Below are 113,787 nucleotides of genomic sequence, written 5' to 3'. Positions count from 1 at the left end.
GGAGAAGCCATGGTAGTTTCGTATCTCGGACGCAGTCGTTGTATGCTGCTCCGGTTGCCCGATGAGAGTCGGGCCATTCCCCCGGCAAAGCCACCAATCAGATCACTGATCCGGCGCGCCGGAATTCACTGTAAGTGCATCTGAAGTCTTTGGAGTGACCCGTGGCTGCCAACTGCGACGTCTGCGGCAAGGGGCCGGGCTTCGGCAACAACATTTCGCACTCGCACCGCCGTACGTCCCGTCGCTGGAACCCGAACATCCAGCGTGTGCGTGCCGTGGTCGGTCGGACGCCGAAGCGGCTCAACGTCTGCACCTCGTGCATCAAGGCCGGCAAGGTCTCGCGCTAACCGCGACGTTTCGTCGTAGCGCAGCCCCTCCGGTTGCCTTGAAAGCCGGTCCACCTCGGTGGACCGGCTTTTTGCCGTGCCCGGACGGCAGTCGCCGGGACAACCCGGCGATCAGCGCAGGCGCCAGCCGTGATCAACCGGGCCGATCCCGCCCCCCAGCGCGAACCCCGCGGCGATCGCCCCCGTGACGTACTCCTTCGCGGCCCGTACGGCCCCCGGAACATCCATCCCCTTCGCCAGCCCCGAGGCCACCGCGGACGCCAGCGTGCAGCCCGTCCCGTGCGTGTGCCGGTTGTCGTGCCGGGGCGCGCGCAGCCAGTGCTCCTGCGCGCCGTCCGTCAGCAGGTCCACCGCGTCGCCCGCGAGATGCCCGCCCTTGATCAGCGCCCACCGCGGCCCGAAGCCCAGCACCGCGTCCGCCGCCCGGCGCAGATCCGCCTCGGCCTCCACCCGTACGCCCGTGAGCTGCTCGACCTCGTCCAGATTCGGCGTTGCCACGGTCGCGAGGGGCAGCAGCTTGGTGCGTACGGAGTCGAGCGCGGAGGCGGCCAGCAGCGGATCCCCGTGCTTGGAGACGCCCACCGGGTCGACGACGACCGGCGCGTCCGTTCCGGCCAGCAGCTCGGCGACGGTCTCGACGAGGGGCGCGGACGCCAGCATGCCCGTCTTCACGGCCTGTACGCCGATGTCGTCGACGACGCTGCGGTACTGGGCCCGTACCGCGTCGACGGGCAGTTCCCACGCGCCCTGCACACCCAGCGAGTTCTGCGCGGTGACCGCGGTGAGCACGCTCATGCCGTGCACACCGAGCGCCAGCATCGTCTTCAGGTCGGCCTGAATGCCCGCACCGCCGCCGGAGTCGGACCCGGCGACGGTGAGCACACGAGGAGGCAGGGCGGGTATGTCCATGCCCCCGAATCTACTTGCCGTCCTCGATGTCCCCGAAGTGGTCCCAGCCGCTCTTCTTGGTCCACGGCGCACCGTCGACCGTCACCTGCGGCAGCGCCGACGGGTTGAGCACCTCGCCGATCACCTTCCAGCGGGCCGGAAGCTTCGCGTCCGGCGGGAAGGTCGCGACGATCGCGTGGTCCTCTCCCCCGGTCAGCACCCACTGCAGCGGGTCGACGCCGACGGCCTGGCCGATGTCGTTCATCTGCGAGGGGATGTCGATGGAGCCCGAGCGCAGATCGATACGGACCTTGCTGGCCTCCGCGATGTGCCCGAGGTCGGCGACGAGTCCGTCGCTGACGTCGGTCATGGCGGTGGCGCCGAGTCCGGCCGCCGCGGGGCCCGCGTGGTAGGGCGGCTCGGGCCGCCGGTGTGCCTCGACGAAGGCGCGCGGCGAGCGGAAGCCGCGCGAGAGCACCGCGTGCCCGGCGGCCGACCAGCCCAACCAGCCCGTGTACGCGACGACATCGCCGGGCTGGGCGCCGGCCCGGGTGACCGGTTCGTGGTTGCGCAGATCGCCGAGCGCGGTGATCGCGAGCGTGATGAGGTCGCCGCGTACGACATCGCCGCCGACCACCGCCGCCCCGGCCACCTGGCACTCGTCGCGGATGCCGTCCATCAGCTCGGTGGCCCAGGTGACGGGGAGTTCGGCCGGGACGACCAGGCCGAGCAGCAGCGCGGTCGGGACCGCACCCATGGCCGCGATGTCGGCCAGATTCTGTGCGGCGGCCTTGCGCCCCACGTCGTACGCCGTCGACCAGTCACGGCGGAAGTGCCGCCCCTCCAGCAGTACGTCCGTGCTCGCCACGACCCTGCGGTCGGGTGCGGCCACGACCGCCGCGTCGTCACCGGGTCCGAGCCGGACCGCGGGGGTGGAGGTGAGCCGTGAGGTGAGCTCCCTGATGAGCCCGAACTCCCCCAACTCGCCCACAGTGCCCTTCACCGAGTCTCACCTCTCCGTCGTCCTGCCGGGACCTCCGGCAGTGCTGCTCGCTTGCGGTCGCGAGCCGTACGCGCCCTGGGTACCGTCAAGAGATACGTCAACTTCTGCCTTCCGTACGCCACGCTGCGGGCGTCACCCGGCGCGCGGGTCTCCCCGCGGCCCGCGGCGACGCGATACCGTGGCGTCCCTTCCCCCCACATGATCCTCGTGGCCGCCCTGGAGGTTCCGTGGTACAGGCGTACATCCTCATCCAGACCGAGGTGGGCAAGGCGTCGACCGTCGCCGAGACCATCGGCAAGATTCCGGGAGTGATTCAGGCCGAGGACGTAACCGGTCCCTATGACGTGATTGTGCGCGCCCAGGCCGAGACGGTAGACGATCTCGGTCGCATGGTGGTCGCCAAGGTCCAGCAAGTGGACGGCATCACCCGCACCCTGACCTGCCCGGTCGTGCACCTGTAGCCCCCGTCTACGCTTGGCCGGTGACGTCTTCCCGCCGCCGGCCCTTCTTTCTGTCCGCTGCCGCCCTGGTGCTGCTGGCCGCCGCGGGCTGCTCCTCCACGGACGCAGCGTCGTCGGTCACGGTTCCCAGCCCGCCGTCGAACGAGGCCGCCCTGTGCGGTGCACTGGACAAGGAGCTCCCGAAGTCCGTGGCCGGTGAGGACCGCAGCGACCCTGAGCCGGCTTCCGATCTGACCGCCGGCTGGGGCGATGCGGCGATCGTACTGCGCTGTGGTGTCCCGCGGCCCGCGAAGATGAGCGACGCACAGTCGAAGGCCGTGGAGGCGGACGGAGTCAACTGGCTGCTGGAGGAGAAGTCCGACGGCCCCCGGCTGACCACCACGTACCGCAAGACCTATGTCGAGGTCACGATGGACAAGCGGTACGCCCACGACGTCACGCCGCTCGCCGAACTGGCCGACGCCGTCAAGAAGACGGTGCCGGCCAGACTCGACGTCCCGTAGGGGCCTAGCGCAATCCGGTCGAGCGGCGCAGCGCCGCCTGGATCAGCCGGTCGACGAGCTCGGAGTAGCCGACGCCGCTCTCCTGCCACATCCGCGGGTACATCGAGATCGGCGTGAAGCCGGGCATCGTGTTGATCTCGTTGATGACGAACTCGCCGTCCTCGGTGAGGAAGAAGTCCGCGCGCACCAGGCCCTCGCAGGACGCGGCGTCGAAGGCCTCGACCGCGAGCCGGCGTACCTCGGCGGTCTGCTCCTCGGTCAGCGGCGCCGGCACCAGACCGGCTGCCGAGTCGATGTACTTGGCCTCGAAGTCGTAGAACTCGTGGGCCGTGACGGGCGGGATCTCGGCCGGGACGCTGGCACGCGGGCCGTCCTCGAACTCCAGCACCCCGCACTCGATCTCGCGGCCGCGCAGCAGCGACTCCACCAGGATCTTGGGGTCGTGGCGCTGCGCCTCCATGATCGCCTCGTCCAGGCCGGAGATGTGGTCGACCTTGGTGATGCCGATGGAGGATCCGGCACGCGCGGGCTTGATGAAGAGCGGCCAGCCGTGCTCGCCCGCGAAGTCGATGATCTTCTTGCGGGCGGCGGACGGGTCGAGTTCCCACTCGCGGGGGCGGATGACCGTGTACGGGCCGACGGGCAGGCCGAAGGAGATGAAGACGCGCTTCATGTACTCCTTGTCCTGGCCGACTGCCGAGGCGAGGACGCCCGAGCCGACGTACGGGACGCCGGAGAGCTCCAGGAGGCCCTGGAGGGTGCCGTCCTCGCCGTACGGGCCGTGCAGCATGGGGAAGACGACGTCGACCTCGCCGAGCGCCTTGGGGACGGCGCCGGGCTCGCTGTAGACGACCTCGCGGTTGGCGGGGTCCACGGAGAGCACCACGCCGCCCTCGGTGGAGTCCGCGAGCTGCTCGACGCTCGGCGTACGGCGGTCGGTGATGGCCATCCGCTCCGGCTCGTCGGCGGTCAGCGCCCACCGGCCGTCCGTCGTGATGCCGATCGGCAGCACGTCGTACTTCGTACGGTCGATGGCGCGCAGTACGGCACCGGCGGTGACCACGGAGATCCCGTGTTCGGAGCTGCGACCGCCGAAGACGACGGCTACGCGCGGCTTGCGCGGCTGCTGCTCAGGGCTCTGGGGGAGGTTCTCGCTGCTCATATCGCGATGAGACTACCCGCTGGCTTGAATCACGTCAGTGCCGCTCCGCCTTGGCGCTGCGTGACATCAGTTCCTTCAGCGCGACGACCGGCGGCTTGCCCTCGTGGACGATGCCGACGACCGTCTCGGTGATCGGCATGTCGACGCCGTGCCTGCGGGCCAGATCCAGTACCGATTCACAGGACTTGACGCCCTCCGCGGTCTGCTTCGTGGCCGCGATGGTCTCCTCGAGCGTCATCCCGCGGCCGAGGTTGGTGCCGAAGGTGTGGTTGCGGGAGAGCGGCGAGGAGCAGGTCGCGACCAGATCGCCCAGTCCGGCGAGACCGGAGAAGGTCATCGGGTCGGCGCCCATCGCCAGGCCGAGCCGGGTGGTCTCGGCGAGGCCGCGGGTGATCAGCGAGCCCTTGGCGTTGTCGCCGAGGCCCATGCCGTCCGCGATGCCGACGGCGAGGCCGATGACGTTCTTGACGGCGCCGCCCAGTTCGCAGCCGACCACGTCGGTGTTGGTGTACGGGCGGAAGTACGGGGTGTGGCAGGCGGACTGGAGCCGCCGGGCGACGCTTTCGTCGCGGCTGGCGACCACCGCGGCGGCGGGCCGGCGCTGGGCGATCTCCTTGGCGAGGTTGGGGCCCGTGACGACGGCGACGCGTTCGGCGGAGACCTTGGCGACCTCTTCGATGACCTCGCTCATGCGCTTGGCGGTGCCGAGTTCGATGCCCTTCATCAGGGAGACGAGCACGGTGTCCGGCGCGAGGAGCGGTGCCCATGCGGCGAGGTTGGCGCGCAGGGTCTGGGAGGGGATGGCCAGAACGGTGAACTCGGCACCGGCCGCGGCCTCGGCGGGGTCGCTGGTCGCCCGTACCGCCTCGGGCAGCTCAATTCCCGGCAGATACTCGGGATTGGTCCGGGTGGCGTTGACCGATGCGGCGAGTTCGGCGCGGCGGGCCCACAGGGTCACCTCGCAGCCGGCGTCGGCGAGAATCATGGCGAAAGCCGTGCCCCAGGAGCCGGTTCCGAATACTGCTGCCTTGGTGGCGGCGCGCGTCACTTGGTGCCCTCCTCGGCGGCCTTGCGGCGCTGGTGCGCGAGGACTTCGCGCAGATCGTACGGCTTGTCGGGGGCCTTCTCGCCGCGGATCTCCTCCAGCAGCACGGTGATCGCGGCCATGATGTCCTCGGTCGCCGCCTTCAGCACCTCGGGGGTCGGCTCCTGGCCGTAGAAGCGGTCGAGGTCGACCGGCGGGCCCGCCTTCACCTGAAGCGTCTTGCGCGGGAAGAAACTGACCTTGTTCTCCTTGGCGTACGGCGGCATCGCCAAGTTGGCGCCCCACTGGGCGACCGGAATGACCGGCGCCTTGGTCAGCAGCGCCGCACGCGCGACTCCGGTCTTCGCGGTCATCGGCCACATACCGGGATCGCGGGTGAGCGTGCTCTCCGGGTAGAAGGCGACGCATTCACCGCGCTCGATGGCCTCGACGGCCGCCCGGAAGGCGCCGAAGGCGTTGGAGGACTCGCGGTAGACGGGAATCTGACCGGTGCCCCGCAGGAGTGTGCCGACAACCGGCGCCTTGAAGAGCGCGGCCTTGGCCAGGAATCGGGGCACACGTCCGCTGTTGTACTGGAAGTGCCCGTAGGAGAACATGTCGAGGTACGAGTTGTGATTGATAGCGGTGATGAATCCGCCGTCCGCCGGAATGTGTTCCATTCCCTGCCAGTCCCGCTTGAACAGAACCAACAGCGGCGGTTTAGCGATGACCGCCGCCAGGCGGTACCAGAAGCCGATTCTACGGCGGGACACTCGGACACCTTCCTCTATTGCCGGGCTCCCGCCCGGCTGCTGGGGGTCAAGTGTCGCCCCAGGCCCCTGGTCTGTCGAGAACACCGTACGCCTCGGCTCCGGGCCCGGGCCTCCGGCTCATCAAGGGCTCGCGCCACAATGGGGCCCGATGCGCATGGACGGAGAGCTCGCCACGAACACCGACTCGACGGACGGCTGGTCCCTGGTGGTCCCGCTGAAGCCCCTCGTTCTGGCCAAGAGCAGGCTCGCGGGGGCCGCGGACGGCATTCTGCGGCCGCATCTCGCGCTCGCCTTTGCCCAGGACACGGTGGCCGCGGCGCTGGCGTGCGGCGTGGTACGGGATGTGGCGGTCGTCACGGACGATCCGGCGGCGGGCGGCGAGCTGGCCGCGCTGGGCGCGCGGATCGTGCCGGACAGCCCGGGCGCCGGCCTCAACGCGGCGCTCGCGCACGGGGCGGAGGTGGTGCGGGCGCTGCGTCCGGCCGCGGCCGTCGCGGCACTCAACGCCGATCTGCCCGCATTGCGCCCCGAGGAATTGACCCGGGTACTGGTTCGCGCTTCGGTATTTCCCCGGGCATTTCTGGCGGATGCGGCGGGAATCGGCACGACTTTCCTCTCCGCGGCACCGGGCACGGAATTGCGTCCCGCTTTCGGCGGCCGATCGCGCCGCCGGCATTTGGCGTCGGGGGCCGCGGAAATCCTGCTCGACGGCGTGGATTCGGTACGGCAGGACGTGGACACGGGGGACGATCTGGCGGCCGCGCTGGCCCTGGGAGTGGGCCCGCGGACCGCTGAGCGCTGGGCGGCGGGGGCCCGCACCCTCTAGTCCGTGTCTGACAAATCTCGCCTGGTGCGCGACGCCCGGCACGCCCACTCGTTGCGTTGTCGGAGTCATCCAAGTACGTCCAGTACGAGGATGATCTCCCCCAGACTTCGTCCGGGGGTGCCCCCACCGCCTTGCGATTGCACGCACCGGACGCCGCGCACCCCGCCCTGCGGGCGGACGGCGCTATTTGTCAGACACGGCCTAGCGCCCACACCCTCCGGACCCCGAGGACACCCCCTAAGCTGCCGGTATGCAGGCGACCTCGTACACCTACGACTCCGAAACCCGCAGCGGGAGTGTGCTGCTCGACGACGGCACCCCGGTGGAGTTCGACGCCGCGGCCTTCGACGCGGGCGGTCTGCGGCTGCTGCGGCCGGGCCAGCGGGTCCGTATCGAGACCGAGGGCCAGGGTGGGGCCCTGCGCATCACGCTGGTGACACTGGCAACCCTCTGAAACGCCGCGGGCCGGGCTCCCCGAGGGGAGCCCGGCCCGGCGCGTGAGTGGCCCTGTGACCTTGTGCCGCTTACTACCTGGCGGCGCTCTTCTTGGCGGCGGTCTTGCGCGCCGTCGCCTTCTTGGCGGGCGCCTTCTTCGCCGTCGCCTTCTTGGCCGGCGCGGTCTTCTTGGCGGCAGCCTTCTTCGCCGTCGCCTTCTTCGCGGTCGCCTTCTTCGCCGGAGTCGCCTTCTTGGCGGCGGCCTTCTTCGCGGTCGCCTTCTTGGCGACCGTCTTCTTCGCCGCGGTCTTCTTCACTGCCGCCGCCTTCTTGGCGACCGTCTTCTTCGCGGCGGCCGCCTTCTTGGCGACGGTCTTCTTGGCGGCCGCCTTCTTGACGGTCGTACGGGCTGCGGCGACGCCACCCGTGAGGCTGCCCTTGGGAGCCTTCTTGACGGCGACTTCGCCGCCCCTGGGGAGCTTCTTCGAGCCGCTCACCAGGTCCTTGAAGCCCTGCCCCGCACGGAAGCGCGGAACCGAGGTCTTCTTGACCCGCACGCGCTCACCCGTCTGCGGGTTGCGGGCGTAACGGGCGGGACGGTCGACCTTCTCGAACGAGCCGAAGCCGGTGACCGAAACCCGGTCTCCGCCGACAACTGCGCGGACGATCGCGTCAAGTACCGCGTCGACAGCGTCTGCGGCCTGCTGGCGGCCGCCGACCTTGTCGGCAATCGCTTCTACGAGCTGCGCCTTGTTCACGTCTTCCCCTTCGGAGACATTGGCCGGAACGAATGCGTCCAGGCTTTTTCGCACGTTAGGCAGATATATACCGCAAATCAAACACGAAACGGGCTAATCACCCTAGTGCCGCAACGAAGTCGACCTTCGCGGAACTTCGGGTGTCAGTCGCCTTCAGGGAATCGGCCCTCGTCGAGGTCCTTCATCAAGCGGTCCAGACGCCTAGCCGCATCCGGGAGATCGTGCTTCGCCGCTGCCGTGACGACCAGCAGCTTCCGGGACAGCGCCATCCTTACGCCCTCCGGGACTTGCAGTGCGCGCACTCTTGTGTGCGCTTCCTTCAGTCGGGCGGCGACTGCCTCGTAGAGCTCGAGTTGGCTGTCGCGTTCCATGCACCGATTGTGCCATCTGGGGCGAGTTGTCGCCCGGCAGGGTCTCAACAAGCGACTGCGCCCCCCACCGGACGGTGGGGGGCGCAGTACGGTAAAAGCGCTGCTCAGGCCTGAATTGTGCGGGGTTTGAAGGCCGGTCGGGAGGCCTCGTAAGCCGTGATGTCGGCTTCGTTCTGAAGGGTGAGGCTGATGTCGTCCAGCCCGTTCAGCAACCTCCACCGGGCGTTCTCGTCAAGGTCGAAGTCGGCCGTGATTCCTTCGGCCAGAACCTGTCGCTTCTCCAAGTCCACGGTGACGTCGGCCGTCGGGTCGGCTTCGGTCAGCTCCCAGAGCGCGTCCACGACCTTCTGGTCCAGAACCACGGTCAGCAGACCGTTCTTGAGCGAGTTGCCGCGGAAGATATCGGCGAACCGGGAGGAGATGACGGCCTTGAAGCCGTAGTTCTGCAGGGCCCACACGGCGTGCTCGCGGGAGGAGCCGGTGCCGAAGTCGGGGCCCGCCACCAGAACCGTGGCGCCCTGCCGCTCGGGCTGGTTGAGGACGAAGGAGGAGTCCTTGCGCCAGGCCTCGAAGAGCCCGTCCTCGAAGCCGTCGCGGGTGACCTTCTTCAGCCAGTGGGCCGGGATGATCTGGTCGGTGTCGACGTTGCTGCGGCGCAGCGGGACGGCCCGGCCGGTGTGTGCGGTGAAAGCTTCCATGGTGCTCAGACTCCGACGGTCGCGGGGGCTTCGGACAGGTCGGCGGGCGAGGCCAGATGGCCCAGTACCGCGGTGGCGGCGGCGACCTGCGGCGAGACCAGATGGGTGCGTCCGCCCTTGCCCTGCCTGCCCTCGAAGTTGCGGTTGGAGGTGGACGCGGAGCGCTCGCCGGGGGCCAGTTGGTCGGGGTTCATGCCCAGACACATCGAGCAGCCCGCGTGCCGCCATTCGGCGCCCGCCTCGGTGAAGACCTTGTTCAGGCCCTCCTCGACGGCCTGCAGCGCGACCCGTACGGAGCCGGGGACCACCAGCATCCGTACGCCGTCGGCGACTTTGCGGCCGTCCAGAATGGCGGCGGCCGAGCGCAGGTCTTCGATCCGGCCGTTGGTGCAGGAGCCTACGAAGACGGTGTCGACCTTGATGTCGCGCAGCGGCTGTCCGGCGCTCAACCCCATGTATTCCAGGGCCTTTTCGGCGGCGTGGCGCTCCGAAGCGTCCTCGTACGAAGCCGGGTCGGGGACGCTGGACGACAGGGGCGCGCCCTGGCCGGGGTTGGTGCCCCAGGTGACGAACGGCGCCAGTTCGGTGGCGTCGATGAACACCTCGGCGTCGAAGACGGCGTCGTCGTCGGTGCGCAGCGTCTTCCAGTACGCGACGGCGGCGTCCCAGTCCTCGCCCTCGGGGGCGTGGTCACGGCCCCGCAGATAGTCGAAGGTGGTCTGGTCCGGGGCGATCATTCCGGCCCGGGCGCCCGCCTCGATCGACATGTTGCAGATGGTCATCCGCGCCTCCATCGAGAGCTTCTCGATGGCGGAGCCGCGGTACTCCAGGATGTATCCCTGGCCGCCGCCGGTGCCGATCCGGGCGATGATGGCCAGGATCAGGTCCTTGGCGGTGACGCTGTCGGGCAGTTCGCCCTCGACCGTGATGGCCATGGTCTTGGGGCGGGCCAGCGGCAGCGTCTGGGTGGCCAGGACATGCTCCACCTGGGAGGTGCCGATGCCGAACGCCAGCGCGCCGAACGCGCCGTGGGTGGAGGTGTGCGAGTCGCCGCAGACCACGGTGGTGCCGGGCTGGGTCAGACCCAGCTGGGGGCCCACGACGTGGACGACACCCTGCTCGACGTCACCCAGCGGGTGCAGCCGTACACCGAAATCCGCGCAGTTCTTGCGCAGCGTCTCCAACTGGGCGCGGGAGACCGGGTCCGCGATGGGCTTGTCGATGTCGATCGTCGGGGTGTTGTGGTCCTCGGTCGCGATGGTGAGGTCGAGACGCCGCACCTGCCGGGCATTCTGGCGCAGCCCGTCGAAAGCCTGGGGGCTGGTGACCTCGTGCAGCAGATGCAGGTCGATGTAGAGGAGGTCGGGCTCGCCCTCGGCGCGCCGGACGACATGGTCGTCCCAGACCTTCTCCGCGAGTGTCCTACCCATCGCTTTCCCTCCGGCCGGCCTGTTCGCCGACGCAACTAGAGATCTTGTGCAGAGCCCGTTGGTCCGCGGGCCGCCACTACAGAGTCGCAAGTTCCCGGGAAATTTGAACTTGCGTTTCACAGTGTGAGACGTGAATATCGTTGCATGGACAACTCTAGCGGCGTCGGCGTTCTCGACAAGGCAGCTCTGGTACTGAGCGCTCTGGAGTCCGGTCCGGCCACCCTCGCCGGGCTGGTCGCGGCGACAGGGCTTGCACGACCCACGGCACATCGCCTTGCCGTGGCACTGGAACACCACCGGATGGTGGCGAGGGACATGCAGGGCCGGTTCATCCTGGGCCCGCGGCTGGCCGAGCTCGCCGCGGCGGCGGGCGAGGACCGGCTGCTCGCCACGGCGGGACCGGTTCTCACGCATCTGCGCGATGTGACGGGCGAGAGCGCGCAGCTCTACCGCCGGCAGGGAGACATGCGTATCTGCGTGGCAGCGGCGGAACGGCTGTCCGGTCTGCGGGACACCGTGCCGGTCGGCTCCACGCTCACCATGAAGGCCGGGTCGTCGGCCCAGATCCTGATGGCCTGGGAGGAGCCGGAGCGCCTGCACCGGGGCCTGCAGGGCGCCCGTTTCACGGCCACGGCCCTGTCCGGCGTACGGCGCCGGGGCTGGGCCCAGTCGATCGGCGAACGCGAGCCGGGCGTGGCATCGGTCTCGGCGCCGGTGCGGGGGCCGTCGAACCGGGTCGTGGCCGCGGTGTCGGTCTCGGGCCCGATCGAGCGGCTGACCCGGCACCCGGGCCGGATGCACGCTCAGGCGGTCATCGACGCGGCGGGCCGCCTGAGCGAGGCGCTGCGGCGCTCGGGCTGACCCCGCCGTCCTCGCCCGCGGCGGGGGGTCGGCCTGATGTTCAGGCCGGCCCCGGCGGGAAATTCAAGGCCAGTGCAAGGCGCGCGCGCCGGCGCAGCGGAGCCGCAGTCGCAGACCGCCGTCGGTCACCGCACGGATCTCCACCGCCTCGCACAGGCTCCGCACCAGCCACAGCGCGTCGTCCGCCGACGGCCGCGGTCCCGGCGGGACGAAACCAGCGAAGCGCCCCGGCACGGTCGCCTGCCGCCCCAGGCCCAGCAGGTCCCAGACCACCGCGCCCGGCTCCTCCCAGACCCGCAGCTCCGCATCGGACGCCCCGCGCGCGAGCAGCCAGGTCAGTGCCTCGTTCACCAGGGTCTCGGCCTGCGCCACGCGCTCCTCGTTCAGGCCCGCCGTCTCGGCCCGCAGCCGCGCGAAGCGCCGTACCGCGTCCAGCGAGGCCGGCGGCTCCAGGAGCGCGGCGTGCGGGGGCGGCGGCGGGAGCGGGCTGTCCCGGGCCGCGGCGTAGGTCTCCGGTTCGGTGTAGGTGCCACAGGGCAGCACCAGGTCCCCCACCACATGGCGGGGATGGGTCGCCCAGGCCGCCTCCACGACGTGGTCCGGCACGCTGCGGGTGTCGTACGGGCAGATCAGCCGCGCGTTGGTGTGGGCGAGCAGGACATTGAGCCCGGACTCCAGCCGCTTCCAGTCGTTGATCTCCCGGGTGCACTGCCCCGTCCACACCGGTTCGGCGATCATCCGCACCGGGCGGCCCCGCGCCCGGAAGCTGTCCGTGTACCGCAGCAACGCGCCGACCCGGTCCACCGGCCGGCGGCCGAAGCAGGCGATCTCGGCGGTGTCGAGGGCGTGCGCCCGCTCCCCCAGCGCGTCCCGCAGAAGCGCGATGTTCGCGGGGGTCGTGGCGGCGAGCACCGGCTGCCCCGCGGCCAGCCCTTCGTCGGCGAAGGGCACGGCCATCGCCAGGAACTCTTCCTCGTCGCCGTACAGACAGGCCTGGTGCTCAAAGCGGCCCGGGACCCGGTCAGTTGACACGGCGGTCTCCCAGCCGCAGACCGGGTGTGTCGTCCCAGCCCACGAGCGCGATCACATTCCGCAGATGCGGGGCGAGTCCCGCCAACTCCACATGGTCGCCCGGCTTTCGGGTCCGGGCCAGGCCGATCAGCAGGCGCAGTCCGCCGAGGTCGAGGAACTCCAGCCCCGAGAGGTCGAGTTGGAGATCCCCTTCGACCGAGGCGATCACGTCGAGAGCGCCGCTCAGGTGTCGGTGGGCATGGACGTCGACGATGCCCTCGATCCTCAGCCCCGGGGGCTGTTGGATGCGGGAGATGCGTAACTCCGCGGTACGTACGAGGGGTTCCGCGCCGACAGCATCCATGGGCGGAGTATCCGCCAGGGGCTGCCGCCGCAGGAAGGTCCGTACGCGAAGAACGCGAAGAGGCCCTCCGCGATGCGCGAAGGGCCTCTTCGATGCGTACCCCCGACCGGATTCGAACCGGCGCTACCGCCTTGAGAGGGCGGCGTGCTAGGCCGCTACACAACGGGGGCTTTGCGGATGAGCTCCGCGAGCTGGCCTACCAGGACTCGAACCTAGAATGACGGTACCAGAAACCGTAGTGTTGCCAATTACACCATAGGCCATGGTGGTTTAGACCAGTACCCCCGACCGGATTCGAACCGGCGCTACCGCCTTGAGAGGGCGGCGTGCTAGGCCGCTACACAACGGGGGCCCTAGCGATCCCACCCGGCAGAGCCGGGTGATGTCACTGCGCGGTCATCGGGTGCGACCCTGATGATCAGCAGGATGGATCTGTACCCCCGACCGGATTCGAACCGGCGCTACTGCCTTGAGAGGGCAGCGTGCTAGGCCGCTACACAACGGGGGCTTTGCAGAAGAACTCTGCGAGCTGGGCTACCAGGACTCGAACCTAGAATGACGGTACCAGAAACCGTAGTGTTGCCAATTACACCATAGCCCACCAAAACTCAACCCCTTGAGGGGGTTTGTTTGGTTTGCGCTCCCCGGCCGGACCTCTCGGCCCACTCGGGCGGCGCAGGAAGAACATTACCTGAAGGTGTCCGGCGCTCCAAAACGAGTATCGGGCCGCAGCAGGCCGGGGAGCTGGGCGAGACCGGTGATACGGGTGAGCTCAGGACGCCCTCCGCGGCCGGTGCGGTCCAGCCAGATACCGGTGAGACCCGCGGCCGCGGCGCCCTGTGCGTCGATGTCCGGCTGGTCCCCCACGTACGCGACCTCTTCGGGCGGCAGCGCGAGAGCCTCGCAAGCCGCGTGGAACGCCTCGGGTGCGGGCTTGGACACACCCAGCTCGGCCGCGCACACGACCGCCTCGAACCGGTCGCGTACGCCAAGGACGCGCAGCTTGCGGTCCTGGTTGTGGAGCGAGGAGTTGGACAGGACGGCATGGCGGTAGCCGTCGGCGAGCAGGTCGAGTACGGGGACGGCGTCCGGGAAGAGCGACCAGGCGGCCTCGAAGTGCACGATGTAGCGCTGGAACCAGGCGTCTGCCTCGGCATCGCCGAGTGGCCGGCCGGTGAAGGACCGCACGCGGTCGCGGCGCTGGCCCTGCCAGTCGGTCTCACCGGCGGAGAAGCGCGCCCAGTGCTGGTCGGTGATCTCGCGCCAACGGCCGAGGGCCTGGTCGACGGAGTCGTATCCGTCCACCAGGCCCTCGGCTTCGAGGTGCCGCTGCATTCCGGCGCGGTCGGCGCGGGCGTAGTCGAAGATCGTGTCATCGATGTCCCACAGGACCGCGCGGATCGGCATGAGCCGAGCTTAGAACGCAGGCTTCGGCGGCGCCTCGGAGTCAGGACGCGAGCTTCTCCAGCGCCGCGTCGATCCGCGCCAGCGTCTTGTCCTTGCCCAGGATCTCCAGCGACTCGAACAGGGGCAGGCCAACCGTGCGACCCGTGACCGCGACGCGGACCGGGGCCTGGGCCTTGCCGAGCTTCAGGCCGTGCTCCTCGCCCGCCGCCAGGACCGCGTTCTTCAGGGACTCGGGGCTGGACCAGTCCGCGTCGGCCAGCTTCTCGCGGGCCGTGCGCAGCAGCGCGTCGGAGCCCTCCTTCATCGCCTTCGTCCAGGACGCCTCGTCCTCGACCGGCGCGTCCAGGAAGAGGAAGTCGACATTGGCCGTGATGTCCGAGAGGACGGTCACCCGGGTCTGGGCGTGCGGGGCGATCGCCTCCCAGGCCGCCTGGTCGAACTGCTCCGGGGCCCAGTTGGCGTGCGGGGCCCGCAGCCAGGGGCCGCACGCCTCGGTGAAGGCCTTTACGTCGAGGAGGCGGATGTGGTCGGCGTTGATCGCCTCGGCCTTCTTCAGGTCGAAGCGGGCCGGGTTCGCGTTGACGTCCACCACGTCGAACTTCGCCACCATCTCCTCGATCGAGAAGACGTCCTGGTCGGCAGAGAAGGACCAGCCGAGGAGGGAGAGGTAGTTGAGCAGGCCCTCCGGGAGGAAGCCGCGTTCCCGGTAGATGTTCAGGGACGCCTGGGGGTCGCGCTTGGAGAGCTTCTTGTTGCCCTCGCCCATGACGTACGGGAGGTGACCGAACGCGGGGATCTCCTTGGCGATGCCCAGCTCGATCAGCGCCTTGTAGAGCGCGATCTGGCGCGGGGTCGAGGAGAGCAGGTCCTCGCCGCGCAGTACGTGCGTGATCTCCATCAGCGCGTCGTCGACCGGGTTGACCAGCGTGTACAGCGGGGCGCCGTTGGCGCGGACGATGCCGTAGTCCGGCACGTTGTCCGGGGTGAAGGTCAGCTCGCCGCGGACCAGGTCGGTGAAGGTGATCGGCGCGTCGGGCATCTTGAAGCGGACGATGGCCGGGCGGCCCTCGTCCTTGTACCGCGCGATCCGCTCGGCCGAGAGGTTGCGGCAGGTGCCGTCGTAACCGGACGGCTTGCCGGCCAGACGGGCGGCGTCGCGGCGGGCCTCCAGCTCGACGGCGGTGCAGAAGCACTCGTACGCGTAGCCGCCGGCCATCAGCTTCTCGGCGACGTCCCGGTAGATGTCCATCCGCTGCGACTGGCGGTAGGGAGCGTGCGGGCCGCCCGCCTCGGGGCCCTCGTCCCAGTCCAGGCCCAGCCAGCGCATCGAGTCGAGCAGCTGGTTGTACGACTCCTCGGAGTCGCGAGCCGCGTCGGTGTCCTCGATACGGAAGACCATGGTGCCGCCGGTGTGCCGGGCGTAGGCCCAGTTGAACAGGGCGGTGCGGACCAGGCCCACGTGGGGGTTGCCGGTCGGGGACGGACAGAAACGTACGCGGACGTTCGCGTTAGCCACGCTTGATCACCTTGTTGGTGAGAGTGCCGATGCCTTGAATGGTGACGGCGACCTCGTCGCCGACGTTGAGCGGGCCGACCCCGGCCGGTGTGCCGGTGAGGACGACGTCGCCGGGGAGCAGTGTCATCGCCTCGGAGGCATTGACGATCAGGTCCTCGATGGAGTGGATCATCTGGCTCGTACGGCCGAGCTGGCGCTGTTCGCCGTTGACCGTGCACTGGATGGCGAGGTCGCTCGGGTCGAGGTCGGTCTCCACCCAGGGGCCGAGCGGGCAGGAGCTGTCGAAGCCCTTCGCCCGGGCCCATTGCTTCTCGCGCCTCTGGACGTCACGGGCGGTGACGTCATTGGCGCAGGTGTAGCCGAGGATGACGTCCTTGACCCGCTCGCGCGGGACCTCGCGGCACATCCGGCCGATGACCACGGCCAGTTCGGCCTCGTGGTGCAGTTCCTGCGAGAAGGAGGGGTACGCGATGGGGTCGCCGGGGCCGATCACCGAGGTGGAGGGCTTGAAGAAGGCGAACGGCGCGTCGGGGACCTCGTTGCCGAGCTCTGCGGCGTGCTCCGCGTAGTTGCGGCCGAAGGCCACGACCTTGCTGGGAAGCACGGGCGGCAGCAGCCGGACCCTGTCCTTGGAGCCGGGAGCCAGCGGGACCTTGGTGCCGGAGAGCTCGAAGTCCGCGAACGGGATGCCCTTGATGATGTCGAGGACGAGGCCGTCGGGGCCTTCGCCCTCGACCGCGCCGAAGGCCACATTGCCGTCGATGGAGAACCTGGCGATGCGCACGGGATGCGGGTGCCCCTCTTTTGATGACGCTGGCTGGAGTCTGACGCTCCAGGCTAACGCGGGTGCGCGGGCCGCCTCGCGTATTGGGCGGGCCGCTTCGCGCATTGGTGGGGGCACCGCCCCGCGTACTACTGGGCGGGGGCGTCCATCAGGACCGTGCGGCGGGGGTTGGCCGTCTGCATGGGAAGATCGATCGCGTGCTCCGGCTGTTCCGGCATCTGCAGTTCGTCCGCGTCCGAGAGGTGCGCGAGCGTGGTGCGCCGGGGGTTGGCTATGTTGCGGAACATCATCGTCGTCTTCATCGGTTGTTCAGACCTTGTCGGTGTGCGGGCGCTGCGGTTAACGCCGGGTTGACGGATTTCCCATCCCTGTAAAGCGTCAGGCTAAACATCCAATTCCCCGGGAAAGCCCGGAAGACTCAGCGATCTACGTGTGAGTTTCCTCACGAGTTGACGGTCAATTCGGACATTCCGGATGACGGGTCAATTGAGGGAAACGGACATTGCGCCACTGAAGCGACCATTCCGCTCCTGATCATCGCTACTGGGACACCCCCCACCCCTAAGCGACTCGTACGGAAAGGTCCGTTTCATCCGTGAACCGTTTCTACGTCTTGTGACGCGACGCTCACACCGTGTCATCCAGGTCACAGGCCGGTACACGGCTCTTGTTGGAGATCCTGCACTGTGCTGGAATTCCACGCACCGCCGCGGTTTCAGGCCGGCGCGCATGGGGCGCAACGCAGCGCCGAGTGGCGGCGGGAAGGGGGGAGCAGCGCCGGTCACTCAACGACCACCATGGGGCACCATATTTTCGCCCCGAGACGCCGACACCGTCCCGCCGTGAGAGCGGAGGGACGCCTGGTCCAGAGGTTGCGACGCTAGTGCAGGGACGTTTCAAGAGGGATGGCAGCGCTGCGGCGGAACAGGAGCCGCGCGGCGGGACCGACCGCGGCTCCTCGCCCCAGCACACCCAAAACCAGGGACCGGCAGCGCCCGGCGACAGCGGCGAACGTGCCGCGCGCCCCGGCACTGCGGCACCCGGCGGCGAGAGGCCCACGGCCCCGCTGAAGCCGAAGGGACCGACGGACACCGGGCCGCGAATAGCCCTGCGCAACTGGCGCATCAGCACGCGCCTTGTCTCCCTGCTGACCCTGCCGGTCGTCGCAGCGACCACGCTGGGCGGACTCCGTATCAACGAGTCCATGGAAGACATGAAGCAGCTGGATCACATGCAGCTGCTCACCAAGATGACCAAGCAGGCGACCGAACTGGCGACGCAGCTCCAGACGGAGCGCGACCTGTCGGCGGGCCCGATTCGCAACGACCCTGCCGCCGTCAGCGACTTCAAGGTCACGGGTCCCCGTACCGCGACCGACCGGGCCAGGAAGGCCTTCCTCGAGGCCACCCGCGACATCCCCAACACGGATGAGGACCAGGCCCTGGAGAGCATCCGGGCCAACGCGAACCAGATCGCCGTCCAGGTCAACGAGCTCAACGGCATCCGGGCCAACGCGTACAAGCCGAACCAGCCGACCTCCCTCACCATCGACAAGTACAGCCGGCTGATCGACGCCCTGCTGAGCCTGTCCCAGGACATGGCGCAGGCGACGAACAACCCGGAGATGATCAAGCGGACCCGCGCTCTGGCGGCCTTCTCGTCCGCCAAGGAGTACGCCTCCATCCAGCGCGCGGTCATCGCCGCAGCGCTCCCGGTCGGTGACAACAGCAAGATCCCCGGTCTGACCGAGTCCGACCGGCAGTACGGCCAGGCCGCCCGCGAGAGCGGCGACACCCAGCTCCAGGCCTTCAAGTCGGTCTACGAGTCCTCCGGCGGCAACGCCGACGAGCTGACCGAACCGATGGAGGACGGCAACCCGACCATCCAGGCGTCCGTGCTCTACGCCAAGCGCGTGCTGGACACCAAGAACGGTCTGGCGTCGCAGCCCATCCGTTCGCACCTGGACTGGACCGACGACTACACGGTCCGCATCAGCGCCATGAAGACCATCGAGGCCACGCTGCTCGGCCAGATGGAGAGCAAGGCCCGTGAGCTGCGCGAGGCCTCGCAGCGCGACGCGATCATCAACGGTGCGCTGATCCTCATCGTCCTCGGTGTCTCCCTCGTGGGCGCCTTCGTCGTGGCCCGCTCCATGATCCGCTCGCTGCGCCGGCTGCAGGACACCGCGACCAGGGTCGCCCAGGACCGTCTGCCCGAGCTGGTCAAGCAGCTGTCGGAGTCGGACCCGCAGGACGTCGACACCTCCGTCGAGTCCGTCGGTGTGCACTCCCGGGACGAGATCGGCCAGGTGGCCGCGGCCTTCGACGACGTGCACCGCGAGGCCGTCCGACTCGCCGCCGAGCAGGCCCTTCTGCGGGGCAACGTCAACGCGATGTTCACCAACCTCTCGCGCCGCAGCCAGGGACTTATCCAGCGTCAGCTCTCGCTCATCTCCGAGCTGGAGTCCCGCGAGGCCGACCCGGACCAGCTGTCCTCCCTCTTCAAGCTGGACCACCTCGCGACCCGTATGCGCCGGAACGGCGAAAACCTCCTCGTCCTCGCGGGCGAGGAGCCGGGCCGCCGGTGGACCCGGCCGGTCCCGCTGGTCGACGTGCTCCGTGCCGCCGCCTCCGAGGTGGAGCAGTACGAGCGCATCGAACTGGCCTCGGTCCCCGGGACCGAGGTCGCCGGACGCGTCGTCAACGACCTCGTGCACCTCCTCGCCGAGCTGCTCGAGAACGCGACCTCCTTCTCCTCGCCGCAGACCAAGGTCCGCGTCACCGGTCACGCGCTGCCCGACGGCCGTGTGCTGGTCGAGATCCACGACACCGGCATCGGCCTCTCCCCCGAGGACCTCGCCGCGATCAACGAGCGGCTGGCGTCGCCGCCCACCGTGGACGTCTCGGTCTCGCGCCGCATGGGTCTGTTCGTGGTCGGCCGGCTGTCCCTGCGACACGGCATCCGCATCCAGCTGCGCCCCTCCGACTCCGGTGGTACGACCGCGCTGGTCATGCTCCCCGTCGATGTCGCCAACGGCGGCAAGAAGCCTCCGACGGGCATGCCCGGTGCGGGCGGCCAGGGCGCCGTTCCCCCGGCGCCGGGTGGTATCGGCGGCCGTCCCGGCGGTACGGGCGGCGGCCGTCCCGGTCTCGGCGGCGGCCCCGGCGCGGGTCCCACGGGGGCTCCCGCGGGCGGTCGGCTCGGTACCGGTGCGCCGCGCGGCCAGGTCAGTTCGGGCTCGGGTGCGCGTGCCGCGCTGCCGGCCCGTGACGGTGGTCCGGGTCAGGGCCAGCAGGCCTCCCAGGGTCAGGGCCGCGGTCTCGCCGGGGCCTTCGGCTCCGGTGCGGGGCGTGGCGCGCAGAACGCCCCGGCCCGCAACGAGCGGCAGAACGGCTTCCCGCAGAGTGCGCCGGGCGCGGGCGACCGCGGCCGGCAGCTGCCGGCGTCCGGCGGTCCGCGCGCCGAACTGCCCGGCAGCCCCCGCCGCGAGGAGCCGCAGCGCCCCCAGCGCCCGCAGGCCGCGAGCTGGGGCAACGAGCAGCAGGGCGCCACGCCGCGCCACGCCGCGGACTCTCCGCGCGGGCACGAGGACAGCGACTCCGGGCGCGGTGCGGGCTCGACGTCGGAGTTCGCGCGGCCCGACTACAACGCGGGCCCGCCGCGCGGTGGTGCCGGTGCCACCGGGCAGTTCGTACGGCCCGACGTGTTCGGCGCCCCGGACTCCTCGTCCACGGGTCAGTACGCCCGCCCGGACGTGAACGGCTCGGGCGCAGGTTCGCAGGACCCGGCGTCCACCGCGCAGTTCGCGCGTCCGGACTTCAACGCCCCGCCCGCTCCCGCCCAGGCTCCGCGTCCGCGCGGTGGCCAGGACGGCTTCCGGGCCCCGCGCCCCGCGAATGCGCTGCCTCCGCAGCCGCAGCCCGAGGCGCTGCCGCCGGCCGGTCCCGGCGACGGCCGTACTCCGCTGTACGACACGCTGGAGACGAACTGGTTCCACGGTCCGCAGAGCGGTCAGTCCGCGCAGCAGCAGCCGCAGGGGCCGTCGGCAGCTGTCCCGCAGCAGCCGGCGGAGCGTCCCGTTCCGCCGATGCCGCAGCGCGCCCCCGCGCAGAGCCCGGCGACCCCGGGCAACGCGCCCAACGCGAGTGGTGCCGCATGGCGCTCCTCGCCCAATGACGAGTTGGTACGCCAGGCCGAGCGGGTCAGGAAGCCCGCGGCGGGCGGCGTCACCACCTCTGGTCTGCCCCGTCGGGTCCCGCGCGCCAACCTTGTGCCGGGAACCGCCCAGGAGCAGAACCACCAGTCCGGACCGCAGGTTTCGCGTGCACCTGATGATGTACGCGGCCGGCTGACCAATCTCCGTCGTGGCATTCAGCAGGGCCGTCAGCAGAATTCGACGACCGGCAGCTTCAACCTCGGCCCCACTCACCAGCAGGAGCACTAGTTGAGCCCGATGAGCCAGGCGGCGCAGAATCTGAACTGGTTGATCACCAATTTCGTGGACAACACCCCTGGGGTGTCCCACACAGTGGTGGTCTCCGCCGACGGTCTTCTGCTGGCAATGTCAGAAGGTTTCCCGCGCGACCGCGCCGATCAGCTGGCGGCCGTGGCCTCCGGGCTGACCTCGCTGACCGCGGGCGCCTCCCGGATCTTCGAAGGCGGCCCGGTCAGCCAGACCGTGGTCGAGATGGAGCGCGGTTTCCTGTTCCTCATGTCCGTCTCCGACGGTTCCTCGCTGGCCGTGCTCGCACACCCCGAGTGCGACATCGGCCTCGTGGGCTACGAGATGGCCCTCCTGGTCGACCGGGCGGGCAGCGTCCTCACTCCGGACCTGCGCGCCGAGCTCCAGGGGAGCCTGCTGCACTGATATGCGCCTCCCCCACGAGGTGTTTCAGATAGACGCCACCGCACAGTTACCGTCAGGCCGCCCACAGGCCCCCCACCGGCTCCACTCAGACGGCACGCAGACCACTTGCTGTCACGCCCGGAGGATTCATGACCCCGCCACCCGCCTCTCACGATCCGTACGGCGCCTCAGTCGACGCGTCGTACGGAGAAGGCGATCAGCCGCTGGTCCGTCCGTACGCCATGACCGGCGGCCGGACCCGGCCGCGCTACCAGCTCGCGATAGAGGCACTGGTCAGCACCACGGCCGACCCGGCGCACCTGGCCGGGCTGCTGCCGGAGCACCAGCGGATCTGCCACCTGTGCCGTGAGGTCAAGTCGGTGGCCGAGGTCTCGGCGCTGCTGTCGATGCCGCTGGGGGTTGCCCGTATCCTCGTCGCCGACCTGGCGGAGGCGGGCATGGTGGCCATCCATCAGCCGGGCAACGGAGAGGCCGGCGGCACGCCGGATGTGACACTGCTCGAAAGGGTGCTCAGTGGACTTCGCAAGCTCTAGCGGCGGCGCTGCCCGATCGACAACCAGCGCGAAGATCGTGGTGGCGGGCGGCTTCGGCGTGGGCAAGACCACGTTCGTCGGCGCCGTCTCGGAGATCAACCCGCTGCGTACCGAAGCCGTGATGACGTCTGCGTCCGCGGGCATCGACGACCTCACACACACCGGGGACAAGACCACCACGACGGTGGCCATGGACTTCGGCCGTATCACCCTGGACCAGGACCTGATCCTTTACCTGTTCGGCACGCCCGGACAGGACCGCTTCTGGTTCATGTGGGACGACCTGGTCCGCGGCGCCATCGGCGCCGTCGTCCTCGTCGACACGCGCCGCCTCGCGGACTGCTTCCCGGCGGTCGACTACTTCGAGAACAGCGGCCTGCCCTTCGTCGTCGCCCTCAACGGCTTCGAGGGACATCAGCCGTACAATCCGGAGGAAGTGCGGGAGGCGCTGCAGATCGGCCCGGACACCCCGATCATCACGACGGACGCCCGTCATCGTGCCGATGCCAAGTCCGCGCTGATCACGCTGGTGGAGCACGCCCTGATGGCCCGCCTCAAGTAGACACCGACATACGGCAGTTGTCGTAGTTGTGCGTGGGCGGACTGTGTCCTTTGACACGGTCCGCCCTCGTGTTCATAACGTTTCGACAGAGAATTAAGATGGCTCGGCCACCCGGTGCATCCAGCCGGTGTCCCTGCGCTCACTTTTCACCCGCAATTTGACGCTACTTGCTCTATATGCCCGAATTATCTCGGGTCTGCACACACGGAATGGCCAATTCCAACTGTTTGGAACGGAGCCCCTCCGCGTGCTGGAATCGAACTCCCGAGTAGTAGAGCTCTGAACGAAACACGGCACAGCGTAGGTGCCGACGCCGAGAGGTTGTTGGTCGAGTGAGGCGAAGCATGACGAGCTCCGCAGAGCAGCAGGCGCGGGGCAACTTCACCCCGCCGCCGCGCACAGCGGCGTCGCCTGCGGATGCGCCCGGTCCGTCCCCGGCCACCGGAAGCTCCAGCCGGCTGTCCCCGCGCAACTGGCGGGTGCCCACCCGTCTGAACGCGATCCTGCTCATACCCGTGCTCGTCGGGCTGGTGATGGGCGGCTTCCAGGTCAAGTCGTCCATCGACACCTGGCAGGAGGCACAGGACGCCGAGAAGACGGCGCTCATCGTGCGCGCCGCCTCGGAGTACGGCCAGGCGCTGCTCAACGAGCGTGACCGCACGGCGCCCAAGCTGCTCGCCAATGCCCGCCAGGATCCGGAAGTCACCAAGGCGTACGCGGACACGGACAACGCGAAGAGGAAGTTCGACGAGGTCGTCAAGGTCCTGCCCGAGAAGCAGGGCCTGGAGCGCCGTCTGAGCCTCTTCCGGGCCGTGGAGCCCGAGCTCGCCGACATCCGCAAGTTCGCGTACACCGAGGCCGTCGAGAAGAAGTCCGCGGTCGGCACCGAAGAGAGCTACGTCAAGGTCCAGCACTCGCTGATGGAGTTCTCCAACGAGCTCGGTCTGGGCACCGGCAACATCACCAGCTACGGCCGTACGGTCTACGCGGTCCAGCTGGCCAAGGCCGCCGCGTCGCTCCAGCGCTCCATCGGTCTGCACCTGCTGATCCGGCCGAGCCAGGACGACACGATCCGCGCGAAGCAGACCATCGCGTTCAACTCGTACAACTACCTCGAGCAGATCGCGCTCGCCGAGTACGTCTCCGGCGGTACGCAGGACGACGCCGACAAGCTCGAGCAGATCATGACGGCCAAGGCCGTCGAGGGCGGCAAGCAGCTCAAGGCCGCCGGCCTCAAACCGCCGACGGACGACAAGGGGTCGGTCCTGGCGGGCATGTCCGCCAAGATCGGCCAGGGTCTCAGCCCCAAGGAGCTCAAGCAGCTCGACATCACGCCCCTGGTGTGGATGGGAGCGGCCACCGCCAAGTTCGACGGCTACACCGAGATCGAGAACGACCTCGTCACCAAGTCCGTGACCGAGGCCGCCGAGATCTCCGACGACGCCAAGCGCGACGCCATCACCAACGGCGCCATCGTCGTGATCGCCCTGCTCACCGCCTTCATCCTGGCCGGTCTCATGGCCCGCCAGATGAGCCGCTCGATGCGCCAGCTGCGCACCGCCGCCTTCGGCATCGCCGAGCAGCGCCTGCCGATGCTGGTCGACCAGCTCTCGCGTACGGAGCCGGGCCGCGTCGACACCCGGGTGCAGCCGATCCCGATCGACACCCAGGACGAGATCGGCGAAGTCGCCCGCGCCTTCGACCAGGTCCACCGCGAGGCCGTGCGGCTCGCCGCCGAGCAGGCCATGCTCCGTGGCAACGTCAACGCGATCTTCACCAACCTCTCGCGCCGCAACCAGTCGCTGATCGAGGGCCAGCTGACCCTGATCACCGACCTGGAGAACAACGAGGCCGACCCGGACCAGCTGGAGAACCTCTTCCGGCTGGACCACCTGGCGACCCGTATGCGCCGCAACGGCGAGAACCTCCTCGTCCTCGCGGGCGAGGAGCCGGGCCGCCGCTGGAACCAGCCGGTGCCGCTCGTCGACGTGCTGCGTGCCGCCTCCTCCGAGGTGGAGTCGTACGAGCGCATCGAGCTCACCGGTGTCCCGGAGACGGACATCCACGGCCAGGCCGTGACCGACCTCGTGCACCTGCTGGCCGAGCTTCTGGAGAACGCCACGACGTTCTCCTCGCCGCAGACCAAGGTTCGGGTGACGGCAACCCGTCTCCCCGACGGTCGAGTCATGATCGAGATCCACGACAAGGGCATCGGCCTGACTGCCGAGGACTTTGCCGACATCAACCACAAGCTGGCCAACCCGCCGACGGTGGACGCCGCCGTCTCGCAGCGCATGGGCCTGTTCGTGGTCGGCCGCCTCGCCGACCGGCACGGCGTCCGCGTCCAGCTGCGCCCCTCCGGCGAGCAGGCGGGCACCACCTCGCTGGTCATGCTCCCCGACGCCATCACCCACGGTGGCGGTGGCGAGGCGCTCCCCGAGGACGACTTCACGGTCTCCCAGATCATTCCGGAGCAGCAGTCCTACGAGCACCCGCCGCTGCCGAGTGCGCCGATGCGCACGGCGGCGGAGCTCGGCTTCGACGACTCGCGCTACGAGGAGCAGTCCGACGGCTCTCCGCAGCTCGACCCGGTGGGCCGCTCGCTGATGCGCGAGGAGCGCCGTGCGGCGCTGGAGGCGCAGGCTCAGGGCGGTGACCGCCCCCTCTTCCGTGACGAGGCGGACTACCCGCAGGAGCAGCAGTACGGCTCCGAGTACGGCCAGGAGTTCCAGGAGCAGGGTTACGCCCAGGACCAGCAGGCGTACGACGGCTACCAGACGCCCGGTGGCTACCCCGAGCACCAGGAGTACCAGGAGCAGCAGGACCAGCCCGCGGGCACATATGCGGAAGGCAATTACCAGGCTTCCCAGGGGTCCGACGCTCAGTACGACGGTCAGTACGACACCCCGTCCCACCAGGCGGAGTGGCAGGATCAGGGTCCGTACCAGGGTGCGTACGAACCGGAGTACCGGGCGGAAGCGGAATCTTCCCCCGGCGCTCCCGCGAACGCCCCCGACCGCGTAGGCTTCGACCGACCCGGGCCCGCTCCGAGCAGCAGCCACGCGATGACCAACGCCGGTCTCCCGCGGCGCGGCAGCACCCAGCAGCCGCAGTCCGAGCAGCAGTGGCAGCAGCCCGCCGAGCAGGACCGACAGGCTCCGCAGAGCGATCAGACCGAGGCGCCGGGCAACAGCATCAGCGCCACCGGCTCCGAGGACTGGCGCTCGACCAACGACGAGCGCTGGCAGCGGGCGGAGAAGCTCCGCGATCCGAAGGCGGGCGGGGTCACCTCCTCCGGTCTTCCGCGGCGGGTGCCCAAGGCCAATCTCATCGAGGGCACCGCGGAGCAGACGCCCCAGGGCGGCCCCCAGGTCTCCCGCGCCCCGGACGCCGTGCGCGGCAGGTTGAGCAACCTGCGGCGCGGTGTCCAGCAGGGACGCAGCGCGGGAACGGACACGAACGGACTGGGCTTCGGCCCGGGCAGTACCTACAACCAGGAGCGTTAGTGTGAGCCCGATGAGCCAGGCGGCGCAGAATCTGAACTGGTTGATCACCAACTTCGTGGACAACACCCCTGGGGTGTCCCACACCGTGGTGGTCTCCGCCGACGGACTCCTGCTGGCGATGTCCGAGGGTTTCCCGCGGGACCGAGCCGATCAGCTGGCGGCAGTCGCCTCCGGTCTGACCTCGCTCACCGCGGGGGCGTCCAGGATCTTCGAAGGCGGTGCGGTCAACCAGACGGTGGTGGAGATGGAACGAGGCTTCCTCTTCATCATGTCCGTCTCCGACGGTTCCTCGCTGGCCGTACTCGCACACCCGGAGGCCGACATCGGTCTGGTGGGTTACGAGATGGCTCTGCTGGTGGACCGTGCGGGCAGCGTGCTGACGCCGGACCTCCGTGCGGAGCTCCAGGGAAGTCTTCTCAACTAACAGACAGACAGTGCGTTTCACGCCACCGCACCATAGGGTGCGGTGGCGCGGGCTCCACAGGGACATGGAACCGGCGAGCGGCAGTCGGAGGAGGAAACGTGGCAACACCCCCGGGCGGACGCCCCTATGACGGTGCTCACCAAACGCCTGGTGATCACTCTCAGAACCGTTTCAACTTTCCTTCCACGCCGAGCAGACAGGGCGCCCAGCAGCCCTACCAGCAGCCGCAGTCGCCGTACGACCCGTCGTACAACCAGCCGCAGCAGCCGCGTATTCAGCCGGTGCAGCCCCGGCGGGCGCCGGAGGCCGCACCCGCGGCGCACAACCCGCTGGTGCGTCCCTACGCCATGACCGGCGGCCGTACGCGGCCGCGCTACCAGCTCGCCATCGAGGCACTGGTCAGCACCACGGCCGATCCCTCCCGGCTGCAAGGGCAGTTGCCCGAGCACCAGCGGATCTGCCGGCTGTGCATCGAGATCAAGTCGGTCGCGGAGATCTCGGCGCTTCTCACCATTCCCCTCGGCGTTGCCCGGATCCTCGTCGCCGACCTGGCGGAGGCCGGACTTGTCGCCATTCACCAGCCCGGCGGCGACGAGTCCGCCGGCGGCCAGCCAGCCGTGACACTGCTCGAAAGGGTGCTCAGTGGACTTCGCAAGCTCTAGCGGCGGTGCAGCCCGCTCAACCACCAGCGCGAAGATCGTGGTGGCGGGCGGCTTCGGCGTGGGCAAGACCACGTTCGTCGGCGCCGTCTCGGAGATCAACCCGCTGCGTACCGAAGCCGTGATGACGTCTGCGTCCGCGGGCATCGACGACCTCACGCACACCGGAGACAAGACGACGACCACCGTCGCCATGGACTTCGGCCGTATCACCCTGGACCAGGACCTGATCCTTTACCTGTTCGGCACGCCCGGACAGGACCGCTTCTGGTTCATGTGGGACGACCTGGTCCGCGGCGCCATCGGCGCCGTCGTCCTCGTCGACACGCGCCGCCTCGCGGACTGCTTCCCGGCGGTCGACTACTTCGAGAACAGCGGCCTGCCCTTCGTCATCGCCCTCAACGGCTTCGACGGACACCAGCCGTACAACCCGGAAGAGGTGCGGGAGGCGCTGCAGATCGGCCCCGACACCCCGATCATCACGACGGACGCCCGTCATCGTGCCGATGCCAAGTCCGCGCTCATCACCCTGGTTGAGCACGCGCTGATGGCGCGCCTGCGGTAAGCCGCTTGCCGCGGTCGCCTGTCTGTCTCTGTGGGGAAGCCCCCGCGCTCCTTCGGGAGGGCGGGGGTTCTCTGCTGTGCGGGGGGCGCCTGCGGCGGGCTTGTTCCCCACCCCGCCCTTTCCCGTAACCGGGGCGCTGCCCCCGGACCCCCGACGGGGCTTCGCCCCGGACCCCGTATGCGACCTTCGGCCGCATGTCCTCAAACGCCGGACGGGCTGAATGTGCGGCAGGGCCGCACAATCCAGCCCCGCCGGCGATTGAGGCGTGGTCCCGGACGCGAAATTCAGCCCCGCCGGCGATTGAGGCGCGGGGGTCCGGGGGCGGAGCCCCCGGGAACGGACAACGGCCCCGCACACCAACACCGGTGCGCGGGGCCGCAGAAGGCCGCAGGAGGGCCGGGCGTCAGCCCTGCCAGCTGTGGGAGGGCTGGAAGCCCCGCTGGCGCTCCAGGCGGCGCCAGCCGGCCGTGGAGCGGCCACGGTGCGCAGCCGGAGCCTCAGGCTGCGCGGCCGCACGCGCGAGCAGCACCGCGGTGATCGCGGCCAGCTCCTCGGGGTCGGCGTGACCCTTCTCGACGCGCAGCAGAGAGGAGGACAACGGGCTTTCGGCGGAAGTACTCATGGGCGATCAGGCTCCAGTCTTCGCAGGATCACTGCGGGGGGTTGCCGTGTTTGCGGGAGGGCAGGTCGGCGTGCTTGGTGCGGAGCATGGCCAGGGATGCGATCAGCACCCCGCGGGTCTCGGCCGGGTCGATCACGTCGTCGACCAGACCGCGCTCGGCGGCGTAGTACGGGTGCATCAGCTCGGCCTTGTACTCCTTGACCATGCGCACCCGCATCGCCTCGGGGTCCTCGGCATCGGCGATCTGCCGGCGGAAGATGACATTGGCGGCACCCTCGGCGCCCATCACCGCGATCTCGTTGGTCGGCCACGCGTAGGTCAGGTCCGCCCCGATGGACTGGCTGTCCATCACGATGTACGCCCCGCCGTACGCCTTGCGCAGGATCAGCGAAATACGGGGCACGGTGGCGTTGCAGTACGCGTACAGCAGCTTCGCGCCGTGCCGGATGATCCCGCCGTGCTCCTGGTCCACCCCGGGCAGGAACCCCGGCACGTCCAGCAGCGTCACGATCGGGATGTTGAACGCGTCGCACATCTGCACAAACCGGGCCGCCTTCTCGGAGGCCTCGATGTCCAGCACCCCGGCCAGCGACTGCGGCTGGTTGGCCACAATGCCCACCACCTGCCCGTCCAGACGGGCCAGCGCGCAGATGATGTTGCGGGCCCAGCGCTCGTGGATCTCCAGGTAGTCGCCGTCGTCGACGAGCTCCTCGATCACCTTGTGCATGTCGTAGGGCCGGTTGCCGTCCGCCGGGACCAGGTCCAGCAGCGCATCGCCGCGCCGGTCGGCCGGATCGTCCGAGGCCACCACCGGCGGGTTCTCCCGGTTGTTCGACGGCAGCATCGCCAGCAGGTAGCGCACCTCGGCGATGCAGGTCTCCTCGTCGTCGTAGGCGAAGTGCGCCACCCCCGACGTTTCGGCGTGCACATCCGCACCGCCCAGCCCGTTCTGCGAGATCTCCTCACCCGTCACCGCCTTGACCACATCCGGCCCGGTGATGAACATCTGCGAGGTCTCCCGCACCATGAACACGAAATCCGTCAGCGCCGGACTGTAGGCAGCCCCGCCCGCGCACGGGCCCAGCATCACCGAAATCTGCGGAATCACCCCCGACGCACGCGTGTTGCGCTGAAAGATCCCGCCATAGCCGGCCAGCGCCGAAACACCCTCCTGGATACGGGCGCCCGCACCGTCGTTCAGCGACACCAGCGGCGCACCCGCCGAAATCGCCATGTCCATAATCTTGTGGATCTTCGTGGCATGCGCCTCACCCAGCGCCCCGCCGAAGATCCGGAAATCATGCGCGTACACGAACACCGTGCGGCCCTCGACCGTGCCCCACCCGGTGATCACACCATCCGTGTACGGCTTCTTCGCCTCCAGACCGAACCCCGTCGCCCGGTGCCGGCGCAACTGCTCGACCTCACGGAACGACCCCTCGTCCAGCAACAGCCCGATCCGCTCCCGCGCCGTCAGCTTGCCCTTCGCATGCTGCGCCTCGGTCGCCCTCTCACTCGGCCCACGACGGGCCTCCTCACGAAGGGCATGCAGTTCGGCCACACGTCCGCGCGCGTCACTCGGCTCGCTGGTGGTCTCGTCCAAAACGGTCATGCATCGACCCTACGGATCCGACCAAGAAAACAGTCCCGTCGACTCCACACAGTCTCCGGAGCGTTCTCCTGTCACCACCGGACAGAACGCTTGCCCACTGCAGCCCTAGTACCAGCTGAGTGCCACCAAGCTTTGTGGAGGTTCAACAAGGCGTTCACCTGAGAGCCACTTCACAGTGTTGGGTGGCTCCGGCGGTGCCGCCGGTGATCCGCAGCCGTAGCGAGTCTCCCGTGGAGAGGACTTCGATCGACGCGTCCTTGCTGGTCACCTTACGCACCGGGTGGTGCCAGGTGATCTCCAGCGGCGCTCCCGTGCGCGGCGGCTCGCTGAAATGAAGGCTCGCAGTGTGCCGATTACTCCGAACGAGGGCACTCGCCGGTGCCGTCACGGTGAGGGGGCCCACCGTACCGGGCTGCCAGAAGTTCGCCGCGGTCAGTCCCAGGGAGCGGACTGCGACGGCCTGGCAGGCCTCGCTGTTGGCGATGATCCGCAGCCATCGCTCGTCCCCGGCGCGGGCGGCGAGCGCGCGGCGTCCCGCCCCGGGCATCAGCAGATACGCGTACGAGGCGTCCACCGGGTCGGTCCCGTGGTCGAGCCAGAGGGTCTGGTAGCGGCGGGTGACGCGCTCGGTCGAGCTGGTGGTGTTGATGTCGCTCCAGGCTCCGGTGCGCTCCTCGCGCAGGGTGCGCAGTCGCCGCGTACCGCACGGGAAGACCCAGCCGCCGTGGCCTTCGAGGTGGGCCCAGCCAGGGCCGAGGGTGAGTTCGTTCGTGCCGTCGGCGCCGAGGTTGCGGTTGTCGACGATCGTCTCGACGGGTAACCCGTCGGTGCTGGTGATGCCCGCGCCCAGGCAGATGACGGCGTCCGCGGCGCAGAACCACGACTTGCGGGCCTGGAGGGTGGAGCCGAGGCCGAGCAGATGCTGGCCGACGGCCGCGAACTCGCCGTCGCTCGCCCCGCCGACCCACGTCGCGGCGGGCTTGGGTTCGCCCCATTCACCGCCCGCCCGGTCGGCAAGTCGCTTGGTCGACACGGTCGTTCCGGGCAGCCGGTAGAAGTCGACGGTGGGCCAGAACCAGTCGGTGTACTGGCCGCCGTTGCCGGGGGTCCACCAGTAGGTCATCCCGGCTCCGGTGTGCCAGCCGCGAGGGTTCTCGCCGTTGCCGCACTCGTAGTACGCGATCCGCTCCGAGGCCATGGCGATGTTCGCGGCCCAGCCGGGCCGGCGGTGCACGGCCCGGTCCATGGAGGCGAAGAGCTGATGGCCGACCGGCTCGGGCGCCGCGGCCACGGGCGCGGCGGCGACCGCGTGCAGCCGGGAGAGGTCGGCGACGCCGAACTGCCCGGCGGTGAGGATCGGGGTGACGGTGTCCCGCTCGATCCAGCCCTTGATCCGGGCGTGCCACCTGTCCCGCTCGGCGGCCGATGCCCCGCCCGCGAGCAGCGCGATCGCGGCGATGAGCGCCTGCCCGTGGAAATGGTCGCTGCGCATGATCCTGCGGTCGTCGCTCTTGAGGTAACCCCGGCTGATGGCACGGCCGTTGACGCTGTCCATCATCAGCCCGTCGTGGATCAGCGGCGCGTACGCGTGCTCGACGCTGTCCAGGATGATCTGCCGATTGGGGTCGGTGACGGCCCAGGCCGAGCCCGCGAGCAGGGCGAAGAGGCGGCCGAGACCGTCGAGCATGACCTGTCCGTACGTGCCGGAGTAGGCGACCCAGGTGTGCTGGACGAACGAGCCGTCTGCGTAGAGGCCGTCGCCCTTGGTGACGTAGGGGAAGACGGGCGAGAGGGCGTCCCGGGCGAGGGCGATCCTGCCCGGGTTCCGTCCGAGGACGCCGCGCAGCACGACGGAGCGGCACAGGTCGACGCGGTTGGCGCCGGTGGAGGTGCCGCTGTAGTCGCCGAGTACGGCGTCGGGGATGAAGTGGTCGACGGCGGCGAAGGCGGCCTCGCGCTGTGCGGCGGTGAGCCGGTCGTGCAGGACGGCGACGGTGTCCATGAGGAGGCGGGGGCTGCCTATCTGCCAGTCCCACCAGTTGCCGTAGCGGGTGGTGGAGGGGTTGTAGATCTTCGCCGCGAGATGGTCGAGGCCGCGGACGATGTCGGCGAGGAGCCCGGCGTCACCGGTGAGGCCGGTGCCCGGCTGTGCGTACGCCTGGGTCATGGTCCACAGGCGGCTGTAGCTCTGGGTGATCCCGGCGGACGGGTTGAACGGGTGGCCGGGCCACAGGGAGGTGTCGGTGGGGGCCATGGAGGTACGGAATCCGGCGGCGAGCCGCCCGGTCTCGGCGAGGCGGGACGCGTAGGGCTCGGCTGTCGGGTCGTAGCCGGTGCCGAGGCTGATCTCCAGCCAGCGCTGCCGCAGGGTCTCGTACTCGTCACCGGCCATGGCGGGTCCAGGGGAGGCGAGGACGAAAGCGCTCGCTGCCATCATCCCGAGAACGGTTCGGCGTGACCACATGGCAGCCTCCTGGAAGGGGTGGGAAGCGCTTGCCCCTCGGTTTCCGCATTCCACACAAGGGGCAAGCGCGGCTCAGTTACCCCGGGGCTCCGCATTTGAACCGCGCACTGCCCCAGTCGGCGTGGTCATTGCCGTTCCCGTCGCCGCTGTCGCCCACGACCAGATCGGCATACGAGGCGCCGGTGACGTCCGCGGTCAGCTGCCAGGCGGCGTCCGCGGCCTTCAGGACCGGCGACTTCACCTTCTCTGCGCCGTCCGCCAGCACGCTGAACTGGACGCTCCCGCGCGAGGTCTGGACGTCGTCCACCCCCACCTCGGCGGTGAAGGACGTGCACTGCCCGCCCAGGTAGTAGCGGACCTTCGCCGGAGCGTGCGTGCCGAGCCCCTTGGCGTACACCACTCCCCCGATCGTCAGCGGGCTGCCGTCGCCCGTCCCCGTCTCGCCGTTGGAGACATCGCGCTCGACCGGCCCCCAGCCGTTCTCCGCGGACGTCCAGTCGATGTCACTGGCCCAGGCGTCGGCGGCGGGCGGTGGCGGAAGGGTGCGTACGGAGGTCGAGGCGGCGAGCTTCCGCGCGGAGGCGCCCACGGTGTACGTGACCTGTGAACCGAGCGTGTACGTCTGGTACTTCGCGTCCGCGGGCGGTGTGACCTGCCAGCTCCCGGTGACCTTCGCACCCGGCGCGACCGCGTCGAAGGACACCGGCCCGGCGGGCTCAGCCGTCCACCCCTCGGGCAGTGCGAGAGCGATCGAGACACCGGCCGCGGGCTGCGCCTCGTAGCTGGTGAACACCGCCTTGACCTCGTTCTTCCGGCCGGGTTCCAGGGTCTCGGCGGCCGGTTCGACGCTCAGCGTCCCGCAGGCCGCCTGCCCGTCCGCCGGACCCAGGTCGGTGACGGTGAAGCCGTCGAGGACGAAGTCGGCACCGTCCGGGGCGTCGTCCCGCTTGCGCAGTCCGGTCCAGGTGTCGCCGCAGCCCGCCGTGACGGTCTCGGTGAAGTGCCCGGTAGTCCGCTGCTGTCCAATCGGGGTACGCCGGGTCTCGACGGAGGCGGGGGTCCCGTCCGCGCCGATCCGGTCGTATCCGGTGACCCACTCGTACGCGCCCGCATTGCTCGACTGGTAGTCGTACTCGACCCGGTAGCTGTGCCCGTTGCTCATCGGCACGGTCCAGGGTGCCGTGCGGTAGACCAGACCGGCGTTCTCCTCGTGGGACTTCAGGGACTCGGCCCCGCCCAGCACGTCGTCGATCAGCTTCCCGTTCCAGCCCGTCTGGGTGTACGGGGCGTGCTTCTGCGCGATGTGGGTGCGCGGGTCGGTGACGCCGCCCGCGTCGCCCTTGAGGAAGGGGCCCCAGCCCTGGTCGACGGCCTCGAAGCCCTCGTACGCCACCGTGCCCGGCCTGGTCGCGGGTGCGTTCTTGACGACGCGCATGTCGTCGATCCGCACCCGCGCCGAACTGCCGCTCGCCGCCTCGGCCTTGAGGGTGGCCGTGCCGTCCCCGGGCGCGGTGAAGTTCACCTTGGCCCGCTGGAAGTAGGTGTCGTGCCGGTCGGACGCGGCGACCTGGTCCTTCGCGGTCGAGCGCTCGACGGTGACGGACGCGCCGCCGGCGGACAGGGTCGTACGGCGCTCCTTCCCCGGCTGGACCTCGATCCAGGCGGACGCGGTGTAGCGGGCCCCGGGGGTGAGCCCGGTCAGCCGCTGGGAGAGCGAGGCGGCGGACGTCCCGCTGAGCGCGGCACTGTTGCGGCCGTGGTCGTCGGTGTCCCGGGCGACCGTGCCGCGCGTGGACCAGTCGTCCAGGCCCGCGTCGTTGAAGCCGGGGTCGGCGACCGGCCCGCCCTCGCCCCACCTCGGGTCCGCGGGGGCGGGCGCGCGGTCCGGGTAGAGGACGTACGGCTGCCCGGCGGCCGCGGTGAGGCTGATCCTGCCGCCGACCGGTCGCACGGTGCCGGTCTTGACGCGTCCGTTGTCGGTGAGCTTGTAGACGGTGTACGAGGCCGCGCCGCCGACGGCCCAACTACTGCTGCCACCGGCCTTGTTGTAGTGGTAGAGCTTCTTGCCGCCGCCCCACGGCAGCAGATAGGCGTCGCCGTCCAGGACCTTGCGGCCGTGGTCGTAGAAGGTGCGGCGGCCGTCCTCGACCGTGCCCCGGACACCGCCGGTGAAGGTCAGATCGTTGCCCTTCCAGCGGGTGATCTTCTCCTGCTGGAGGTATTTGGCGGGCAGGTCGCGCTGCCAGACATTGGAGTAGAAGGCGTTCCAGTCGTTCTCGCCCGTCCAGCCCTCGAAGTCCTCCAGGGCGCTCTGGCCGAGGACCGGGTGGTTGTTCCAGACGTCCTTCTCACCGTTGCGGATGAAGCGGATGATCCGGGAGTTGAGGCCCTTGTTGGTGGCCCCGCCGTAGTCGAGGTCATTGGCCCAGTGCGACCAGAGCGAGGCCCGTTCGAACTTGTCGGCCCATTCGGTGGCGACGTTCCAGCCCTGTGCCTGCACGGCCCGCACGGTCTTGTCGGCGATCCAGCCGTGCGTGTAGTACACGTCGATGTAGAGGAGGGAGAGATTGCGGTCGGTCTCGTCCCTCAACTGCTGGAATCTGCGCGCCAGATCACCGCTGTTGATGTCCCGGCGCTGGTCGATGTAGTAGCTCTGGTTCAGCCAGTTCCAGCCGGGCTTGGTCTTGTCGACGAGGCTCTCGCTGAAGTGCTGCGCCTCCGGGTACGACTCGGTGGCGTTCACATGCACGCCGAAGGCCGCGCCCCACTTCTTGCCGTCCTTGAGCAGCGTATTGAGGTCGGTGAGTCCGCCGGCCCGCTTGTTGTAGTTGCCGCCGTAGTCGGGATGCGCGGAGTCGTGGCCCTCGGAGCCGTATCCCTTGAGCAGCGCCAGCTGGCCGAGCCCGTCGGTGGCGAGCGAGATCCGCTTGACGTCGTCCAGGGTGCGCAGGAAGGGGTGGGTGGCCTGGCTGGCGAAGTTGAAGGGGATATGGGTGATCACCCGGTCCGGCGTCTGCTCGCTGCCCGGGGCCCTGATCCCGATGGAGCGGAAGGCGACGGCTCCGTCCTGCCAGTCGACCTTCTTGTCGCCGTTGGCGTCGGGGGTGACGACGACCTTCGCCCAGGGCAGGTCCCTGCCGCTCTCGGGCTTCGGGGCGCCGCTCCCCCGGTAGGTCCACTGCCCCGACCAGACGCCGACGCGCGTGCTGCCGTCCGCGGCCTTGCGGGCCTGGTGCCAGAAGCGGGCGTCGTCGCCGCCGGTGGCGCCGCTGGGCTTGTCATGGCTGGAGTTGGACTCGACGGCGGCGGCGAGGGAGCCGGTGTTGACGAGGGCGTACGAGGCGCCGACCGGTGCCGCGTCCGGCGCCGTCTGGTCCGTGACCCTGCCGAAGACGTCGGCGGTCCTCGTCGAGTCGGGGTCCAGGCGCGTGAAGGCGGTCTCGGCGCCGGAATCCGTACTGCCGACCGAGACGAGGTCGTGCCCGGGGATGTCGATCGTGCCCACGCGGAAGGCCTCGGTGTCGCGGACCGCGGTGACCTTGAAGGTCAGGGCCCGCCCGGCGACGGTCAGCGTCGCGTCGATCTCGACCCCGGCCAGCGCGGCGAAGGCCAGTGTGTACGCGGCACTCGACGCCGTGAGGGTGGGCGTGCCCTTCAACTGCACCGCGTACGCCGTGCCGTTGAGGGTGACCTCGGTGACCGCTCTCGTACTCCCGAGGAGCGTGGCCCCACCGGTCCGGTCGGTGTACGTCAGGACCCGCGGGAAGTCCTTGGCCACGGCGACCGAGAGCTGCGGCGAGCCGATGACGGCGGGCACGTCGTCCTCTCCCGCGGTGGCCGGGAGCGCGGGTCCGGCGAGGGCGAACACGGCGGATGAGACGGCGGTGAGGGCGCACGCCGCACGGAGTCTTCGTGGCATGGGGACTGAGTAGCCCTCCGTTCTCGCCATCGTCAACGAAGTCGTGCGCTGCGGCGAGCGGTAGTCCAACAACCGCCGCGCGTTAGTCCAAGTCGCCGCACGGAACGTCAGGTTGTGAAGCCCGAAAGAATCTGAGAGCGCTCTCAGTCACAACTCTTGACGGCTGCTCCACGCGTCGCAAGAGTGGGCCTCCCCCCACAACTCCAGGAGTACATCCGTGATATCCCGACGTATGTTCCTGACAGGAACAGCCGCTGCAGCGACCGCACTCACGTATCCCGCCTGGGGAAGCGCTCTCAGCCCCCGAGCCAAGGCCGCGCCCCCCACCTGCGAACTGGCCCTGGAGAACAAGTCGCTGCCCGGCACGGTCCACGCCTATGTCACCGGCCACGCGCAGGACACCAACCAGTGGGTGCTGCTGCGCGCGGACGGAAGCGTCTACCGGCCCGACTCCCCCTCCGCGCCGGGGACCCCGCTCCCCGTCGACTGTGCGATCCCGCTGAAGGGGGCGGGCGCGGGCCCGGTCGTGCTGACGCTTCCCCAGATGTACGGCGCGCGCGTCTACTTCGTACGCGACGACAAGCTCGACTTCTTCCTCAACCCCGGGCCCTCCCTCGTCGAACCCGCCTTCGCGACGGAGGCCGACCCCAACTACCGGCGCACCTGGTCGTTCTGCGAGTTCACCTTCAACCCGCAGCAGCTGTTCGCCAACATCAGCTACGTCGACCTGGTGACCGCGCTCCCCATCGGCCTCACGCTCGAAGGCGACGAGACCCACACCGTCGCGCCGCTCCCCGACGGCGCGCTGAAGAAGATCGCCGACGACCTCACCGCGCAGGCCGCACGCGACGGGCAGCCCTGGGACAAGCTGATCATCCGCGGGTCGGACGGCGAGGTACTGCGGGTCATCTCACCGCAGACCGTGATGGCGCCCTACTTCGACCGGCCGGCCGAGATGCCCTTCCGGGACGTCTTCGACGACTACATCGACAAGGTCTGGGAGAAATACCGCTCCACAGACCTCAAGGTCGACCTCCAGGGCGGGCGCGGCGTGCTCACCGGCCGCGTGAACGGCGACGTCCTCAGCTTCACCGGCGGGCACAGCTTCGCCAGGCCCGCCTCGAAGGACATCTTCACCTGCAACCACGGGCCCTTCGCCAACAACCCCGGCGACCCCGACGATAAGAAGGCCCTGCTGGCCAGGATCGCGGCCGCCTTCAACCGGACGACACTGCTGACGCATCCCGACCAGCCGAACGGTGCGACCACGGCGGACTACTACCTGGACCCGGCCACCAACCACTGGTCGCGCGTGGTCCACGCGAACACCCCGATCGGCTATGCCTTCCCGTACGACGATGTCCGGCCGGACGGGCAGCCGGACGTGTCGGGGGCGGCGTTCGACGGGAACCCGAGGCGGTTCACGGTGACGGTGGGCGCCTGACGGCAGGTCGGCGGGGGCGGGGGCGGGGGGCGCCTGTTCCCCACCCCGCCCTCCCCCTACGGCCTGGCGGCCGTGGGAGGTACCCCCATCCCGAACTGGGGGCAAGCCCCCAGACCCCCCGACGGGGCTTCGCCCCGGACCCCGTATGCGACCTCCGGCCGCATGTCCTCAAACGCCGGCGGGGCTGAATAGTTCAGCCCCGCCGGCGATTGAGGCGCGGGGTCCGGGGCGGAGCCCCCGCAAGGGGTCCGGGGCGGAGCCCCGGTTAAGGGAACGGGCGGGGTGGGGAACAGCGCCGCAGGCCCCCGTCAGCAGCCGCCGCAGTTGTAGTACAGGACATCCCAGTGGCTGCCCTCGTCCGCGTAGATGTTCCCCGACCCCGACCTCCACTGCGGAGCCCCGTCACCGGGCCGCGCCCCGATGTACGTGAAGGTGTTCCTGATGTAGTTCCCGACGCACGTGTACTTGCTGTAGTCCAGCTTGTAGCCGTTCCAGTGCGAGTACGTCCCGCCCGCGTGCCCGGCCTCCGTACCCCCGGTGATGTTGAGCGCGCACCCGCTCGCGCTCCTGAGCGTCTGCGCCCCCTTCGCGGTCGCGAGGTTCAGCTGCTCGAAGGACGTACACGTCGGGTTGTTGCGGTCGGAACAGCCGCCGGACGAGGACCACGTGATCCCGGACGAGCGGAACATCGATGTCGCCGTGGCATGGCTGATCTTGGTGACCGCGTGAGCATCGGTCGCGCCGGTGATGACGCCGAAGCCGGGCGCGAAGAGCGCGCCGGTGAGGAGCGCGAGGGCGGTTGTTACGGAGCGGATTTTCATGGGGTTCCCTCCTGCTGATGACCCTTGAGGACCGTGGATTCCTGGGGGACGGCCGTGCAGGTGGAGCGCCGTGCAGGTGGAGCAGAGCGATGGTCCCGACTTCTACGCGCGTCCGCCAGAGCGCTGCCGCGACCTCCGGGTGAACCTCTCGCGAAGATGTTGAACTTTGAAGGGAATGCATCTACAGTCGATGTCGTTGAAGCTTAAACAACACGCAACCACGTCCCCCAAGGAGTGCGTCATGGGTCTCTTCAACCGCAAGGCCGACACCGCTGTAGCCACCGCCACCACCACCCGCGAGGTGGACCCGGCGCTGATCGCCCTCACCGGCGACTACAGCATCGACCCGGCCCACAGCAGCATCGGCTTCACCGTCCGCCACGCCATGGTCACCAACGTCCGCGGCTCGTTCGGCGACTTCTCCGGCAGCCTGCACCTGAACGGCGCCGACCCCCACCACTCGACCGCCGAGATCGACGTCAAGATCGCCAGCATCGACACCGGGATCGCCGACCGCGACGGCCACCTGCGCAGCGGCGACTTCTTCGAGGCCGAGCAGTACCCGCTGATGACCTTCCGCTCCACGCAGGCCGAACAGCTGGGCGGCGACACTTACCGCATCACCGGCGACCTGACGATCAAGGACGTCACGCGCCCGCTCGCCATCGACCTGGAGTTCAACGGCTCGGCCACCGACCCCTACGGCAACGAGCGCGTCGGCTTCGAGGGCAAGGCCGAGATCCTGCGCTCCGACTGGGGCCTGACCTGGAACGCGGCGCTCGAGACCGGCGGCGTCATGGTCAGCGACAAGGTCAAGCTGACCTTCGACATCTCCGCCATCAAGGCAGCCGCCTGATCCTCGGTGCCCCACCCCCTGAGCGCGCCCGCCCTGCCGTCCCCCGCGGCCGGGGCGGGCGCTCGGTCGTGCGGCCGCCTGATACCGCGGCTCAGAGGCCGCCGGTGTAGAGGAGCTTGTTGGGCGACCCGGGGCTGACACTGGTCAGGACGTTCCTGGTGGACCAGATGTCCAGCCAGGTCGCGACCTGGTCCGGCGCCGCGGTCGGGTTGATCGCCTTGTAGAGCGCGGCAGCCCCCGCGACATGCGGAGAAGCCATGGACGTGCCGCTCAGGGCGACACTGCCGCCGCCGAGCTTCGCGGAGACGATGGCGGCGCCGGGAGCGTAGAGCGAGACGCATTCGCCGTAGTTCGAGAAGTCGGTCTCCTCGTCGCGGCGGCCGGACGCGGCGACCGTGACCACGCCGTCCGCGGACGCCGGCGAAACATCGCAGGCGTCCGTCGCTTCGTTGCCCGCCGCGACGACCGGCAGGACTCCGCTGTCCGCGAGCGCGGTCGCCGCCTCGTTCACCGTGACGGACTTGTCGCCGCCGAGGGAGGCGTTGAGCACGGCGGGCTGCACGGCGTGCTCGGCCACCCAGTCGAACCCGGCGAGGACTCCCGACCAGGTGCCCGTGCCCTCACAGTCGAGTACGCGGACACTCACGAGCGACGCACCGCGCGCGACACCGTAGGTCGCGCCGCCGACCGTGCCCGCGACATGCGTTCCGTGCCCCTGGCAGTCCCGGCCGCGCAGGCCGTCCCCGACGACGTCATAGCCGTATGTGGCGCGCCCGCCGAACTCGCTGTGGCCGAAGTCGATTCCGGTGTCCAGGATGTACGCGGTGACACCAGTGCCGGTGCCCTTCACGCTGTACCCGGTGCTGAGCGGCAGACGGCGCTGATCGATCCGGTCGAGACCCCAGGACGCGGACGATACGCGCGGCGCACGGACCTCCTCCGTGGGCAGCGCGGTGACCTCGGCGTCCTGCTCGACGGCAGACACACCGGGCGTCGTACGCACCGTCTTCAGCTGAAGCGCGGTGAGCGTGGTGGCGAAGCCGCGCAGTGCGGACTTGTAGGAGTACTGCGACGTCAGACCGAGCTTGCGCACCAGCTCGTCCGGGTCGGCGCTCGCACTGAGCGTCACGATGTAGCGGCCCTTCAGGGCCTTCGCGGAGAGATACAGCGGGGCCGGGCTGGGCGCCGACGGCTCGGCGGACGCGGAGAGCGGTCCGGCGGACATCAGGATGGCGGCAAGGGCCGCGGCGGCAAAGGCTTTGAGCCTCGTTCGGTTTGGCATGCGCACGAGTCAAGCGCGCAAAAATGATCACGGTCAATCACGTACGGTCGCTGTTCGAGCACTTTCAGTAGTGGTTCGATTTACGCCCCCCATGTGGACCGGTGCGCTGAGCCGTACGGCCAGTTCGTACGGCCCGTGACGGGTCAAGCGCACCCCGTGATGGGAAAGGGGCGACCATGCACTCGGCTAAACGGCCCAAGCGGGTCACTTCATGGCACGTCATCGGCGCACAGCTCGCCGTCTTCCGGAACGCGGCACGTTTGACCCAGGCGGAGCTCGCGCGGCAGCTGGGCGCGGGGGAGGAAACGATCGCGTCCATCGAGCAGGGCCGCAGGCCGCTGAAGCTGGACCTGGCGGAGATCCTCGACGAGCTGCTCGAAACGAAGATGGCGCTGCAGACGGCGGTACGGAAGGTGCCGGAGCGGGAGCGGTTCCCGGCGTTCGCGCAGGATTACGTCGGCCACGAGCAGGATGCCCTGACCCTGCTGTCGTACCAGGACCACGTCGTGCCGGGGTTGCTCCAGACCGAGGAGTACGCCCGCGCCGTCTTCTCCTGCCTGTATCCACCCCTGGACGAGGACGAGGTGGAGGAGTGGGTTTCGGCTCGACTTGCGCGGCAGAAGGTCTTCCAGCGCAAGCCCCGAGTAATGGCGAACTTCCTGCTGGAGGAGGTCATGCTGCACCGCCCCATCGGAGGCCGCTCTGTGCTGCGCGAGCAGATCCGGCATCTCCGGCGCTGCGCCGAACTCCCTTTCCTGGGGCTGCAAATCATGCCCACCGACAGGGAGGTCCACGCGGGACTGGCTGGCCCCGTGGTGCTGCTGGAGACGCCCGACCACGACCACCTGGCGTATGTCGAGGGGCAGTTGGTCAGCTTCCTGCATGATGATCCAGACAAGGTCAGTGTCCTTCAGCAGAAATATGGGATGCTGCGTTCGCAGGCCCTCTCCCCCGCGGAGAGCATGGGCATGCTGGACGAACTGCTAGGAGAGTCATGAACTGGTTCAAGTCCAGTTACAGCAGCGACCAAGGTGGAGACTGCGTCGAAGTCGCGTACGACTGGCGGAAGTCCAGCTACAGCGGCAGCCAGGGCGGAGACTGCGTAGAGGTCTCCACCCACCCCCTCGCCGTACACATCCGTGACTCCAAGAACCCCAGCGGGCCCGTCCTCACCGTCGCTCCGGACGCCTGGGCCGCCTTCGTAGCCGAGCGCTGAGTCACGCGCGGAGGTGATCCACCCGCTGGCCGGTGTGGGTCTCGATCTCCGCTGCCGCTTCGTGCAGCAGCCGATGAGTCACCTCGCTGAGGGCACGGGCCACGGCCAGTTCGTCTCCGATGTGCGGGACGTTCTGGTCCGCACGATTACGGTGCGCCGTGCCTTCTCCGAGGATCAGTTCCGAGTTCTGACCACGCAGCCTGGCCTCGGCCTTGGTCAGGTGGTCGTTCTCCGTGATGACGATCTCGACATTCCACTTCTTGGTCTGCATCAGAAGCCACCTCCTCCGTCGAATCCGCCCCCGCCTCCGAAGTCTCCGCCGCCGCCCCAGTCGCCTCCGCCGAAGTCGGAGGAGCTGAAGTCGGCCCCGGAGTAGTCACCGCCGCTGTAGTCGCCGCCGCCGTACTCCGCCGCGTACGCCGGGGTGGAGAGCGCGCTGCCCAGCAGCGTGCCGACGAGCAGGCCGGGCAGGAGGCCGCCGCCGAAGTAGCCGCCCGCCCACGGGCCGTAGGCGGGGCCCGCCTCCCAGTACGGGCGGCGGCCGGACGCCGTGTCGACCGTGCGGGCCATCGGGTCCTCGCCGTCCTCCAGACGGGCCGCGTCGGCGGCGCAGACCGGGACCTCGCGGGGCATGCCGCCACCCGGGACCTCGCGGGGCGTGCCGCCACCCGAGGGAATCCACATCACGTCCGTCGTCGAGGGGCCGTGGCGCGGGTCGAAGAAGCAGGGGGCCCGGCGCTCCGGAATGGCCTCGCCCGTACGGCGGGCGTCCAGGACCGCGAGTGAGAACCGGCCGTCTTCGAGGGCTTGCGTGACGGGGCGTACGTCACTGGGGTGTTCGGCCCCGCCCATCAGGGATTTCGCCCTGTCGTACGAGTCGAGTGCGCGCTCGTAGTCGGCGCGCATGGCATCGTCCGCGCCCTTCTCCGAAGGGTGGAAGTCGAGCCGGTCGAGCTCCTCGCCGAAGGCGGTGATGTCCTCGTCGACGACCACGCGCAGCTTGTCGAGCGCGGCACGCTCCTCGGCGGCCTTCTTCTGGCGCTTGCGGCGGACGATCGTGTACGCGCCCGCGCCGCCGGCGGCCACGACCGCGCCGAGCACGATCAGGGTTCCGTGGTCCGAGCTGTCGTCGGGGCCGGTGCCCCAGGAGGACGGGGCGTTGCCGCGCAGCTGGGGCAGTGCCTGGTCGACGAAGTTGTTCAGCTGGGTCGCGGCGTCGGCGCCGGGGGGCGTCTTGACCGCGGTGACGAGGTTCTGCACGGCCTGGTTGGACATGACGCTGCGGTCCGCGCCCGCGTTGAAGCCGTTGCCGAGGCGGACGGCGTACAGGCCGGTGATGCCGGTCTCGGTGCGGAGGTTGCGCAGGACCGAGTCCGGGGGGAACTCGGCGGCGTTGGGAAGGACGGCCACGAAGAGGGGCTTGTCGGCGTCCTTGATCTTCTGGGTCAGGGCGTCGGCGTCGGCCTTCGACAGCTGGCCGGAGGCGCGGGGATCGACGTAGACCGGGCTCTTCTTCAGCGCTTCGGCCACGGTCTCGGGGCCGGTGGCGGCTTGCGCTTCCGGCGCCGCGAGGAGGGCGGTGGCGGAGAAGGCGAGCAGCAGACCGGACAGTGCGGTGAGCAGCCGGGTCTTCATACTTCGACGCTACCCGAATCAGGGCGAATCCGGACAAGCGCGGGGCTTACGGTCCGGGGACGCGGTGCGCCTGCGGCGGGGCTGTTCCCCACCCCGCCCTCCCCCTACGGCCTGGCGGCCGTGGGAGGTACCCCCATCCCGAGCTGGGGGCGCTGCCCCCGGACCCCCGACGGGGCTTCGCCCCGGACCCCGTATGCGACCTTCGGCCGCATGTCCTCAAACGCCGGACGGGCTGAATGTGCGGCCCAGCCGCACAATCCAGCCCCGCCGGCGATTGAGGCGCGGGGGTCCGGGGGCAGCGCCCCGGGGACTAACCCGCCCTGAACGCCGCCGTCAGCCTCGCCACCGCACCGCTCACCTCACCCCCCAGCGCCAAGTGATCCGCCTCCGCGAACGGCTTCGCCGACGCCGGCGTCACGTGCTGGCCGATCTTCTGCTGGGCGATCAGGCGGGCCTGGGAGACGAGCGCCCGGGCCTCCGGGGAGTCGCCGCGGCCCGCCGCCTCCAGAATCCTTGCCGCGAGGGCGATCGCCTTGAGGGTGAGCTCCCCTCCCGACGGGGGTTTGCGGAGCGTGGTCAGGCCCCAGCCGTAGGGGTACTGCGGGTCGTAAACCGCGTCGCCGACGTTGATCGGCAGCTGGCCCGCCGACTTGGGCCAGGTGACCGGGAGCTGGCCGGTGAAGGGCCGCTTGCCGTAGAGGACATCGGCGACGCCGTCGCCCTCCGTGCCGGGGAGCCAGGAGGCGACGAGCGCGTCGATGTCGCCGAGGCGGCCGCCGATGAGCTGGGGGCGGCCCGAGACGATGAGGACCGCGCACTTCATGGCCCCGCAGACCTTGTCGACCGCCGCCTTGTCCGCGGCGCCGAGCTCCAGGTCGTGGCCGTTGCCGACGTCGCCGATGCCCTCCGCGTACGGGGTTTCGCCGACGACGACCACGCCGACGTCATGGCCGTCCGTCGGCGCGGAGGCGTCCTTGGAGTAGGTGAGGGCCGCGTCCGGTGCGGCCTTCTTCATGGCCTCCAGGATCGTCGTGCCGGTGGTGATCTTTCCTGAGGAGCCCTGCCAGGTGACGGTCCAGCCGCCGGCCTGGTTGCCGAGGTCGTCGGCGTTGGACCCGGCGACGTACACCTTCTGCGACGGCTTCAGCGGCAGCACCGCGCCGTCGTTCTTCAGCAGGACCTGGGACTTGGCGGCGGCCTCGCGGGCGACCGCGCGGTGTGCGGCCGAGCCGACGGTGCCGATGTTGGCGGTGTCCGCGTACGGCTTCTCGAAGAGGCCGAGCGTGAACTTCTGGGTCAGGATCCGGGAGACCGCGTCGTCGATCCTGGCCCGGCTGATGCGGCCCGCGTTCACCTCGTCCTGCAGGGTCTTGTGGAAGTCGGGGTACGCCGTCGGGACCATGATCATGTCGAGTCCCGCGTTCACCGACGTGCGGACGTCACTCGCGTAGTCGCCGGGAATCTGGTCGATCGCCTGCCAGTCGCTGATGACGAAGCCCTTGAAGCCCATGCGGTCCTTGAGCACGCCGTTGATCATCTCGGCACTGGCGTGCATCTTCACGGGGCCCTGGTCGTCGCCGGCGATGTCGAGCGAGGAGTACGAGGGCATGACCGAGCCGGTGCCGCGCTTCACCGCTTCGGCGAAGGGCGCGAGGTGGACCGCTTCCAGCTCCTGACGGGTGACCTTGGTGATGCCCTGGTCGATCGTGTACGAGCCGGTGGCGGACGAGCCGTACTCCGTGCCGCCGTCGCCGACGAAGTGCTTTGCGGTGGTCAGCACCTTGTCGTTGCGGTCGAGATCCTTGCCGGACGGCGGTCCCTGCATGCCCTTGATGACGGTCTCCATGGCGGTGACCAAGGCCGGGTCCTCGCCGAAGGCCTCGTACGAGCGGCCCCAGCGCTCGTCGCGGGTGACGCAGAGGCAGGGGGCGAAGTCCCACGGAATGCCGGTGGCGCGCACTTCCTTCGCCGTCACCGCTCCGGTCTTCTCGGCGACGGCCGGGTCCCGGGTGGCCCCGATGCCGATGTTGTGCGGCATGATCGTCGACCCGATGACATTGTTGTGGCCGTGGACCGCGTCCACGCCGTAGATCAGCGGGATCTGGAACCGCGTTGCCTGGGCGCGCAGTTGGTAGGCGTCGACCATTTTGGCCCAGGCCTCGGGGGCGTTGGGCGTGGGCACCGAGCCGCCGCCGGAGAGCAGTGAGCCGAGGTCGTACCGTGCGATGTCTCCCTGGGACTTGAGGGCGTTGCGCTCGGCCTGGGTCATCTGGCCGGCCTTCTCCGCGAGTGTCATCCGGGAGAGGAGGTCGGCGACGCGCTTCTTCACCGGGAGCCCGGCGTCGAGATACGGCAGTCCGTGGGCGTCGACGACGACCTGCGGGGTCTCGGCCGGGGGCTTGGCGCCGGTGACGGTGAGTTTGAGCGGGATCGTCTCGGCGGACTCGGCCGCGGAGTCCTTCTTGGTGGCGACGGCGACGGTCTTGGACGTACCGGAGACCGATCCGGCAGGGAAGGTGACGGTGCCGGAGGCCGGGGCGTAGTCCGTGCCCGCTTCGGCGCTGCCGCCCTCGGTCGTGTACGCAACGGTCACGGGCTCGTCGATCGGGCCGGAGCCGGTGGTGGCGACGGAGATCTTCACCTGGGCGGTGCCGCCCTCGTCGACCGGGTACACGGCGGCGTCGGTGATGACCTTCGCCTTCAGGGCCGGGTCTGCCTTTCCGTACAGCTCGACGCCGTCCATCGCGAACTTTCCGGGCGCGCCGGGCGGCAGGGTGAGCGCGTATCCCCACATCTCGTTGAGTCCGAGGATCTGGTCGATGCCGCCGACGGGCTGGTAGTCGGCGCGGTAGACGAAGTCGGCGAAGGGGATCTCGACGAGGTGCCAGCCCTCCCAGTCGTCGGTGAACGACGTGGTCCACAGCTCGGACGCCTCGCCGTTGGCGCCGCCGTCCTTGAGCTCGAAGTTGATGCGCTTGCCGGAGCCGGGCGGCAGGGGTGCGGTGTTCTGGCCGTACCACCAGAAGCGGATGCCCTTGTGAGCCGTCCAGTCGTGGGCGGGCTTGTCGAAGGCGAAGTCGTGGGTGAGTCCGCCCCAGCCGCTGATGTCGTAGCTGCCTTCGAGGACCTTGGCGCCATCGGGGGCGTCGGCTCGCTCCTTGAGCTCCAGCCTGGGCTGGTCGTCGGCGTCACTGCCCCAGGTGAAGATGCCCTCGGCGGGCGGGTTCGCGAAGGGGACCTCGCCCTCGAATCGGTCGACGGCGACGGGGGCGGGGTCGTCGGCGGCGGCACTGGGGACGGCGGCGGCCAGCAGACCGGCGAGCACGGCGGTCGCGGCGAGCACCGCGGTTGTGGTCCTGGTTCCGGTTCCGGCTCTGCTTTTGAAGCGCGTGCGGGTGCGGGGTGGCATTGCGGCTCCTTCGTAGGTCATGACGCAGGAACAGGTCAGGCGCGGCGACAGGTCAGGGCGCGGAGCGGCGGACGACCAACTCCGTGGGGAGGACGACCGGTTCGTCCGGCGCCGGGGTGCCGCCGAGGTGGGCGAGCAGCATCCGCGCCGCCGTTTCTCCCATCTCCCGCATGGGCTGGCGCACGGTCGTCAGGGGCGGTTCGGTGTGCTGCGCGACGGGGAGGTCGTCGAAGCCGACGACGGCGATGTCGTCGGGCACGCTCCGGCCGGCGGCACGCAGGGCTCTCAGCACGCCGACCGCGCTGAGGTCGTTGTGCGCGAAGACCGAGTCGAAGGGGGTGCCGTCGGCGAGGTGCCGTTCGACAGCGAGCTGTCCGGAGAGCTCGGTGAAGTCGCCCTCGGCGATCGTGCCGGTCGGCAGGACGTCCCGGAAGCCGTCCAGCCGGTCGCGTACGCAGCCGAAGTGGCGGCGGCCGGTGACGATCAGCGGGCGGGTGCGGCCCGAGGCCAGCAGATGCCGGGCCGCGGAGGCTCCGCCCTCACGGTTGGTGGTCGCGACGGAGGGGAATTCGGGGTGGTGGCCGCGGTCGTCGATGAGGACGACCGGGAGGCCATCGCGGTGCATCGCGGTGATCGTGCCGAGGGTGTTCTCCGGTTCGATCACGAGCAGTCCGTCGAAGGCGCGGGCCGAGACCTGGCTGGTGAAGCGCTCGACGGACTCGGCGCCGCGGTTGCAGGTGAAGAGCAGCAGCCCGTAGTCGGCGGCCTCGACGGTGTCGACGACTCCCTGGAGGACCTCGCCCATCCAGGGCCAGGTCAGCGGGGGCGTCAGCATTCCGACCGTACGGCTGGTGCCGCGGGCCAGGCCGACGGCGCCGCTGCTGGGCACATAGCCGAGGCTTGCGATCACTTCACGAACACGGGAAGCCGTCCCGGAGTCCACCTCGCCCTTGGTGTTCAGGACGCGGGACACGGTGGTCTTGCTGACCCCCGCCTCACGTGCGACGTCGGCGATCGTGACTCGCATCGGGGCCTCCGCGTCTAGATCTTGGGCGCGTGCTGGAACCGGTCCCGGAACCGGTTCCGGGGTCTGGGCGGTGAGTTAACCCCTGGCGAAGAGTGCCGTCAATACTTAACACCGAGATTGGTCCGAACCCAACCCTCAGGCGGACCACGGCCGTTACGCGTTCAGGTCCTGAATACACAAGCCATTGATGGCCGCAACAAGAACACCCCCTCGGCCACCCGCCGTCTCACGCGGAGGACGAAGAAGGGAGCACTGCCATGCCGCGCATGTGAACCACTGCATCAGCAGGGAGATTGTGTCCGTCGCGCAACGCACCGGTCGCGGAGTGGCTGTCGAGGAACTCGACGGGATTCGCGAGCGGGTACGGCTTCGACGCGACCAGCGGAGCACCCTCTCATCCTGGGCCTTCCACCAGCTCGGGCAGCATCTCGCCTACAAGGCCCGGCGGGCCGGGGTGCCGTTCCTCGAGGTGGACGCGGCCTACACCTCGCAGCGCTGTCCGCGCTGCGGGCACACCGAGAAGGCCAACCGGCCTACTCGGGACCACTTTTCGTGTCGTCGGTGCGGGCTCGCTGGGCCCGCCGACGTCGTCGCCGGGGTCAACGTGCGCGATCGCGCACGCTCGGCGTGGGCATTCGTCACCATGCCCGTCCCCGCCCCGACGTAGCCGTGTGCGAGGAGATGCGACCCGTGACCGTCCTGCCGTAGGGGACAGTCGGGAGCGCGACAAGGTGTGAACGCAACCGAGCACACAAGCCCGGCCGTTCACGGCCGAGAAGGTGACTCACGCCTCGACCCCACACACGACGCGCAAGGTCCAGCTGTACGGGTGCAACGGCTCGGGCGCGCAGCGGTGGCGGTGGCAGGCGTCCACCGGTGACCTGGTGAACGCCCCGGCCGACAAGTGCCTTGACGTGACCGGCAATTCATCGGCGAACGGGGCCCGGGCGCAGATCTGGTCGTGCACCGGAGCCGCCAACCAGAAGTGGCGGCTCCAGACCTGAGCCCCGCAGCGCTGAACCTGTCCAGCCGCTACTCGGCGGGCTCGACCCCGGCGCGCAGCAGGCCGTAGGTGTACGCATCCTCCAGTGCCTGCCAGGAGGCGGCGATGACATTGTCGGCAACGCCGACCGTGGCCCACTCGCCGCCTCCGTCGCCCGTGGTGATCAGGACGCGGGTGGTGGACTCGGAGCCGTGGCGGCCTTCGAGGATGCGGACCTTGTAGTCGATCAGCTCCAGCTTGGCGAGCTGCGGATAGATCTTCTCCAGCCCGACCCGCATCGCCCGGTCCAGCGCGTTGACCGGGCCGTTGCCCTCGGCGGTGGCGACGATGCGCTCGCCCTTGGCCCACAGCTTCACCGTGGCCTCGTTGGCGTGCGTGCCGTCGGGGCGGTCCTCGACGATGGCCCGCCAGGACTCCGTACGGAAGTAACGGCGCGCCCGGCCCTCCGCCTCCTCGCGCAGCAGCAGCTCGAAGGAGGCGTCCGCGGCCTCGTAGGTGTAGCCCTTGAGCTCGCGCTCCTTGACCCGCTCGACGACCCGGCCGACCAGCGCGCGGTCGCCGCCGAGGTCGATGCCGAGCTCTTTGCCCTTGAGCTCGATGGAGGCGCGGCCCGCCATGTCGGAGACGAGCATCCGCATGGTGTTGCCGACCTGCTCGGGGTCGATGTGCTGGTAGAGATCGGGGTCCACCTTGATGGCGGAGGCGTGCAGCCCGGCCTTGTGCGCGAAGGCCGAGACCCCCACATAGGGCTGGTGGGTCGAGGGCGTGAGGTTGACGACCTCGGCGATGGCGTGCGAGATACGGGTCATCTCGGCCAGCGCGCCCTCGGGCAGCACCTTCATCGCGTACTTGAGCTCCAGCGCGGCCACGACCGGGAACAGGTTGGCGTTGCCGACGCGCTCGCCGTAGCCGTTGGCGGTGCACTGGACGTGCGTCGCGCCGGCGTCGACGGCGGCGAGGGTGTTGGCGACGGCGCATCCGGTGTCGTCCTGGGCGTGGATGCCCAGACGCGCGCCGGTGTCCGCGAGGACGGTGGAGACGACGGCCTGGATCTGGGCCGGGAGCATGCCGCCGTTGGTGTCGCACAGCACGACGACATCGGCGCCCGCGTCGGCCGCGGCGCGGACCACGGCCTTGGCGTACTCCGGATTGGCGCGGTAGCCGTCGAAGAAGTGCTCACAGTCCACGAAGACGCGGCGGCCCTGTTCGCGCAGGTGGGAGACGGTGTCGCGGACCATCTCCAGGTTCTCTTCGAGGGTGGTGCGCAGGGCGAGCTCGACATGCCGGTCGTGCGATTTGGCGACCAGGGTGATCACCGGAGCGCCCGATTCCAGGAGGGCCCTGACCTGGGGGTCCTCAGCGGCCCTGGCGCCGGGGCGGCGGGTGGCGCCGAAGGCGACGAGCTGGGCGTGCTGGAAGGTGATCTCCTGCTGGGCGCGGGAGAAGAACTCCGTGTCCCGGGGGTTGGCACCGGGCCAGCCGCCCTCGATGAAGCCCACGCCGAATTCGTCCAGGTGCCGGGCGATGGTCAGCTTGTCCGCGACTGTGAGGTTGATGCCCTCGCGCTGGGCTCCGTCGCGGAGCGTCGTGTCGAAGACATGGAAGCTGTCGTCGGTCTCCGTGGTCATGGCTGAGTTGACTCCTGTCGGATTCGTGGCTCCGGAAGTTCTGGCTCCACTTGCCCCCATCTTCGCGCGGTTCGCTCCTTGGCCGGGGTGGGGCCGTAAAACGAAAAAACCTCTCGCGGGTGCGAGAGGTCTGCGCGCGGGTCTGGGGCACGGTGCCGCTGCCGCGGGGGGGTTACTGTCCACGGGTCAGCGGTCACTGCGGACCGGCGCGCTCTTGCCGATAATCATGGCGAATGAGAGCACGGTGGCAGTTTGCCACAGCCGGGGCGGGTGTGGACGACAGTCTCACGATGCGGTCACCCACGCGCCGGGGCCGCACATTTCAGCCCCGTCCGGCGAGGACATGCGGCCGAAGGTCCTACGCTCCCGGGAAGAGCGAGTCGTCGAGGAACTCCCTCACATGGGCCAGAACCTGGGGCCGCCCGGTGCCCGGTATGCCGACGGCGACATGCACGCTGAAGCCGTCGAGGAGGGCACGCAGACGGGCGGCGTAGCGGTCGGCGTCGACCGCGCGGAACTCGCCGCGCGAGATCCCCTCGGCGAGCAGCGCGACCAGATCCCGGTGCCAGACCCCCTCGATGGCGGCCTGGCGGGCCCGCGCGTCGGCGTCGGCGCTCTGCGAGCGGTTCCAGACTTCGAGCCAGAGCGTCCAGTGGGGGTCGCGCGGTCCGTCGGGCACGTACAGCTCGACGTACGCGTCGAGCCGCTCGCGCACCGGGCCCTGCCGGGAGAGCAACGCGCCGCGCTCGGCGCCGAGGCGGCCCTCGCTCCACTCCAGTGTCTGGAGCAGCAGTTCGTCCTTGGTGCGGAAGTAATAGAGCAGATGGCCGCTGCTCATCCCGACCTCCCGCCCGAGCCCGGCCATCGTCAGCCCGTCGAGCCCGCGCTCGGCGATGGTGGCCATGGCGGCTGCGAGCACGGACTCTCTGGGCGGCGCGATATTGCGACGGCGCGGGGCGGGGGTCATAGGGCGGCAACCGCACTCAGGAACACGTTCACCCGTATGTTCTACCGGATCGCGAACCGCCAGGAGGGCGGACGATCAGACCCTCGGCTGCTGCTGCGTGATGCAGTGGATGCCGCCGCCCCCGGCGAAGATCGTCCGGGCGTCGACCAGCGTGACCGTACGGTCCGGATAGAGCCTGCGGAAGATGCCCGCGGCGATCTCGTCGCGCGGGTCGTCGAAGGAGCACAGCACCACACCCCCGTTGCAGACGTAGTGGTTGATGTAGGAGTAGTCGGTCCAGCCGCCGTCGTCGTCCCGTGTGACCGTGGGCGCGGGGACCTCGATGATCTCGATGCGGCGGCCGCGTGCGTCCGTCTGGAGCTGGAGCATCTCCACGTTCTCCTTGCAGAGCTCGTGGTCGGGGTGGGCGGGGTCCGGCTGGGTGTGGGCCACTATGACGCCAGGACCGGCGAAGGCGGCGACGATGTCGACGTGGCCCAGGGTGCCGAAGCCGTGCGGCGGATAGTCGGCACTCAGGCCGCGCCGCAGCCAGATCGCCTTGGTCGTGCCGAGCTTCCCGTGGATCTCGGCCTCGACCTCGTCCTTCGTCCAGCCCGGGTTGCGCTCGGGGCCCAGCTGCACCGTCTCCGTGAGCAGCACCGTGCCCTCGCCGTCGACGTGGATGCCGCCGCCCTCGTTGACGAGGGGCGAGCCGTGCACGGGCACCCCGGCGAGGTCCGCGACATGGCGGGCGATCTTCGCGTCGTGGTCCCAGCTGGCCCACTGCTGCGCGCCCCAGCCGTTGAACACCCAGTCCACGGCGGCCAGTTGCTTCCCGTCGGTGACGAAGGTCGGGCCGATGTCGCGCATCCACGCGTCGTCCAGTTCCCGCTCGACGAGGTCGATGTCCGGGCCGAGGAGCGCGCGGGCCTGCGCCGCCTGGCCGGGCCCGACGACCATGGTGACCGGTTCGAAGCGGCGTACCGCCTGGGCGACGGACGCCCAGGCGTGGCGGGACTCGGCGAGGTCGTCCCCGGTGAAGGTGACGTTCGGGCCGGGCCAGGCCATCCAGGTGCGCTCGTGCGGGGCCCACTCGGGCGGCATACGGAAGGTCATCGGTGATCCCTTACAGGAAGTAGAGGCGGTTGAGGGAGATCGAGTCGGCGGGCTCGGACCGCAGCGGTTCGCCGTCGAGCGTGACCAGGCCGGTGCGGCCGTCCACCCCCACGTCGCCGGTGCGGGAGTTGAGCCACAGATCGGCGGGGCCGATGCCGCGGGTGCCGCGCACCGCGACCCGGCGGCGGCGCGTCGGCATCATGTCGGACCCCAGTTCGGTCGCGGCCCCGGCGACGAAGGCGACCGAGATGTCCGCGGCCGTGGCTCCGTACGACCCGAACTGCGGCCCCAGGACGAGTGGTTCACAGGTGTCGGTGGCGGCGTTCGGGTCGCCCGTAACCCCGTACGCCGGGAAGCCCGACTTCAGTACGAGCTGCGGCTTCGCCCCGAAGTACTGCGGCTTCCACAGCACGATGTCCGCGAGCTTGCCGACCTCGATGGAGCCGATCTCGTGGGCGAGCCCGTGCGCGACGGCGGGGTTGATCGTCAGCTTGGCTATGTAGCGCAGTACGCGCGCGTTGTCGTCGAAGGCGCCGTCGCCCTCCATCGGGCCCAGCTCGGCCTTCATCTTCCCGGCCATCGCGAAGGTGCGGCGTACGGTCTCGCCCGCGCGCCCCATGCCCTGCGCGTCCGAGGACGTGATGCCGATCGCGCCGAGGTCGTGCAGTACGTCCTCCGCGCCCATGGTCCCGGCCCGGATCCGGTCGCGGGCCATCGCGGCGTCGCCGGGAAGGTCGGTCTTGAGGTCGTGTACGGAGACGATCATCCCGTAGTGCTCGGCGACGGCGTCCCGGCCGAAGGGCAGGGTCGGGTTGGTGGAGGAGCCGATGACGTTCGGCACACCGGCCATCTTGAGCACGTTCGGTACGTGGCCGCCGCCGCAGCCCTCGATGTGGAAGGCGTGAATCGTACGGCCGTCCAGGACCTTCAGGGTGTCCTCGACGGACAGGCATTCGTTCAGGCCGTCGCTGTGCAGGGCGACCTGGACGTCGTACTCCTCGGCCACCCGAAGTGCGGTGTCGAGGGCGCGGGTGTGCGCGCCCATGTCCTCGTGGACCTTGAAGCCGGACGCGCCGCCCTCGGCGAGCGCCTCGACGAGCGGCGCGTCGTTCGAGGACGAACCGCGGGCGAGGAAGCCGATGTTGACGGGCCAGGCGTCGAAGGCGTTGAAGGCGTGCCGCAGGGCCCAGGGCGAGTTGACGCCGACGCCCCAGACCGGCCCGAACTCCTGGCCGATGACGGTGGTGACGCCGGAGGCGAGCGAAGCCTCCATGATCCGCGGCGAGAGCAGATGGACATGCGTGTCGACGGCACCGGCGGTGGCGATCATGCCCTCGCCGGGGACGATCGCGGTGCCCGTGCCGACGACGACGTCGACGCCGTCGAGGGTGTCGGGGTTCCCGGCCCGCCCGATGGCCGCGATACGGCCCTCGCGGATGCCGACGGACACCTTGCGGATGCCCTGCACGGCGTCGATGACCAGCACGTTGCTGATCACGACATCGCAGGTCTCCCGTACGGCCGCGGCCTTGAGGTGCAGTCCGTCGCGCGCGGTCTTGCCGAAACCGGCGAGGAATTCGTCGCCGTGCTTCTGGGCGTCCGACTCGACGCGGACGACGAGTCCGCTGTCGCCCAGGACGACACGGTCCCCGGCGCGGGGGCCGTGCACGGATGCGTACTCGTACGGGTCCATCAGGTGCCCTCCGCGCCCAGGTAGCCGCAGGCCGCCGCGCGTCGCAGGGCCTCTTCCTTCGCGCCCGGCCCGTCCAGCGGGCCGTCGACCAGTCCGGCGAAGCCGATCGCGATCCGGTCGCCGCCGATGGGCAGCAGGCCGACCTCGGCCTCGCCGCCCGGGTCGAAGCGGACGGAGGATCCGGCGGGAACGCACAGGCGCATGCCGTAGGCCGCGGCCCGGTCGAAGTGGAGCCGGGGGTTGGCCTCGAAGAAGTGGAAGTGCGAGGTGACGCTGACGGGGACGGCCGCGGTGTTGCGCACGGTGAGCCGCAATGCGGGCTCGGGCTCGGCATCCGCGGGGCCGGGTACGAGGGCGCCGGGTGCACCGGCGCCCAGACCGGCGCCGCCGATGGGGTCGGAGACCACGGCGAGCCGTGATCCGTCGTCGAAGACGGCCTCCACATGGACCTCGCTGACCACGTCCGCCACACCGGGAAGCACGTCGTCGGGGCCCAGCACGCCGCGCGCGGCCTCGATCGCCTTGGCGAGCCTGCGTCCGTCGCGCGCCGCCTCGCAGACGGTGTCCGCGATGAGCGCGGTGGCCTCGGGGACATTGAGCCTCAGGCCGCGGGCCCGGCGGGCCCGCGCAAGTTCGGCGGCGCCGAAGATCAGCAGCCGGTCCCGCTCGGTCGGGGTCAGTCGCACGTCACCACACCTCCAGTTCGAACGACACTCTAACGTCGAGTTTCCGTTCACGGAAGCATTGACGTACCACCATCGCCTCAGTCACATTGAGCGTCACTCAAAGAGTCGCCGACCGAGCAGGGAGTCCCCCATGCCGATAGAACAGCGCGGAGTCGACACGATCCCCGACGAAGAGCGCACAAGTGGGCCCCGCGACCTCGTGTCGATCCTTCTGGGCTCCAACCTCTGCCTGGGCGTCATCGTCTTCGGCTGGCTGCCGCCGTCCTTCGGGCTCGGCCTGTGGCCGTCGGTGACCGCGATCGTCATCGGCACGCTGGCCGGCATCCTCGTCACAGCGCCGCTCGCCCTGATCTCCCTGCGCACGGCGACCAACCTCTCGACGTCCAGCGGCGCCCAGTTCGGCGTACGCGGCAGGCTCGTCGGCTCGGTCGTCGGCCTGCTGCTCTCGCTCGGGTACACGGCCCTCACGCTGTGGATCGGCGGCGACGTCATGGTCGGCACCCTGTCCCGGCTGATCGGCTTGCCCGAGGGCGGAGCGACCCGCGCCCTGATGTACACGCTGCTCGCGGGCTGCACCGTCGTCGCCGCGATCTACGGCTACCGGCTGCTGCTCCGCCTCAGCAAGGTGCTCTCCATCGGCATGGTCGCCCTCCTGCTGCTCGGCGTCTTCGCCTACGCGGGCGACTTCACCACGGCCGCGCCGCCCGACACCCCGTATCTGCTCGGCTCTTTCTGGCCCACATGGCTGCTCGCGGCCGTCGCCGCCGGGCTCAGCGGCCCGGTCGCCTTCATCACGCTGCTCGGCGACTACACGCGCTACATCTCACCGCGCCGCCACAGCACCCGCACGGTGTACTGGGCGAGCTGTCTCGGCCTCCTGCTCGGCCTGCTGGTGCCGCAGCTGTTCGGTACGTACACGGCGCTCGCCGCCCGCGCGGGTCTCGAGTACGCCGGGCCGCTCGTCGACGCCGCGCCCTTGTGGTACCTGGCGCCGCTGCTTCTCGCGGCCTCGGCGGGCTCCGTCGGCAACGCCGGTCTGATGCTGTACTCGATGGGCCTCGACCTGGACGCGATCCTGCCGAAGGCCACCCGCACCAGGGCCACGGTGATGGCCGCCGTCGTCGCGACCACGTTCGTGTTCCTCGGCTCGTTCGCCTGGGACGTTCAATCGGCCATGACCTCCTTCGTACTGCTGCTGACCGCCATCGGCACCCCCTGGGCGGTCATCACGCTGATCGGCTACGTGCGCTGCGGCGGCCGGTACGACCCCGACGCCCTGCAGGTCTTCAACCGCCGCGCCCGGGGCGGCATCTACTGGTACCGCGCGGGCTGGAACGTCAGCGCCACGGCGTCCTGGGCCCTGGGCGCGGCGGTCGGCCTGGCCGCGGTCTCCACGACCGTCTACGAAGGCCCGTTGCTCGCCCTGACCGGCGGGGTGGACTGCAGCTTCATCCTCTCGGGCCTGGTCGGCGGACTGACCTACCTGCTGCTGACCCTGCGGGCTCCGGCCACGGCCGCGGTCGCAGCGCCGGAGATGTCCACGGTCGAGGCGTCCGTCTGACGCCGGCGCCCCCAGGACGACGAAGGCCCGCCACCGGTGTGAACCCGGGGGCGGGCCTTCGTACGTACAGCGGAAGCCGACGTCAGCCCAGCTGATGGGTCCAGCCGTGGATGTCCTCCGCCTTGCCGGTCTGGATGTCCAGAAGTGCCTTGCGCAGCTTCAGCGTGACCTCGCCCGGCTGCCCGCCGGACTGCTTCCACTCGCCGCTCGCGGACTTGACCAGGCCGACCGGGGTGATGACCGCGGCCGTGCCGCAGGCGAAGACCTCGGTGAGCGTGCCGTTCTCGGTGTCGGCCTTCCACTGGTCGATGGAGACGCGGCCCTCCTCGGACTTGTAACCGAGATCCTTGGCGAGCTGGAGAAGCGAGTCACGGGTGATGCCGGCGAGCAGCGAGCCGGTGAGCTCGGGGGTCACGATGCGGTTCCCGTACACGAAGTACAGGTTCATGCCGCCCAGTTCCTCGACCCACTTGTGCTCCACGGCGTCGAGGTAGGCGACCTGGTCGCAGCCCTTCGCGGCGGCTTCGGCCTGGGCGAGCAGCGACGCGGCGTAGTTGCCGCCGGTCTTGGCGTCGCCCATGCCGCCGGGGACGGCGCGCACGCGGTCCTCGGACAGCCAGATGGAGACCGGCTTGACGCCGCCGGGGAAGTAGGCGCCGGCGGGCGATGCGATGACGATGAAGAGGTACTCGTTGGCCGGGCGCACGCCCAGGCCGACCTCGGTCGCGATCATGAACGGGCGCAGGTACAGCGACTCCTCGCCGCCGTGTGCGGGCACCCAGGCGCTGTCCTGCTGGACGAGCGCGTCACAGGCCTCGATGAAGGTCTCGACCGGCAGCTCCGGCATCGCCAGGCGGCGGGCCGACCGCTGGAAGCGCTCGGCGTTGGCCTCCGGGCGGAAGGTCACCACGGAGCCGTCGGGGCGGCGGTAGGCCTTGAGTCCCTCGAAGATCTCCTGCGCGTAGTGCAGCGTCATATTGGCCGGATCGATCGACAGCGGCGCGTAGGGGACGAGCTGCGCGTCGTGCCAGCCACGCCCCTCCGTCCACTTGATCGTCACCATGTGGTCGGTGAAGTGGCGGCCGAATCCGGGGTTGACCAGGATCGCCTCGCGCTCCGCGTCGGACAGCGGGTGCGAGGAGGGCTTGAGCTCGATCGTGGGCGTCGTCATGAGTGCAGTGTCCTTCACCGGTTGTTGTGACGGACCGCGCTCACGCCGCTGCGACTGCTAGGACGTCCGAGCTTTCCCGCATGCCGCGGCCCGCGTTCGATTATCGCCCGCGGGGCTCCGTGCACGAAACGGGGTGAATGCGGTCCAGGGATGAATGGTGGCACCCGGAGGCCGCACAGGAGAAGCCGCCGGGTGCGGTTGCGACCCGGCGGCTTGGTGGAAGCGTCGGGTCAGCGCGCTACTCGTACCGCGAGCGCGTCGCCGATCTCGTCCGTCGTGCGGACCGTGCTGCCGTCGCGTTCCGCGAGGTCGGCGGAGACGGCCTCCTCGATACGCACGGCCTCGGCCTGGAAGCCGAGGTGGCGCAGCAGGAGGGCGACGGACAGGATCGTGGCCGTCGGGTCGGCCTTGCCGGTGCCCGCGATGTCGGGCGCCGAGCCGTGGACAGGCTCGAACATCGACGGGAAGGTCCCCGTCGGGTTGATGTTGCCGGACGCGGCCAGGCCGATACCGCCGGTCACGGCAGCGGCGAGGTCCGTGAGGATGTCACCGAAAAGGTTGTCGGTGACGATGACGTCGAAGCGCTCCGGCTGGGTGACGAAGAAGATCGTCGCCGCGTCGACGTGCAGATAGTCGGTGGTGACCTCGGGGTATTCCGTGCCGACCTTGTCGAAGATGTTCTTCCACATGTGGCCGGCGTAGACGAGGACGTTGTTCTTGTGGACCAGCGTCAGCTTCTTGCGGGGGCGGGCATTCGCCCGCTCGTACGCGTCACGGACGACACGCTCGACACCGAACGCCGTGTTCAGGCTGACCTCGGTGGCGACTTCGTGCTCGGAGCCGGTACGCAGCGAACCGCCGTTGCCGGTGTACGGGCCCTCGGTGCCCTCGCGGACGACGACGAAGTCGATGTCGGGGCGCCCGGCCAGCGGGGTCGCGGTGTTGGGGAACAACTTCGACGGACGCAGGTTGACGTAGTGGTCGAAGGCGAAACGGAGCTTGAGCAGCAGCCCGCGCTCCAGCACACCGGACGGCACGGACGGGTCGCCGATCGCGCCGAGCAGGATCGCGTCGTGGTTCTTGAGCGAGTCGAGCTCGGCGTCGGGGAGGGTCTCTCCGGTGCGGTGCCAGCGCTGGGCGCCGAGGTCGTACTCCTTGGTCTCCAGCTTCACATCCTGCGGGAGGACGGCCGTCAGGACCTTCAGGCCCTGAGCCACGACCTCCTGGCCGATGCCGTCACCGGGGATCACTGCGAGATTGATGCTGCGAGACATGTCGGCACCCTAACTCCGCGTCCCACCCCATGACACTTGATGTCCACCATCTGGACGACCCGGGCTCCACGGATCAACCAGCTCCGGTTTGACTTTCGTTCATCCGGCGTCTGGCGGGGAGTCGTAAGTTACTGGCAAGTTTTCGGCCATGACTGAGGACACCCCCCACGTCGGGATTCCCGAGCAGCTGGCCGGCCGGATGAGCATGCCGGAGCAGCACGAGTATCTGCGCGCCCGGCACGCCCGCCCCAAGCTGTCCCGGCGCGGGGCGCTGGCCGGCGGGCTCGCGGCCGGCGTGGCGGGTGGCGCCGGACTGCTGCTGGGGCGCTCGTCCACCGCGAGCGCGGCGTCGCCCGAGCTCGCATCGGCCCCGGCGACCGCGCACGTGGACGGTTCGGTGGTCGCCCCGTTCGGTCGGCATCTCGCCTTCGGCGCCGACCCGAAGACCCAGATGCGGATCTCGTGGCAGGTGCCCTTCGCGGTGAAGAACCCGTATCTGCGGGTCGGTGTCACCCCGTGGGAGCTGAGCCGGAAGATCGAGGCCGAGGTGCGCGACCTGCACACGCCCTCGCTCGCCGGCAAGCTGCCCGCCGTCGATCAGTACTACCTGCATGTCGGCCTGGACGGGCTGAAGGCGGGGACGACGTACTACTACGGGATCGGGCACGACGGCTTCGACCCGACGACGCCCGAGCGGATGTCCACCATCGGGTCGTTCCGCACGGCTCCGGCATCCCCCGAGAAGTTCGTCTTCACGGCCTTCGGCGACCAGGGCGTGAGCTATCACGCGCTCGCCAACGACCAGTTGATCCTCGGTCAGAACCCGTCCTTCCATCTGCACGCGGGCGACATCTGCTACGCGGACAGCAGCGGGCACGGCAAGGAGTCGGACACCTACGACGCACGGGTGTGGGACCAGTTCCTGGCGCAGACCGACAGCGTGGCCTCGCGGGTGCCGTGGATGGTGACCACCGGCAACCACGACATGGAGGCCTGGTACTCGCCGAACGGCTACGGCGGCCAGTCGGCCCGCTGGTCGATGCCCGAGAACGGACCGGATCCGGCGAACGCGCCCGGCATCTACTCGTTCGTGTACGGGAACGTCGGCGTCGTGGCGCTGGACGCCAATGACGTCTCGTACGAGATACCCGCCAACAAGGGCTACACGGAAGGAAAGCAGACGGCCTGGCTCGACAAGCGCCTGGGCGAACTGCGGGCGCAGCCGGGGATCGACTTCGTGGTGGTCTTCTTCCACCACTGCATGTACTCGACGTCGACCCACGCCTCCGACGGCGGGGTGCGCGACGCCTGGCTGCCGCTGCTGACCAAGCACCAGGTCGATCTGGTGATCAACGGCCACAACCACGTCTACGAGCGGACGGACGCTATCAAGGGCGGCGAGGTCGGCAAGCCGGTGCCTGTCGGGGCGTCCACCGACCCGACGCGGGACGGCATCGTGTACGTCACGGCGGGCGGCGCCGGCAAGGAGCTCTACAGCTTCGGGCTCGGGGTCAAGGACAGCTACGAGGGCAATGTCCATGACCACGACACCATCCTGACCTTCCACTGGACCAAGCTGCGGCTGCCGGACCCGGACACGGTGGAGTGGTCGCGGGTGCGGTACACCGGCTTCTCCTTCCTCGCGGTGGAGGCGGAGTCCGGTACGGCGCCGGTGCTGAAGGTCTCCGCGCTCGCCGAGAGCGGCAAGCGCATCGACTACTTCGAGGTCAAGCGGTCCTCGAGCTGACGGCGTTTATGTGGACCGACGGCTCTTCTAGTGGCCGGTGGAGCCGCCGTTGTCCCTGCGGTCGAGGGCTCGCTGCAGGGCGGCGGCGGCATTCTTGCGGTCGGACTCGCTCGTACGGGAGGAACGGCGGACGCGGCGTGCGGTCTCAGCGGGCATGGTGATCGACTCCTTGGAATCACACTTTGATTCGAGGCGCCGGAAGGGGCGGGGAGCGGTGCCGCAGGGGTTGCCTGCTTGGGGGCACGTGCTCACGACCGCCATTCGCTGGATCGAGCGAGACGTTCGGCTTCTACAAAGCTAGGACAGGTACGCGCTTCTGTCTCCACAATTAGTCGGACTTCCTACTATCTGAGACGGCGATCACCTGAAGAGCGCTCTGAGCTCGCGGATCAGGGCTCTGACGGCGACACTTCTCGGCTTCGCCGACCGGTAATCCCGACCGGCGACATGCCTCAGACCAGTTCGGGCTGCGGTTCGCGTCGCTGTGCCGGCAGATGCGCCGACGCGGCCTTCCGTTCCCACAGCTTGGTGGTCCGTACGTAGCCGTAGACCACTGAGGTCATCGCCAGCATGAGCAGCGGCCCGAACACCCACGGATGTTCGGCCATCTCCGTCGACAGATAGCGATACGACGCCAAGAGCGCGGCGAAGACCGCGGCACCGTAGACGACCAGCTGGATTCCCGTCCGGTCCCAGCCGCGGTCTCGCGAGCGCAGCGCCGTCTCGATCGTGAGCGTGAACACCACACCGGCGATGATGTCCGCGCCGTAGTGGTAGCCGAAGCCCAGCGTTGCGCCGAGCGTGGCGATCAGCCAGAACGTGCCTGCGAATCGCAGCGCCCGCGGGCCCTTGCGGGAATGAATGAAGATCGCGGTAGCCCACGCCGTGTGCAGACTGGGCATGCAATTGCGCGGGGTGATCTCGTCGAAGGGCATCGGCTGTGGGGTACCGACAGGCGGCAGCGTGTCCGGCCACAGGTTGGCCACCGCCCAGTGCCCCCCGTCGGCACCGTAGGCGAAGATCGGTCCGACCACCGGGTAGATCATGTAGATGCCCGGCCCGAGCAGGCCGATGACCAGAAAGGTGCTCACCAGGTGATGGCCCGGGAAGCGGCGCTCGACCGCCACGTTGCGCAGCTGGTACACCGCGACGACGACCGCGCCCACCGCGAGCTGAACGTAGACCCAGTTGAGAACCCCGGCGCCGACCGTGCCGGTGGCCGCGACAATCCGGCCTACCAGCCACGACGGATTGCCCAACGCGTGATCGGCGGCTGCCACGTACTGGTCGAGCACCGCCGGGCGGGTCTTCGACGTGATCAGCAGCCAGGTGTAGCCGGTCTTGCGGCCGGCCACCAGCAGCAGGGCCAGTCCGACGCCTTTCAGCAGCAGAACGCGGTCCCGGCCGGTGCGGCGCGTGACGGCGATGACGGCACAGGCCAAAGTCACCCACAACGCGCCGTTGCCGTACATCATCTCGGCGTCGACGGCCCTCCGCACGAGCCAGAAGACGACATCAATGCCGATCGCGGCGCCGACTGCGATGAACCGCTGCCGCCAGGTGAGCACCACCATCATCAGCGCCATACTGACGTACAGCACCGTGCCCGATTTGGGGGCGAATATCACCTCTCGCGCCTGGTCGGTGATCGGCCCCCGCTCGCCGTACCGACGCGCGGCGATCTCCAGTGCAACGAGGAATCCCAGGCCCACCACAGTCACCGCGCCCCACAGCATGACGCGTGGTTGACGCCATGCAGCCAACCGAAGGCTGCCCTCTATTCGCTCTCGCGTTACCGCAGGTATCAATTTTCAGCCGATTTGTCATATTTGATGTGATCATTTTGTGAGCTCGAACATGCTAGCGGAGCGGGTGAGTTTCACAGATCCCGGGTACGCCGAATAACCGTCGGTGTGGACACCGCGGGACGCCGGGGCGATCTGAGCCGCTGTCGGGTCAGAGGACGTCGCCGTCGCGCCAGTCGAAGAGCAGCGCGGCGGACGGGTCGGGCAGCGGACGGGCGGCGGACGGCCACAGGTAGGTGGTGTCCTCCTCGTCCGGGAGGTGCACCACTCCGCTCGGGCCGAGCGCTTCGATCCGGCCCCGCCACAGCTGCCAGCCGCGCGCCCGGTACAGCTCGGCCCCGTCGTCGGAGGCGGAGAGCGCGCCGAAGTCGTACGCCCCGTCGATCACCCGCTCCAGCATGTCCATCACCAGGCCGCCGAGCCCGCGCCGCCGCCGGTCGGCGCGTACGGCCACGGCCTCGATGTATCCGATACGCAGTGAGCGGCCCCGGTGGATCACCCGGCGCTGGATCACGCTGCCGTGCGCGACGAGCTCCCCGTCCTCGTGCACCAGCGCATGGACGCCTCCCAGCCCGTGGTCCCAGTCGTCCTCGCTGAAGTTCCCGTGGAACGCGTCCGTCAACAGGGTGCGGATCTCGAGGAGTTCGGCGGCGCTGAGTTCGAAGGTGTGGGCGGTGCGCAGCGTCTCACTCATGCTCGGCATCCTCCCAGACCTCTAGTGCAACCGAGGGGTTGCACGAACGCCCCGGGACGTGCAACCCTTGAGTAGCACGTTACGGCCGAACAGGAGGCAGGGATCATGAGCAAGGACCGCATCGAACGAGAGATCACCATCGCCGCACCGGTGGAACGCGTGTGGGCCGTCCTCACGGAGCCCGAGCACGTCGGCTCGTGGTTCGGCCAGGGCAGGCCGACCCCGGTCGACCTGCGCCCGGGCGGGACCATGGAGCTCGACCACGGCGAGTACGGGCAGTTCCCGACCACGATCGTGAAGGTCGACCCGCCGCACCACCTCTCGTACCGCTGGGCGAGCGCCTTCCCCGGGGAGCAGGCCGTCGAGGGCAACTCCACGCTGGTGGAGTTCACCCTCACCCCGGACGGCGACGGCACCCATCTGCGCGTGGTGGAGACGGGCTTCGCCGCCCTGGCCATCCCCGAGGACAAGGCCGCCACCGCCGGATACGACAGCCACTCGACGGGCTGGACCGAGGTGGTCGGCAACCTCCAGAAGTACGCGGAGCAGCTCGCCGCATGACGACGGAATCGAGCCAGGACGCCGTGACGGAGGTCCTGTCGGCACTGGCCGACCCGACCCGCCGCCGGATACTCGACGCCCTCGCCGCGCACGGCGAGGCGACCGCCACGGTCCTGGCGACGGAACTGCCGGTCAGCCGGCAGGCCATCGTCAAGCATCTCGCGGTCCTCGCCCGGGCCGGCCTGGTGGCCGGACACCGGGAGGGCCGCGAGGCGCGCTATACGGTGCTGCCCGCGCGGCTGGGGGTCACGGCGCGGTGGATGGACCGTGTGGCCTCGGAGTGGGACGCCCGGCTTTCGGCGATCAAGCGCATCGCCGAAGCGGAGGCGGAGACGGAGACCGAGGCGGAGACCGAAGGCTGAGGCGCCTACGCCGCCACCTTCTGGCTGAGCTCCCGCGTGAGCCGGGCGATCCACTCGCCGAACTCCTGCCGGTGGTGCACCTGTCCCCCGCACAGGGCGCTGACCTGTGCGTCGGTGAGCCGGTTCGGCCCCTCCACGGTCAGCAGACCGCTCAGTTCGCGCAGTACGGCGACCAGCCGCACGGCATCGGTGTGCTCGACCGGATCGACCCCGTGCCCGGCCTTCAACGTCGTTGAACCTGGCATCACGCCCTCCTTCCGGCGCCCCTCCAAGCAGCGTAGACCCGTGCGACGTGCACCGCCCCCGGCCCGGCGTGGGGGCCGGGGCGGGGGCGGGGTTCAGGGATTCACGCGCTCAGGCGCTTGAGCGCTGAGGCGTTCTCGCCAGGGCGTCAGCCCATGTGCGGGTAGGAGTAGTCCGTCGGCGCGACCAGCGTCTCCTTGATCGCGCGGGTCAGCGTCCAGCGCATCAGGTTCTGCGGGGCGCCCGCCTTGTCGTTGGTGCCCGACGCACGGCCGCCGCCGAAGGGCTGCTGGCCGACCACCGCGCCGGTGGACTTGTCGTTGATGTAGAAGTTGCCCGCGGCGTACCGCAGCTTCTCCATCGTGTGGGCCGCCGCCGCACGGTCGTTGGCGATGACCGCGCCGGTCAGGGCGTACGCCGACACCGACTCCATCTGCTGCAGCATCGCGTCGTACTGGTCGTCCTCGTAGACGTGGATCGCGAGGAACGGGCCGAAGTACTCGGTCGTGAAGACCTCGTTGGCCGGGTCCGAGCACTCGACGACCGTCGGGCGGACGAAGTAGCCGACCGAGTCGTCGTACGTCCCGCCCGCGACGATCGTGCAGCTCGGGTCCGCCTTCGCGCGGTCGATCGCGGCCTTGTTCTTGGCGAAGGCCCGCTCGTCGATCACGGCGCCGATGAAGTTCGACAGGTCCGTGACATCACCCATCTTGATCCCGTCGACCTCGGCCGCGAACTCCTCCTTGAAGCCGGAGTTCCAGATCGAGGCGGGGACGTAGGCACGCGAGGACGCCGAGCACTTCTGGCCCTGGAACTCGAAGGAGCCACGGGTCAGCGCGGTCTTCAGCACGGCGCGGTCGGCGCTCGGATGGGCGACGACGAAGTCCTTGCCGCCCGTCTCACCGACGATGCGCGGGTAGGAGCGGTACTTCTCGATGTTGGTGCCGACCGTCTTCCACAGGTGCTGGAAGGTCTTGGTCGAGCCGGTGAAGTGGATACCGGCCAGGTCGGGGTGGTTCAGCGCCACCTCGGAGACGGCGATGCCGTCACCGGTCACCAGGTTGATGACGCCCTTGGGCAGGCCCGCCTCCTCCAGGAGCTGCATCAGCAGCACAGCGGCGTGCGTCTGCGTCGGGGACGGCTTCCACACCACGACATTGCCCATCAGGGCGGGCGCGGTGGGCAGGTTGCCGGCGATCGCGGTGAAGTTGAAGGGCGTGATCGCGTAGACGAAGCCTTCGAGCGGGCGGTGGTCCAGACGGTTCCACACACCCGGCGAGTTGGCCGGCGGCTGCTCGGCGAGCAGGTCGCGGGCGTACTTGACGTTGAAGCGCCAGAAGTCGACGAGCTCGCAGGGGGTGTCGATCTCGGCCTGCTGCACGGTCTTCGACTGGCCCAGCATGGTGGAGGCGGCGAGCGTCTCGCGCCACGGACCGGCCAGCAGCTCGGCCGCGCGCAGGATGATCGCGGCACGGTCGTCGAAGGACATCGCGCGCCAGGCCGGGGCGGCGGCGAGCGCGGCGTCGATCGCGTCCTGCGCGTCCTGCTGGGTGGCCCCGGCGAAGGTGCCGATGACCGCCTTGTGGTTGTGCGGCTGTACGACGTCGAAGCGCTCGCCGCCACCCATCCGCCTGACGCCGCCGATCGTCATCGGCAGCTCGATCGGGTTCTCGGACAGCTCCTTGAGCTTGGCCTCCAGACGGGCGCGCTCGGGGGAACCGGGGGCGTAGCCGTGCACCGGCTCGTTGACCGGGGCGGGGACCTGGGTCACAGCGTCCATGAGTTCCGTTACTCCTTTATGAGGGGTGGGAGGGCTCAGCCCTTGGTGATCATCGACCGGACGAAGAACAGCAGGTTGGCCGGCTTCTCGGCGAGACGGCGCATGAAGTAGCCGTACCAGTCGGTTCCGTACGCCGTGTAGACGCGCATCCGGTGGCCCTCCGCCGCGAGCCGGACGTGCTCGTCGCTGCGGATGCCGTACAGCATCTGGAATTCGTACTCGTCCAGTTTGCGCCCGGCGCGGCGGGCGAGCTCCTGGGTGACGGCGATGAGGCGCGGGTCGTGGGACCCGATCATCGGGTAACCCTCGCCCTCCATGAGGATCTTGAGGATGCGGACGTACGCCTTGTCGATCTCGGCCTTGCTCTGGTACGCGACGGTCGCGGGCTCCTTGTACGCGCCCTTCACAAGGCGGACGCGGCAACCGGCCTCGGCGAGCCGGCGGGCGTCGTCCTCGGTGCGGAAGAGGTACGCCTGGATCACACAGCCGGTCTGCGGATAGTCCTTCCGCAGTTCCTCGTGGATGGCGAACATCGAGTCGAGGGTGGTGTGGTCCTCGGCGTCCAGGGTGACCGTGGTGCCGATGGAGGCGGCGGCCTCGACGACCGGGCGGATGTTGGAGAGCGCCAGCTCGTGTCCGCCCTCCAGCGACTGGCCGAACATCGACAGCTTGACCGACATCTCGGCCTTCGCGCCCAGGCCGAGGACTTCGAGGTGCTCGATCAGTTCCATGTAGGCGTCGCGCGCGGCGTAGGCCTGCTCGCGGGTGGTGATGTCCTCGCCGACGACGTCCAGGGTGACCTCGAGGCCCTTGGCGACGGTCTCCCTGACGATCGGGATGACCTGCTCAACCGTTTCACCGGCGATGAACCGCGAGACGACCTGCTTGGTCCCCGGGGCGGCCGAGACGAAACGTCGCATCTTGTCGCTGCGTGACGCGGCGAGGATCACGGGACCCAGCACGGGGCACCTCCACGGAAACAGGGGCAGAAGGAGGCCGGAACCGAACGAATCGGGAACGGCACGAAGAACCACCGTGAAACCTAAGGATCGCTCCGATCCTCTGCCATCGACAGCTGTCACGCATCCGTGGTCCGGATCTCAGACATATGTCTGAAAGGGGTGCGAGAATGTGCGGATGAAAGGCGATTACCAAGACCTGGTCGACGAGATCTCGGCGCTGCTGGCCGTCCCCGCGACGCTGGAGAACCGCGACTTCGGGCTGATCGCCTTCGGCGCGCACGACAGCGACGACGACACCGCGATGGACCCCGTCAGGACCCGCTCGATCCTGACCCGCAAGTCCACACCGGCGGTCCGCGCCTGGTTCGAGGGCTTCGGCATCGCCCGCGCGACCGGCCCGGTCCGCATTCCGGCGGCCCCGGACGCGGGGGTCAACCGGGACCGGATCTGTCTTCCCGTACGCCACCGGGGCATCGTGCTCGGTTACGTATGGCTGCTCGACGCGACACCCGGCCCCACCGAGGCGCAGCTCGCCGCGGCGATGGAGGTCACGGCGAAGATCGGCACACTGCTCGCGGACGAGGAGCGGGCGGGGGCGGACTTGTCGCGGGAGCTGCGCGCGGTCCTGACGGCGGAGCGCGGCTGGCAGTACGACATGGCGGTGGCCGCGCTGCGCACGGCTCTCGGGGACGCGGGCGCGGACGGGCTGCACACGGTGGTGTGCGTGAGCCCGTGGGCGGCGGCCGACGCCCCTTCGGCCCGCTCCCTGCCGGGGACGGCGGCGCTGTGCACGGTGCGATGGGATACCGGCTCGCCGGGCGACGGCGCGGCTTCGGGTACGGGGGTGGACACTGCTGCGGTCGGCGGCCCGAAGGAGGCGCCCGACGGGGACGACGTCCCGGGCGCGTCCGCGCTCGCCGTGCTCGTACGTCTGCGGTCGGCCGACGCGCTCTCCCCCGTCCGCACCTCAGCGGACCGGCTGCGCGCCGACGCGGGCGCGGCCGGGGCGACCGCCGGGCTCGCGACCCCGCGCCGCGGGCTCGCCGACCTCAACACTGCCTGGCTGGAGGCGACTTCCGCGGCCCGCGCGGCACGGGCGCAGCCCGGGCTGGGCCCGGTCGCACAGTGGTCGGAGATCGGCCCGTTCCGCATGCTGACCGCGCTCCCCGCGGACCGCCCGCAGGACCCCGCCGTACGCAAACTGCTCGACCGGTCCCACACCGAACTGGCCCGCACCGCCGAGGTGTTCCTCGACCACTCGGGCCAGGCGGGCCGCACGGCGGCCGCGCTCGGTATCCACCGGCAGACGCTCTACTACCGGCTCTCCCGCGTCGAGCAGCTCACCGGGCTCGACCTGGGCGAGGGCGAGGACAGGCTGCTGCTGCACATGGCGCTCAAGGCGGCCCGCCTGTAAGGCACTCAGGGGGTGCCCAGGATCGCCTTGAGGCCCTCCGTCAGGTCCTTCGCCGACGGGGCCGTGTCCGGGTCGACCATCCACTGGATCATCACGCCCGTCAGCATCGCCTGACAGAAGAGCCCCACCGCCCGGGCCTTTTCCGGATCAGCCTCGGGATCCACTCCGAAGAAGCCCTCGGCCAGGCCCTCCCGGCCCTCCTTCTGCGGCTCCCTGATGGCATCGCGCAGCATCTCGTCGTCGTCCAGCCGCGAGACGACCTCGAGTTGGAGCTTCCATACCGCGCGGCTGGCCTCGTACGAGGCGATGACCTGTTCCCAGGTCTTCTCGAAGCGCTCGATGGGATCCGCCGGCAGCTCGGCCCCTTCCTTGTTCGCCGGTCCTACGGCGTCGCCCCAGTCCTCGGTGACGGCGAGGAAGGCCTGGTTGAGCAGCGCCTCCTTCGAGCCGTAGTGGTAACCGATCGAGGCCAGGTTGGTGCCGGAGGCGGCGACGATGTCCCGCGCGGTCGTCCGCGCGTAGCCCTTTTCCAGCAGGCAGCGCTTCGCGCCTTCGAGCAGATCCTCACGATGTCCCATGTCGGAAGCCTACCGCTATGACATACAAGCGTCCTAGACCAGCGTCTTATACATTCGTTCTAGACAAACGTTTATGACGCCCGTACATTGCTCCGCATGACGAACTCCACCGCGCTTCGCGCCGGACGCCGGGAATGGACCGCCTTCGTGGTCCTCCTGCTGCCCCTCCTCCTGGTCTCGATGGACGTCTCGGTCCTCTACTTCGCCATCCCGGCGATCAGCCGCGAACTGGATCCCAGCAGCACCCAGCAGCTGTGGATCTTCGACATCTACGCCTTCGCCCTCGCCGGGCTCCTGATCACCATGGGCTCGCTCGGCGACCGCATCGGCCGCCGCAGGCTCCTGCTGATCGGGGCCACGGCCTTCGGGACCGCGTCGGTCGGGGCGGCGTACGCGCAGAGCGCCGAAATGCTCATCGCCGCACGGGCGTTGCTCGGCATCGGCGGGGCCACCCTGATGCCCTCGACCATGGCCCTGGTCCGCAACATGTTCCACGACGACAAGCAGCGCGGTCGGGCCATCGGCATCTGGTCGGGTGCCATGGCCGGTGGGATCGCCCTCGGTTCGGTGATGAGCGGCGTCATGCTCGACCACTTCTGGTGGGGCTCGGTCTTCCTGATCAATGTGCCCGCGATGCTGCTTCTGCTGATCCTGGTCCCGGTGCTGGTGCCGGAGTTCAAGGACCCCGCCCCCGGCCGTTTCGACCTGCTGAGCGTGCCGCTGTCGATGGGAGCCGTCCTGCCGGTGGTGTACGGCCTGAAGGAGATCGCGGCCGAGGGCTTCAGCCTCGCGAAAGCCCTGTGCATCGCGGCCGGTATGGCCGTCGGCGCGCTCTTCGTACGCCGCCAGCGGAGCCGCACCGACGCGATGATCAGCCGGGAGCTGTTCCGGGACCGCGTCTTCGGCTCAGGGATAGCGCTCAACACCATCGCCGCCTTCGCGATGATGGGCTCGGCCTACTTCACCACCCAGTACCTGCAGTCCGTGCTCGGCATGGGCACCATGGAGGCCGCGCTCTGGAGCCTGGCCCCGTCGCTGGCCGTCGGTGCCGCGGCCCCGACCGCGGCGGCGGTCGGCCAGAAGACCGACCGGGCGTTTGTCATCGCCGCCGGATTCCTCATCGCCGCCGTCGGGTTCGCCCTGCTCACCCTCACCGGCACGGACTCGCTGTGGGTGCTGCTGGCCGGCGCGGCCGTCATCGGCTGCGGCATCGTCACCGTCATGGCGCTGATCTCGGACCTGGCGCTGGCCTCGGCCCCGGCGGAGAAGGCCGGTTCGGCCGCCTCCCTGCTGGAGACGGGCCAGGAGTTCGGCGGAGCCCTGGGCATGGCAGTGCTCGGCTCCATCGGTACGGCGGTCTACCGCGCGGACCTCACGGACTCGGCGCCCCAGGGTGTTCCGGCCGGGGCGCTGGCAACGGTCCGCGAGACACTCGGCGGCGCGACGGCGGTCGCCGGGCAGCTGCCGGGGAAGCTCGGTGATTCGGTCCTGGGCGCCGCGCGGGAGGCGTTCACGCACGGGATGCAGCTGGCGTCGCTGGGCGCGGGGGTGCTGCTGGTGGGGGCGGCGGTGCTGGCGGGGGTGCTGTTGCGGGGTGTAACTGGGGCTCCGCCCCAGACCCCGAATGCGACCTTCGGCCGCATGTCCTCAAACGCCGGACGGGTTGAATAACTCAGCCCCGCCGGCGATTGAGGCGCGGGGGTCCGGGGGCAGCGCCCCCGGCCCATCAGTCCGTCAGGTTCACCGATCGTGCCGACGCCGCGCCGATCTCGTCCGCGATCTCCGCCAGCACCGCCGGCGGCACCGTGTCGTCGACCGTGAGCACGACGACCGCCTCGCCGCCCTCCTCCGCCCGCGAGACCTGCATGCCCGCGATGTTCAGCCCGGCCTCGCCGAGGATCCGGCCGACCGTGCCGACGACACCGGGACGGTCCATGTACCGCAGGACGACCATGTGGTCGGCGAGCGCCAGGTCGATGTCGTAGTCACCGATGGCGACGATCTTCTGGAGGTGCTTGGGACCGGCCAGCGTGCCGGAAACCGCGACCTCCTCGCCGCCCGAGAGCGTGCCGCGGACGGTGACGACGTTGCGGTGGTCCGGGGACTCCGAGCTCGTCGTCAGCCGGACCTCGACACCGCGCTCCTGCGCGAACAGCGGGGCGTTGACATACGAGACCGTCTCGTCGACGACATCCTCGAACACGCCCTTGAGCGCGGACAGTTCGAGCACCTTCACGTCGTGCTGGGTGATCTCTCCGTACACCTCGACGTCGAGACGGACCGCGACCTCGCCCGCCAGCGCGGTGAAGATCCGGCCGAGCTTCTCGGCGAGCGGCAGACCCGGGCGCACGTCCTCGGCGATCACGCCGCCCTGGACGTTCACCGCGTCCGGCACGAGCTCACCGGCGAGCGCGAGACGCACCGAGCGGGCGACGGAGATGCCCGCCTTCTCCTGCGCCTCGTCGGTGGACGCGCCGAGGTGCGGGGTGCAGACGACCTGGTCGAGCTCGAAGAGCGGGGAGTCGGTGCACGGCTCCTTCGCGTACACGTCCAGGCCCGCTCCGGCGACCCGGCCCTCCTTGAGCGCCGAGTACAGCGCCTCCTCGTTGACGATCCCGCCGCGCGCGGCGTTGACGATCCGGACAGCCGGCTTGACCTTGTGCAGCGCCTCGTGGCCGATCAGCCCGAGGGTCTCGGGGGTCTTGGGCAGGTGGACGGTGATGAAGTCGGAGACCTCGAGCAGCTCGTCGAGCGTCAGCAGCTTGACGCCCATCTGCGCGGCGCGCGCGGGCTGTACGTAGGGGTCGTACGCGACGATCTTCATGCCGAAGGCGGACATCCGCTGGGCGACCAGCACGCCGATGCGGCCGAGGCCGACCACGCCGAGGGTCTTCTCGCTCAGCTCGACACCGGTGTACTTGGAGCGCTTCCACTCGCCGTTCTTCAGGGCGGTGTTGGCCTGCGGGATATTGCGCGCGGTGGCGACCAGCAGACCGCAGGCGAGCTCGGCGGCGGTGACGATGTTCGACGTGGGGGCGTTGACGACCATCACGCCGGCCTTGGTGGCGACGGAGACGTCGACATTGTCCAGTCCGACGCCCGCGCGGGCGACGACGCGCAGCTTCTTCGCGGCGGCGATGGCCTCGGCGTCGACCTTGGTGGCGCTGCGGACGAGGATCGCGTCGACATCGGCGATGGCGGGGAGCAGCTCGGCGCGGTCGGCGCCGTTGCAGTGCCGGATCTCGAAGTCCGGGCCCAGCGCGTCGACGGTGGCGGGCGACAGCTCTTCAGCGATGAGTACGACAGGTTTCGAGCTCACGTGAGTCCTCACAAATCCAGTGCGGACGGCCGTCCCGACGGCCGCAGGCGGTGGAGGGGGCTAGCCGCGTGGAAGACGCACGACACTGTGGGCCTGACGCGTATGTGTTTCAGAAGTGTAGTGGTGTCAGGGGGTACGTCCTGCGCCTCGAAGGCAGGATCACCCGTCCGTGGCTGGACAGGGTGGAGAAGCACCCGATCGCGGCGGAGCACGGTGGCGGGGGGCCGGCACACTCTGGTCCCGGCCCCCCGGCCCACGGGCTTACGCCTCTTCGTTGTCGACCCAGCTCATGAGCTTGCGAAGCTCCTTGCCGGTGGTCTCCAGCAGGTGGTTCTCGTCCTGCGTCTTGTACTCGTTGTACTTCTTCAGACCGCCGTGGTACTCGTCCATCCAGTTCTGGGCGAAGGTGCCGTCCTGGATCTCGGTGAGGACCTTCTTCATCTCGGCCTTGGTCTGGTCCGTGATGATGCGGGGGCCGGTGACGTAGTCGCCCCACTCGGCGGTCTCGGAGACCGACCAGCGCATCTTCTCCAGGCCGCCCTCGTACATCAGGTCCACGATCAGCTTCAGCTCGTGGAGGCACTCGAAGTACGCGATCTCCGGCTGGTAGCCGGCCTCGACCAGGGTCTCGAAGCCCGCCTTGACCAGCGCGGACGTGCCACCGCAGAGGACGGCCTGCTCACCGAACAGGTCGGTCTCGGTCTCCTCGGTGAAGGTGGTCTTGATGACGCCGGCGCGGGTGCCGCCGATGGCCTTGGCGTACGAGAGCGCCAGGGCGAACGCGTTGCCGGAGGCGTCCTGCTCGACGGCGGCGATCGCGGGGACGCCGCGGCCCTCCTCGTACTGGCGGCGGACCAGGTGGCCCGGGCCCTTGGGGGCGACGAGGGCGACGTCCACACCGGCCGGGACCTTGATGAAGCCGAAGCGCACGTTGAAGCCGTGGGCGAAGAACAGCGCGTCGCCGTCCTTCAGGTTGTCCTTGATGGACTCCTCGTACACCTGGGCCTGGATCGGGTCCGGGATGAGGATCATGATGACGTCGGCCTCGGCCGCCGCCTCGGCGGGCGTCACCACGCGCAGGCCCTGCTCCTCGGCCTTGGCCTTGGACTTGGAGCCCTCGTGCAGACCGACACGAACGTCGACACCCGAGTCACGCAGCGACAGCGCGTGGGCGTGGCCCTGGCTGCCGTAGCCGATGACCGCGACCTTGCGGTTCTGGATGATGGACAGGTCGGCATCGTCGTCGTAGAACAGCTCGGCCACTGGGATATCTCCTTGGTGTGCAGTGTTGCGTCCCACCGTACGGCGGGAGGGGGTGAGGACGGTGAGGGGTCTCGCTAGGCGGAACGGTCGAGGGCCCGCAGGGACCGGTCCGTGATGGAGCGGGCGCCGCGCCCTATGGCGATCGTGCCGGACTGGACGAGCTCCTTGATGCCGAACTGCTCCAGCATCTTGAGCATGGCGTCCAGCTTGTCGGCACCGCCGGTGGCCTCGATCGTGACCGCCTCGGGAGAGACGTCCACAGTCTTGGCGCGGAACAGCTGGACGATCTCGACGATCTGCGAGCGGGTCTCGTTGTCGGCGCGGACCTTCACCAGAACGAGTTCGCGCTGGATCGCACCGGCGGGCTCGAGTTCGACGATCTTCAGAACGTTGACGAGCTTGTTGAGCTGCTTGGTCACCTGCTCCAGCGGCAAGTCCTCGACATTGACCACGATCGTGATGCGGGAGATGTCGGGATGCTCGGTGACGCCGACAGCGAGCGAGTCGATGTTGAACCCGCGGCGCGAGAACAGCGCGGCGATCCGGGCGAGGATGCCTGGCGTGTTCTCGACCAGGACGGAGAGCGTGTGCTTGGACATGGTCGTCGTTCCTCTTCCTACGGCTCTCAGTCGTCTTCGTTGTCGCCGAAGTCGGGGCGGACGCCGCGCGCCGCCATGACCTCGTCGTTGGAGGTGCCCGCGGCGACCATCGGCCAGACCTGCGCGTCCTCGTGGACGATGAAGTCGATCACGACGGGGCGGTCGTTGATCGCATTGGCCTCGGCGATGACCTTGTCCAGGTCGTCCGGGGACTCGCAGCGGATCGCGTGGCAGCCCATGGCCTCGGACAGCTTGACGAAGTCCGGGACGCGGGTGCCCTTGCGTGCCGTGGTGCTCGCGCCGACCTGGGAGCCCGCCACATGGTGGCCCGTGTCGTCGGCGTGCAGGACGGTGCTGGAGTAGCGCTGGTTGTAGAACAGCGTCTGCCACTGGCGGACCATCCCCAGCGCGCCGTTGTTGATGATCGCGACCTTGATCGGGATGTTGTTCAGGGCGCAGGTGGTGAGCTCCTGGTTGGTCATCTGGAAGCAGCCGTCGCCGTCGATCGCCCAGACCGTGCGCTCCGGCCTTCCCGCCTTGGCGCCCATCGCGGCCGGAACCGCGTATCCCATCGTCCCCGCGCCGCCGGAGTTCAGCCAGGTGGCGGGCTTCTCGTACTGGATGAAGTGCGCGGCCCACATCTGGTGCTGGCCGACGCCCGCGGCGTAGATGGTGCCCTCGGGGGCCAGTTCGCCGATGCGCTGGATGACCTGCTGCGGCGAGAGACTGCCGTCGTCCGGCTGGTCGTAGCCGAGCGGGTAGGTCTCGCGCCAGCGGCTGAGGTCCTTCCACCAGGCGCTGTAGTCGCCGGTGTGGCCGTCGCTGTGCTCGGCCTGGACGGCCTGGACCAGATCGGCGATGACCTCGCGGGCGTCCCCGACGATCGGGACGTCGGCGGTGCGGTTCTTGCCGATCTCGGCCGGGTCGATGTCGGCATGGACGATCTTCGCGTACGGGGCGAAGCTGTCCAGCTTTCCGGTGACGCGGTCGTCGAAACGGGCTCCGAGGGCGACGATCAGGTCGGCCTTCTGCAGCGCGGTGACGGCGGTGACCGCACCGTGCATGCCCGGCATTCCCACGTGCAGCGGGTGGCTGTCGGGGAACGCGCCCAGCGCCATCAGGGTGGTGGTGACGGGGGCTCCGGTGAGCTCGGCGAGAACCTTCAGCTCGGTGGCGGCGCCGGCCTTGAGGACGCCGCCGCCGACGTACAGGACGGGGCGCTTGGCCTGGACGATCAGCTTGGCGGCCTCGCGGATCTGCTTGGCGTGCGGCTTGGTCACGGGCCGGTAGCCGGGCAGGTCGGTCTGCGGCGGCCAGCTGAAGACCGTCTGTGCCTGCAGCGCGTCCTTGGCGATGTCGACCAGGACCGGGCCAGGGCGTCCCGTCGAGGCGATGTGGAAGGCCTCGGCGATGGTGCGCGGGATGTCGTCGGCCTTGGTGACCAGGAAGTTGTGCTTGGTGATCGGCATCGTGATGCCGCAGATGTCCGCCTCCTGGAAGGCGTCCGTGCCGATCGCCTTGGAGGCCACCTGGCCGGTGATCGCGACCAGCGGCACGGAGTCCATGTGGGCGTCGGCGATCGGGGTGACCAGGTTGGTGGCGCCGGGGCCCGAGGTGGCCATGCAGACGCCGACCTTGCCGGTGGCCTGCGCGTAGCCGGTGGCCGCGTGGCCGGCGCCCTGCTCGTGGCGGACCAGGACGTGACGGACCTTGGTGGAGTCCATCATCGGGTCGTACGCGGGGAGGATGGCGCCGCCGGGGATGCCGAACACCGTGTCGGCCCCCACTTCCTCGAGAGAACGGATGAGGGACTGCGCGCCCGTGACGTGCTCAACTGCGGCGGACAACTGTCCGCCGGAACGGGCCCGCGGCTGCGGATGGTGGGCCCCGGTGGCCTGCTCGGTCATCGGCATTCTCTTCTCGAAGCTGAGGGTTTTTGCGAGGGTTTGGGGTGTTCCAGTGCAACAAAAAACCCCTCGTGCCATGTGGCAAGCGAGGGGAGCGCGTCGGGAGGGGTCTGCAGGGTTTTCATGAGGCCCTGCTCAGCCGACGCGCTTTCCAAGTACGAGAATTCGGGTGCGCATGGCACTGACCCTCTCCCCGGCGCACTGTCAGTGTCAAGTGGGTGGGACGCGCGTCTCACTATTTGAGCCATTGCGGGCAGGGAACGCGCCACCCGTCAGCGCGGGCAGGGCGATTCCCCCGGGCACCGGGAACTCGCCGCGCACCAGGGCGCGGCGCAGCCGGTACTCGTCCAGTGCTCCGGAGAATGCCATGCCCTGGCCGTGCGTACACCCCATGGCGCGCAGGGCGAGCACCTGCTCCGGCACATCGACGCCGTCCGCCACGGACTGCATGCCGAGATCGCAGGCGATCCGCAGCAGCCCCGCGGTGATCTTGTGCAGCCGCGCGGACTCGACGACACCCTCCACCAGACCCCTGTCCAGTTTCAGTACGTCCACGGGGAGCCTGCGCAGTGCGTTGATCGCGGCGTAGCCGCTGCCGATGCCGTCCAGCGCGATCCGTACGCCGAGTCGGCGCAGCGCGACCAGGCGCTGCTCCAGATCGTCGAAGGAGATCCGCGGATCGCTGTCGGCGAGCTCGATGATCAGGGCGCCCGACGGCAGCCCGTGCCGGGTGAGCAGGGCCTCGATGGAGCCGAGCGGCAGTGACTTGTCCAGCAGCCGTGGTGCCGAGAGCCGGACGGACACGGGCACCCGGTGGCCCAGCCTGCCGCGCTCGGCGGCCTGCTCCACGGCCTCCTCGAGCAGCCAGCGGCCGAGCTCGGCGGTGCGGATGCCCTCCTGGGCCTCCGCGGCGGCGTCCGCGACCCGCAGGAACTCGGCGGGCGTGAACAGGATCCCCTGGGCCGAGCGCCAGCGCGCCTGGGCGGCCACGGCGGCGACCCGCCCGGTGGCGAGGCTCACCACGGGCTGGTGCAGCAGCGCGAACTCGCCCTCGTGCAGGGCGCTGCGCAGCCGGGCGGCCAGCTCGCTGCGCCGTACCACCTCGGCCTGCATCTGCGGTGCGTACAGCTCGACGCGGTCCTTGCCCGCCGCCTTGGCGCGGTACATGGCGAGGTCGGCGTTGCGCATCAGGTCGGTGGGTGTGATGCCCGGCTCGGCGAAGGCCACCCCGATGGAGGCGGCCACCCGCACTTCGCTGCCGTCGATTCGGTACGGCTGGGAGAGGGTCAGGCGCAGCCGGTCGGCGATCTCCCGCACCTGGTACTCACGGGCCGAGGCGTCGCGGGAGCCGTCGCCGACGATGAGGGCCGCGAACTCGTCGCCGCCGAGCCGGGCGGCGGTGTCCCCGGTACGTACCGAATCCTGGAGGCGGCGGGCCGCCTGGATCAGCAGCTCGTCGCCCGCCTGGTGGCCCAGGCGGTCGTTGACCCCCTTGAAGCCGTCGAGGTCGATGAAGAGCACGGCGGTGCCCGAGTCGCCCGCGCGGCGGCCGGTGAGCGCCTGGCGGACGCGCTCGGTGAACAGCGCGCGGTTGGGCAGGTCGGTGAGCGGGTCGTGCTCGGCGTTGTGCTGCAACTGCGCCTGGAGACGGACCCGTTCGGTGACGTCCCGGCTGTTGAAGATCAGGCCGCCCTGGTGGCGGTTGACCGTGGACTCCACATTGAGCCAGTCGCCGGTGCCGGACCTGAAGCGGCACTCGATCCGGGTGGTGGGCTCCTGGGCGGGAGGAGCGGCCAGAAACCGGCGTACTTCGCGGACCACCCGGCCGAGATCCTCCGGGTGGATGAGACAGGCCAGCTCGGAGCCGATGAGCTCCTCCGCCTCTCGGCCGTAGACACCGGCGGCGGCCGGGCTGACGTAGCGCAGAATCCCGGTGGGAGCGGCGATCATGATGACATCGCTCGATCCCTGCACCAGCGAGCGGAAGTGGTTCTCCTTCTGCGCCAGTTCATGGGTCAGGGCGATGTTGTCGAGGAGCATGATGCCCTGGCGGACGACGAGTGCGAGGACGACGGTGCAGCCGGTGAGGACGACGACCCGGTCCACACGGCGGCCCTCGATGACGTTGTAGAGGATCCCGAGGGTGCACACGGCGGCCGCGAGATACGGCGTGAGGGCGGCCAGCGAGCCCGCGACGGGGCGGCTGGGGTGGCGCGGGCCGCGCGGCGGGCGCGTCGCCTCGACCGGACGGTGGGCGCCCCAGGGGGCGTACGCCAGCAGCAGCGAACCGGCGAACCACCCGGCGTCGAGGAGCTGGCCCGAGCGGTAGCTGTCCTGCAGCAGCTGCGAGGTGAACAGCGCGTCGCACAGGACGGTCAGGGCGAGCGCGGCGATGGCGGTGTTCACCGCGGCGCGGTTGGCGGCCGGGCGCCGGAAGTGCAGCGCGAGGACCATGCTGACCAGCACGATGTCGAGCAGCGGATAGGCGAGCGCGAGGGCGGCAGGGGCCACGCTCTCGCCCTGCACATGCGCGGTGTGGGCGAGCGCGAGACTCCACGACAGGGTGAGCAGCGAGCCGCCGATCAGCCAGGCGTCCAGCGCGAGACAGACCCAGCCGGCTCTGGTGACCGGTCGCTTGGCGAGAACGAGGAGGCCGACGATGGCCGGCGGTGCGAAGCAGAGGAAGAACAGATCGGCGATGGAGGGGCTCGGTACCTCCTGGTGCAGCACGACCTCGTACCACCCCCAGACGGCGTTGCCGCCGGAGGCCATCGCCGAGGAGAGCGCGAACAGCAGCCAGGCGGGCCGAAACCGGCCCTTCCCCGGGCGGGCGTAGAGAAGGCAGGAGACGGCGGCGATCAGGGCCGCGGCGCTCAGCCCGAAGTCGCCCATGATCAGAGCGACTTCGGGCGAGCCCCAGCCGAAGGCGGCGCCCACGCCGTACCCGGCGCAGACCCCGGCGAGGAGGAGCCGGGGCAGCAGTCCCGTGCCGCCGCCGGGAACCGTCTGTGGCTCCAGGAGCGCACTCGGGGCGCTCACCGGGCTGCCCCGGGGAGCACCGCCGTCTGCCTGACCGTCGCCGGTTCGGCCTGCGCCCGCCCGACCGCCGGCGGTGGGACCGTCGCCGGTTCGACCGGCGCCGTATCGGGTCTGTCCTCAGGAGCGTGCGGGGGTCGCCGTCGGCAATCCTGCCGCGTCGGATCGTCTCTCCAGTGGCCGTGCATCACCCGTCGCCCCCCTCGAAGTCTGATCGGCACTCAGGTCGCGTTGCAGCACCGCCCCTTGCTTGCTGCAGCCCCCAGGTCGGGACGATACACCAGGATGGTCACTCAGGGACATAGGTCCTCTACTCTCCGTGACGATCAGCGTCATGAACGGCACGCGGCGCATTCGAGTGACTTCACAGAGTGCCCGAAGAGGACGGCTCAGGCAGCTATTCGGTCGTGAACACCACGTTGCGAACCGGCTCGCCCGCGGCGAATCGCGTGAGTTGTCCGGCGAGCAGCCGCTTGGCGCGCGGCATGAACGCCGAGGTGGAGCCGCCCACATGGGGGCTGATGAGCACACCAGGGGCGTGCCACAGGGGGTGCCCCGCGGGCAGCGGCTCCGGGTCGGTGACATCCAGCGCGGCGGTGAGGCGTCCGCGCTCCACCTCGGCGAGCAGCGCCTTGGTGTCGACAACCGGGCCGCGCGCGACGTTGACCAGCAGCGCACCGTCCTTCATCCGGCCCAGGAAACCGGCGTTCGCGAGGCCCTTCGTCTGCTCGGTGAGCGGGGTGGAAAGGATCACAATGTCTGCTTCGGGCAGCAAAGCGGGCAGATCGGCGAGTGCGCGCACTTCGCCGCGCTCCGTAGTGCGGGCAGAGCGCGCGACGCGCGCCACCCGCGCGCACTCGAACGGCGCGAGCCGGTCCTCGATCGCGGCACCGATCGACCCGTAGCCGACGATGAGCACCGACTTGTCGGCGAGCGCCGGATAGAAGCCCGCGCGCCACTCCTCCTTGTCCTGGCCGCGCACGAAACCGGGGATGCCACGCAGGGAGGCAAGGATCAGGGCGAGAGTGAGCTCGGCCGTCGAGGCTTCATGGACGCCCTTGGCATTGCACAGGCGTACGCCGGAGGGAAGCGAGCCCAATCCCGGCTCCACATGGTCTATCCCGGCGGAGAGGGTCTGGACGACGCGTACGGATGTCATCGCGAGCAGCGGACGGACCGCGATCTCCATGCCCTTCATGTACGGGACGGCGTAGAAGGCACAGTCGGCGGGGTCGGCGGGAAAGTCCGGACCGCCGTCCCAGAACCGGTAGCTGAGGCCCGAGTCCGAGGGGTCGGGAAGTCCCTCGATCTCGTCGGCCGGAATCGGGAGCCACACGTCTGCAGTCATGGTCAGGAGGCTATGCGAAGGACCGCGCTCCGCATTGGTTAGTTTGGTCGGCCGGACGGGCCTGAGGAGGGGTACGGGCAGGTGGAGCGCAGGACAATCGGTGCGGCGGCGCTCGAAGTGGGCGCGATCGGGCTCGGCTGTATGCCGATGAGCTGGGCGTACACCGGCTCGCAACAGCGCGGGGACCGCTCGCTGCGTACGGTGCACGCCGCGCTCGACGCCGGCGCCAGTCTGCTGGACACGGCCGACATGTACGGGCCTTTCACCAATGAGCTGCTGATCGGCCGCGTGCTCAAGGAGCGGCGCCGGGACGCGTTCGTGTCGACGAAGGTCGGGCTGCTCGTCGGGGATCAGCATGTGGTCGCCAACGGGCGGCCGGGATATGTGAGGCGGGCCTGTGACGCCTCGCTGCGGCGGCTCCAGACGGATGTGATCGACCTCTATCAGCTCCACCGGGCGGATCCGGAGATTCCGGTCGAGGACACCTGGGGCGCGATGGCGGAGCTGGTGAGCGCGGGGAAGGTACGGGCGCTGGGCCTGTGCGCCGTGGGGGCGCGCGCCTCGCGGCGCGGCCGGGCGGACCTGTACGACGGAACGATCCGGCAGCTGGAGCGGGTGCAACAGGTGTTCCCGGTGAGCGCGGTACAGGCGGAGCTCTCGGTGTGGTCGCCCGAGGCGCTGGATCGGCTGCTGCCGTGGTGCGAGGCGCGGGGGGTGGGCTTTGTGGCGGCGATGCCGCTGGGCAACGGCTTCCTGACCGGGACGCTCACTCCCGGCCATGGCTTCGAGCCGGACGACGTGCGGGCGCGGCACCCGCGGTTCACGGCCGAGATGATGGCGGCGAACCAGCCGGTCGTGGCGGGCCTGCGGCGGATCGCGGAGCGGCACGGCGGGGGCACGACTCCGGCACGGGTGGCGCTGGCGTGGGTGCTGGCGCAGGGGCGGCATGTGGTGGCGGTGCCGGGGGCGAAACGGGAGGAGTGGGCCGTGGAGAACGCGGGTGCGGCGGGGCTGGAGCTCACCGGGCGGGATGTGGCTGAGATGGCGGGACTGCCGCGGGCCAGGGGATCCTGGGACTAGGGCCTGTCGTTTGGATCAGGCCGGATCAGTGAGCGGCCCGCCGCGGAGCGGCTGATGTCACTGTGGTGCGTGCGATCGCAGGCCGGAGGATGGGGGTCCCCCCGCCGAAGGCAGGGGGAGAGCCGACGCGGAGCGTCGGCGACTGACGCAACGCAGCATGGGGGCACCTCCCGTGCCCGAAGGGCTACGGGGGAGTGCGTGCCAGGGCACGCGAACCCGGCAAGATCCGAACGACAGCCCCTAACGACGCAATGTTCCGGTGATCGGGAACCTATGAGGCGGCTGCGGTGTAAGAACAGTAGTCAGGCAGTCGACAGCCGTCGAAGGGATCAGACCTGTGCAACGTCCTGCTGTGACGGCCGTGTTGGCCGCTGCCGTGCTTCTGCTCGCGGCGGGGTGCTCGTCCGGTGACGACAAGACACCGGCGGGCCGGACGGGGGCGGCATCAGCACCGGCCGCCCCCTCGTCCGGCTCGGGGAGCTCCCCGAGCCCCACGGGCCCGCCCGCGAAGGGCTCGGTGAAGGTGGTTTCCACACTGACCCAGGGCCTGAAGTCTCCATGGGGCGTTGCCCCGCTGGCCGACGGCGATCTGCTGGTCGCCTCTCGCGACGAGGGGACGATCACTCGGGTCGACGCACAGAGCGGCAAACAGACTCAGATCGGCTCTGTGCCGGGAGTCTCGCCGGGCGGTGAGGGCGGGCTGCTGGGCCTGGCCGTCTCCCCGTCGTTCGCCTCGGACCACCAGGTGTACGCGTACTTCACCACCGAGTCGGACAACCGCATCGCGCGCATGCTGTACGACGAACAGAAACCGGCCGGTCAGCAACTGGGCGCGCCGGACACGATCTTGAGGGGCATCCCCAAGGGCAGCATCCACAACGGCGGGCGGATCGCCTTCGGCCCGGACAAGATGCTCTACGCGGGCACGGGCGAGACGGGTGACATGTCGCTCGCCCAGGACAGGAAGTCGCTGGGCGGCAAGATCCTGCGGATGACCCCGGACGGCCGGCCCGTCCACGGCAATCCCGAGGCCGACTCCATCGTCTACTCCTGGGGCCACCGCAATGTGCAGGGACTCGCCTGGGACTCCGACAAGCGGCTGTGGGCGGCGGAGTTCGGCCAGAACACCTGGGACGAGCTCAATCTGATCGAGCCGGGAAAGAACTACGGCTGGCCGGAGGTGGAGGGCAAGGGCAGCAAGCCCGGCTTCGTGGACCCCGTGGCCCAGTGGCGGACGGCGGACGCGTCGCCGAGCGGCATCGCGTACGCCGAAGGCTCGATCTGGATGGCCTCGCTGAGGGGCGAGCGGCTCTGGCGCATCCCGCTGGCGGGCGCGAAGCCTTCGGCGCAGCCCCAGTCGTTCCTTCAGGGGAAGTACGGCCGACTGCGCACGGTCGTCTCGGTGGGTGGCGCGAAGCTCTGGCTCGTGACGAGCGAGACCGACAACCGGGGCACACCCGAGCCGGGCGACGACAAGATCCTCCAGCTGGAGGTGAAGTAGGGGACTCTCAGCCCGTCCGGCGTTTGAGGACATGCGGCCGAAGGTCGCATACGGGTCCGGGGCGACCCCGCGCGTCACGCCGACGCCGCCACGCCCCCCACGTCCGGAGGCGGGAACAGCCGCAGCCGGTGCGCCAGCGCCGCCGCCTCGCCGCGGCCCGAGACGCCCAGTTTCGCCAGAATGTTGGAGACGTGGACGCTCGCCGTCTTCGGCGAGATGAACAGCTCCTCGGCGATCTGACGGTTGCTGCGGCCCGCCGCGACCAGCCGCAGCACGTCCTCCTCGCGGCGGGTCAGCCCCAGCGCCGACCCTGGGGGCAGCGCTGCCGGAGCCGGCGGGGAGGGCTCGTCCGTCAGGGAGACGCGGGCCCGTTGCGCGAGCAGCGCGATGTCCTCGGACAGCGGCTGCGCCCCCAGCTCGCGGGCCGTCGCCGCGGCCTGCCGGAGCAGATCGGTGGCCTGTGCCCGGTGGGACTGGAGCAGGGCTTCCGCCCAGCGGTGGCGGACCCTCGCCAGGTCGTACGGCCGCTCCAGCGCCTCGAAGGCCGTCGCCGCCTCGGCCCAGTCGAGGGCCGTGTCCTCGCCACCGGCGCGCAGCAGTTCGGCGCGGGTCCAGCGCTCGTGAGCCATCCAGACGGGCACCGCGGTGGCCATGGACCTGGCCGCCTTGCGGATCCGGTCGAGCGCCTCGGCGCGGCCGGGCTCCGCCGCGGGCAGCCCGCGGGTGTCCGCCTCCAGCGTGGCCGCGGCTCGCAGCAGGGGCCAGCCGTACCGCTGGGTGCCCGGCGGGAAGCCCGCCGTCGCGGCCCGCTCGAACTCCGCCCGGGCGTCCAGCACACGCCCCTGCGCAGCGGCAATGCTCAGTGCCAGCGTGTGCATCGGTATGGAGCTCTGCGGCATCGGGTCGTGCGGTCCGAAGTGCTCGCGCGCCGCCTGAAGATACTCCGCCGCCTTCGCCGCGTCGCCCCGCTCCAGGGCCAGAGCGGCACACTTGAACGCGGCGAATCCCCGGGGCTTGGGGCTCAGCGCGATCCGTGCCGCCCGGCCCGCCACCTCGGCCGTATCGGTCCAGCGCCCCAGTGAGAAATACGATTCGGCCAGGTTGTTCAGGACCCAGGCCTCGGTGTCCAACAGGCCGTACTTACGGGAGAGTTCGACCCCTTCGGTGAGGACTTCCACGGACGCCCGCGAGCGGCCGATGCCCTCCAGCACGGACGGCAGATTCACATGGGTGCGGCCCACCAGTGAGGCCGTGCCGAGGGCGACGACCCGCTCCTTGACCGCGTACATCTCCGAGAGCCCGGCCTCGATCTGGCCCGCGTCGACCATGAGGCTGCCGAGGATGAGCCGGGCGCGCAGTTCGTTGTCCTCCTCGCCGACCATGCGCGCGTATTGCACGGCGCGCTCGGCCGTCGCCAGGCTTCCCGGCCCGGGATCGTGCACCATGCCCCAGCCCGCCGCCTCCGCGAGCACCTGCGCGTGGACGGCCGACGGCGGCAGTCCCCGCACCAGTTCCTGCGCTTCGGCGAGCTCCGCCCAGCCGTCGCCGCGGCCGAGTGCGGAGGCCAGCAGGGAGCGCTGGAGGGTGAACCAGGCGGTGCGCAGCGGATCGTCCTCCGCCTCCGCCAGCCGCTGGCCCCGCTTGGCGATCTTCAGCGCGCGTTCGCGTTCACCGCTGAGCCGGCCCGCGACGGACGCCTCGGCCATCAGGTCGAGGAAGCGCAGCGGTGTGGTGGCGGGGTCGCAGCCGCAGGGAGGGTACGCCTCGGCGTAGTCCACGGGCCGCAGCGCCGCCCGCACCTCGTCCGGAGCGGTGTCCCACAGTTCCATCGCCCGCCCCAGCAGGCTGAGTTGCTCGGCGTAGGCATGCCGGCGCCTGGCCTCGACCGAGGCGCTGAGCACGGCCGGAAGGGCCTTGGCGGGGTCGTGTGCCTGGTACCAGTAGCTGGCGAGCCGCGTGGCCCGCTCCGCGTCCCGTACGAGGGAGGGATTGGCCTCCAGCGCCTGCGCGTACCGCAGGTTGAGCCGGGAGCGCTCGCCGGGCAGCAGGTCGTCGCTGACGGCCTCGCGCGCCAGAGAGTGCCGGAAGCGGTAGCCGTCCCCGTCGGGGGTGGCCTGGAGGATGTTCGCGCCCACCGCGGCCCGCAGCGCCTCGATGAGGTCGTCCTCGCCCATCCGGGCCACGGCGAGCAGCAGACCGTACTCCACGGTCGAGCCGCCCTCGGCGACGATCCGTGCGATCCGCTGGGCGTCCTCGGGCAGTGCCTCGACGCGTACGAGAAGGATGTCGCGCAGGGAGTCCGACAGGCCGGTGAGGCAGTCCTCGACGATGCTGCAGGCGAGCTCCTCGACGAAGAAGGCATTGCCGTCGGAGCGCTCGAAGACCCGGTCCACCAGGGCCGGTTCGGGCTCGGTGGCCAGGATTCCGGCCATCTGGCGGTGCACCTCGCCGCGGTTGAAGCGGGTCAGCTCGACGCGCTGCACGGTGCGCATCCGGTCGAGCTCGGCGAGGAAGGGCCGCAGCGGATGGCGCCGGTGGACGTCGTCGGAGCGATAGGTCGCGATCACGACGAGCCTGCCGCGGCGCAGCGTACGGAAGAGATACGCGAGCAGATGGCGGGTGGAGGCGTCGGCCCAGTGCATGTCCTCCAGGACGAGGACGACAGTGCGGTCGGCGGCGACGCGCTCGAGGAGACGCGCGGTGAGCTCAAAGAGGCGGGCGGTGCTCTCTTCGTCGTGCCGGATGTGGGCCGCGGGTGCTTCCCCCAGCTCGGGCAGCAGCCGCGCCAGCTCGTCCTCCTGCCCGGCCGCTGCCGCCGCCAGCTCCTTGGGCAGCTGGCGGTGGAGCGCGCGCAGGGCGGTCGAGAACGGCGCGAACGGAAGCCCGTCCGCGCCGATCTCGACACATCCCCCGACCGCGACGACGGCCTGGCGGCGGCACGCCTCGGTGAGCAGCTCCTCGACGAGCCGGGTCTTGCCGACCCCTGCCTCACCGCCGATGAGCAGCGCCTGCGGCTCGCCCGCGGAACCGGTGGCGGCGCGGGTGAGCGCGTCACCGAGCACGGTCAATTCACCGGCGCGGCCTACGAACACGGGGCTGACGGACCTGGTCTCCACGCTGCCGAGCATCGCACAGCCCTCTGACAACGCGGCACCGTTGATCGGGACGACCGTCATCACGCGCGGCCACGCCTCATCACGCGGCGCGCCCGTAGCGGGTGCTGTCGTGACTCACCCGGCCCTCCCCCGTGTCCTTGGCGGACCGTCTGGCGGCGCGGCGGGCCTTGCGCACCTGCCGGACGAGGCGCGCGGTCTCGGCCTCACGCAGCAGATCGGCCAGCCGGAGCTCCTGCATCTCGTACTCGAACATGTCGTACTCCCTGGTTGCGAGTTGTCTCGGCGTCTTGCGATGCCTCAACTTTCGTCTCCCAGGGGGGTCCGCCACATCGGGAAGGTTCCGCATCTCGGCGGCGGCGGGGTCCTTAGACGCGCCCAGGTAGGCAAGTCCGCGGCCTAAGGCCCCTGGCGGCGGGGGCCTCAGGGCGTCGGGCCACTGCTCGCCGACGCCACGTAGACGTACGGAGTGGTGGTGCTCAGCGCGGCGAAGCCGAGCCGCTGGAGGATGGGACGGCTCTGGTCGGAGGCGTCGACCTGAAGGAAGCGGTAGCCGTTCGCGGCGGCGATACGGGCCCGGTGGGCGATCAGTGCCCGGTAGATGCCGCGGCCCCGCCAGGCGGCCACGGTGCCGCCGCCCCACAGGCTGGCGAAGCCGGTGCCCGGGTGGAGCTCCGTGCGGGCCCCGCAGACTGGACGGTCACCGGCCATCGCGACGGTCATGAGGGCGGTGTCCGGGGTTTGCGCCAGCTGGGCGAGGAGCTGCTCGCGCAGCCGGGCGCCGCTGGTCCCGAAGGCCTGCTCGTGCACGTCCACGAGCAGTTCCACGCCCGCCGCGTCGGTGACCGCCTCCAGCCGGATGCCGTCCGGGAGTTGGACGCCGGTGGGCATACCGGCGATCTCGGCGACCATCACCGTCTCCTCGGGCTCGGGCGTGAAGCCCGCGGCCCGCAGCCGGGTGCCCAGGTCGTCCGGCTGGTCGTACCCGTACAGCTTCCACTCGAAGTCACGCCCCAGGGCGGTGAAGTACCGCACCTGCCGGGCGATCGCGGCGTCGGCCGTGGCCCGGTCCAGGCCGGACCAGACGATGCCGTTCCAGCCGCCCTCGGCGCCGACCTGCCGGACCACGTCACCGATCCGTTCGCCCCCCTCTGCGTGTTGTCGCATCCGGCGGTCGAACAGGGTGAGCACGTCGGCGTGATCCATCCGCTCATTGCAGCACCGCGCGGAGGGAGGCACCAACGAGTTTCCGGGGCTCGCTAGGAGCCGGTGGTGGGCAGTGACAGGAGGAGATCGAAGTACATCCCGGCGGAGACGATCATCCCGAGGACGCCCAGTGCCACTCCGGCCACGGCGAACGCACGTACCCAGCCGGCCTTCTGCGGCACGGCGAGCACGGCCACGCCGACGATCAGGGCGAGCAGCGCGAAGACGCCGTTGACCAGGGCGGTGGTGTGCCAGGCGTCGCCGTAGACCGCGGCGATCTGCTGGGCGGGGGTGCCGCCCTGCGAGGTCTTGATCTGGCCGATCAGGGTCTGGCGCTCGGCGGCGACCTTCCCGACCCAGGTGCCGCTGAGCGCGACGACGCCGAGACCGGCGGCCACGACGGCCGCGGCGGCGGCTGCGATGCCGGACGAAGCACGCGGAGTGTCCTCGGCGTCCTCGGTCTCGGCGCCTTCCGTCTCGTCGTCGAGGGCCTGGGCCTCGGACGTGGCGTCGGCGTCGGTCCCGACCGGCTCGGCGGCCGCGCCGTCGCCCTCGTCCTTCACCACGGTCGAGGCGGTCGCCCCGGTCGGTTCGGTGGTCTTTTTGGTCTCGGTGGGGTTCATGCGCCGCACGCTAGGCGGCCTGTATGAGAGTCCCCTTAACGAGTCTCCTCAACGACGAGAGGCGCTCTATCGGGGGGAGGCCGCGTCGGCCGCCCGCAGCTCCCGCCACTGGGGCGCCAGCACGGACCAGACCTCCATGTCGTGCCGTACGCCCCGGTACGGATAGGCCTCCCGCAGCACCCCGTCGCGCGTCATCCCCAGCCGCTGCGCCACCTTGAGGCTCGCCGTGTTCCCGGCCGCGGCCATCCACTCGACGCGGTGCATCCCCCGCTCCAGGACCGCCCAGTCGATCAGCACCCGTACGGCACGGGTGACCAGTCCGCGGCCCGCCCCTGAGGGCTCCAGCCAGCAGCCGACCTCGCAGTACTCCAGGGCGGTGTCGAAGACCCGGAAGAGGACCCCGCCGACGAGGGTGCCGTCCAGCCAGATCCCGTAGATCCGGCCGCCGTCGGCGGCCTGTTTCTCGGCGTACGACTGGAGGAAGCCGCGCGCGGACGCGATGTCGGTCGCGGCGGCCGCGAGCCCGATGTACTGGCCGATGAATTCCCGTCCGCGGTCGATGTGGGCCAGGAACTCCTCGGCCCGCCACGGCTCCAGGGGGCGCAGTTGCGCTCCGTCGTCGCCCAGGGATATCGCGAACATCGTTTTCCTCCGGCCCGTTGACGCCCTACGGCACGAGCTGGGATTCCTCGCTCGCGCGCTGCCCAGGGATCTTCGCATGGACGCGGCACTCGGGCGGTTCGATGCTGATGCGGGGCAGCCTGCGGTCGAGCCAGCGTGGCAGCCACCAGTTCGCGCCGCCCAGCATGTGCATCATGGCGGGCACCAGGAGCGTACGCAGCACGAACGCGTCCAGCGCGACCGCCGCCGCGAGCCCTATGCCGAACATCGCTATGACCCGCTCGCCGCTGAGCACGAAGGCGAGGAAGACCGAAATCATGATCACGGCCGCGGAGTTGATCACCCGGCTGGTCTCGGCGAGGCCGACCCGTACCGCCCGGCGGTTGTCGCCGGTCTCCAGCCACTCCTCGTACATCCGGCTCACCAGGAAGACCTGGTAGTCCATCGAGAGCCCGAAGAGCACCGAGACCATGATCACCGGCAGGAAGGGCTCGATCGGGCCCGCCCGTCCGAGCCCGAGCAGCTCGCTGCCCCAGCCCCACTGGAAGATCGCGACGACGATCCCGAAGGAGGAGGCGACGGCGGCCACATTCATCAGGGCGGCCTTGACCGGGATGCCGATCGAGCGGAAGGCCAGCAGCAGGAGCAGACAGCCGAGGGCGATGACGACACCGACGAAGAGAGGGAGCTTGCCGATGATGATCTCGGCGAAGTCGTCGTAGCTCGCCGTCACCCCTCCGACGTGGACCTGCAGCGATGTGCCGTCCGTCGCGGTGGGCAGGACGTCGTCGCGCAGCCGGTCGACGAGCTCGCTGGTCGCCTTCGACTGGGGCGCCGAGTCCGGTACGGCGGTGAGCACCGCCGTGTCGCCGCTGCCGTTGTACGTCACCGGGCCGACGGACTCGATCCCCTTGGCGCCTCGCAGGGCGTCGGGCAGCTTGTCCATCGCCAGCCGGTCGTCGGCGCCGTCGAGATGCGCGACCAGGGTGAGGGGGCCGTTGACGCCGGGGCCGAAGCCTTCGGCGAGCTGGTCGTAGGCCTGGCGGGTGGTGGAGGTGGCGGCGCCGTTGCCCTGGTCGGACGTGCCGAGGTGGAGCGAGAACGTCGGCAGGGCCAGCACCAGCATGACCACCGCGGCGACGGCTCCGAGCAGTTTCGGATGGCGTTCGACGAAGGCGGACCAGCGGGCGGCGAAGCCGGTCGGCAGCTCGGGCTGCGGGCCGTGTTCGGCGAGCCGGCGCCGTTCGCGCCTGCTCAGGGCCCGCATGCCGATGAACGACAGCAGTGCGGGCAGCAGCGTCACCGAGGCCGCCACGGTGAGGACGACGGTCAGACAGGCAGCGATCGCAACGCCGTTGAGGAAGCTGAGCTGCAGGATGAGCATGCCGAGCAGGGCGATACAGACGGTGGCGCCCGCGAAGACGACCGCACGGCCGGTGGTGCGGACCGCCTCCCGGGCCGCTTCGGCCACCGGCAGTCCGCGCCGCAGTCCCTTGCGGTGTCTGGTCACGATGAACAGCGCGTAGTCGATGCCGACGCCGAGTCCGATGAGCATGCCGAGCATCGGGGCGAAGTCGGCGACGCTCATCACATGCCCGAGCAGCACGGTGCCCGCATAGGCGGTGCCGACCGAGACGAGCGCGGTGGCTATGGGGAGCAGGCTCGCGGCGAGCGAGCCGAAGGCGAGGAAGAGGACGACGGCGGCGACGACCACGCCGACGATCTCGGCCACATGGGCCGTGGACGCTTCGGTGAGCGCGATGGCGCTGCCGCCGAGCTCGACCTGGAGCCCGCCGGTCTCGGCCGCCTTCGCGGTGGCGACGACCGCCTCGGCCTGCGCCTCGGGGATGGCGTCGGCCTGCTGGTCGAAGGTGACGGTGGCGAAGGCGGTGTGCCCGTCCGCGCTGGTCTGGCCGATGCCCTCGTTGCCGTACGGGCTGGTGACGGAGGCGACCCCGTCGAGCTTGGCGACCTTGTCGAGCATCTGGGAGACGGGCTGCTGGACGCCCGCGGCACGGACGCTGCCGGTGTCCGTGTGCCAGACGATGGTGTCGCTGTCGCCGCCCTGGCCGTGGAAGCCCTCCTTCAGGAGGGCGGTGGCACGGCCGGACTCGGTGCCCGGGACTTCGTAGTCGTTGGAGTAAGCGGTGCCCGCGACGCCCGCGGCGACTGAGACGCCGACGAAAGCCAGCAGCCAGAGCACTACGGCTACGAGTCGGTGCGTGATGCACCACCGTGCGATTGCTGCCAACGGACTGCTCCCTGGGTGGTTCGTGGATCTTTGATCGGGAACAGCCCGCAAAGAACGCATGACCAACGAAACCTACGAAGGGACACTCTTGCAGCAGAACCTGATCCTTTGCCCCTTTCGTGGGCTTCCTCACAGCAGCGCCAGGGGGCCCGGATTCAGCTCCCGGACCCCCTGTTCACCTGCGATTACGCAGGCTCGGCGTTCAGCCCGAGACGCTCGCTCGTCCGTTCTCTATGTGACCCATCAAACGGCGACGGAAGCCGGACTCGCGGTCGGCGGTCACCTCGATGTCGTACCAGCCGTGCGCGTCCGCCGCCGAGTGGACGACGCTGCGGCTGCGCCCCGGCTTGACCGTGACCGTGCGGGTCCAGTCCTCGAGGTCCGCCTCGTCGACGTAGGCCAGCGGCCGGATGGTGAAGGTGACCGGCTTGCTGCCGTCGTTGCGCAGGGTGAGGTGGAGATCGCGGTCGTGGTGGTCGATGGACGAGCACACCTCGGCCGCGCCGCCCGCGCTGCCCGCGAACTCACGGCGGAAGCCGTTCGGCCCTGTGATCGTGAAGCGGTAGGCGTCCTTGGTAAGGGGCACCGACCACTGCGCCTTGCCCCTTACGTCCTTGTGCTGGGGCACGGGGAACTCACCGGCGTACGGATAGAGCGCGAAGTGCGCGCTCCCCCTGCCGCTGTTGCCGAGGAAGACCGTGAAGGTCCTGCCACCGCCGGTGATCCTGCCGTACGCGTCGGGCTGGTACGGCAGCGGCCGCGCGGGCCGCGTCCCCTCCTCCTGGACGGGCATGTGCTGCACCAGTGGCGGCAGGGGACGCCAGCGGCCGGTGAACGGCGGGATCGCGCCGGGCTGGTCCACATCCGGCTGCGGCCTACCGCGCCGGAAGTCGAAGGCGGAGGTCAGATCGCCGGTGACGGCGCGCCGCCAGGGGCTGATGTTGGGCTCCTCGATGCCGGTCCACTTCTCCAGCAGCCGGATCACGGAGGTGTGGTCGAAGACCTCGGAGCAGACATAGCCGCCGACCGACCAGGGCGAGACGACCAGCATCGGCACCCGCACGCCGAGCCCGGTGGGCTTGCCGTCCCACTGCTCGTCGGTGACCTCGGGCGGCGCGACCGGCGGCGGGACATGGTCGAAGAAGCCGTCGTTCTCGTCGTAGTTGATCAGGACGACCGTGTGCCGCCAGACGTCGGGGTGCGAGCCGAGGGCGTCGAGCACCTTGTAGACAATCGTCGCGCTGTGGATGGGCGAGGAGACGCTGGGGTGCTCGGAGTCGACCGCGGACGGCACCAGATAGGAGACGGCCGGCAGGGTCCCCGCCGCGACGTCCTCGGCGAACTCTTCGGCGAGCGTGCCGGTGGGCACACGGCGCAGCCCGCGCTCGAAGAGCCGTCGCTCGGCCGGTGTGAGGCCCGCGACCCCTTCCTCCAGCAGACCCAGCAGCCGATCGCGCTCGGCGGTGTCCTGCGTGTCACGGACGGCCGCGTAGAACGACTCCATGAAGGTGTGGCCGCCGGTTTTGGCGAGCGCCTTGCGGGCGATCGCCTTGAAGGTGGTGAAGAACTCGATCTGGTTGTCGGTGAAGTTCTCCCACTCGGAGTACGTCTTCCAGCTCCGCCCGGCCTTCTCCAGCCGCTCGGCGTAGGTGCACCAGTCGTAGCCGGGATGCGTGCCCTCGTCGTAGGCATCGTTGTCGACGGCGCGCTTGCCGTCGGCCTCGAAGCCGGTCTTCCCGCTCCACAGGTGGTTGCGGTTCGGGCTCGTCGACGTATGGATCGAGGAGTGGTACGCGTCGCAGATGGTGAACGTGTCCGCGAGCTCGTAGTGCAGCGGAATGTCCCGGCGGTCGTAATAGGCCATCGTGGCGGCCGATTTGGCGGAGACCCAGTTGTTCATCCAGCCGCCCGCCCAGGCCTTGGCGCCGCCGTTCCAGGAGTGGTCGAGGGCGCCGATGTACTGGAGGTCCTTCTTCTGCGTCTCGGCGGCGCCCCGGACGGGGAAGGGCAGCACGCTGCTGCCGAGCGGGCCGGGCTGCTCGAAGACGGGCCTGCCGGAGGGGAGTTCGACGGCGTTGCGGTCACCGAAGCCGCGCACGCCGCGCAGGGTGCCGAAGTAGTGGTCGAAGGACCGGTTCTCCTGCATGAGGATCACCACGTGCTTGACCGCGTGCAGCCCGCCGGGCGCGGGCCCGGCGGCCAGCGCTGCCTGGAGGGACGGGGGCAGCAGCGACCCGGCCGCCGCGGCGCCGAGCGCGCCTCCGCCGAGTGCGAGCAGGCGCCGCCGTGACATGTCCGTGGTCAAGTGATCCTCCCGATTCCGCTGTTACCGCCCGGAACGTAATGAAGCCGGATGACTTGAGGAAGTCCCACGGAGGGCGCAGCGGTGAACGTCCAAGAGTCGGTGCGAGGAGTCCAAGCCGCCCGGACTGCCGGGGGCGTTACCGGCCGTTACCCTCCCCCAGCCGTCCCGAAACTGTGCGCCTGCCGTACCCGTGCTGTTCCGGGGCCGTAAATCCCCATCCGTACGGCCGGCGTTGTCGGTGGCGGCTGGCACGATGGGTGACATGGAAAACACGGGGACCAACCAGCCGATCGTTTGGCCCGGCGACGCCGCGGAGTTCGCCCTGACGCTCCATGACACACCCGATCCGTACTTCGACCGGGGCCCGGTTCCGGTGCTGGCGTACGACCCTGGGGCCTCGCTGCGGGACCGGCGGGAGGCCTTCCGGGAGGTGTACGCCGCGATCGTGGCCCGGATCGGCGAGCCGACGCTCTACGGCGGCTCGGCGGAAGGGCCCAACATCCGCTGGCGGGACAGCAGAAGGGTGGTGCTGCTCGCGGGCAACCGCCACCGCGCACAGCTGTCGGTCCACGACACGGACACCCTGGAGAACGACGAACGGCGCATCTTCGACTGGGGCGGCGCCTGGTCGGCGGACGAGCAGCACGACTTCGCCCTCCTGCCGTACGTCTGGCAGCTGGACCGGAGCGGGCCGGGCGTTCGGCCCATCGAGCGGCCGGGCGGGAGAATGGCCTCCAGCCTCGAACACTTCCAGAGCGCGCTGGAGTTGCTGCTCACGGCCTGGGTGGAGCAGCTTTCGGTGCAGGTCGGCGGCGACTGGGCGAGCTTCAGCGTGACCAGCGGGGCGGACCGCGGCCGTCAGCTTCAGATCTCGTACGCGCTGGAGGACGGGCTGCATGTCTCCGTCGACGACCGCGACGGCGAGGACAGCCCGGAGCGGGCGGACTTGATGCGCTCACGCGGCTGGCAGTCCCGCGACCGGGGCTGGTGGCAGACGGACTTCCCGGAGCCGGAGCGCCCGGAGGTGGCGGCGGTGGCCCGACTGGCGGTCACGGAACTGCGGGCACGCGGCACGAAGGAGCCGGAGGAACTGCGCGCGAGGGATGTCAGCTGCAAGGACCGCGGCGAACTGTGGCTCCCGGGCCTGGGCATACGCCACTGATCCACCGGGCAAGGCCGCGCCCGGCGCGGGTGCCTCGGGGATGCCCGAGCCCCGGCACCCCCGTCCATTCGCTCGGCACCAGGGCCTCGCCGGCCAGGCAAGCACGCCGCGTCTCGGCGCCCCGCCTCCCGGCAACCCGGTTTCGAGCCCCCCGCGTCCGGCACCCGGGCCTCGGCACGGCACGCCGCGTCTCGGCGCCCTGCCTCCCGAGACTCCGCCCTCAGCGCGGCGCGTCCGGCGCACCCGAGCCTCGCAGGCCCGGCGCCGCCGCATCCGGCACGTCGGGCGGCGCGTAGGGCGGCGGCCCTCGGAACGCCGGAGGCGGCCCGCACCCGCAGGTGCGAACCGCCTCTCGTTTGCGCGAGCGTCAGCCCTCGACGCCGAGCTTCTGCAGGATCAGCTCCTTGACCCGCGCCGCGTCCGCCTGGCCACGCGTCGTCTTCATGACCGCGCCCACCAGCGCGCCGACCGCCGCGACCTTGCCGCCGCGGATCTTGTCGGCGATCGCCGCGTTGCCCGCGATCGCCTCGTCGACCGCCGCGCCGAGCGCGCCCTCGTCCGAGACGACCTTGAGGCCGCGCTTCTCGACGACGTCGTCCGGGCCGCCCTCACCCGCGAGTACGCCCTCGATGACCTGACGGGCCAGCTTGTCGTTGAGATCGCCGGCCGCGACCAGCGCCGCCACCCTGGCCACCTGGGCCGGGGTGATGGGCAGCGAGGACAGCTCGACGCCATCCTCGTTTGAGCGGCGGGCGAGCTCGCCCATCCACCACTTGCGCGCGGACGCGTTGTCCGCACCCGCGTCGATGGTGGCGACGATCAGGTCGACCGCACCCGCGTTGAGGATCGACTGCATGTCGTGCTCGGAGACGCCCCACTCCTCGCGCAGCCGGTTCCGCCGCACCCGCGGGAGTTCGGGCAGCGTGGCGCGAAGCTCCTCGACCCACTCGCGCGCAGGCGCGACGGGGACGAGGTCGGGCTCCGGGAAGTACCGGTAGTCCTCCGCCTCCTCCTTCACGCGGCCGGACGTCGTGGAGCCGTCCTCCTCGTGGAAGTGGCGGGTCTCCTGGATGATCGTGCCGCCGGACGAGAGCACCGCCGCGTGGCGCTGGATCTCGAAGCGGGCCGCACGCTCGACCGACCGCAGCGAGTTGACGTTCTTCGTCTCGGAGCGCGTGCCGAACTTCTCGACGCCGTGCGGCCGGAGCGAAAGGTTCACGTCGCAGCGCATCTGGCCCTGCTCCATGCGGGCCTCGGAGACACCGAGCGCCTTGATGAGCTCGCGCAGTTCGGCGACGTACGCCTTGGCGACCTCCGGCGCGCGCTCGCCCGCGCCCTCGATCGGCTTGGTGACGATCTCGATCAGCGGGATGCCGGCGCGGTTGTAGTCCAGCAGGGAGTGGGACGCGCCGTGGATACGGCCGGTGGCGCCGCCGACGTGCAGAGACTTGCCGGTGTCCTCCTCCATGTGGGCGCGCTCGATCTGCACGCGGAAGACCTCGCCGTCCTCCAGCTGGACGTCCAGATAGCCGTTGTAGGCGATCGGCTCGTCGTACTGCGAGGTCTGGAAGTTCTTCGGCATGTCCGGATAGAAGTAGTTCTTCCGGGCGAAGCGGCACCACTCGGCGATCTCGCAGTTCAGCGCGAGGCCGATCTTGACGGCCGACTCGACGCCGATCGCGTTGACGACCGGGAGCGAGCCGGGCATGCCGAGACAGGTCGGGCAGGTCTGCGAGTTGGGCTCGGCGCCCAGCTCGGTCGAGCAGCCGCAGAACATCTTGGTCTTGGTGCCGAGTTCGACATGGACCTCGAGGCCCATGACGGGGTCGTAGGCAGCGAGGGCGTCCTCGTACGACACCAGTTCAGTGACGGTCACGGTGAAACTTTCCCTCTCAGCCCAGCAGGACGTCGTCGTCGCCCAGGCGCCTCAGCTCGCGGTAGAGCAGGGCCAGGCCGGTGACGATGGCGGCAGCGGATACGGCGGCGTCGATCAGCCGGAGCGTGTCGCCCTCGTTGCGGGCCTTCTTGGCCTGCTTGGCGACGCTGATCGCGCCGAAGGCGGTGGTGCCGATCGACAGATACGTCCCGGTCTTGGACTTCTTGAAGCCCTTTGCCTTGGTCAGTGCCTTGCTCACAACGACGGAGCCTCCTCGAGCAGCGGGTGGCCCCACTTTTCCACGAAGGCCGCCTCGACGGCCGCGCCGACCTTGTACAGCCGGTCGTCCTTCATGGCGGGGGCGATGATCTGCAGTCCGACCGGCAGCCCGTCCTCCGGCGCGAGGCCGCAGGGCAGCGACATAGCGGCATTGCCGGCCAGGTTGGTCGGGATGGTGCACAGGTCCGCGAGGTACATCGCCATCGGGTCGTCGGCGCGTTCGCCGATCGGGAAGGCGGTGGTCGGCGTGGTCGGCGAGACGATCACGTCGACCTGCTCGAAGGCCTTCTCGAAGTCCCGGGTGATGAGCGTGCGCACCTTCTGCGCGGAGCCGTAGTACGCGTCGTAGTAGCCGGAGCTGAGCGCGTACGTACCGAGCATGATCCGGCGCTTGACCTCGTCGCCGAAGCCGGCCTCACGCGTGAGCGCGGTGACTTCCTCGGCGGACTTCGTGCCGTCGTCGCCGACCCGCAGGCCGTAGCGCATGGCGTCGAAGCGGGCCAGGTTGGAGGAGCACTCGGACGGCGCGATCAGGTAGTACGCGGAGAGCCCGAGGTCGAAGGACGGGCAGTCCAGCTCGACGATCGTCGCGCCAAGACCGCGCAGCAGCTCCACGGACTCGTCGAAGCGCTGGACGACACCGGCCTGGTAGCCCTCGCCGCGGAACTGCTTGACGACGCCGACCCGCATCCCCGCGACCGAGCCGTTCTTCGCGGCCTCGACGACCGGCGGGACCGGGGCGTCGATGGACGTCGAGTCCAGGGGGTCGTGACCGGCGATGACCTCGTGCAGCAGAGCCGCGTCCAGGACCGTGCGGGCGCAGGGGCCGCCCTGGTCGAGGGAGGAGGAGAAGGCGACCATGCCGAAACGGGAGACGCCGCCGTAGGTGGGCTTGACGCCGACCGTGCCGGTGACGGCGGCGGGCTGGCGGATGGAGCCGCCGGTGTCCGTGCCGATGGCGAGCGGTGCCTCGTACGAGGCCAGGGCCGCGCTCGACCCGCCGCCGGAGCCGCCGGGGATACGGGTGAGGTCCCAGGGGTTGCCGGTCGGGCCGTAGGCGCTGTTCTCGGTGGAGGACCCCATGGCGAACTCGTCCATGTTGGTCTTGCCGAGGATGACGACGTCCGCCGCCTTCAGCTTCTTGGTCACCGTCGCGTCGTACGGCGGGATCCAGCCCTCGAGGATCTTGGAACCGACGGTGGTCGGGATGCCCTCGGTGGTGAAGATGTCCTTCAGCGCGAGCGGCACACCGGCCAGCGGGCCGAGCTTCTCGCCCGCCTCGCGCTTGGCGTCGACGGCGCGGGCCTGCGCGAGCGCTCCCTCACGGTCGACGTGCAGGAAGGCGTGCACCTTCTCGTCGACGGCCTCGATCCTGGCCAGGTGCGCCTCGGTGACCTCGACGGCCGTGAGCTCGCCGGAAGCGATCTTCGCGGCGATCTCTGCGGCGGTGAGCCTGATGATGGTGACGTTGGTGTCCGTCATGGTGATTAGTCCTCCCCCAGGATCTGCGGCACCTTGAAACGCTGCTGCTCCTGGGCAGGGGCGCCGGAGAGCGCCTGCTCGGGGGTGAGCGACGGACGGACCTCGTCCGCGCGCATGACATTGGTCAGCGGCAGCGGGTGGGAGGTCGGGGGTACGTCTTGGTCGGCGACCTCGGAGACGCGGGCGACCGCGCCGATGATGTCGTCGAGCTGTCCGGCGAAGTGGTCGAGCTCTTCGTCCTTCAGCTCCAGACGCGCCAGCCGGGCGAGGTGGGCGACCTCCTCGCGCGTAATGCCAGGCATGCAGCGATCCTCAGGGGTGAGTGTGTGGTTTTGAGCCCAATCCTATGGGGCACCGGCCACTCCCTACGAAACGGTTGTGCGGAGGGGACCTCGCGGGCCTTGCTCCGGCGCCGCCCGGGACCGCGCCGAATCAGGGAACGACCTGGCCGGAGGGCTCGCTGGTCGGGCTCGCGGGAGGGTGCGTCGCCTCCGTCGCGGCGGGCAGTTCCGCGGCCCGGTGCCAGCCGCGCTCGCCGCGCGCCCGCAGCCATGCCGTGGTCTCCTGCGGCGGCATCGCGGCCGCGACCAGCCACCCCTGGACGGCGTCGCAGCCCAGATCGCGCAGCCGCTCCCAGGTCTCGTCGTCCTCGACGCCCTCGGCGACGACGAGCAGGCCCAGCGAGTGGGCAAGGTCGACGGTGCAGCGGACGATCTCGGCGTCCTCGTTGTCGACGGCGAGCCGGGCCACGAAGGAGCGGTCGATCTTGAGCTCGCTCACCGGGAGCTTGCGCAGATGCACGAGGGAGGAGTAACCGGTGCCGAAGTCGTCGAGGGACATCTTCACGCCGTGGTCGGTGAGCCCGGCGAGCGTGTCCGCGGCGCGCTGCGGGTCCTCCAGGAGCACGTGTTCCGTGATCTCCAGCTGGAGGGAGCCGGCCGGGACGCCGTGGCGGGCGAGGCGGGCGGCGACGGATCCGGCGAATCCGGGGGTGTGCACGTCGCGCGGCGAGACATTCACGGCCACCGGCACGTCCAGCCCCTGGGCGCGCCACTTGGCGACCTGCCCGAGGGCCGTGTCCAGCACGTACTCCGTCAGATGCGGCATCAGGCCCGAGGACTCGGCGATCGCGATGAACTCGTCCGGGGGGACCCGGCCGCGCTCCGGGTGGACCCAGCGGACCAGTGCCTCCAGTCCGGCGACATGGCCGTCGAAGCGGACCTTGGGCTGGTAGTGCAGCTCCACGTCACCGGCGTCCAGCGCCCGGCGCAGATCGCCCAGCAGGCCGAGCCGGTCGGGGGTGTTGCTGTCCCGCTTGGACTCGTACACCTCCACGCCCGTGCGGTCCCGCTTCGCCTGGTACATCGCGACGTCCGCGCGCCGCAGCAGGCCTTCCGCGTCCAGTGCGTGCTCAGGGAAGACGGCGACGCCCGCGCTCGCCTCCAGGACGAGGGTGAGCCCGTCGAGATCGAGCGGCGAGGACAGCTCGGCGACCAGATGGCGGGCGACGCGCTGGGCGCTGGTGGTGGAGTCGGCCGTCGGGAGCAGTACGGCGAACTCGTCGCCGCCGAGCCGGGCCGCCTCGGCGCCCCGGGGCAGGGCGAGCCTCAGCCGGTCGGCTATCTGGAGCAGCAGCCGGTCCCCCGCGAGATGGCCGAGTGTGTCATTGACGGATCGAAAGCGGTCGAGATCGATCAGCACGAGAGCCGAACGGGCACCGCTGCCCTCCGCGTCCGCGAGGGCGGACCAGGTCCGCTCCAGGAGCCACTGACGGTTCGGCAGGCCCGTCAGGGGGTCGCGCAGCTGCTCCTCCGCCCTGGCCCGGGCGATCCACAGCGTCGAGTCGAGGGCGATCAGCGGTACGGCGAACAGGGGCAGCAGCAGCGGCAGGGCGACGGCGACGACACAGATCAGCGGGGCGATGCCGAGCAGGGCGACCGCGACAAGGCCCTGCCGGAGCAGGGCCGTACGTGCTGCTGTGGGCAGACCGCCCCCCTGAGGGGCCAGGACGTACCACAACAGCAGCCGGGTGACCACGAGATAGGCGGTGGCGGCGAGGATCACTTCAGGGGCGGCCTCGATGCCCCATTCGAGTGGCGACCAGGGCGCCTCGACGCTCGGCTCCACCCCGAACACCTCGAGGACGAGAGCGGCCGCGCCGATCCCGAGGATGTCCACGGAGCCGTGCAACACGCCCTGGCGCCAGCGGTGTCTGCGGGCCGCGCCGACCAGGGCGACGACGGCGAGGCTGACCAGTCCGGCCGGCACCCAGCCGAACAGGAGCAGGACGGCGAGGGTGAGGGCGGCCCCGGACCCGGTGCCGCCCCACCAGCGGTCGCGGCCGAGCGCGACAAGATGACCGACGATGATCCCCGAGAGAATGGCGAGCGACCAGCCCGCCGTGGAACCGGGGAAGAGCGCTCGCCCGTCCCCCACGGTGCTGAAGACTCCGAAGACGAGCAGTGCGGCGGCGCATACGACGACGGCGACAGGCAGTAGTCCCGGCGTCATGCCCGCAAGAGCCGCGAATCCACGCGGCCGTGAGACCGGGGCGGCGCTCTCGGTCGGTTTCATTCCCGTCCCTCTCACAGCCGGCGGTGCCGATGCCTCGCGATGGCTCCCGTTGTCATGCCACCACGACTGGAATCCCACCACGCAGCCGTGCACGACAGGCGCACGTCTCAACAGTAGGCCGCGGTGGGCTCGCACGGGCAGCGCTCTACAGCTCTTGCCCGAATGAGACCTGGCCACCCTTATCCATCTGGTATGCGCTGAACGGGTGACCTGTACCGGTCGTTCCGGGGCGGAATCCTGCGTCCGATTCCCGCCCTGTGCGCCCCCTCTTGGCCCCTTGACGAGCCCCTCCCAAACCCCGCGCACGCCCCCTCCGTCACGCCTCTGGAGGCACTGCGGCCTCACGGGCCGCGTCCGGGCCCTGTTCGAGCAGTACGGCGAAGCCCTCCTCGTCCAGCACCGGCACTTTCAGCTGCATGGCCTTGTCGTACTTGGAACCGGGGTTGTCGCCGACGACCACGAAGCTCGTTTTCTTCGAAACGGAACCGGCCACTTTCGCGCCACGGCTCTGGAGGGCTTCTTTTGCGCCATCCCTGGTGTAGTCGGCGAGGGTGCCGGTGACGACGACGGTGAGTCCTTCCAGCGGCCGGGGGCCTTCATCCTCGCCCGCGCCCTCCTCCTCCATGCGCACGCCCGCCGCCCGCCACTTGCGTAGGATCTCGCGGTGCCAGTCCTCCTCGAACCACTGCTTGAGGGAGGCCGCGATGGTCGGTCCCACGCCGTCGACGGCCGCGAGCTCTTCCTCACCGGCCTGCTCGATCCGCTCGATCGACCGGAACTCGCGGGCCAGCGCCTCGGCCGCGACCGGGCCGACATGACGGATCGACAGACCCGTGATGATCCGGGCCAGCGGGCGCTCCTTGGCGGCCTGGATGTTCTCCAGCATCGCCAGGGCGTTCTTCTTCGGCTCGCCCAGCTGGTTGGCGAAGACCGTGACGACCTTCTCCTCGCCGGTCTTCGGATCGCGCTTGGGCAGTCCGCTGTCCTGGTCCAGGACGTACGCCGTGATGGGCAGCAGCTGCTCGACGGTGAGGTCGAAGAGATCGCCCTCGTCGGTCAGCGGCGGCTCGGCGGGCTCCAGGGGCTTGGTGAGCGCCGCCGCGGCCACATAGCCGAAGTTCTCGATGTCCAGCGACTTGCGGCCGGCGAGATAGAAGAGACGTTCACGCAACTGGGCCGGGCAGGAACGGGCGTTGGGGCAGCGCAGATCGACGTCGCCCTCCTTCATGGGGCGCAGCCCCGTGCCGCACTCGGGGCACTCGGAGGGCATCACGAACTCCCGCTCGGTGCCGTCCCGCAGGTCCACGACCGGGCCGAGGATCTCCGGAATGACGTCGCCCGCCTTACGCAGCACCACCGTGTCGCCGATGAGCACGCCCTTGGCCTTGACCACGTCCTGGTTGTGCAGGGTGGCGAACTCGACCTCGGAGCCCGCGACCGTGACCGGCTCCACCTGGGCATACGGCGTGACGCGCCCGGTGCGGCCGACGCCGACCCGGATGTTGACCAGCTTGGTGTTGACCTCCTCCGGGGCGTACTTCCACGCGATCGCCCAGCGCGGCGCCCGCGAGGTGGAGCCGAGCCGCCCCTGGAGCGGGATCTCGTCGAGCTTGACGACCACGCCGTCGATCTCGTGCTCCATGGAGTGCCGGTTCTCGCCGTAGTAGGCGATGAACTCCCGCACGCCCTCCAGCGAGTCCACGACCTTGTAGTGCTTGGCGGTGGGCAGGCCCCAGGCGCGCAGCAGGTCGTAGGCCTGGGACAGGCGGTCGATGTCGAAGCCCGTACGTGCGCCGATGCCGTGCACCACCATGTGCAGCGGAAGAGTCGCGGTGACCTTCGGGTCCTTCTGGCGCAGCGAACCGGACGCGGAGTTGCGCGGGTTGGCATACGGCTGCTCACCGGCCTCCACCCGCCGGGCGTTGAGTTCCTGGAACTTGTCCATCGGGAAGAAGACCTCGCCACGGATCTCGACGAGATCCGGGACATGGTCCCCGTGCAGCCGATCCGGAATGTCCGCGATCGTACGGACATTGGGGGTGATGTCCTCGCCGACGCGACCGTCGCCGCGGGTCGCCGCGCGCGTCAGCCTGCCCTTCTCGTACGTCAGGTTCACGGCGAGGCCGTCCACCTTGAGTTCGCACAGGAAGTGGTAGCCGGGGGAGCCCACATCGCGGGCGACGCGCTCGGCCCAGGAGGCCAGTTCCCCCTCGTCGAAGGCATTGTCCAGGGAGAGCATCCGCTCGCGGTGCTCGACCTTCGCCAGCTCCGTCTCGTACTGCCCCGCGACCTTCTGGGTCGGCGAGTCGGGCGTGCGCAGCTCGGGGTACTGCTCCTCCAGCGCCTCCAGCTCGCGCAGCAGCTTGTCGAACTCGCCGTCGCTGATGACGGGGCTGTCCTTCACGTAGTACCGGAAGCGGTGCCCCTCGACCTGCTCGGCCAGCCGGGCATGCTTCTCCCGTGCCTCGGCGGGCACAGACCCTTGCTGTTCGACAGCCACCGTCTCGTCCTCCCGTTACTCAGGGTTGTCTGCGAGCGATCTCGCGGCCCGGACGCAGTGGGCGAGCGCCGCGCGTGCGTATGCCGGTGAGGCACCCGCGAGCCCGCATGTCGGGGTGATCACCACGGACTCGCTCAGAGTCCCCGGACTCAGCCCCAACCTGCGCCACAACGTCCTGACACTCATGACGCTACCGGCAGGGTCTGACAATGGAGCGTCGGTGGACGGCACGACGCCCGCAAACAGCTGCGTACCGCCTTCGACGGCCTCACCGATCTGATCCTCGTCACGCTCGGTGAGCAGACCGAAGTCGAACGAGACTCCCCCAGCCCCTGCCCGGCGCAGCAGCGCGAACGGCACATCCGGCGCGCAGGAGTGGATCGTGACGGGCTCGTCGCTCACCCCGATCACATCCCGCAGCGTGCTCTCGACGACCTGGCGGTCCACCGCCCTGTGGGTGCGATACCCACTGGCGGTCCTGACCTGGCCCCGAAGTACAGCGGTGAGCGACGGCTCGTCGAGCTGAAGCACCACGCGGGCGCCGGGCACCCTGCGGCGTACGTCCGCTAGATGCGAGCGCAGCCCCTCGGCGAGCGAGTCCGCGAGATCCCGTACGGCGCCCGGATCGCCCAGCGACGCCTGGCCGTTGCGCATCTCCAGCGAGGCGGCGAGCGTCCATGGCCCCACCGCCTGGACCTTGAGCGGCCCCTCGTAGCCCTGGGTGTGCTCCTCCAGCGCGTCAAGATCCTCGCCGAGCCAGGAGCGTGCCCGGCGGGTGTCGCGCCCCGGCCGGTCGCTGATCCGCCAGCCGCTGGGCTCGACATGCGCGTACATCTCGACGAGCAGCCCGATGGTCCGCCCGATCATGTCGGCTCCGGGCCCGCGGGCGGGCAGTTCGGGCAGATGCGGAAAGTCGTCGAACGATCCGGCGACGGTCTTCGCGGCTTCGCGGGCGTCCCCGCCCGGCATCGATCCGACGCCGGTCGCGGGGCCCCATGGGAAGGTGTTCATCGCCCGGGCCGCACCGTCACGTCGTTGATCTCGGCGTCGCGCGGCAGGTCGATCGCCATGAGGATCGTCGTCGCGACGGACTCCGGGTCGATCCAGCGGGACGCGTCGTACTCCTTGCCCTCCTGGGAGTGCACCTTGGCCTGCATCGGGCTCGCGGTGCGGCCCGGGTAGACCGAGGTCACCCGGACGCCGTTGCCGTGCTCCTCGTGGCGCAGGGAGTCGGCGAGCGCCTTGAGACCGTGCTTGGAGGCGGCGTAAGCGCCCCATTCCGCATGGGCGTTGAGGCCGGCGCCGGAGTTGACGAAGACCACCTGGCCCCTGGCGGCCCGCAGGTGCGGAAGGAAGAGCCGGGTCAGCTCGGCGGGTGAGATCAGATTGGCGTTGAGCTGCTGGTGCCAGGTCTTGGGGCGCAGCTCCGCGATCGGGCCGAGGTCGAGGATGCCCGCGATGTGCAGCAGCGAGTCCAGATGCTCCGGCATGGGCTGCATGCCGAGAGACTTGGAAATGCGGTCGGGGTCGGCGAGATCGGCGACGAGGGTACGGGCGCCCTCGTAGCGAGCGGCGAGCTCCTTGGCGCGGCCGGCGTCGCGCGCCAGCAGGATCAGCTCGTCCCCGCGCGCGTGCAGGCGGCGCGCGACGGCCGCGCCGATGCCGGAGCCTGCCCCGGTGATCAGATGTGTAGCCATACGGGACATGCTCGCACTACGGCGGGAACGGGGAAGAAGTGCGGCCCTGCCGGTGCTGTCCCCGGTATGACCAAAGGACACACGATCACCATCGAGCAGGGCACGGTCCATGTACGCGTCACACGCGGCGACGACATCCTCGCGGAGAGCCGGCGCCCGCTCGTCCTGCGCGAGACGGGCTCCCCCGTGCGCTACTACCTCCCCGAGGAGGACGTACGCACCGACCTGCTGAAGCCCTCCGAGACGCACACCTACTGCCCCTTCAAGGGGACGGCTTCCTACTGGTCGCTGCCGGACGCGCAGGACCTGGTGTGGGCATACCCCGAGCCCAAGGACGAAGTGGCGCAGATCAAGGGGCACTTCTGCTTCTACGACACCGAGGTCGTCGACGCCTGAGCGTTGGCGTGCAAAGGGAGAGACGACGCGTAGATCCGGCCGATCCGGCCGGATCTACGCGACCGACGCGGTCCCCGCCCGCTCGGTCGTCGCGATCGTCGCCGAGCCGACCACGCGCGTGCCGTCGTACAGCACGATCGCCTGGCCGGGAGCCACGCCCCGCACCGGCTCGGTGAAGGAGACCTGGAGCTCGTCGTCGACCAGCTCGGCAGTCACCGGCGTCTCGCCGCCGTGGGCGCGCAGCTGCGCGGTGTACGTTCCGGGGCCCGCCGGGGCCACCCCGCACCAGCGCGGCTTGATCGCCGTGAGAGCCGTGACGTCGAGGGCCTCGACCGGACCCACCGTCACCGTGTTGTTCACAGGAGAGATGTCCAGGACGTAGCGCGGCTTGCCGTCGGGAGCAGGGTGGCCGATGCGCAGGCCCTTGCGCTGGCCGATCGTGAAGCCGAAGGCCCCGTCGTGGCTGCCCAGCTTCGTGCCCGACTCGTCGACGATGTCGCCCTCCGCCGTGCCGAGGCGGTTCGCGAGGAAGCCCTGGGTGTCGCCGTCGGCGATGAAGCAGATGTCGTGGCTGTCGGGCTTCTTGGCGACGGCGAGGCCCCTGCGCTCGGCCTCGGCGCGGATCTCGTCCTTGGTGGTGAGGGTGTCCCCGAGCGGGAACATCGCGTGCGCCAGCTGCCGCTCGTCGAGCACACCGAGGACGTAGGACTGGTCCTTGGCCATGTCGGAGGCCCGGTGCAGCTCGCGGCTGCCGTCCTCGCCCGTCACGACCGTGGCGTAGTGGCCGGTGCACACGGCGTCGAAGCCGAGCGCGAGCGCCTTGTCGAGCAGCGCCGCGAACTTGATCTTCTCGTTGCAGCGCAGACAGGGGTTGGGGGTACGGCCCGCCTCGTACTCAGCGACGAAGTCCTCGACCACGTCCTCGCGGAAGCGCTCGGCGAGATCCCACACGTAGAAGGGGATGCCGATGACGTCGGCGGCGCGGCGCGCGTCGCGGGAGTCCTCGATGGTGCAGCAGCCGCGCGCGCCCGTACGGAAGGACTGCGGGTTCGCGGAGAGGGCGAGGTGCACACCGGTGACATCGTGCCCGGCCTCGGCGGCCCGGGCGGCGGCGACGGCGGAGTCCACGCCGCCCGACATTGCGGCGAGCACACGGAGGGGGCGCTGGGGAGTCTGAGGAGTCATAGCTCTACCAGGGTAAGGGGACCTGGGAACCGAAAGCTCGCGCGTATGCGTTGGGCATCGCATGGGGAGTGAATCGAAGCGTGGCGGCGAGCAGGCCAAGGGGCGGGGCGTCAGCCGGCGGGCCGTGCTGATCGGGGGCGGTGCCGCGCTGGTGGGCGCGGGTGTCCTCGCCCGGGACGAGCTGCGGCGTGCCTGGTGGCGGCTGCCGGGGATGGCGAAGCCGCGCAAGGAGGGTGAGCTCGACCACCCGGGCGCGGAGTGGACGGCTGCGTCCCGGGCGAACTGGCGGCTCGCGGACCGGCCCGACGACTACGGCATCGACATGGTGGTCATCCATGTCGTCCAGGGCAGCTATCCGACGGCGCTGAGGGTCTTCAAGGACCCGGGGCACGGGGCCGCGGCGCACTATGTCGTACGCAAGGACGGGCATGTGGCCCAGATGATCCGCGAGCTGGACGTGGCCTTCCACGCGGGCAACCGCTCGTACAACGAACGCAGCGTCGGCATAGAACACGAAGGCTTCGTGGACCGCCCGGGCGATTTCACGGACGCGATGTACCAGGCGTCCGCGCAGCTCACGGCCGGGATATGCGCGCGGTACGACATCCCGGTCGACCGGAAGCACATCATCGGTCACGTCGAGGTGCCGGGGACGGACCACACGGACCCGGGGCCGCACTGGGACTGGAACCGCTATCTCGCGCTCGTACGCAAGGCGCTGCCGACGGCGCGGGAGGCCGCGAAGTCCGCCGAGGCCAGGTCAGGGACGGGCTGAGCCCCGCCGGACACCCCCTAAGCCCCGCCGTGCCCTAACTGAGCCCCGCCGTACGAGCCCGTTCCACCGCGGGGCCTATGGCCTCGGCGACCGCCTTCACGTCGGCCTTGGTGGAGGTGTGGCCGAGGCTGAAGCGCAGGGTACCGCGGGCCAGGTCCGGGTCGGTGCCGGTGGCCAGGAGGACATGGCTGGGCTGGGCGACGCCGGCCGTGCAGGCGGAGCCGGTGGAGCACTCGATGCCCTGCGCGTCGAGCAGCAGGAGCAGGGAGTCGCCCTCGCAGCCCGGGAAGGTGAAGTGGGCGTTGGCGGGCAGCCGGTTGTCCGGGTCACCGCCGAGGATCGCGTCGGGGACGGCCGTGCGCACGGCGTCGACCAGCTCGTCGCGCAGGGCGCCGATCTCGCGGGCGAAGCCCTCGTGGCGGTCGGCGGCGATGCGCCCGGCGACGGCGAAGGAGGCGATCGCGGGGGCGTCGAGGGTGCCGGAGCGCACATGGCGTTCCTGGCCGCCGCCGTGCAGGACGGGGACAGGGGTGTACTCGCGGCCGAGCAGCAGCGCGCCGATGCCGTACGGGCCGCCGATCTTGTGTCCGGAGACGGTCATGGCGGCGAGGCCCGACGCGGCGAAGTCGACGTCGAGCTGGCCGAAGGCCTGGACCGCGTCGGCGTGCAGCGGGACGTCGAACTCGCTTGCCACTGCCGAGAGTTCGGTGACCGGCATGACCGTGCCGATCTCGTTGTTGGCCCACATCACGGTGGCGAGCGCGACATCGTCCGGATTGCGCTCGATGGCCTCGCGCAGGGCCTCGGGGTGCACCCGCCCGTACGCGTCGACCGGCAGGTACTCGACCCTCGCGCCCTCGTGCTCGCCGAGCCAGTCGACGGCGTCGAGGACGGCGTGGTGCTCGACCGGGCTGGCGAGGACGCGGGTCCTGGCCGGTTCGGCGTCGCGCCGCTGCCAGTACAGGCCCTTCACGGCGAGGTTGTCGGCCTCGGTGCCGCCGGAGGTGAAGACCACCTCGCTGGGGCGCGCGCCGAGGGCGTCGGCGAGAGTCTCGCGGGCCTCCTCGACCGTACGCCGGGCGCGGCGCCCGGCGGCGTGCAGCGCGGAGGCGTTGCCGGTGACGGTGAGCTGCGCGGTCAGCGCCTCGACGGCCTCCGGCAGCATGGGAGTGGTCGCAGCGTGGTCGAGGTAAGCCATGGTGGCCCCGATTCTACGAGGCCTTGTGGGGGCGCGGACGCGGCGCAGGGGTGCACGGGCGTGCGGGTGCCCTTTTTCTCCTGCTGCGGGTGCCGTGCTCCGCGGCCGCCGTGCCGCTTCCGCGGGCCCGCGTCAGCTGCCGAAGCCCCAGGCGACGGTTCCGTTCACGGTGACCAGTACGGCGAGAACGGCCAGGTCGGCGACGCCGAGGGCGAGTCCCAGCAGGGCGCGGCCGCGGCGTGCGGTGCCCCGCCAGAGGGCGATGGCGGACAGGACGATGGCGATCGGGCCGAGCAGGATGTTCATGACGAGCAGTCCGACGAGGCCGAGGACGAAAGCGGCGACGGCCATACCGTCGGTGTCGCGAATGCCCACCGGCTTGGCGTCGGGCGTGGTGTCGGGCCTGGACCCGGCAGTCTCCCGGGCGGCGGCATCCCCGTGGGTGTTCTCGGTCCGTGCGGTGCGCGCGGAGCGTGCTGTGGCGGTGAGCTGCATGGCGGTTGGCTCCCTTCGGGTCAGTGGAGATGACGTGCGCGGCGCTCGCGCACGGCGAAGACGAGCAGCCAGGCACCGATCAGGGTGCAGGCCACGAGGCTTACGGGGAGGGGAAGTTGGGCCACGGCGCCCAGCATGATTCCCAGGAGGAGAAGCGCTGCGACGAGGGCGATCATCGTCTTCCTTTCGAATTCCGGGTGAACACTTGGGAGTACGATTGTTCACTGACTCCTGAGTCTACACTTCCGTTCTTCGGAGAACGGTTGTTTACTGAATGGTATGAGTCACACCATCGGGATCCGTCAGGCCCAGAAACAGAAGACCCGTCAGGCCCTCCTGGACGCCGCGCTGCAGCTGCTGGAGGAGCAGAGCCTGAGCAGCCTCGGCCTGCGCGAGGTGACCCGGGCCGTGGGTGTGGCGCCGACCGCGTTCTACCGGCACTTCCGGGACATGGCCGATCTCGGCGTCGCGCTCGTCGAGGAGGCGCTCGGCAGCCTGCACGCCACGATCGGCGAGGCAATGGCCGAAAACGGCGACGATCTGCGGATCGACCGCACCGTCGCGCTCATCGCCGACCTGGTGCGTACGTCCCCCGGGCATGTCCGCTTCATCGCCCGCGAACGGCACGGCGGTGTACAGCCCGTGCGCGAGGCGATCGGAGCTCAACTGCACCGGTTCGGCGACGAGGTGGCGGCGGCGTTCGCCCGGGAGCCCGAGACGGCGGGGTGGAGCGAGGCGGATCTGACGATGCTCGCGGGCGTGTACGTGGACCACATGGTGATGACGGCCTGCACCTTCCTGGAGGCCGGGCCGGACGGCGAGGAGCGGGTCTCCTCGGTGGCGCGCCGTCAGCTGCGGCTGATCAGCGTCGGCCGCCGTCACTGGCTGGACTGACAGAGCCGTCCCCGTACAGCTCGACGACCGCGGCGGCCGCGCGGGCCAGCTCCGCGCGGGCCTCGGGCGGCGAGAGCACCTCCACACTCTCGCCGGAGGCGAGCAGCGCGCGGGCCGCCATGAGGGCCGGGAGCGCGAGCTCGACATACGTCCACTCCCCTTCGGTGACCGGCTCGACTGCCAGCCGGCCCGCGTGGATCCGCAGAAACATGTCCAGGTGCTCGGCCCGCACCCGCGCCGTGACGCGTACGTCCGCGGGCCGGTCCTCGACCTGACGGCGCAACACCGCCCAGACGTCCGCCAGTTCCTGGCCCGCGCGCCGCCGCACCGGCGCGTCGGTGAGCGTGGCGGCGACAACCCTGTCCGCGCGGAACAGCCGGGGCCGGGTCCGGTGGTCGGCGACCAGATACCAGACACCCGCCTTCACGACGAGTCCGTACGGATCGAGGGTGTACGTCCGGGGCTCGGTCGTCCCGCTGTGGCGGTAGCGCAGCCGCAGCCGCCGGTCGGTGAAGACGGCGGAGTTCAGTACGTCCAGGTCCACGGCGGGCCGGGGCGTCCTCATCCAGCGGGCCGGATCGACCAGGATCCGCCGGCTCGTCAACTCGGCCGCGGGCCGGTGCGGTTCGGGCAGCGCGGCCATCACCTTGCGCAGCGCCGAGCCGAGCGCCTCGTCCAGGCCGAGCGCGGCGTGCGCACCCTGGGCCGCCAGCACGAACAGGGCGCGGGACTCGTCGGCCGTCAGTCCGGTGACGTCGGTACGGAAACCGGGCAGCAGCGAGATACCGCCGTGACGGCCGCGCTCGGCGTAGACGGGAACGCCGGAGGCGGAAAGCGCCTCGATGTCGCGGTAGATGGTGCGTACGGAGACTTCGAGCCGCTCGGCCAGCTCGGCGGCCGGGACGAGACCGCGGGTCTGGAGGAGCAGCAGGATCGAGAGCAGCCGGTCGGACTTCACGGGTCTGAGGGTCTCCGGAAAACATGACGGGGGATGTCAGGTTATCCGTACAGAGTGCGGTTCGTCAGCGAGACCGATGTTGAGGAGACGGACACCATGAACGATCCGCGCCCCCTGTTCGAGCGTGCGGCCGAGCAGTTCGCGAGCCTGCTGAAGCTTGCGACGCCGCAGCGGCTGGGAGATCCGACGCCGTGTACGGAGTACGACGTACGCGCGCTGCTGTCCCATGTCGTGGGGGCCACCCACCGGATCGCCCTCATCGGCGAGGGCGGAGACGGCCTCTCCCTGCCGGCCCACGTCGACGGCGTCGCGGACGACGGCTGGCCCGCGGCGTACGAGGCAGCCCGCGCCCGCTTCACCGCGGCATGGGCGGACGACACGAAGCTCGCCCGCGAGGTCACGGTCCCGTGGGGCGCGGTGCCGGGGGCCGGGGCGGTCGGCGGCTACGTGATGGAGACGGTCACCCACACCTGGGACCTCTCGCAGGCGCTGGGCCATCCGATGGCCCTGGACGAGGAGTTGGCCGAGATCATCCTGCCGATGGCCCGTGAGGTGCTCCCGGCGGAGGCGCGGGTGGAGGGGCTGCCGTTCGGGGTGGTGCGGGAGGCGCCGGAGGGGGCGGATGCGTATGGGAGGTTGGCGGCGTGGCTGGGGCGAGTGGTGTAACGGTGCGGGGGTGCGCCTGCGGCGGGGCTGTTCCCCTACCCGCCCCTTCCCGTAACCGGGGCTCCGCCCCGGACCCCGCGCCTCAAACGCCGGCGGGGCTGAAATGTGCGGCTCGGCCGCACATTCAGCCCGTCCGGCGTTTGAGGACATGCGGCCGAAGGTCGCATACGGGGCCCGGGGGCGGAGCCCCCAGTTCGCGCCGCGAAGCGGGCGCAGGGGTCTGGGGGCCTGCCCCCAGTTCGGGAAGGGGCGGGGTGGGGAACAGGCCCGCCGCAGGCGCACCCCGCGCCCCGGCTCAGACGCGCGGTGCCTTCGCCAGTTGGCGGGACTGTGCGACCAGGCGGTCCGCGCTGTCCCACACCTCCGCGTCCTCCTCCAGGAAGCCTCCCGCCAGATTCCGCGTCGTGATCGACACCCGCAGCGGGCCCGGCGCCGGGCGGCAGCGGATGTGCGTGGTGAGTTCGACCGTCGGGGTCCAGCCCTTCAGGCCGAGCTCGAACGACGTCGGCGGCAGCGCGTCGACCGTGAGCAGCAGCGAGAACGGGTCCGCGTCGCGGCCGTCCGCGAGCGAGAACCAGCCGCGCATCTCGCCCTTGCCCGAGGGGGCGCCGACAGCCCAGCCGACGGTCGCCGGGTCGAGCTTGATGTTCAGCCGCTCGGTGATCGCCGAGCTTCCGGGGATCGCCGCGGGGCCGTCGGACGGCCCGAGGCAGTCCTGAAGCGCCGGCATGGCGGGCGGGTTTGCCGTCGTCCGTACATCGTCGGCCAGGTCGTCCAGATCGCCGTACGTCGCCAGCACACGGATGCGCTCGACCTCGGCGCCGTCCTCGTCGTACTGGAAGAGCGAGGCCTGCCCGGTCGAGAGCGTGCGCCCGGTGCGTACGGTCTCGGTGCGGACCACAGCGGGTCCCGGCTGTGACGCGCTCAGATAGTGCGCCGAGACGGTGAACGGGTCGGGGTGCGGCAACGCGTCGGCCAGTGCCCGGCCGAGCAGGGCCAGCAGGTAGCCGCCGTTGACGGCCTGGATGATCGTCCAGCCCGCGGAGAGCTCCGCGTCGTAGACGCCCGGTGCGCGCAGGGTGACGGCGGTGTCGCGGTCGAACTCGCTGTCCCCGATGGATGCCTGAACTGCCTGTGCCATAGCAGCACCGTACAACAAGCAATTACTAAGCGGTAGCTTTTTCTGTTTGACGGACGGCCTAGCCTTCCTCGACGGCGGACGAGCGCCGGTTCCAGGCGCGTGGTGCCCGCCAGTGGAAACGCATCGCGAGCAGGCGCAGGACGAACGCGGTCACCACGGCCAGTCCGCTGGTGACCGCGTTGAGCACGTCGAACTGGATGCAGAGCACCACCATGGTCGCTCCGACGATCGCCGGGACGGCGTAGAGATCGCGGTCCCAGCGCAGCAGCGAGGGCACCTCGTTGGCCAGTACGTCGCGCAGCACACCGCCGCCGACGGCGGTGGCCAGACCGAGGACGGCGGAGTAGGTCAGGCCGAGCCCGTACTCGTACGCCTTCGTGGTGCCGGTGACGCAGAACAGCCCGAGGCCGGCGGCGTCGAAGACGTTCACGCCGACCTGGATGCGCTCCACCTGCGGATGCAGGAAGAAGACGAGGACCGTCGCCACGAGGGGCATCAGGAAGTACCCGGTATCGGTGAAGGCGGCCGGCGGGACGGCCCCGATGATCAGGTCACGGAGAAGCCCTCCGCCCAGCGCGGTGACCTCTGCGAGCACTGCGATGCCGAAGACGTCAAAGTTCTTGCGTACGGCGAGCAGTGCGCCGGAGATCGCGAATACGAAGATCCCGGCGAGGTCGAGCGCGTGCTGGACGGAGGGCGTGAACAGTTCTAGGAGCACCGGACGATTGTGCCGGGTCTACTCCTTGGCGCTGCCCTCCGCGTCCCCGGAAGCGGGGTCGCCCTTGTCGGCGGCGGCCTCCGCGGTGTCGTCGGCGTCGCCCTCGGCGGGCTCGGCCTCGTCGGCGTCGACAGCGTCGACGGCCTCCGGCTCGCTGCCTTCAGCCTCACCGTCGACCTTCGCGACACCCACGACCGCCGGCGCGTCCACCGCCGCCTCCGCCGCCTTCGGCGTCGCCTCGACGACCTCGATCGCCTCCCGCGCCGCCGCCAGCAGCACCACGTCCTGCGGCGCCTGGTCCTCCGCGTTCTCCGGGTGGTGACAGGCCACCTGGTGGCCCGTCTTCAGCG

100 protein-coding genes, 5 tRNA genes and 1 pseudogene (1 of these 106 cut by a window edge) are annotated in these 113,787 nt (G+C 70.1%); 33 read left to right on the top strand and 73 right to left on the bottom strand.

Features of this window, described 5'->3' with window-relative positions; genetic code table 11:
• The first annotated feature begins 161 nt into the window (after positions 1–161).
• Complete coding sequence (gene rpmB, locus OG741_RS28305; RefSeq protein ID WP_003957616.1) at positions 162–347, top strand: 50S ribosomal protein L28; 186 nt, start codon at positions 162–164, stop codon at positions 345–347.
• A gap of 111 nt (positions 348–458) precedes the next feature.
• On the opposite strand, the gene thiD is transcribed toward rpmB, so the two are convergent.
• A complete protein-coding gene (gene thiD / locus OG741_RS28300; RefSeq protein ID WP_405602520.1) occupies positions 459–1,256 on the bottom strand; it encodes a bifunctional hydroxymethylpyrimidine kinase/phosphomethylpyrimidine kinase in 798 nt (265 codons plus the stop codon).
• Between the two features lie 10 nt (positions 1,257–1,266).
• Positions 1,267–2,238: a thiamine-phosphate kinase gene (locus tag OG741_RS28295; RefSeq protein ID WP_266488756.1), complete on the bottom strand. Its 972-nt coding sequence runs from the start codon at positions 2,236–2,238 to the stop codon at positions 1,267–1,269.
• Positions 2,239–2,465: 227 nt separating this feature from the next.
• On the opposite strand from OG741_RS28295, the gene OG741_RS28290 reads away from it, so the two are divergent.
• Positions 2,466–2,699 (top strand): Lrp/AsnC family transcriptional regulator, encoded by a 234-nt coding sequence (locus OG741_RS28290; protein WP_108152814.1) that lies wholly within the window; start codon positions 2,466–2,468, stop codon positions 2,697–2,699.
• Between the two features lie 20 nt (positions 2,700–2,719).
• Positions 2,720–3,202 (top strand): DUF3515 domain-containing protein, encoded by a 483-nt coding sequence (locus OG741_RS28285; protein WP_405602518.1) that lies wholly within the window; start codon positions 2,720–2,722, stop codon positions 3,200–3,202.
• A gap of 4 nt (positions 3,203–3,206) precedes the next feature.
• On the opposite strand, the gene OG741_RS28280 is transcribed toward OG741_RS28285, so the two are convergent.
• From OG741_RS28280 to OG741_RS28270, 3 genes are read right to left on the bottom strand one after another with little or no spacing between them, the layout of a single operon-like run.
• A complete protein-coding gene (locus OG741_RS28280; RefSeq protein ID WP_405602517.1) occupies positions 3,207–4,364 on the bottom strand; it encodes a D-alanine--D-alanine ligase family protein in 1,158 nt (385 codons plus the stop codon).
• A 34-nt stretch (positions 4,365–4,398) separates the two neighbouring features.
• Entirely contained in the window at positions 4,399–5,412 is a 1,014-nt protein-coding gene (locus OG741_RS28275) for an NAD(P)H-dependent glycerol-3-phosphate dehydrogenase (RefSeq protein WP_405602515.1), read from the bottom strand.
• The gene (locus OG741_RS28270; protein WP_405602513.1) at positions 5,409–6,161 is read right to left on the bottom strand and encodes a lysophospholipid acyltransferase family protein; all 753 of its coding nucleotides are present in this window, start codon (positions 6,159–6,161) and stop codon (positions 5,409–5,411) included. The genes OG741_RS28275 and OG741_RS28270 overlap by 4 nt, the downstream gene beginning before the upstream one ends.
• Before the next feature lie 148 nt (positions 6,162–6,309).
• On the opposite strand from OG741_RS28270, the gene cofC reads away from it, so the two are divergent.
• Together cofC and OG741_RS28260 are read left to right on the top strand one after the other, a co-directional pair.
• Positions 6,310–6,987, top strand: a complete 678-nt coding sequence (gene cofC / locus OG741_RS28265; RefSeq protein ID WP_405602510.1) for a 2-phospho-L-lactate guanylyltransferase — start codon at positions 6,310–6,312, stop codon at positions 6,985–6,987.
• A 250-nt stretch (positions 6,988–7,237) separates the two neighbouring features.
• Positions 7,238–7,441, top strand: coding sequence for a hypothetical protein (locus tag OG741_RS28260; RefSeq protein WP_405602509.1), 204 nt, complete (start codon positions 7,238–7,240; stop codon positions 7,439–7,441).
• Between the two features lie 73 nt (positions 7,442–7,514).
• On the opposite strand, the gene OG741_RS28255 is transcribed toward OG741_RS28260, so the two are convergent.
• From OG741_RS28255 to leuC, 4 genes are all read right to left on the bottom strand, one after another.
• On the bottom strand, positions 7,515–8,180 hold the full coding sequence (locus tag OG741_RS28255) for an HU family DNA-binding protein (protein WP_405602507.1): 666 nt from the start codon (positions 8,178–8,180) through the stop codon (positions 7,515–7,517).
• Positions 8,181–8,323: 143 nt separating this feature from the next.
• Positions 8,324–8,551: a hypothetical protein gene (locus OG741_RS28250; RefSeq protein WP_142213448.1), complete on the bottom strand. Its 228-nt coding sequence runs from the start codon at positions 8,549–8,551 to the stop codon at positions 8,324–8,326.
• A gap of 104 nt (positions 8,552–8,655) precedes the next feature.
• Positions 8,656–9,249 (bottom strand): 3-isopropylmalate dehydratase small subunit, encoded by a 594-nt coding sequence (gene leuD, locus OG741_RS28245; RefSeq protein WP_266488736.1) that lies wholly within the window; start codon positions 9,247–9,249, stop codon positions 8,656–8,658.
• Between the two features lie 5 nt (positions 9,250–9,254).
• Positions 9,255–10,679, bottom strand: coding sequence for a 3-isopropylmalate dehydratase large subunit (gene leuC, locus OG741_RS28240; protein WP_266488734.1), 1,425 nt, complete (start codon positions 10,677–10,679; stop codon positions 9,255–9,257).
• 144 nt (positions 10,680–10,823) lie between these two features.
• Between leuC and ndgR the strand changes: the two genes are divergently transcribed.
• Entirely contained in the window at positions 10,824–11,540 is a 717-nt protein-coding gene (gene ndgR / locus OG741_RS28235; protein ID WP_058942291.1) for an IclR family transcriptional regulator NdgR, read from the top strand.
• 63 nt (positions 11,541–11,603) lie between these two features.
• On the opposite strand, the gene OG741_RS28230 is transcribed toward ndgR, so the two are convergent.
• The 11 genes from OG741_RS28230 to OG741_RS28180 form a co-directional block, all read right to left on the bottom strand.
• Complete coding sequence (locus tag OG741_RS28230; protein WP_405602505.1) at positions 11,604–12,572, bottom strand: anti-sigma factor RsbA family regulatory protein; 969 nt, start codon at positions 12,570–12,572, stop codon at positions 11,604–11,606.
• Positions 12,562–12,915, bottom strand: a complete 354-nt coding sequence (locus OG741_RS28225; protein ID WP_266488726.1) for an STAS domain-containing protein — start codon at positions 12,913–12,915, stop codon at positions 12,562–12,564. The genes OG741_RS28230 and OG741_RS28225 overlap by 11 nt, the downstream gene beginning before the upstream one ends.
• Before the next feature lie 97 nt (positions 12,916–13,012).
• Positions 13,013–13,085: transfer RNA gene (locus OG741_RS28220), tRNA-Glu, on the bottom strand.
• Positions 13,086–13,106: 21 nt separating this feature from the next.
• Positions 13,107–13,178, bottom strand: a tRNA-Gln gene (locus tag OG741_RS28215).
• A gap of 16 nt (positions 13,179–13,194) precedes the next feature.
• Positions 13,195–13,267 (bottom strand) — tRNA-Glu (locus OG741_RS28210).
• 83 nt (positions 13,268–13,350) lie between these two features.
• Positions 13,351–13,423 (bottom strand) — tRNA-Glu (locus OG741_RS28205).
• Positions 13,424–13,444: 21 nt separating this feature from the next.
• Positions 13,445–13,516: transfer RNA gene (locus OG741_RS28200), tRNA-Gln, on the bottom strand.
• 86 nt (positions 13,517–13,602) lie between these two features.
• On the bottom strand, positions 13,603–14,322 hold the full coding sequence (locus OG741_RS28195; RefSeq protein WP_405602502.1) for an HAD family hydrolase: 720 nt from the start codon (positions 14,320–14,322) through the stop codon (positions 13,603–13,605).
• A gap of 40 nt (positions 14,323–14,362) precedes the next feature.
• Positions 14,363–15,838 (bottom strand): glutamate--tRNA ligase, encoded by a 1,476-nt coding sequence (gltX, locus tag OG741_RS28190; protein ID WP_405602500.1) that lies wholly within the window; start codon positions 15,836–15,838, stop codon positions 14,363–14,365.
• The gene (locus OG741_RS28185; protein WP_405602498.1) at positions 15,831–16,622 is read right to left on the bottom strand and encodes a fumarylacetoacetate hydrolase family protein; all 792 of its coding nucleotides are present in this window, start codon (positions 16,620–16,622) and stop codon (positions 15,831–15,833) included. Before OG741_RS28185 ends, gltX begins: the two co-directional genes overlap by 8 nt.
• A gap of 128 nt (positions 16,623–16,750) precedes the next feature.
• Positions 16,751–16,924: a hypothetical protein gene (locus OG741_RS28180; protein WP_405602497.1), complete on the bottom strand. Its 174-nt coding sequence runs from the start codon at positions 16,922–16,924 to the stop codon at positions 16,751–16,753.
• A gap of 581 nt (positions 16,925–17,505) precedes the next feature.
• Between OG741_RS28180 and OG741_RS28175 the strand changes: the two genes are divergently transcribed.
• The 8 genes from OG741_RS28175 to OG741_RS28140 all read left to right on the top strand — a co-directional run bounded on the left by OG741_RS28175 (position 17,506) and on the right by OG741_RS28140 (position 27,738).
• Positions 17,506–21,066: a nitrate- and nitrite sensing domain-containing protein gene (locus OG741_RS28175; RefSeq protein WP_405602495.1), complete on the top strand. Its 3,561-nt coding sequence runs from the start codon at positions 17,506–17,508 to the stop codon at positions 21,064–21,066.
• A gap of 9 nt (positions 21,067–21,075) precedes the next feature.
• Positions 21,076–21,489 carry a roadblock/LC7 domain-containing protein gene (locus tag OG741_RS28170; protein ID WP_142214992.1) on the top strand — a complete coding sequence of 138 codons (414 nt, stop codon included), beginning with the start codon at positions 21,076–21,078 and terminating at the stop codon, positions 21,487–21,489.
• A gap of 128 nt (positions 21,490–21,617) precedes the next feature.
• Positions 21,618–22,022, top strand: a complete 405-nt coding sequence (locus tag OG741_RS28165; RefSeq protein ID WP_142213456.1) for a DUF742 domain-containing protein — start codon at positions 21,618–21,620, stop codon at positions 22,020–22,022.
• Entirely contained in the window at positions 22,003–22,584 is a 582-nt protein-coding gene (locus OG741_RS28160; protein WP_266488710.1) for an ATP/GTP-binding protein, read from the top strand. The genes OG741_RS28165 and OG741_RS28160 overlap by 20 nt, the downstream gene beginning before the upstream one ends.
• Before the next feature lie 332 nt (positions 22,585–22,916).
• Positions 22,917–26,090: a nitrate- and nitrite sensing domain-containing protein gene (locus tag OG741_RS28155; protein WP_405602492.1), complete on the top strand. Its 3,174-nt coding sequence runs from the start codon at positions 22,917–22,919 to the stop codon at positions 26,088–26,090.
• Positions 26,091–26,100: 10 nt separating this feature from the next.
• The gene (locus tag OG741_RS28150; RefSeq protein WP_053725133.1) at positions 26,101–26,514 is read left to right on the top strand and encodes a roadblock/LC7 domain-containing protein; all 414 of its coding nucleotides are present in this window, start codon (positions 26,101–26,103) and stop codon (positions 26,512–26,514) included.
• Positions 26,515–26,612: 98 nt separating this feature from the next.
• Positions 26,613–27,176, top strand: coding sequence for a DUF742 domain-containing protein (locus OG741_RS28145; protein WP_266488705.1), 564 nt, complete (start codon positions 26,613–26,615; stop codon positions 27,174–27,176).
• On the top strand, positions 27,157–27,738 hold the full coding sequence (locus tag OG741_RS28140) for an ATP/GTP-binding protein (RefSeq protein ID WP_050791473.1): 582 nt from the start codon (positions 27,157–27,159) through the stop codon (positions 27,736–27,738). Before OG741_RS28145 ends, OG741_RS28140 begins: the two co-directional genes overlap by 20 nt.
• Positions 27,739–28,141: 403 nt before the next feature.
• Here OG741_RS28140 and OG741_RS28135 read toward each other — a convergent pair whose 3' ends face one another.
• The 4 genes from OG741_RS28135 to OG741_RS28120 all read right to left on the bottom strand — a co-directional run bounded on the left by OG741_RS28135 (position 28,142) and on the right by OG741_RS28120 (position 36,355).
• Positions 28,142–28,360 (bottom strand): acyl-CoA carboxylase subunit epsilon, encoded by a 219-nt coding sequence (locus tag OG741_RS28135; RefSeq protein ID WP_405602490.1) that lies wholly within the window; start codon positions 28,358–28,360, stop codon positions 28,142–28,144.
• A gap of 28 nt (positions 28,361–28,388) precedes the next feature.
• Positions 28,389–29,972 carry an acyl-CoA carboxylase subunit beta gene (locus tag OG741_RS28130; protein ID WP_405602488.1) on the bottom strand — a complete coding sequence of 528 codons (1,584 nt, stop codon included), beginning with the start codon at positions 29,970–29,972 and terminating at the stop codon, positions 28,389–28,391.
• 154 nt (positions 29,973–30,126) lie between these two features.
• Positions 30,127–32,436, bottom strand: coding sequence for a polysaccharide lyase 8 family protein (locus tag OG741_RS28125; protein WP_405602485.1), 2,310 nt, complete (start codon positions 32,434–32,436; stop codon positions 30,127–30,129).
• A 76-nt stretch (positions 32,437–32,512) separates the two neighbouring features.
• A complete protein-coding gene (locus OG741_RS28120) occupies positions 32,513–36,355 on the bottom strand; it encodes an endo-alpha-N-acetylgalactosaminidase family protein (RefSeq protein ID WP_405602483.1) in 3,843 nt (1,280 codons plus the stop codon).
• Positions 36,356–36,587: 232 nt separating this feature from the next.
• On the opposite strand from OG741_RS28120, the gene OG741_RS28115 reads away from it, so the two are divergent.
• Entirely contained in the window at positions 36,588–37,799 is a 1,212-nt protein-coding gene (locus OG741_RS28115; RefSeq protein ID WP_405605813.1) for a glycoside hydrolase family 64 protein, read from the top strand.
• 308 nt (positions 37,800–38,107) lie between these two features.
• On the opposite strand, the gene OG741_RS28110 is transcribed toward OG741_RS28115, so the two are convergent.
• On the bottom strand, positions 38,108–38,620 hold the full coding sequence (locus OG741_RS28110) for a hypothetical protein (RefSeq protein ID WP_405602481.1): 513 nt from the start codon (positions 38,618–38,620) through the stop codon (positions 38,108–38,110).
• 241 nt (positions 38,621–38,861) lie between these two features.
• Here OG741_RS28110 and OG741_RS28105 point away from each other — a divergent pair, with 241 nt between their 5' ends.
• Positions 38,862–39,476, top strand: coding sequence for a YceI family protein (locus OG741_RS28105; protein ID WP_405602480.1), 615 nt, complete (start codon positions 38,862–38,864; stop codon positions 39,474–39,476).
• A 91-nt stretch (positions 39,477–39,567) separates the two neighbouring features.
• Here the strand turns inward: OG741_RS28105 and OG741_RS28100 are convergent, their stop codons facing one another.
• On the bottom strand, positions 39,568–40,758 hold the full coding sequence (locus tag OG741_RS28100) for a S8 family peptidase (protein WP_405602479.1): 1,191 nt from the start codon (positions 40,756–40,758) through the stop codon (positions 39,568–39,570).
• Between the two features lie 176 nt (positions 40,759–40,934).
• Here OG741_RS28100 and OG741_RS28095 point away from each other — a divergent pair, with 176 nt between their 5' ends.
• Positions 40,935–41,756, top strand: a complete 822-nt coding sequence (locus OG741_RS28095; RefSeq protein WP_405602477.1) for a Scr1 family TA system antitoxin-like transcriptional regulator — start codon at positions 40,935–40,937, stop codon at positions 41,754–41,756.
• Entirely contained in the window at positions 41,753–41,974 is a 222-nt protein-coding gene (locus OG741_RS28090; RefSeq protein WP_405602474.1) for a DUF397 domain-containing protein, read from the top strand. Before OG741_RS28095 ends, OG741_RS28090 begins: the two co-directional genes overlap by 4 nt.
• Before the next feature lies 1 nt (position 41,975).
• On the opposite strand, the gene OG741_RS28085 is transcribed toward OG741_RS28090, so the two are convergent.
• From OG741_RS28085 to OG741_RS28070, 4 genes are all read right to left on the bottom strand, one after another.
• A complete protein-coding gene (locus tag OG741_RS28085; RefSeq protein ID WP_389372784.1) occupies positions 41,976–42,245 on the bottom strand; it encodes a DUF1876 domain-containing protein in 270 nt (89 codons plus the stop codon).
• Complete coding sequence (locus OG741_RS28080) at positions 42,245–43,609, bottom strand: hypothetical protein (protein ID WP_405602472.1); 1,365 nt, start codon at positions 43,607–43,609, stop codon at positions 42,245–42,247. The genes OG741_RS28085 and OG741_RS28080 overlap by 1 nt, the downstream gene beginning before the upstream one ends.
• Before the next feature lie 310 nt (positions 43,610–43,919).
• The gene (locus OG741_RS28075; protein WP_405602469.1) at positions 43,920–47,018 is read right to left on the bottom strand and encodes a glycoside hydrolase family 3 protein; all 3,099 of its coding nucleotides are present in this window, start codon (positions 47,016–47,018) and stop codon (positions 43,920–43,922) included.
• A 52-nt stretch (positions 47,019–47,070) separates the two neighbouring features.
• A complete protein-coding gene (locus OG741_RS28070; protein ID WP_405602468.1) occupies positions 47,071–48,045 on the bottom strand; it encodes a LacI family DNA-binding transcriptional regulator in 975 nt (324 codons plus the stop codon).
• A gap of 295 nt (positions 48,046–48,340) precedes the next feature.
• Here OG741_RS28070 and OG741_RS28065 point away from each other — a divergent pair, with 295 nt between their 5' ends.
• Entirely contained in the window at positions 48,341–48,712 is a 372-nt protein-coding gene (locus OG741_RS28065) for a zinc ribbon domain-containing protein (protein ID WP_405602466.1), read from the top strand.
• A 112-nt stretch (positions 48,713–48,824) separates the two neighbouring features.
• A pseudogene (locus OG741_RS28060) lies at positions 48,825–49,049 on the top strand (ricin-type beta-trefoil lectin domain protein); the annotation flags it as partial.
• 28 nt (positions 49,050–49,077) lie between these two features.
• Here the strand turns inward: OG741_RS28060 and cimA are convergent.
• From cimA to ureA, 5 genes are all read right to left on the bottom strand, one after another.
• Positions 49,078–50,676: a citramalate synthase gene (cimA, locus tag OG741_RS28055; protein ID WP_405602465.1), complete on the bottom strand. Its 1,599-nt coding sequence runs from the start codon at positions 50,674–50,676 to the stop codon at positions 49,078–49,080.
• 358 nt (positions 50,677–51,034) lie between these two features.
• The gene (locus tag OG741_RS28050; protein WP_405602463.1) at positions 51,035–51,643 is read right to left on the bottom strand and encodes a TetR/AcrR family transcriptional regulator; all 609 of its coding nucleotides are present in this window, start codon (positions 51,641–51,643) and stop codon (positions 51,035–51,037) included.
• 75 nt (positions 51,644–51,718) lie between these two features.
• Positions 51,719–52,738 carry an agmatine/peptidylarginine deiminase gene (locus OG741_RS28045; RefSeq protein WP_405602462.1) on the bottom strand — a complete coding sequence of 340 codons (1,020 nt, stop codon included), beginning with the start codon at positions 52,736–52,738 and terminating at the stop codon, positions 51,719–51,721.
• Between the two features lie 10 nt (positions 52,739–52,748).
• The gene (locus OG741_RS28040; protein WP_405602461.1) at positions 52,749–54,431 is read right to left on the bottom strand and encodes an urease subunit alpha; all 1,683 of its coding nucleotides are present in this window, start codon (positions 54,429–54,431) and stop codon (positions 52,749–52,751) included.
• Complete coding sequence (gene ureA / locus OG741_RS28035; RefSeq protein ID WP_405602459.1) at positions 54,431–55,117, bottom strand: urease subunit gamma; 687 nt, start codon at positions 55,115–55,117, stop codon at positions 54,431–54,433. Before ureA ends, OG741_RS28040 begins: the two co-directional genes overlap by 1 nt.
• A 130-nt stretch (positions 55,118–55,247) precedes the next feature.
• Between ureA and OG741_RS28030 the strand changes: the two genes are divergently transcribed.
• Positions 55,248–56,678, top strand: a complete 1,431-nt coding sequence (locus tag OG741_RS28030) for a cytosine permease (protein WP_405602457.1) — start codon at positions 55,248–55,250, stop codon at positions 56,676–56,678.
• 82 nt (positions 56,679–56,760) lie between these two features.
• Here OG741_RS28030 and OG741_RS28025 read toward each other — a convergent pair whose 3' ends face one another.
• A complete protein-coding gene (locus tag OG741_RS28025; RefSeq protein WP_405602454.1) occupies positions 56,761–57,849 on the bottom strand; it encodes a branched-chain amino acid aminotransferase in 1,089 nt (362 codons plus the stop codon).
• A gap of 230 nt (positions 57,850–58,079) precedes the next feature.
• Complete coding sequence (locus OG741_RS28020; protein WP_405602452.1) at positions 58,080–59,123, bottom strand: 3-isopropylmalate dehydrogenase; 1,044 nt, start codon at positions 59,121–59,123, stop codon at positions 58,080–58,082.
• A 148-nt stretch (positions 59,124–59,271) separates the two neighbouring features.
• Here OG741_RS28020 and OG741_RS28015 point away from each other — a divergent pair, with 148 nt between their 5' ends.
• Positions 59,272–60,870 (top strand): purple acid phosphatase family protein, encoded by a 1,599-nt coding sequence (locus OG741_RS28015; protein WP_405602450.1) that lies wholly within the window; start codon positions 59,272–59,274, stop codon positions 60,868–60,870.
• Between the two features lie 27 nt (positions 60,871–60,897).
• On the opposite strand, the gene OG741_RS28010 is transcribed toward OG741_RS28015, so the two are convergent.
• The 3 genes from OG741_RS28010 to OG741_RS28000 all read right to left on the bottom strand — a co-directional run bounded on the left by OG741_RS28010 (position 60,898) and on the right by OG741_RS28000 (position 63,369).
• The gene (locus tag OG741_RS28010; protein WP_266488649.1) at positions 60,898–61,026 is read right to left on the bottom strand and encodes a hypothetical protein; all 129 of its coding nucleotides are present in this window, start codon (positions 61,024–61,026) and stop codon (positions 60,898–60,900) included.
• A gap of 296 nt (positions 61,027–61,322) precedes the next feature.
• A complete protein-coding gene (locus OG741_RS28005; protein WP_405602448.1) occupies positions 61,323–62,606 on the bottom strand; it encodes a phosphatase PAP2 family protein in 1,284 nt (427 codons plus the stop codon).
• Between the two features lie 220 nt (positions 62,607–62,826).
• Positions 62,827–63,369, bottom strand: coding sequence for a GNAT family N-acetyltransferase (locus OG741_RS28000; RefSeq protein WP_405602447.1), 543 nt, complete (start codon positions 63,367–63,369; stop codon positions 62,827–62,829).
• Between the two features lie 105 nt (positions 63,370–63,474).
• Between OG741_RS28000 and OG741_RS27995 the strand changes: the two genes are divergently transcribed.
• Positions 63,475–63,930, top strand: coding sequence for an SRPBCC family protein (locus OG741_RS27995; protein WP_405602445.1), 456 nt, complete (start codon positions 63,475–63,477; stop codon positions 63,928–63,930).
• Entirely contained in the window at positions 63,927–64,292 is a 366-nt protein-coding gene (locus OG741_RS27990; RefSeq protein WP_405602444.1) for an ArsR/SmtB family transcription factor, read from the top strand. Before OG741_RS27995 ends, OG741_RS27990 begins: the two co-directional genes overlap by 4 nt.
• A 5-nt stretch (positions 64,293–64,297) precedes the next feature.
• On the opposite strand, the gene OG741_RS27985 is transcribed toward OG741_RS27990, so the two are convergent.
• From OG741_RS27985 to OG741_RS27975, 3 genes are all read right to left on the bottom strand, one after another.
• Positions 64,298–64,537 (bottom strand): hypothetical protein, encoded by a 240-nt coding sequence (locus tag OG741_RS27985; RefSeq protein WP_405602443.1) that lies wholly within the window; start codon positions 64,535–64,537, stop codon positions 64,298–64,300.
• Between the two features lie 146 nt (positions 64,538–64,683).
• On the bottom strand, positions 64,684–66,315 hold the full coding sequence (gene pruA, locus OG741_RS27980) for an L-glutamate gamma-semialdehyde dehydrogenase (RefSeq protein ID WP_405602440.1): 1,632 nt from the start codon (positions 66,313–66,315) through the stop codon (positions 64,684–64,686).
• Between the two features lie 35 nt (positions 66,316–66,350).
• Positions 66,351–67,277, bottom strand: a complete 927-nt coding sequence (locus tag OG741_RS27975; protein WP_405602438.1) for a proline dehydrogenase family protein — start codon at positions 67,275–67,277, stop codon at positions 66,351–66,353.
• A gap of 175 nt (positions 67,278–67,452) precedes the next feature.
• Between OG741_RS27975 and OG741_RS27970 the strand changes: the two genes are divergently transcribed.
• Complete coding sequence (locus OG741_RS27970) at positions 67,453–68,691, top strand: PucR family transcriptional regulator (protein WP_405602437.1); 1,239 nt, start codon at positions 67,453–67,455, stop codon at positions 68,689–68,691.
• A 5-nt stretch (positions 68,692–68,696) separates the two neighbouring features.
• On the opposite strand, the gene OG741_RS27965 is transcribed toward OG741_RS27970, so the two are convergent.
• Entirely contained in the window at positions 68,697–69,269 is a 573-nt protein-coding gene (locus OG741_RS27965; RefSeq protein ID WP_405602435.1) for a TetR/AcrR family transcriptional regulator, read from the bottom strand.
• A 96-nt stretch (positions 69,270–69,365) separates the two neighbouring features.
• On the opposite strand from OG741_RS27965, the gene OG741_RS27960 reads away from it, so the two are divergent.
• Complete coding sequence (locus OG741_RS27960; protein WP_405602432.1) at positions 69,366–70,940, top strand: MFS transporter; 1,575 nt, start codon at positions 69,366–69,368, stop codon at positions 70,938–70,940.
• Between the two features lie 55 nt (positions 70,941–70,995).
• Here OG741_RS27960 and serA read toward each other — a convergent pair whose 3' ends face one another.
• The 6 genes from serA to OG741_RS27930 form a co-directional block, all read right to left on the bottom strand.
• Positions 70,996–72,588, bottom strand: coding sequence for a phosphoglycerate dehydrogenase (gene serA, locus OG741_RS27955; protein ID WP_405602429.1), 1,593 nt, complete (start codon positions 72,586–72,588; stop codon positions 70,996–70,998).
• A gap of 261 nt (positions 72,589–72,849) precedes the next feature.
• On the bottom strand, positions 72,850–73,851 hold the full coding sequence (gene ilvC, locus OG741_RS27950; protein WP_405602427.1) for a ketol-acid reductoisomerase: 1,002 nt from the start codon (positions 73,849–73,851) through the stop codon (positions 72,850–72,852).
• Positions 73,852–73,925: 74 nt separating this feature from the next.
• Positions 73,926–74,450: an acetolactate synthase small subunit gene (gene ilvN, locus OG741_RS27945; protein ID WP_142213490.1), complete on the bottom strand. Its 525-nt coding sequence runs from the start codon at positions 74,448–74,450 to the stop codon at positions 73,926–73,928.
• A 26-nt stretch (positions 74,451–74,476) separates the two neighbouring features.
• Positions 74,477–76,363 (bottom strand): acetolactate synthase large subunit, encoded by a 1,887-nt coding sequence (locus OG741_RS27940; protein ID WP_405602424.1) that lies wholly within the window; start codon positions 76,361–76,363, stop codon positions 74,477–74,479.
• Between the two features lie 204 nt (positions 76,364–76,567).
• Positions 76,568–79,396 (bottom strand): putative bifunctional diguanylate cyclase/phosphodiesterase, encoded by a 2,829-nt coding sequence (locus OG741_RS27935; RefSeq protein WP_405602423.1) that lies wholly within the window; start codon positions 79,394–79,396, stop codon positions 76,568–76,570.
• A 394-nt stretch (positions 79,397–79,790) separates the two neighbouring features.
• Positions 79,791–80,741: a 2-hydroxyacid dehydrogenase gene (locus OG741_RS27930; RefSeq protein ID WP_405602420.1), complete on the bottom strand. Its 951-nt coding sequence runs from the start codon at positions 80,739–80,741 to the stop codon at positions 79,791–79,793.
• An 81-nt stretch (positions 80,742–80,822) separates the two neighbouring features.
• On the opposite strand from OG741_RS27930, the gene OG741_RS27925 reads away from it, so the two are divergent.
• Together OG741_RS27925 and OG741_RS27920 are read left to right on the top strand one after the other, a co-directional pair.
• Positions 80,823–81,821, top strand: a complete 999-nt coding sequence (locus OG741_RS27925; protein ID WP_405602417.1) for an aldo/keto reductase — start codon at positions 80,823–80,825, stop codon at positions 81,819–81,821.
• Positions 81,822–82,173: 352 nt separating this feature from the next.
• Positions 82,174–83,322, top strand: a complete 1,149-nt coding sequence (locus tag OG741_RS27920; RefSeq protein WP_405602414.1) for a PQQ-dependent sugar dehydrogenase — start codon at positions 82,174–82,176, stop codon at positions 83,320–83,322.
• Between the two features lie 74 nt (positions 83,323–83,396).
• On the opposite strand, the gene OG741_RS27915 is transcribed toward OG741_RS27920, so the two are convergent.
• The 7 genes from OG741_RS27915 to OG741_RS27885 all read right to left on the bottom strand — a co-directional run bounded on the left by OG741_RS27915 (position 83,397) and on the right by OG741_RS27885 (position 93,441).
• Positions 83,397–86,450, bottom strand: a complete 3,054-nt coding sequence (locus OG741_RS27915) for an AAA family ATPase (RefSeq protein WP_405605811.1) — start codon at positions 86,448–86,450, stop codon at positions 83,397–83,399.
• A 67-nt stretch (positions 86,451–86,517) separates the two neighbouring features.
• Complete coding sequence (locus tag OG741_RS27910; RefSeq protein WP_405602411.1) at positions 86,518–86,691, bottom strand: hypothetical protein; 174 nt, start codon at positions 86,689–86,691, stop codon at positions 86,518–86,520.
• A gap of 167 nt (positions 86,692–86,858) precedes the next feature.
• A complete protein-coding gene (locus OG741_RS27905; RefSeq protein WP_405602408.1) occupies positions 86,859–87,641 on the bottom strand; it encodes a GNAT family N-acetyltransferase in 783 nt (260 codons plus the stop codon).
• A 53-nt stretch (positions 87,642–87,694) separates the two neighbouring features.
• Complete coding sequence (locus tag OG741_RS27900) at positions 87,695–88,264, bottom strand: hypothetical protein (RefSeq protein ID WP_405602405.1); 570 nt, start codon at positions 88,262–88,264, stop codon at positions 87,695–87,697.
• Positions 88,265–88,330: 66 nt separating this feature from the next.
• Entirely contained in the window at positions 88,331–88,906 is a 576-nt protein-coding gene (locus OG741_RS27895; RefSeq protein WP_405602404.1) for a GNAT family N-acetyltransferase, read from the bottom strand.
• Between the two features lie 25 nt (positions 88,907–88,931).
• Entirely contained in the window at positions 88,932–91,136 is a 2,205-nt protein-coding gene (locus tag OG741_RS27890) for an MMPL family transporter (RefSeq protein WP_405602402.1), read from the bottom strand.
• 202 nt (positions 91,137–91,338) lie between these two features.
• Positions 91,339–93,441 carry a phosphocholine-specific phospholipase C gene (locus OG741_RS27885; protein WP_405602399.1) on the bottom strand — a complete coding sequence of 701 codons (2,103 nt, stop codon included), beginning with the start codon at positions 93,439–93,441 and terminating at the stop codon, positions 91,339–91,341.
• A gap of 262 nt (positions 93,442–93,703) precedes the next feature.
• Here OG741_RS27885 and OG741_RS27880 point away from each other — a divergent pair, with 262 nt between their 5' ends.
• Positions 93,704–94,603, top strand: coding sequence for a hypothetical protein (locus OG741_RS27880; protein WP_405602398.1), 900 nt, complete (start codon positions 93,704–93,706; stop codon positions 94,601–94,603).
• Positions 94,604–94,970: 367 nt separating this feature from the next.
• Here OG741_RS27880 and gatB read toward each other — a convergent pair whose 3' ends face one another.
• From gatB to OG741_RS27840, 8 genes are all read right to left on the bottom strand, one after another.
• Complete coding sequence (gene gatB, locus OG741_RS27875; protein ID WP_405602395.1) at positions 94,971–96,479, bottom strand: Asp-tRNA(Asn)/Glu-tRNA(Gln) amidotransferase subunit GatB; 1,509 nt, start codon at positions 96,477–96,479, stop codon at positions 94,971–94,973.
• Between the two features lie 16 nt (positions 96,480–96,495).
• A complete protein-coding gene (locus tag OG741_RS27870; RefSeq protein ID WP_405602392.1) occupies positions 96,496–96,738 on the bottom strand; it encodes a hypothetical protein in 243 nt (80 codons plus the stop codon).
• Positions 96,735–98,240, bottom strand: coding sequence for an Asp-tRNA(Asn)/Glu-tRNA(Gln) amidotransferase subunit GatA (gatA, locus tag OG741_RS27865; RefSeq protein WP_266488596.1), 1,506 nt, complete (start codon positions 98,238–98,240; stop codon positions 96,735–96,737). The genes OG741_RS27870 and gatA overlap by 4 nt, the downstream gene beginning before the upstream one ends.
• A 5-nt stretch (positions 98,241–98,245) precedes the next feature.
• Positions 98,246–98,542 carry an Asp-tRNA(Asn)/Glu-tRNA(Gln) amidotransferase subunit GatC gene (gene gatC, locus OG741_RS27860; protein WP_016642027.1) on the bottom strand — a complete coding sequence of 99 codons (297 nt, stop codon included), beginning with the start codon at positions 98,540–98,542 and terminating at the stop codon, positions 98,246–98,248.
• 130 nt (positions 98,543–98,672) lie between these two features.
• Positions 98,673–100,814 carry a putative bifunctional diguanylate cyclase/phosphodiesterase gene (locus tag OG741_RS27855; RefSeq protein WP_405602388.1) on the bottom strand — a complete coding sequence of 714 codons (2,142 nt, stop codon included), beginning with the start codon at positions 100,812–100,814 and terminating at the stop codon, positions 98,673–98,675.
• 316 nt (positions 100,815–101,130) lie between these two features.
• Positions 101,131–103,314: an NAD-dependent DNA ligase LigA gene (gene ligA / locus OG741_RS27850; protein WP_405602386.1), complete on the bottom strand. Its 2,184-nt coding sequence runs from the start codon at positions 103,312–103,314 to the stop codon at positions 101,131–101,133.
• Between the two features lie 15 nt (positions 103,315–103,329).
• Positions 103,330–104,325, bottom strand: coding sequence for a methionine synthase (locus OG741_RS27845; RefSeq protein WP_405602384.1), 996 nt, complete (start codon positions 104,323–104,325; stop codon positions 103,330–103,332).
• A complete protein-coding gene (locus OG741_RS27840; RefSeq protein WP_405602382.1) occupies positions 104,322–105,020 on the bottom strand; it encodes an SDR family oxidoreductase in 699 nt (232 codons plus the stop codon). Before OG741_RS27840 ends, OG741_RS27845 begins: the two co-directional genes overlap by 4 nt.
• A 57-nt stretch (positions 105,021–105,077) precedes the next feature.
• Here OG741_RS27840 and OG741_RS27835 point away from each other — a divergent pair, with 57 nt between their 5' ends.
• Positions 105,078–105,407 (top strand): DUF427 domain-containing protein, encoded by a 330-nt coding sequence (locus OG741_RS27835; RefSeq protein WP_405602381.1) that lies wholly within the window; start codon positions 105,078–105,080, stop codon positions 105,405–105,407.
• A 54-nt stretch (positions 105,408–105,461) separates the two neighbouring features.
• Here OG741_RS27835 and mnmA read toward each other — a convergent pair whose 3' ends face one another.
• The gene (mnmA, locus tag OG741_RS27830) at positions 105,462–106,592 is read right to left on the bottom strand and encodes a tRNA 2-thiouridine(34) synthase MnmA (protein ID WP_405602379.1); all 1,131 of its coding nucleotides are present in this window, start codon (positions 106,590–106,592) and stop codon (positions 105,462–105,464) included.
• A gap of 61 nt (positions 106,593–106,653) precedes the next feature.
• On the opposite strand from mnmA, the gene OG741_RS27825 reads away from it, so the two are divergent.
• Positions 106,654–107,367 carry an N-acetylmuramoyl-L-alanine amidase gene (locus OG741_RS27825; protein WP_405602377.1) on the top strand — a complete coding sequence of 238 codons (714 nt, stop codon included), beginning with the start codon at positions 106,654–106,656 and terminating at the stop codon, positions 107,365–107,367.
• Positions 107,368–107,401: 34 nt separating this feature from the next.
• Here OG741_RS27825 and OG741_RS27820 read toward each other — a convergent pair whose 3' ends face one another.
• From OG741_RS27820 to OG741_RS27810, 3 genes are all read right to left on the bottom strand, one after another.
• A complete protein-coding gene (locus OG741_RS27820) occupies positions 107,402–108,565 on the bottom strand; it encodes a cysteine desulfurase family protein (protein WP_405602376.1) in 1,164 nt (387 codons plus the stop codon).
• Between the two features lie 132 nt (positions 108,566–108,697).
• Positions 108,698–109,060: a DUF4190 domain-containing protein gene (locus tag OG741_RS27815; RefSeq protein ID WP_405602374.1), complete on the bottom strand. Its 363-nt coding sequence runs from the start codon at positions 109,058–109,060 to the stop codon at positions 108,698–108,700.
• A gap of 20 nt (positions 109,061–109,080) precedes the next feature.
• The gene (locus OG741_RS27810; RefSeq protein WP_405602372.1) at positions 109,081–109,236 is read right to left on the bottom strand and encodes a hypothetical protein; all 156 of its coding nucleotides are present in this window, start codon (positions 109,234–109,236) and stop codon (positions 109,081–109,083) included.
• A 103-nt stretch (positions 109,237–109,339) separates the two neighbouring features.
• On the opposite strand from OG741_RS27810, the gene OG741_RS27805 reads away from it, so the two are divergent.
• Positions 109,340–109,954 carry a TetR family transcriptional regulator gene (locus OG741_RS27805; protein WP_405602370.1) on the top strand — a complete coding sequence of 205 codons (615 nt, stop codon included), beginning with the start codon at positions 109,340–109,342 and terminating at the stop codon, positions 109,952–109,954.
• Here OG741_RS27805 and OG741_RS27800 read toward each other — a convergent pair.
• Positions 109,923–110,912, bottom strand: coding sequence for a helix-turn-helix transcriptional regulator (locus tag OG741_RS27800; protein WP_405602369.1), 990 nt, complete (start codon positions 110,910–110,912; stop codon positions 109,923–109,925). The genes OG741_RS27805 and OG741_RS27800 overlap by 32 nt on opposite strands.
• Before the next feature lie 96 nt (positions 110,913–111,008).
• Here OG741_RS27800 and OG741_RS27795 point away from each other — a divergent pair, with 96 nt between their 5' ends.
• Positions 111,009–111,578: a TIGR03086 family metal-binding protein gene (locus OG741_RS27795; protein WP_405602367.1), complete on the top strand. Its 570-nt coding sequence runs from the start codon at positions 111,009–111,011 to the stop codon at positions 111,576–111,578.
• 295 nt (positions 111,579–111,873) lie between these two features.
• On the opposite strand, the gene OG741_RS27790 is transcribed toward OG741_RS27795, so the two are convergent.
• The 3 genes in view from OG741_RS27790 to OG741_RS27780 are tightly spaced (at most 58 nt apart) and all read right to left on the bottom strand, a layout consistent with a single transcriptional unit that may run on beyond the window.
• On the bottom strand, positions 111,874–112,719 hold the full coding sequence (locus tag OG741_RS27790; RefSeq protein ID WP_405602366.1) for a thioesterase family protein: 846 nt from the start codon (positions 112,717–112,719) through the stop codon (positions 111,874–111,876).
• Positions 112,720–112,777: 58 nt separating this feature from the next.
• Entirely contained in the window at positions 112,778–113,437 is a 660-nt protein-coding gene (locus OG741_RS27785) for a trimeric intracellular cation channel family protein (protein WP_405602364.1), read from the bottom strand.
• Positions 113,438–113,455: 18 nt separating this feature from the next.
• Positions 113,456–113,787: the 3' portion of an ABC transporter ATP-binding protein gene (locus OG741_RS27780; RefSeq protein ID WP_405602362.1), read on the bottom strand. It continues 961 nt past the right edge of the window; 332 of the gene's 1,293 nt are visible here — the last part of the coding sequence; the start codon falls outside the window, past its right edge — the gene reads right to left on this strand; the stop codon is at positions 113,456–113,458.

The organism is Streptomyces sp. NBC_01410, assembly GCF_045040195.1.
Lineage (GTDB): Bacteria > Actinomycetota > Actinomycetes > Streptomycetales > Streptomycetaceae > Streptomyces.
The sequence above is the reverse complement of the archived record's forward strand: the minus strand, read 5'-3'. Positions and strand labels throughout refer to the sequence as shown.

Excerpts from the sequence above, each read along its gene's own strand:
- OG741_RS28110 (WP_405602481.1), bottom strand. The coding sequence starts at position 38,620 with ATGAAAATCCGCTCCGTAACAACCGCCCTCGCGCTCCTCACCGGCGCG.
- leuC (WP_266488734.1), bottom strand. The coding sequence starts at position 10,679 with ATGGGTAGGACACTCGCGGAGAAGGTCTGGGACGACCATGTCGTCCGG.
- OG741_RS28040 (WP_405602461.1), bottom strand. The coding sequence starts at position 54,431 with ATGGACCCGTACGAGTACGCATCCGTGCACGGCCCCCGCGCCGGGGAC.
- OG741_RS28225 (WP_266488726.1), bottom strand. The coding sequence starts at position 12,915 with ATGGATGCTGTCGGCGCGGAACCCCTCGTACGTACCGCGGAGTTACGC.
- ilvN (WP_142213490.1), bottom strand. The coding sequence starts at position 74,450 with ATGTCCAAGCACACGCTCTCCGTCCTGGTCGAGAACACGCCAGGCATC.
- OG741_RS27970 (WP_405602437.1), top strand. The coding sequence starts at position 67,453 with ATGAAAGGCGATTACCAAGACCTGGTCGACGAGATCTCGGCGCTGCTG.
- OG741_RS28135 (WP_405602490.1), bottom strand. The coding sequence starts at position 28,360 with ATGAGTACTTCCGCCGAAAGCCCGTTGTCCTCCTCTCTGCTGCGCGTC.
- OG741_RS27835 (WP_405602381.1), top strand. The coding sequence starts at position 105,078 with ATGACCAAAGGACACACGATCACCATCGAGCAGGGCACGGTCCATGTA.
- OG741_RS27910 (WP_405602411.1), bottom strand. The coding sequence starts at position 86,691 with ATGTTCGAGTACGAGATGCAGGAGCTCCGGCTGGCCGATCTGCTGCGT.
- OG741_RS28100 (WP_405602479.1), bottom strand. The coding sequence starts at position 40,758 with ATGCCAAACCGAACGAGGCTCAAAGCCTTTGCCGCCGCGGCCCTTGCC.
- OG741_RS28195 (WP_405602502.1), bottom strand. The coding sequence starts at position 14,322 with ATGCCGATCCGCGCGGTCCTGTGGGACATCGATGACACGATCTTCGAC.
- OG741_RS28085 (WP_389372784.1), bottom strand. The coding sequence starts at position 42,245 with ATGCAGACCAAGAAGTGGAATGTCGAGATCGTCATCACGGAGAACGAC.
- OG741_RS27820 (WP_405602376.1), bottom strand. The coding sequence starts at position 108,565 with ATGGCTTACCTCGACCACGCTGCGACCACTCCCATGCTGCCGGAGGCC.
- OG741_RS27940 (WP_405602424.1), bottom strand. The coding sequence starts at position 76,363 with ATGCCGATGACCGAGCAGGCCACCGGGGCCCACCATCCGCAGCCGCGG.
- mnmA (WP_405602379.1), bottom strand. The coding sequence starts at position 106,592 with ATGACTCCTCAGACTCCCCAGCGCCCCCTCCGTGTGCTCGCCGCAATG.
- cimA (WP_405602465.1), bottom strand. The coding sequence starts at position 50,676 with ATGACCACGGAGACCGACGACAGCTTCCATGTCTTCGACACGACGCTC.
- OG741_RS28250 (WP_142213448.1), bottom strand. The coding sequence starts at position 8,551 with ATGGAACGCGACAGCCAACTCGAGCTCTACGAGGCAGTCGCCGCCCGA.
- OG741_RS28005 (WP_405602448.1), bottom strand. The coding sequence starts at position 62,606 with ATGCTGTGGGGCGCGGTGACTGTGGTGGGCCTGGGATTCCTCGTTGCA.
- OG741_RS28120 (WP_405602483.1), bottom strand. The coding sequence starts at position 36,355 with ATGCCACGAAGACTCCGTGCGGCGTGCGCCCTCACCGCCGTCTCATCC.
- OG741_RS28095 (WP_405602477.1), top strand. The coding sequence starts at position 40,935 with ATGCACTCGGCTAAACGGCCCAAGCGGGTCACTTCATGGCACGTCATC.
- OG741_RS28030 (WP_405602457.1), top strand. The coding sequence starts at position 55,248 with ATGCCGATAGAACAGCGCGGAGTCGACACGATCCCCGACGAAGAGCGC.
- OG741_RS28280 (WP_405602517.1), bottom strand. The coding sequence starts at position 4,364 with ATGAGCAGCGAGAACCTCCCCCAGAGCCCTGAGCAGCAGCCGCGCAAG.
- OG741_RS28125 (WP_405602485.1), bottom strand. The coding sequence starts at position 32,436 with ATGTGGTCACGCCGAACCGTTCTCGGGATGATGGCAGCGAGCGCTTTC.
- OG741_RS27840 (WP_405602382.1), bottom strand. The coding sequence starts at position 105,020 with ATGTCCCGTATGGCTACACATCTGATCACCGGGGCAGGCTCCGGCATC.
- OG741_RS27825 (WP_405602377.1), top strand. The coding sequence starts at position 106,654 with ATGGGGAGTGAATCGAAGCGTGGCGGCGAGCAGGCCAAGGGGCGGGGC.
- OG741_RS28130 (WP_405602488.1), bottom strand. The coding sequence starts at position 29,972 with ATGACCGTTTTGGACGAGACCACCAGCGAGCCGAGTGACGCGCGCGGA.
- OG741_RS28260 (WP_405602509.1), top strand. The coding sequence starts at position 7,238 with ATGCAGGCGACCTCGTACACCTACGACTCCGAAACCCGCAGCGGGAGT.
- OG741_RS28165 (WP_142213456.1), top strand. The coding sequence starts at position 21,618 with ATGACCCCGCCACCCGCCTCTCACGATCCGTACGGCGCCTCAGTCGAC.
- OG741_RS27930 (WP_405602420.1), bottom strand. The coding sequence starts at position 80,741 with ATGACTGCAGACGTGTGGCTCCCGATTCCGGCCGACGAGATCGAGGGA.
- OG741_RS28000 (WP_405602447.1), bottom strand. The coding sequence starts at position 63,369 with ATGAGTGAGACGCTGCGCACCGCCCACACCTTCGAACTCAGCGCCGCC.
- OG741_RS27905 (WP_405602408.1), bottom strand. The coding sequence starts at position 87,641 with ATGGATCACGCCGACGTGCTCACCCTGTTCGACCGCCGGATGCGACAA.
- OG741_RS28070 (WP_405602468.1), bottom strand. The coding sequence starts at position 48,045 with ATGCGAGTCACGATCGCCGACGTCGCACGTGAGGCGGGGGTCAGCAAG.
- OG741_RS27995 (WP_405602445.1), top strand. The coding sequence starts at position 63,475 with ATGAGCAAGGACCGCATCGAACGAGAGATCACCATCGCCGCACCGGTG.
- OG741_RS28115 (WP_405605813.1), top strand. The coding sequence starts at position 36,588 with ATGTTCCTGACAGGAACAGCCGCTGCAGCGACCGCACTCACGTATCCC.
- OG741_RS28045 (WP_405602462.1), bottom strand. The coding sequence starts at position 52,738 with ATGACCTTCCGTATGCCGCCCGAGTGGGCCCCGCACGAGCGCACCTGG.
- OG741_RS27990 (WP_405602444.1), top strand. The coding sequence starts at position 63,927 with ATGACGACGGAATCGAGCCAGGACGCCGTGACGGAGGTCCTGTCGGCA.
- cofC (WP_405602510.1), top strand. The coding sequence starts at position 6,310 with ATGCGCATGGACGGAGAGCTCGCCACGAACACCGACTCGACGGACGGC.
- pruA (WP_405602440.1), bottom strand. The coding sequence starts at position 66,315 with ATGGACGCTGTGACCCAGGTCCCCGCCCCGGTCAACGAGCCGGTGCAC.
- OG741_RS28025 (WP_405602454.1), bottom strand. The coding sequence starts at position 57,849 with ATGACGACGCCCACGATCGAGCTCAAGCCCTCCTCGCACCCGCTGTCC.
- OG741_RS27960 (WP_405602432.1), top strand. The coding sequence starts at position 69,366 with ATGACGAACTCCACCGCGCTTCGCGCCGGACGCCGGGAATGGACCGCC.
- OG741_RS27795 (WP_405602367.1), top strand. The coding sequence starts at position 111,009 with ATGAACGATCCGCGCCCCCTGTTCGAGCGTGCGGCCGAGCAGTTCGCG.
- OG741_RS27845 (WP_405602384.1), bottom strand. The coding sequence starts at position 104,325 with ATGAACACCTTCCCATGGGGCCCCGCGACCGGCGTCGGATCGATGCCG.
- OG741_RS27985 (WP_405602443.1), bottom strand. The coding sequence starts at position 64,537 with ATGCCAGGTTCAACGACGTTGAAGGCCGGGCACGGGGTCGATCCGGTC.
- OG741_RS27895 (WP_405602404.1), bottom strand. The coding sequence starts at position 88,906 with ATGTTCGCGATATCCCTGGGCGACGACGGAGCGCAACTGCGCCCCCTG.
- OG741_RS28010 (WP_266488649.1), bottom strand. The coding sequence starts at position 61,026 with ATGCCCGCTGAGACCGCACGCCGCGTCCGCCGTTCCTCCCGTACGAGC.
- OG741_RS28170 (WP_142214992.1), top strand. The coding sequence starts at position 21,076 with ATGAGCCAGGCGGCGCAGAATCTGAACTGGTTGATCACCAATTTCGTG.
- OG741_RS28020 (WP_405602452.1), bottom strand. The coding sequence starts at position 59,123 with ATGTCTCGCAGCATCAATCTCGCAGTGATCCCCGGTGACGGCATCGGC.
- OG741_RS27790 (WP_405602366.1), bottom strand. The coding sequence starts at position 112,719 with ATGGCACAGGCAGTTCAGGCATCCATCGGGGACAGCGAGTTCGACCGC.
- OG741_RS28150 (WP_053725133.1), top strand. The coding sequence starts at position 26,101 with ATGAGCCAGGCGGCGCAGAATCTGAACTGGTTGATCACCAACTTCGTG.
- OG741_RS27855 (WP_405602388.1), bottom strand. The coding sequence starts at position 100,814 with ATGAAACCGACCGAGAGCGCCGCCCCGGTCTCACGGCCGCGTGGATTC.
- OG741_RS27900 (WP_405602405.1), bottom strand. The coding sequence starts at position 88,264 with ATGAACCCCACCGAGACCAAAAAGACCACCGAACCGACCGGGGCGACC.
- leuD (WP_266488736.1), bottom strand. The coding sequence starts at position 9,249 with ATGGAAGCTTTCACCGCACACACCGGCCGGGCCGTCCCGCTGCGCCGC.
- gatC (WP_016642027.1), bottom strand. The coding sequence starts at position 98,542 with ATGCCTGGCATTACGCGCGAGGAGGTCGCCCACCTCGCCCGGCTGGCG.
- OG741_RS28075 (WP_405602469.1), bottom strand. The coding sequence starts at position 47,018 with ATGCCACCCCGCACCCGCACGCGCTTCAAAAGCAGAGCCGGAACCGGA.
- OG741_RS27815 (WP_405602374.1), bottom strand. The coding sequence starts at position 109,060 with ATGCAGCTCACCGCCACAGCACGCTCCGCGCGCACCGCACGGACCGAG.
- OG741_RS28050 (WP_405602463.1), bottom strand. The coding sequence starts at position 51,643 with ATGACCCCCGCCCCGCGCCGTCGCAATATCGCGCCGCCCAGAGAGTCC.
- OG741_RS28015 (WP_405602450.1), top strand. The coding sequence starts at position 59,272 with ATGACTGAGGACACCCCCCACGTCGGGATTCCCGAGCAGCTGGCCGGC.
- OG741_RS28090 (WP_405602474.1), top strand. The coding sequence starts at position 41,753 with ATGAACTGGTTCAAGTCCAGTTACAGCAGCGACCAAGGTGGAGACTGC.
- OG741_RS28180 (WP_405602497.1), bottom strand. The coding sequence starts at position 16,924 with ATGAAGACGACGATGATGTTCCGCAACATAGCCAACCCCCGGCGCACC.
- OG741_RS27880 (WP_405602398.1), top strand. The coding sequence starts at position 93,704 with ATGGAAAACACGGGGACCAACCAGCCGATCGTTTGGCCCGGCGACGCC.
- OG741_RS28080 (WP_405602472.1), bottom strand. The coding sequence starts at position 43,609 with ATGAAGACCCGGCTGCTCACCGCACTGTCCGGTCTGCTGCTCGCCTTC.
- gatA (WP_266488596.1), bottom strand. The coding sequence starts at position 98,240 with ATGACGGACACCAACGTCACCATCATCAGGCTCACCGCCGCAGAGATC.
- thiD (WP_405602520.1), bottom strand. The coding sequence starts at position 1,256 with ATGGACATACCCGCCCTGCCTCCTCGTGTGCTCACCGTCGCCGGGTCC.
- OG741_RS27965 (WP_405602435.1), bottom strand. The coding sequence starts at position 69,269 with ATGGGACATCGTGAGGATCTGCTCGAAGGCGCGAAGCGCTGCCTGCTG.
- OG741_RS27810 (WP_405602372.1), bottom strand. The coding sequence starts at position 109,236 with ATGATCGCCCTCGTCGCAGCGCTTCTCCTCCTGGGAATCATGCTGGGC.
- ndgR (WP_058942291.1), top strand. The coding sequence starts at position 10,824 with ATGGACAACTCTAGCGGCGTCGGCGTTCTCGACAAGGCAGCTCTGGTA.
- OG741_RS27805 (WP_405602370.1), top strand. The coding sequence starts at position 109,340 with ATGAGTCACACCATCGGGATCCGTCAGGCCCAGAAACAGAAGACCCGT.
- OG741_RS28105 (WP_405602480.1), top strand. The coding sequence starts at position 38,862 with ATGGGTCTCTTCAACCGCAAGGCCGACACCGCTGTAGCCACCGCCACC.
- OG741_RS27915 (WP_405605811.1), bottom strand. The coding sequence starts at position 86,450 with ATGCTCGGCAGCGTGGAGACCAGGTCCGTCAGCCCCGTGTTCGTAGGC.